We start from the raw sequence: 113353 nt of genomic DNA on the forward strand, positions 1-113353 counted from the left end.
GGACATTTAGCCTATTACTGTGCGCCCTATCTTTTTTGTGGTGATACGTTGTTTTCGGCCGGATGTGGACGAGTTTTCGAGCAGCACTACCAGCAAATGTTAGATTCACTCAATAAATTAAAAAAGTTACCGGATAACACATTAATTTGTGCAGGTCATGAGTACACTTTATCGAATTTAAAATTTGCTACACACATGGTACCGGAAGACAAAAATATTACGCAATATTTAAATTATATTTCAAATAAAACAATAACTTTACCTTCAACGTTGTTGAATGAAAGACAAATTAATTTATTTTTGAGATGTAATGAAAAAAACTTACAAAGTAAATTCAATTTTAACAATGAGTTAGAATTGTTTACTTTTTTTAGGAGCCAAAAAGACAATTTTTAGGTATAATACTCAACTTAAATTCATGTTAAATCTTGTAAACTAATGAAAAAGTTAATAATTTTTACTGTGTTATGTTCTTTTTTAGGTGCATGTCAAAATCACGGAGCTCGCTATAATAGCACTTATAAAAAGCACAACTCTAAATCAATAATGACAACGAGTATCAAAAGTGGTGGTGTAAATTACTCATCAGTGACTCAAAATCCTTGGCAATTTATGTTAGCGCAAATCAATGTTAATGTGCCAGAGAATAGTCGAATTAAAGCTGAAAGAGAACGTTTATTACGTGATCCTCAAGGATTTGAAACTATCGCACTACGTTCTGAACCTTATGTATACTATATTATCAACCAATTACGTAAAAATAATTTACCGGTAGAGTTGGCATTAATTCCTTTAATTGAAAGTTCATACGATCCGATGGCAACCTCCTCTGCTCAAGCTGCGGGATTATGGCAATTTGTGCCAATTACAGCCAAAGAATATGGATTAAAGCAAAGCAATTACTTTGATGGTCGCCGTGATTTGATTGCATCAACTAATTCAGCTATATCACTATTACAAAACCTTAATAGCAAATTTAATGGTGATTGGTTATTAACTCTTGCTGCTTATAATGCGGGTGAAGGTCGAGTTAGAAAAGCAATTGAAAAAAATCAAGCTAAAGGTTTACCAATCAATTATTGGTCTTTAGATTTACCTAGTGAAACCATGCACTATGTACCTAAGATTTTAGCCATCATTGATATTGTAAAAAATAATCAACAATATGGTATTAAATTACCCGATTGTAATTATGAAAATTCTTTAGTTCGAATCGATATGTCTAAAAATATCGCATTGGCTAAAATTGCCCAATATACTGGGTTATCACTCAATGATTTAATGACATATAATGCAGGGTATGTACAACAAACAGTAAATGGTCCTTTCCATCTGCTAGTTCCTTATGTTCATGCTGAAGATTTATTTAAAAAATTACAAGCAGAGAATCTGGTTGCCAATGAAATAACTGAACTATTACAAGACGTACCGCATGCTACAATGCCATTTGAAGTGAAATCGTCAACGATTAAGTATAGTTCAACAAATAATAAAACGGTTAATTCTATTTTAGGTAAAAATGGTAATAGCAGTAAAAAAATTACCTACCTTGTTAAAGCAGGTGATAACCTTTACTCTATCGCACAAAACTATCGTGTAAAAATTACCGATATACTTGAGTGGAATAAGTTAAAAAATTCGCGTGTAAAAGAAGGCGATATTTTAACTATCAACCTTGCTAATGCAAACCCAATCTAAAATTCACTAATAGAGGATTATGATCGGATGCCGTTGTACTAATAATTTCAGCCGCATCAAGTTGTAATCCTCGATAAAAGATAAAATCTAACGGTCTGCCCATAAATGTTTTTCGAATATCGACAGAAAAATTGACCGGTTTCAATCCTATAGAACGAATCAGATGATATAAAAGATTTAAACGTTGACGACTCCACGCATTAAAATCCCCAGCCAAAATGACCGGTCCATGATGTTCTTTAATACGATTTAACAATATGAACATTTGTTGGCGATAAACTTTTACCCCCAAACTAAAATTAATAGCATGTATATTGGCGACTAATAATTGCTCTAAAGAGTGCTCAATCGGGTAATAGGTAATTAATGCTGACTTAGGTACTCTAATTAGTGGCTCTCTCTCTTTAAAAGATAATAAGGCAGTAGGTAAACTATCAGTTATGGTCATAACGCCTGCATAGATATCATTTAAACAATAAGCCGGAACATGATCAGCTATTTTATTATGCTTTGCAATAAAGTTTAATAATTGTGGTGTGGTTTGGGCCTCTTGTAATAAGATTATTTTGGTACTTTTTGCATATTGCTCCAAAATTTGAATACAATCCGCCCTTTTTTGCTTGAAAATATTCCAAACTAAAACTGAAAAAGAGTTTTGGTCAATTAAAGGTTGATTTACGATGATATGATGATTAGGTAAAATCAATTCAACATCATTATTTCCTTGATATCTTAATGTATAATCACGATTTTTAAACATACTAAACGGTCATTTTTTGTTTCAAATAATCATCAAATGATAATGTATCACTTTGCTCTTTCTTTTGCTGTTTTTCAATAGATAAAATACGTTGCTGAACAAAATCACCATCGGTTAATAACGATAGTGGTTCGGTAATAAGTTGTTTTTTATATTGAGTTGCAAGTACTAAACCAAATTCAGACGTACCTAAATCACTAATAGCCTGTAATGTTCTTGCTGAAAGTGTTAGCTCTGGCTGATCAAACATCAATTCTAATCGTTCACAAACTTTACGATATTGCTGTTGATCATCTTTATGATCTAAAACATCAGCAACACGCAGTAAGTCTTTAAATAAATCATGACCAACTTTAGAAAGCGGCTCATGATAACTATCACAACCTATACCAATTTCAAGCCCAGGTTTACGCCCTTCTATGACAACACGATTCCAGTTTAATTTTGCACATTCAAGCTCTTGGCTACTCATTTCGGGTGCGGGAGCTAAGGCACACCATATTAAAAATAGATCAATAAAACGAATTTGCTCCTCAGTAATACCAATCGGTGAGAATGGGTTTACATCTAAGGCTCTAACTTCAATGTATTCTATTCCACCACGTAATAAAGCATCTGATGGGGTTTCACCAGCCCTAGGCACGCGTTTTGGTCGAATTGGCGCATAGAATTCATTCTCTATCTGTAATACATGATCATTTAATTGACGGTAGTGACCGTCAACTTTGATACCTAATTTTGCAAATTCTGGGGATTTAGTTTGCGTTGCTCGTTTTAATCCTTCGGCATAAGTCTCAAGATGATTAAAAGTAATACCTAATTGTTTTTGAGCATTATTGGTATAGCCTATATCACTTAATCTTAATGAGGTCGCATAAGGTAAATAGCAATTACCATTGGTTTGTTCAATAAACGCTTTGGCTTTTTGGGGATCTTGAATGAAAGAAGAACACATAGAGGGTGATGCACCAAACAAAAAAGGAATGACCCAACCAAAACGATAATAATTACGAATTAATCTAAAATAGCCTTCAGAAATGACCGCTTTACCTTCTTCACTATTTTTAACACCATCACGAGCTTGCCAAAAAGCCATTGGTAATGAAAAATTATAATGCACGCCAGATATGGTTTGCATCATCGCGCCATAGCGATTTTTTAAACCTTCTCGATATGTTGTTTTGAAGCGTCCTTCATTTGATTTACCATATTGCGCTAAAATAATGTCATCTTCATTTGCGACAAAGCACGGCATGCTTAAAGGCCACATCATTTCATCACCAATATTGACACTAGCGTAACGATGTAAATCACGTAAAAACGTTAGCATATAATCGATGTTGGTATTAACTGGCGTAATAAATTCCAACATCGATTCGGCAAAATCTGTTGTGATCCATGGATGAGTTAAAGCAGCTCCAATTTTATTAGGAAACGGGGTCTTAGATAATGTACCATCAGGTAAAATACGCAACGTTTCACGTTCAACACCACGTTGAATACCTTGTAAAATAGTATAATGCTTTTCTAACCAGTTGAGTGCTTTAGAAACATCAGGAATCATAGTTTAGTGCTTCCTTAATCATATTTTTTATTAATATCATATTAACACAATTTGCCTTATGCTAAATGCAATTTTGATATTATTAAAATCATTAAATAAGCTTTTATAGAGTTAATCGGCAAAAACGGTAACATTGATTGAACAAAGTGCCGATTCCAATAATCAAACGGTTAATGTGTAGATGTTGATAGATAGAAAATAAAATACAACGTTATTATTTGTTTATAAATTGAGTAGACTTTATTAGCCTACTCAATTTTAACTATTTTTAAAACTGAACCCTGATTTTACTTTTATTGTTGTGCTTTTTGATTAGCAAGATAGCTTTCATCAACTGGCGTTATCACTTTGGTTTGATGATCGTAAATAAATGTTCGGCCAAAACCAATTACAACGCGACCCACTGTTGGTGTGATTTTGTATAAATTGAAATCATTCATTTCAGCCAACATATAAACCATTTTACTGACTCGCTTAGCCAAATTATCAATAATGTGTTCAAACACATCTGAACTTCTTTCTATGATCTTAGCTGTCGCTTGTGATGTTATACGCCTACGAGCATAAATGTTTTTAGTGTTTGTTTCATCCTCAATAATTAAAAACGATAGGTTAGGATTTGTTTTAATATTTTGACTATGAGGCGCCAAATTAGAGATCAGAATATAGTAATCATTCCCATCAAAAAAGTAAGGTGAATAGCTAGTTTCAATACCAGTATCTTTATTTATTGTTGATAATATCAAGGTTAAAACTGACTCATGCAAACTATTTAAAGTATTATGTACAAGATCATTTGTGGACTCAGCCATAGAAAAACTCCTTTTTTATTTTAATTTAATCTTCAAATTATGTTTACTGTCATGTGTTATAAAATCAATTGATAACAATTGGTAAAATAATTTGAGACATCTGTATGTGAAATAATAATAAAGCTACTTGAGGGTAACTTACGTTGTAATAATTGTAATAGTTGTTGTTCTGATTTTTTATCGAGGGCATTGGTTGTTTCGTCCATAAATATCCAATCAGGTTTTTGCATCAATATTCTGGCGATTACTAAGCGCTGCTTTTCACCACCAGATAGTTTGTTAAAATCACAATCAAGTAATTGATTTTCGATATTTTCTGACGAAAAACCAACTACTAATAAAAGTGCTTTAATATGTGTTAAATTTTTTTCGAGTAAAGGCTCGGGATAGCTAACTGCATGCGCTAATCCACCTATTGGAAAGTAAGGTGTCTGAGATAAAAAGAGTATTTTTGATGCGGGTAATTGCACTGTTCCTTCATAATAAGGATAAATGCCAGATAATATTTTTAACAGTGTCGATTTTCCCACTCCAGATACGCCAGAAAAAATTACCGATTCACCTTGGTTTAGCTGAAATGTTGGGCATTTAAGTAAAACTTTGCCCTGCGGAGTTTTTATGATCAAATTGTTAATTTGCAGAGTATTTATCGTATCTTCAGGTTGATCGGATTGACGATGTATTTCCGTGACAGATTGCGTATATTTGACAAATTGACACAACCGGTGACTACAAGCAATCAGTTCAGCCAATTTATTATAATTAAAAATAAACCAAGATAAATTAACCACAACATTACTAAAAGTTTTGCTAATTTGCATCAATGAACCTAAACTGACTTTGCCAATCAAATAAATCGGTAATGCAAAAAAAGTGGGAATTTGAAGTACAGTCAAATTATAAGGTCTTGTGAAACAACCTAATCGTAATTGACGCTTAATTAATTGATACCAATTGTTTTTTATTTCATCGAAATACTGATTTAAAATTTGCTTTTCAACATTTTCACCTTTTAATAAAACAATAGGCTCTTTCGATTCTCGAAACCGCGTTAAAGCAAAACGATAATTTGCTTCTTTATGTTGTTGTTCAACTAAGAGTTTTTTTAAAGGTCTTCCTAACCAATGGGCAAGGCATGAGCAAAATAATACATACAACGGCGCTAACCAAATCAGATAATGAGAAATACTGATATTGATACCGCAAATACTAAAAGCTAATACAAAACTGTCGGTAATTTGCCATAACAAGACAAAATAAGAAAAAAGTCCTATTAACTGTGTAATAAATGAAAACCCTTCATTGGTTAATTTCTCAACAAATAACTGACAATCTTCAGCTATCCTTTGATCTGGATTATCAATTTTTTGTTGTTTGTTATTAAGATACCAATAAGCTCTATTATCAATCCAATAATCTAAAATCTTATTATTAAGTGTATTACGCCAAGTAATAGTCAAAACTTTTTTTAAATAATCAGCAATAAGATAAGTCATCGCCCCTAAAAAAGTTAATAAAATAAAAACCATTATTTGATTTAAAACACCCTGCATATCATACTTTTCTAATGCATTATAGAAGTTTTTATTCCAACCTATCATTTCGAGGCTGATTTTTATTAGAATAATATTCAAGCTAATGACAATAAATGCATAACCAAATCCCAACTTACCTTGTTTTGTATTGCAACATAACTTAATGAGCAAAAAAATATTTTTTAAGGTTTGCAACATCTTTACTCTCTATACTGCCTATTACTCATCAATATGATCAATTCTTTAAACAAAAATTGATCATTAATTAGATTTAAATTTTTTAGAAACTAACCGCTATATCAAAACCAAATGTTCGTCCCGGTGCGGTTTGCAATTCCAATGGATTGGTTGCTTTCACATTATCTTTCGGATCTTTATAATAAGTACTGAACATAGGCCATTTAAAATAACGTTTATCGAAAATATTTAAGACTGAGGCTCTTAACGTGATATGTTGATTAGGATGCCAATTAAAATAGGCATCATAAATGGCATACCCTTGAGGTTTAAATACGTCGCCTGCTGTCTCGTCATCTTTTGATACATGGCTAACCGCTTTAGAAAACGAACTCACAATCTCACTATCTAAGTTAAGGTCGGGTTGATGCCATTTAATGCCAAGATTACCTTGTAAAGGCATCGCTTCGTTAAAGTAAGATTTTTTCTCGCCAGGTGAAGATTGCTTTTTACCATACTGGTATGAGGCCGAAGCGTTCAAAGACCAATTCTCTAGAAAATGCCACTCAGCAGATGACTCTATCCCCCACATATTAACGTTAGATAAATTTTTGTAGGTATAATCTTTAGGCCCAACCTGAATAAAGTTTTTAATATAATTACTATAATTGGCTTTAAATAGACCAAAACTAAACCAGCCTTCTGAAAAATCACCGCGTAACCCCGTCTCATATGATTTTACTTTTTCGGGTTTTAAATTAGGATTAGGAATCAAATTCATTGAAGCCGAAGGTAATGAGGTATATAGCTGTTGCGCCGTTGGCATTTTAAAACCTTCGGCATAACGTGCATAAATTGAATATTGATCAGTAAGGGAAAAAAGTGTACCGAGTTGTGGGATTAAACGATGTGAAGTCAATTTACGAGGCTCTTTGTCTTTAATCACCACATAGTAATCATCAATATTGGGTTTGATTTCATAAGTGGCATAACGTAACCCCGGTTTGATTTTAAAGCGCTCTGTAATTAAATGAAATTCATCTTGAAGATAGATGTCTGCTCGACGAGTTTTTGCATTGGCAAAGTTAAATCCGCCACCAATTGTTTTTACACCATTTTTAGTGCTCTCATTACGATAATGGCTACGGGTTATATCACCTTGAAAACCATATACTAAATCATGCGCTGTATCTAAAAAATCAAAGCTAGAATTTAATTGTAAATCAAACTGTAAAAACTTCTCTTTATAATCATTAGTAGTATAAGTATAGATAGGTTTATTTTTCTTATCTCTCTGTTCACGGTGAGATTTTAAATATCGCTCTTGGGGTGAATAAGAAATCACTGTTTTTATTTGATCAACAAAATTTACCGAAGGTGACCACGTATCATCAATGGCATAATGTTTTCGTGTTTGTATTTGAGTGCGCTTATAGTCGCCATTAAAGGTTCCCGAAGATTGCAAACCATAATCATACAGCTGTTTTACATAAGAGTTTGAACGAAAATGTTCAAAAGTTAATTTTGTTTCGCGGTTATCATTATGGAAAACCAACTTAGATAACAGGTTTTCTGCTTTAGCATCTAATGGATTAAGTTTATTACATCCGATGGCTTCATCCCCTCTTGGGCACCCCCAAATTCCCCCATTAGCTTTAGCTTTTCTTAACTTAGCTTCTTGATAATCACGCCGACTAAAACTTAGTAAAGCTTCTAAATTTGGCATTAATTCGAAAGCAAGCATACCCGTTTTAGTATTTTGTTTATTTAAACTATCATAAGCACCATTAATTTGCACTGCATAAGGCTTATTCTGCAATAAATCACTTGGATCTAATGTTTTAAAGGCAACCACACCACCCAGTGCGTCCGCTCCCCATAATACAGAGCCCGGACCACGAACAATTTCAACCGCTTTTATTGTTGATAAATCGATAAAATTACGGTTGCCATCTTGTAACCCTTCTATGACTCTCGCACCATCAACTTGCATTTGTATGCGGTTACCTGTCATTCCTCGTATTCTAATTCCACCTAAATTACCAAAAGGATCAGTCCCCGAGGTTTGTCTGCTAACAGTAACGCCGGGAAGATAGCGAACTACATCTTCCATTGTTGACATTTGATGATCTTCGATATTTTTTTTATTAATCACATCAACCGTTTCGGGAATGGCCAATTTTGCTTTCTTTTGTCGACTAGCGGTTACCGTAATGGTATCTAAATCATCATTTTCAGCATAAACCTGAAATGTCATTGAAGCAGCCAAAATAGTTAACAATACTTTATTTACTTTCATCCTGTTTTAAAAACCCTATCCATATGAACTATATTAACTATTGCTCCAATATTTGATAATTATCATTTTTTATTTTTTAATCTAACAAATTTAATTAAAATTATCAATGATAATAATTACCATTTACATATGATAATGATTATCATATTGGCGATATATAAATTATATTCAATCAAATTAATAGGTTATATAAAAACGCTTTGTGCTTAATAAAATAGAAGTAGTCGTGCAATAAAAATGGTAATTTGTATAACGTTCATAAAAGTGATGAAAAATAATTACCATTAATAATGCGTGGTTAATAGCATAAAGAAAATTGAGAACTGGCTATGGGAAAACTAATCTTTTTTTTGTAATAAGACTAATATTTCCATATGAGAGGTATGTGGAAACATATCAAATAATTGAGTTTTTAAGATCTTATAGTTAGATAATTCATTTAAATCATCTACTAATGACGTCAAATGACAACTCGAATATAAAATGTAATTTGGCTCAACCTGTTCTAAATATTGCATAAGCGTTTTACCTGCCCCACGTCGAGGAGGATTGAGTAACACTAAGTCAGGAATATCGTGCTGATTAATGGCATATTGAGTTGCATCGAGTGATTTAAAAGTTAAATGTTTAAACCCAAGTTTTTGAGCAGATTTATTGGCACATTCAATTGCATCACTGCTGATTTCAATCCCTGTTAACTTAATGTCATTGCAGATAGTATGATCAATATTTGTCACACAACTTAACCCAAAACCACCTACCCCACAAAAAAGGTCCCAAATAGAGTTAATTGGTAAATGAGTGACCCAGTCACTTGCGGTTTTATATAAATTTTCTGCAACATAGGTATTGGTTTGAAAAAAACTTTTCGATTTGATATAGAGTTCAATATTATTTAATTTTATTGGTAAATATGGATTTTCAGTAATAACCAATTCTTGTTCACCTTCTAAAATTGCGGCATGATTAGGTTGAATATTAATTGATACTACGTGTAAATTTTGTATGTAATTTTGTAACTGACTGATTGTGTTTTTAATTTGTTCAACAAATTTTGAGGATCTTAGGACAAATCGCAACATATAACTGTTTTGATTATTACTAGCACTTTCAGTAATAATAATAAATTTCAATTCACCTTTTCGTTTATTAATATTATAGGGAACTATTCCTTGTTTACGAATATAGCTACGTACAATTTTAAGAATGCTTTGCATGCTATCACTGTAAAGTGGACAATCACATAAATCAACAGCTTGTCCCTGGTGTTGTATACCTAAGATTGGTTTTTCAACTGTTCCAAGTACTGCCATTTTTGCTTTATTACGAAACCCTTTTTGTTCACTGGCAAAAGGCGCTTTTAATTCTAACGGTTGGAAAGGTGTTAATTGTTTAATCAATTGTTGTTGTTTTTCATCGAGTTGTGTTTGATAAGGTCGTTCAATCCATGGACACGATAAACACTTTTTTTGCTGATAATAGCGACATTGCATGATGATAAAACCTATTTTTTTAATGTATATTTTATTGATAATTTTTTAAGAGTGATAATTTCTATTCAATTTTATACTAAAACATCAGCTTACCTTAATTTTTTACCAAACATTTCAACATTTTTCGATTCATTGTAAATATACTAATAGCTATGATTTGACGAAATACCGGTATATGATAGGATAATGCCGTTAATATTATAGGAACGAATTAATGTCTATCAAGTTAAAAACTCCCGATGAAATCGAAAAAATGCGTATAGCTGGTAAACTTGCCGCTGAAGTATTAGAAATAGTTGAACCTTATGTTAAACCCGGTATAAGTACAGGTGAACTTGACCAAATTTGTTATGAGCATATTGTTAATGTTCAAAAAGCAATTCCTGCCAATATTGGTTATTGTGGCTATAAACATACTAGTTGTATTTCAATCAATGATGTAGTTTGTCATGGCATTCCAAGTTTTGAAAAAAAAATTAAGGATGGTGATATTCTTAACATTGATGTCACTGTTATTAAAGATGGTTATCATGGCGATACTTCACGAATGTATATTGCGGGTAAACCGACCATTGCCGGTGAAAAATTATGTCAAGTCACTCAAGAAAGCTTATATGAAGCAATAAAAATTATTAAGCCTGGTATTCGTTTAAAAGAAATTGGTAAAACGATTCAAAAATATGTTGAAAAATTCGGTTTTTCATCAGTTAGAGAATATTGTGGTCATGGTATTGGTAATGTCTATCATGATGAACCACAGGTATTGCATTATGATGCTGACGATGGCGGAGTGATTTTAAAACCGGGAATGACTTTCACTATCGAGCCAATGGTTAATACCGGCGATTGGCGTACTCGCACAATGAAAGATGGTTGGACAGTTAAAACAAAAGATCATGGTCTTTCTGCACAATATGAACATACTATTTTAGTCACCGATAACGGCGTTGAAGTGTTAACCTTACGCAAAGATGAAAACTTTCCTCGCATTATTGAACACTAAATAAAAAAGATTCAACAATGATACAGTTGTTGAATCTTTCATTACTTATTATTTTTAGCAAACCACCATTTTTTATTCGCTATCTATTGTTTAACTAACCAATACCAAACAATTCACTTTATTAGTTAGTTATACTGTTAATGATTAAAGTCAATAAAACAATAGATAGCAATAAATATTGATCTTTTTCGATACACTTTATCTATCAATATAATAATGTATAAAGTTTACGTCGATAAGCACTTGCCAGAGGATTACTGGTACCAAGAGCCGCTAATAGATCCAGCAATGTTTTTTTCACTTGCCCATCTCCAGCATTGAGATCTTTGGTCAGCGGTTGATATAATAATTCTAACGCTTCTTCATGACGCCCTACCTGCATTAATTGAGAAGACAATTGAATCATTAATTCTATATTATCGGGATGTTGAGCTAATTGCGCTTGCAACAATTGTAATTCAGGTGAATTAGCTGCTTGTTCGAGTAGTTCTATTTCTGCTTGTAAACCATGAAAAGTGGAATCCTGATCTTGCAATGGAATGGTACTAAGTACCTCTTTTGCTTCACTTAATTGTTTGAGTTCTATTTGCGATTTAGCAAGCATTAGTGCAATATCAGATCTTGGCTTACCTAGATGATCGGTCAAGGCTTTCCAAGCTTGTCTTAACAAAGGTAGAGCTTGTTCGTATTTAGCTTCATTAAATAATGATTGTGCTTCGATTAATTTTAATTCATCTTCATTTGGTAATACTTTAGCTAAAAAATCCCTTATCACTTGCTCTGATTGCGGTCCTTGAAAACCATCTACAGGTTGGCCGTTTTGAAATAGATACACAGTTGGTATTGCTCTTAAACCAAATTGAGCCGCCAACATTTGCTGTTCATCACAATTGACACTTGCTAATATAAATTGCCCATTAAATTCGTTTGCTAATTTTGTTAGTGTTTGTGTCATTGTTTCGTGTTCTGGACTTCGTGCAGACCAAAAGTAAAACAATACCGGTGATAGCGATGACTTTTCAATAATTGCTTGAATATTGTGTTCATTCACATCAAAAATAAATTGGTTTTGCATAAATGTTTCCTAAATTTTTCGGCTTATTATTTATTAGATAAAATTTTATCCATTAATCTATCGGGAAGCAAACGTTTAGCGATAGCAGCAAGTTTAGTGACTTTTGTTACCCTGTAACGAATTTTTGGCTTACTACTCTCTAATGCATGATATAAATAAGGTAATACAGCTTCAGGAAGAAGCGTAAATCGTTTAGCAATAGGTGGATTTTCTATAGTATTATTCTTTTCAGTTTGATTAACATTACTGGAAAAATAGGTTTTTAAGGGACCTGGTTCAATTAAACAAACTTTAATATTGGTTTTATATAATTCTAATCTTAATACGTCTGACCATGCTTCTAACGCATATTTGCTTGCAGAATAAGCCCCTCGACCAGGGGTTGCTACGATGCCCACAATAGAGCTTGTTTGAATAATTCGGCCTTCATTTTGTTCAAGCATTGCAGGAAGCAGTAATTGGGTTAACTGGTGAACACCAAAAAAATTGGTTGAAAATTGAGCTTCTAATTGCTCACGATTAATGGTATTTAACCGACCATAAACACCAAAACCTGCATTATTAAATAATGCATATAATTTACCGTCAGTTAATGTTAACACCTCTTTTGCTGCCTGCTTAACTGATTCAGGGTTATCTAAATCAAGTAATACTGTTTCAAACCCTTGCTCAATAAGTTTTTTCTGGTCAGACGCTTTACGACACGATGCAATAACGCGATATCCACGTTTTTTTAAAGCAATCGCTGAAATCAAACCAATACCACTAGAACAACCGGTAATAAATATTGTTCGCAAATTTGGTCACTCCTTTGTAATGATATATTGTCAAGTTAATCCTCTGCAATTATGATAGCACATCTAAATTTAAGTGAGTTAATCAAAGCTAAGAGGATTAAATGAAAATCGCGATTATTGCCGCAATGGAAGAAGAAGTTGCTATATTAAAAACTAAAATCAATCACTATCGTGTAGAAAACCATTTAGGATGTGATTTTCATTTAGGTCAAATTGCCGGTTGTGACATTGTATTGCTCCAATCCGGTATCGGTAAAGTTGCAGCAGCATCGGGCACAACATTATTATTGAATAATTACAACGTCGATGCCGTTATTAATACGGGTTCAGCAGGAGGATTATCATCTAAACTTAATATTGGCGATATTGTTGTGTCACAGGATGTTTTTTATCACGATGTTGATTTAACTGCTTTTGGATACCTACCAGGACAAATGTCTGGCTGCCCTGCCACCTTTGAATCTGCTGAAAAATATCAATTACTTGCTGAAAACTGCATAAAAAAACATGGCGTCAATGCAATTGTAGGTTCGATTGGTAGTGGCGATGCATTTATTAATGGTAAAAACCATTTAGATAGAATAAAACAAACCTTTCCTGATGCAATTGCTGTTGAAATGGAAGCTGCAGCAATTGGTCATGTATGTTGGCTTTTTAAGGTGCCGTTTGTTGTGGTGCGAGCAATTTCCGATAATGGTGATAATGAATCAGCAATTGATTTTCAATCATTTTTAAAACTTGCTTCTGCACAGTCATCGTTGATTGTAGAATCAATGTTGAGTGAACTTGCGTGAGTTACCTTTTTTGGTTTGACCTTTTAGGCACTATTGTATTTGCTATTTCTGGCGTATTGTTAGCCGCAAAAAAAGAGATGGATCCAATTGGTGCACTTGTTTTAGCTGTTATTACCGCTATTGGCGGTGGAACTATTCGAGATATGGTGTTAAATCATGGACCGATTTTTTGGATAACTGACTCAACAGATTTATATGTTGCTATTATCGCCTCACTAATAACCATGTTGTTGTTACGTTATTCATCAACCCTAACTATTCCTAAATGGTTATTTTCGGTATTAGATGCAATTGGTCTTGCCGTATTTGTCGGTATTGGGGTAAACAAAGCTATTGACTCTCAAGTCAATAGCCTAATTGCAGTATGTATGGGCGTTATGACCGGTGTTGGTGGTGGAATTATACGAGATGTACTTGCCAGAGATATTCCTATGGTTTTTAGAACCGATATCTACGCAACTGCCTGCATAATCGGTGGAACAACACATGTCATTGCTTATAACGCACTTAATTTGCCGTTAGAGATATCCACCCTGCTCGGTATTTCAGTGACACTTATTATTCGCCTATTAGCGATTTATCGTAATTTAACACTACCTATAGTTGGATTAAAAAAATAATCGCCATCACAATACTCTTGAATTTTTACTGCTCATTCGCGATATATTTTTCAAATAAAGGCTTTCGCCAACCAGATAAAATATCAGGTAAAGCATCGGTTTTATCTATTTGCCATTTAACATACTGATTGATTAATCGTCTTGATAATAACAAATCTTGATTCAACCCAGTATGCTCAGCAATATCTTGTGCTGCTTGTTTTAATTTATCTGCAATATATTTGTAGTTAGGGTAAGAGTTCACTCGACGAATAGGTGGAATGTCTGGAATAGGCTCTAATAAAATAGCTAAAATAGCCTGTCCATATAACCGTATTTCCTTGCCATTCATACCTAATTTATCAAGTTCAGCCAAGGAACTTGGCGAATAACGCGCTATTTTAAATAGTGTTTCTTCATTCACGACAAAATTTAAAGCGATATCGTTTTGTTTAGCGGTATTATAACGATAACGTGCGAGTTTATATAATTGACCTAAACTTTTGCCCTTTAGTTGCCAACTGTTTTTAATATTAAGATAAGCATCATCTGGATTAATGATTTCGCACTTACGCTTAATTACGGTTTGGCATTCTTGATAAGCTGCCGTTAAATAACCTTGTTTCGTTAATTGCGTTTTGAGCAAATTCATCAAAGGGAAAAGATATAATACATCATTAATAGCGTAGTCACATTGCTTTTCAGTTAATGGACGTTTTAACCAGTCTGTACGCGTTTCACTTTTATCTAATTCAACATTTAAATATTTGTTAACTAAGCTGGCATAACCACTGCTTATTGGATTATCTAAAAACGAAGCGAATATTTGGCTATCAATAATTGGCGTTGGCAAGCAACCAAAAAAGTGTAAAAAGACTTCAATATCTTCACTGCAAGAATGAAAATATTTTTCAATAGTAGGATTATTTAAGATAGCTAAAAAAGCCTGCCAATCAGTAATTGCTAGCGGATCAATCAGGGCAGCATATTCACCATTAAACACTTGCAACAATCCTAAATGAGGATAAAAAGTCCGAGTGCGCACAAATTCTGTATCCAAAGCAATTGCATTGCTATTGGCAATTTTTACGCAGTATTGATTTAACTGCGCATTATTGGTAATAAATTGATATGGCAAGGTCTGTTTCCTAATTAGTTTAGTTAGTGCTTGATGCTGGTTGTTTAGCAAAATCGATATCGATAACTGCGATTTCAGAACGCGTCATTAAACGAATTGGCGGTCCCCAAAGACCATAACCACTACTTACAATACTAACAAAAGGTTTCTCATTATCTTGATAGATGCCGTGGGCATTTTTATACATTGCCGCAACGAGCAAATTAATAGGAAACACTTGTCCACCATGAGTATGACCTGAAATCATTAAATCCACTCCTAACGAAGCAGGTTCAACTAAATCTTTCGGTTGATGATCCAATAAAATAACTGGGCTTTGCGTATCAGTAAACATCATCAAGTCAGATAAAGAAGCCCGTTTTACATCATATAACGCAGATGAAAAATCATCGCGCCCAACCAGGTTAATACCGACATCATCCAGATAAACTATATCATCTTTTAACACTTTCATATTCGCTTGTTGAAAGGCATTAATGATATCTTGTTCACGATTATTCGGTTCCTTTGTACCTAAATATTCGTGATTACCGAAAATGATATATGTACCATATTTTGATTTTAATTGCTGAAATTGTTTATAAAAATCTTGCTCAATAAATGGTTTTAAACGTTTATCTAACGTATCACCAGTAATAACAATAAAATCGGCATTCAAACTATTCACTTTATCAACCATTTGTTGAATCATTCTATGCGTAGTTAATTCATTGATATGAATATCTGTAAGCTGAACAATACGTAAATGATCAACATTAGCCGGTTTATTAATTTTAACTTGATAATTAACAATTTTAGATTCGAAAGCCATCTCATGGCCATAACAAAATAGTGCGAGAACACAAATGATATAGATAATTTTGGTCGCTAAATTCGGGCTAAATTTATTTTTAATAAGTTTATGCACAATATCAAACAATAAAGTGACAAAAATAGCGCAGATAATTAAACCGAAAGTAACATTCGCCAATAAAGGCAGCCAATATGTAGACAAACTATCAAATATCTTAGAAAGTACTAAAGATAAACTCGCGATACCAACAAAAAACCAATAAGCAATTTGATATACACCACGTGGATGACATTTAAACCAAAATTGCCAACGTTTGCCTAAATAGATAGCGATCAGAATGCTAACAACTATGGCAATAAGCGCAATAAAACTCATAATTACCCGAACAATTGAACCTAAAAAATGGTATGATAACAGAATTAATTTCTATAGTACCAATAACTTTTATGGATATCAAAAAAGACCAATTATTTTCGACACCCATTGATAAATTAGGCGATTGGACATTTGACGAAAAGGTTGCAGAAGTTTTTCCTGATATGGTGCAACGTTCGGTTCCTGGTTATTCTAATATTATCTCAATGATTGGCATGTTAGCAGAAAGATTCGTTCAACCAAATTCAACAGTTTATGATTTGGGGTGCTCTTTAGGTGCGGCTACTCTTTCTATTCGACGTAATATCAATCATGCTAATTGTCGTATTATTGCAGTAGATAATTCCGAACCCATGGTTGAACGTTGTAAACGACACATCGAAGCATACAAAGCTAAAGTTCCTGTTGAAGTCATCTGTGATGATATTTGCAATATTAGTATGCAAAATGCATCAATGGTGGTACTTAATTTTACCTTACAATTTTTAACCCCAGACAATCGTCAACGTGTTTTAAATAATATCTATCAAGCATTAAAACCTAATGGTATTTTGGTCCTTTCTGAAAAATTTAGTTTTAGTGATCCAACTATTGATGAATTACTGTTCAATATGCATCATGACTTTAAACGTGCGAATGGCTATAGCGAACTTGAAATTAGTCAAAAACGAAACATGTTAGAAAATGTGATGCTGACCGATTCGATCAAAACGCATAAAAAACGCTTATCTCAGGCAGGGTTTAATCATATAGACACTTGGTTCCAGTGTTTTAATTTTGGATCTATTATCGCAATCAAATAATGTATAAATGCAAACACAGATAACAAGGAATAACACATGATCGACTTTGGTGATTTTTACCAGATAATCGCAAAAAGTAAACTGAGTCGTTGGCTTGAAGTTTTACCGGCACAACTAGCCAATTGGCAAAAACAAAACATTGATAATCGCTTTAATCAATGGCTCAACAGTATTAAGCATCTACCGTCTATCACGCCTTATCAAATTGATTTATTGCATAGTGTCACAGCAAAAACCGAACAACCGCTAACTAATGGCGAACAATTACGGATTACGCAGTTATTAAAAACCATGATGCCTTGGCGTAAAGGACCTTTTAATTTGTATGATATTTATATTGATACCGAGTGGCGTTCAGATTGGAAATGGCAACGATTAATCAATCATATTGATACCTTAGAAGGTAAAACAGTTTTAGATGTTGGCTGTAATAGTGGTTATCATTTATGGCGTATGATTGGTGCTGGAGCCAAATTGGCTGTGGGCATTGATCCAATGGCGCTTTATTTATGCCAATTTGAAGCAATCCGTAAATTATTAGGTAATGACCAGCGAGCCCACCTATTACCACTAGGTATTGAAGAGTTACCCAAACTCAATGCTTTTGATACCGTATTTTCAATGGGCGTTTTATATCATCGCCGTTCCCCGCTTGATCATCTCTATCAATTAAAAGATCAGCTGATTAAGGGTGGACAATTAGTATTAGAAACACTGGTCATTGATGGTGAGCTGCATCAAGCGCTAATGCCCGGTGAACGTTATGCTCAGATGCGTAATGTTTATTTTATTCCATCAGTACCCACCATGATTAACTGGCTCAATAAATGTGGTTTTACCGAAGTTAAGCTTGTTGATCTTTCGACTACTAGCTTGGATGAACAACGTAAAACAGAATGGATGACATCTGATTCACTGGCTGATTTTTTAGATCCCAATGACATAACCAAAACCGTAGAAGGCTATCCTGCCCCAATGCGGGCAGTATTTACTGCTAAAAACTAGTCTACAAACCAATAATAGACACAAATAGTGATGATGAGTGTTAATCAAAATGTCTCTTTAAAATGACTAATTAATTGACAATGACTAACAATTGGCACAATAAATGATTCGCAATAATGCGGTAATAGTCATTGCCTGACTGCGATCTTTTGCCTTACCCAGCAGTAATAGATGAATATTGTGAATGATATTACAATACATGATTTATAACTTGAAAAATGAGTTTTTGATGAGCAGTTAGTCAATCCTTATTCAAACATATTAACGATGTAGATTTGGCGAAAACCAATACGTTAGTAGCCAGTTTGGGCTTTTATGTGGAATAGGAAGTGTTATCAATAAATACGTTATGTTTGGATAAGACTTTTACAAAATATGGGCATTATTTTATTAAAGCTTATCCAATAGCGATTAGCTAACGCATTCTTAACTAAGAATATTACTGACAAATTTCTTTAATCGATAGCGTAGCTGGTACGTTACGATCATCAGAATACTGAAAACGAAATAAAAAACGAATATCATAAAAACTTAAGACATTGACAACATCTTGCTTATTACAAAATTCATCTTTAAGCTGAACTCTAAAATAATCAGAAAGATCCTGTACGGGTAGGGTTTGGCTATCTGCGGGAATTTTATACTCAAATATAATGTTATTACTATTTGCGCTAATATTGGTTAATTCGGTACCATCTGCCGTCTTATATGGAAACTTACCGTTTTCACCTAAAATCGATTTTTTTGCACTATTCACAATAGCTGAACTTACTTTAGATACTGGCGGTAATTCATCGCAATAAGCTGATGAAAACATCAATAATCCAATCAATATCGCTGCTGATTTCGCTAATTTTTTCATTGTGCTATCCCTTATTGTATTATTTAATCTTACCCGATAAAAAATGCTCATTCACTATTTTGAGTAAGTACTCTAGTAACTGCTGATAATTATCAAATATTTATTCATTAATATATTTGATGGTTATCTTACACAAAATTTTTTATAAAAAAAGAGTATTTAATTAAGTTAGTACATTTTTATTGTGCAATTGATCTTAATAAGATAGGTAATGATAGACATTTTCTCAAATCAATTATTTTTAGTTTATCAAAATATTCAATACATTAAATATAAAGCATAGCTAAACGTTCATCTTTATCAAGCTGAAATAAGACTGGCAAAGTTACATCAAATAACACTCAACGGCTATTATTAATCCATTCCATTATAACGACGCTATTACCATAAAAATAAAGAATAAGTTAAAACAAAATAGATAGCTAGTCCAAGTTAAACGAATTAGATTATTTGCTTTATTTAAGTGATTCATAACATTCAACTCATCTAACATCAATTAAATAAAAAACAAATTTGAAATTGACTAGCTAGCAAAAGAATTAAATATGGTGGGCATCTAATAATGTCATGTTATCAAAAAAATTAGTTTATCCATGAATTGGGATGTTTTATTTTAAAAAGAGATGATTATTTAATAGCTTTTATTCACTATTCATTATTTACATCACCCATTTTGATAAGTGCCCTTTTCAATTCATTATACTCTTGCGGTGTAATGTCCCCCTTTTCTTTGAAGGTTATTAGTCGCTCTAGTTTATCTAAAATTTTATCATATATAACCACTGCTTTATCCGTATCTACGTGATTAAAATCACCTTGGCCATGTGCCAACCATTGTAATGATGCACCTGTTTCGTCCATACATTTAACGACTAAATCAGAAGGAAACAAATCTCGTTTATAGCGAATGGATAAGCTTGCTGCAGATGTCCCCAAATAATTGCTATATTCAACTTTGGATCGAAAACCATAAGCTTCAATGATTCTATCTAATACTTTAGCTCCACCAGAATTAAAATTAATACTCATAATAAATTAAGCTCAGATAAAAATAATTAAAAAAACATTAAACTTAAACTAAAAGAATTTTATATTTAGTTTAACCTTGCAAGTTAAATTAAAACACAACCATAAATTACAATTAGCTAGGAATAATGCACCATGATGACATCAATTTCAATCTCTATTTCAGCGAGTTATATTACGATTGACAAACTTGTTTGGATATAGACATGAGTGCTGATTAGGCAAAATACATCCGTGAAAAATAAGATTCACGAACAAGCCGAATAGAAAATAACCTTAAGCTACATGACTGAGTTTATCCATAAAAGTCTTTAAAGTATATAATCCTTTACTTAACTTACTCAAGGATCCTTTATGAGTCATAACATATATTTAAGCACTAAATTATGGAATAAGCCAACATTAATTTTTTTACAAATTAATAAACTTAACCTTAAAACTGGGTATAAAATTCTGAGTAGTTAATTTTTCGAACAAAATTATTAAAAACGTTTTTTATAATGCTCCGTTTTACTGACATATCATATATCATCATAATATGCTTGTTTTAAAAAAAATACGATATTTTTATCCATTAATTAATCATTCCAAAAAGTAAAGCAATTCTAAAAATGCAAATTTAACTCACTTTATTTTTTCTAATAAAAATGTTTAATAAAAAATAATTGGAAACCGTTAGCATTATAACTAATTAAAAGATATATAACTTTAATAAAATTAAACGATCTTTTCACACATTTAATTTAACCAAACATCGACTTTTTTAAATTTATCGGGATAGCAAAAATAAAAAATTAACGGTATAGTGTAAATGCAGATTAGTCTAGGTTAAAAGCCAAATAATGGTTTTTTTAAAGGTCTGTTCTGAAAGTGATTTTTAAAACAACATTAGTAAAACCGATCCAAATGTATCGTTAATGTTAGCTAAAATGACATTTTGTTAAATAACCAGAAAAATTTATAACATTCTGATTAATCAATAATATTATCAACTAACAGTTGGTCGGAAAGGTAATTATTATTAACTGTATAGAAATGCAGTAAAAGGGTAATAAATAATGGATGAGTTAGAAAAAATAAAAACAATTGAACGGGCTGAATTACTTTCAAGAGTTATTACTGAAAATTTGAATTTAAGGGAACGGGATAAAGACATAGCGCTGTTTTGGTTTCGTGATTTGCTAGAGCCATTAAAACAACAAATATTAAACGAGCAAGCAAATAATCGAAAAGGTAACACAAATTGGTTACCTTTTGATGAAACGTAAAACAATTATTTTTTATTTGGATGAGGATCTTTCACAGAATCACCTTGACCTGAGATCACATACCAACCATTTTTGCTATGCGGTTTTTTATTATAATCAGGGCAAGGTGGTAAAGATTTCTTACTTTGGTTTGAATAAATATAACCACAGTCGGCACACTTATAAGTGCCAGCTGAAACATCACTACCGTATGCAGCAAATTTTTGTACCATAATAAGCTTCTCCAGTAAGGTTATGTTAGCGATAAGCACATTACTTATCAGTACTATATAAACGCGGTTTCAATAAAAAATCAAGCTTGGTATTAACTTTATTTTGTTTCATTCGTTTGGCTATCAAAAGCAAAATAGTGATATAAAAATGTAATCTATTAAAAATAATAAAATTAATCTGATTTGCAAGCATTATTAATTCATGATAAATTTTTTGAACTAATTAAATGACAACAATTTTGATAGTAAAATTGGAATTAGTTTGCTCAAAGGTACGTTAACCTGTAATCTATTTTTATCAACTGATTTCTTAACAACCTTTAATTAACAAAATTACTAAACAGTGTTAGCTGATAAACAATCACAAAACTGGATTATTAAACATAAAAGATCGTCTCGATCTTAATACCATTTATATATTTAAACGACGTAAGCATTCAAACTCAATTTTTTCTCTATGATTGTTTAGGCTATCTTCTGGATAAATGGTTTCAAAGACATTAACCATTTTAAATTTATTCTGTGAATAATACTCAATACTTTTATGAACAGTTCTCATTCCACCATGAGCTATTTTTAACTGTTTAGGTTTATCATAAAAAGTTTTTAAATCAAAGGGGTGTGAATCTGTTTCTGTTTTCCATAAAAGCTGGCCACCTTCTAACAGATAATTAATATTGCCCTTTTCGGTTTTAACTTCACCATAATCCTCAAAAGCGCCATTTCGCCATTTAGCAGACTTTAGATTCGAAACACAAGACCAACTACCAATAAGCATTTGTTCGGTGACTTTATTTTCACTGCATCCAAACATGACTAAACACGCCAGTCCAATAATTATATTTTTATTCATATCATTCCATTACTTATAAATTGAGTATCAATAGTAGGTGATTTAACAATAAGGATCAATTAAAAAGACGAACAAAATTCTTTTATCTCAAAATAAAACAAAAAAACAAATAAAAAAATCATAAATAGAAGCATATAAAATAAAAATGCGAATCTACTCTGGGTAATCAATTAATGAAAATTGGCCTATTCGACTAAAGAGATCAACTGGTGACTTAACAATTTGTTCCATCGTCTACTCAAATTTAGCGAATTTATTCAAGGTTATTTTATTCTATCCAACCAATATTCGATGCGCATTACCAAAATCAATAATTGCGCGTCCATTAGGCTGAATAATCACCTCTATAAGCGAAAAATCGGCAATCGTAAATTTTGCCCCTAAAGTCATTAGCGATTCATGACCAACACCGACACAAAATGTTCCTGCTGCCACAGCAGATTTAACGCCACTGGTTGAATCTTCAAAGACCATTGCCTGTTTTGCTGCAATATTAAGATACTTGATAGCCTTTAGATAAGGGTCTGGATAAGGTTTACCTCGAGTGACGCTGTCACGATCAATAATGACCGAAATACACTCCTTCACTTTCAATAAATTCATGACCGAATTGACTTTGTCTAGCCAACCGCTGGTAACGATGGCAACTTTAACGCCGGCTTTATGTAATGCCGTGATGAACTTAGCAACGCCAGCAATTGGTTTGTAAATAGCAGTGTTTTCAACATAAATAATATGGGCCTGAACTTTTTGTTGATCAGTACTAGGCAAATCTCCAAAAAGCGTCGCAATCGTATGTCGACCAGGTTGACCATGAATATGTTTAACCATATCTGTGTCACTAATAGTTCGACCATACATGTGTGCAGCTTCACGCCACGCTCGTTCAATTGCCTCATTCGAATCAATCAATACCCCATCCATATCAAACAATACCGCAGTAATTTTAGTAAGAGTTTCACGCATAATTTTTTCCTTATCTTTTATCTTACACAAGTCAAAACAACCCATATCTGTTATCCTGACTAAATAACGCCTATCATAGATTTGATTTTAGACTCTGTATAATTCCAATTTTTTAGGATTCAATAAATGCAAGGAATAGATTTAAGATTATTACGTGCTTTTGTAAAACTTGTTGAAACCGGTAATTACGGTTTGGCAGCAAAAGCGTTATTTATTACCCAGCCGGCTTTATCCAAACAAATACAAGCGTTAGAATCTTTAACTGGCGGTCAACTTTTTTTTCGAGGTCGGCAAGGTGCAACCGCGACTACTTTTGGTGGTCAACTCTATGCTCAAGCAAAGTCGATTCTACAATCACATGACAATTTTCTTACTTATGCCAAACAGATAAATAAAAAGTATCAACAAACCTTATCAATTGGGTTTAGTCTATCTACCTATCAAAAAATACCATTATGGGTTGATCAATTTGTCAAACAAAGACCTGATTGCCAAGTTACGCTCAATCAGCTTCCTTCAAGTGTTCAAATTAATATGCTATTAGAAGGATCCCTACAAATCGGATTTTTACGGATGCCTTTTACTAATCAACTAAGTTCACAGCTTATTGTCCACGAAAAACTTGCCTTAGCCATTCCCTCTAGTAGCCCTATCGATTGGCATAACTTATCGGCAATTTTAAAGCACTATCCTTTATATCAACTCGATAAAGATCGCTTTCCATGTCTGGCAGAACAAACCGAACAATTTTTGATACAAAATCAACTTCAAACTAATAAAATATTAATAAATGGTGATTTGACAACACTATTAGCGTTAGTTGCTGGCGGCAATGCTATTGCCTTTATGCCACAAAGTATGAAGCAATTTTTGCCAAGGAACGTAAAACTCATCATTCCTAAACAAAAAACAGTACATTGGGACATAGCAATGGTCTGGAATGACAAAGTAATGTGTGATTTTCGAAATATTTTTATTGATGTAGTGAATAAAGATAGCGGTAAAATACAGGGTAATCATTGCTAGTTTTGTTTTTTATCCCCACTAAAGCGCGACTCAAACTCAGCAATCATTTAGGTCAAATTATTATGCTAATATGGGAACTGATCGCAAATGTATTAGCTTGTTAGTTTGAATAATTATTGGATAAATTAATAGCGATCGATGGTATGAATAATTTATGGGATTTTGCCTGATAGCTAATCATTCATAAAAAAATGGGTATATGAACATTCATAATTAACTAATAATGGTGATGTCATTTTATTTTATCTATAATCACGTAACCTATCTATTAAATGTACAAATTTTATATAAAACCTGTTAAAAAATTAAATATTGACTGAATTTATTCAGTTTTAGTTTCATCAGGATCATTTGGCCATAATATTTTCAAATTACCATCAGCCTTCTTTTTTAACCGAAAACTAGCAATCCATGGTTTATCCTCATTATTTTTGAGGTTGGTTGAAACAAAATCAATTGAATAATCAACATCGACTTGAAAAGGATAATCAAAGCGTAAACATTCACCTGCTTTAGCTTGATAAATTGAACCATGATCTTCCTGTTCCCAAATATACCCAATATGCGTTACAAAAATACTGCTAGATGAAATATTAAACACATCAGTTGAACGCGCTTTTTCTTTTGGTATGTTGATGCAAACTTTTTGATTTTGATCTAATTTAACTTCAGCGGTGTTGACTTTATAGGTACAAAAAAAACAGCCGGTTAATAACAAAACAATGGTAATAAAAAATAACGGACGAATTAGATTTAATTTCATTTTGTTATTCCATATAGTGCAGACATGGTTATTTAGTCGCCACATTATCCAATAACCTTATTTTTTAATCAATCAGCTATTCAAAAAACAATGTATAACAATCTTATACATGCCATAAAGTTGAATAAATCATTCATCTTGAAATTAAACTATCTGCGCTTTATGCTTACAAAGCATAACAATAATTAATTTTAAAAATGAGATGAATAATTCGGTCATTTTAGATTGATTGTTTCCAAGACCTAACTGAACTTTTTTTAAAAACTTTGTTCTGAATAAACGGGTAATAAAAAAAAGAGATTGAGCATAAAGCAAGTAATTTAATTTATTCACTGTTCATAAATACATTTTCAATTACCATTTTAATAGCACAATCATCATTTTTTGTTATTTTACAAGACAATTATCTAGATGAAAATTTACATTGTTTTATTTAAATAACCACGCCTTTTAATCATCATTCCTTGCATAAGGATAGTCGACTTTGCTTATCCCTATTATTCAAAAACAGAAATCAATTAGACTGTTTGATTTTATACGATCAAACTAAGTTTTATAGCTAACGTATTGTTATACCGATTAATATTTATAGTAAAAACACTTAAGCAACACGTTTTAAACTGACTTTTCAACTCTGATAGTTTTTTACTATCACAAAATAAGTATTTCCATATTTTACACTTGTTATCCTATGCTTATTGCCAAAAACAGTGATAGTAAATCTAAGGTTTAGATCGTTTTACTCTCGACCTAAACCTTCAGTACACATCAATCACGATATTGTTTAATAAGGAACTTTAGCCGTATGAATTCAAGGATGACATCCACTCAACGATTATCAAATAAAATGAGCATTATTATATCTGCACTTCTTATTATGCTTTTGGTTGGTTCGGTTTATATTACTCAACTTATTTTTCAGGAGATATCGATAAACTTTAACATTGAGATTTTAGATGCGAGATTAGTTTTTAGCTTATCATGTTTTTTTTATGCATTAGCCTTTTTTATCTATGGGCCATTATCAGATAAACTATCAACACGTCTGTTAGTGACATTTGGCAGTCTTGGCACAGTACTTTGCCTATGCATTGCCAATATAGTAACGTCATTTAATCTATATCTTAGTGTAATGTCATTAATTGGCTTTTTTGCCGCCTCAGTACCGGCTGCTTTATTTGCTTACACAGCCAAAAATACAGACAACGCAAAATTATCACAAGCAATGGGGATGTTAATTTCGGCCTCAATTGTAGGAATGATATTCAGTCGTAGTTTAGCAGCCATGTTAACCGATATCTATTCTTGGAAAGTTGCTTTTGGGGTTTATGCTTGCCTGATTTTAATTGTCACTATTTTTATTCCATCTGCGATCAAACCCACTTTAAACAACACGGCTAAAATCAGCATCATTGAAACTTATCAACACGCATCAAAACTGCTGTTTAATCGAACTGTCATTATTTTCTTATTGGTTGGATTTTTGCTCTTTTTTGTTTATTTAGGGTTGTCTTCATTGCTCACTTTTTATTTGAAAGGTTCACCATTTTATCTAACCTCAACAGAACTTGGTTGGTTAAATTTTGCAGGAATCAGCGCAATAATTGGTTCGATCATTACGGGAAAATTGGCACAGATTATCAATAAAAACAATTTACTCATCTTATTACTTTTATGCGTAAGTGCTTCAATTATGATCATTGGTTTTGGTACCAACATATTAATGATTAGTTTAGGTATTTTTTGTCTATTTATGTTTGTATTTGGAATTCAACCAATTGTCATGGCTATGCTTAATCAAATTGTACCACTCGACTTACGAGGCGCGGTATCGTCTTTATATTTACTTGCATGCCTTATTGGTGGCAGTTTAGGCACTTATTTATTAGGAAGCATTTATCAACAATTAAATTGGCCTAATTTAATTGTGGCTATCTTAATTTTAACCATACTTAATGTTGCTTTAGCTTTACTTGGTATTAAATTAATCAAAATTAAACAGAGCAATACTTAAACAATAGGCGAACATATATCGCAATACTATCACTTTACGAGGAAAAACAATGATCAAAAAAGTATTTTTTCAAATTGCACTATTTATCTGTTTTATTCTATATGGGGAATTAGCTATGGCAAAATTGAATCTTATTGCAAAATCTTTTAGTGCGCCAACCGCTATCGCCTTCGATAGCCAAGGTTCGATGTATGTGACAAATTGGTCTGGAAGTTCAATAGAAAAAATCACAACTGAAGGTAAACGTAACACTATTTATAACAACATATCCTCTCCTGCAGGAATAGTTATTGATAAACAAGATAATATCTATGTTTCATCTTATAGTGGCAATTTTATTTTACAAATCACCCAAGATGGCAAAGTAGAAAAAATATCGACTGACTATCATACGCCAACTGGAATTGCATTTTCTAATACAGGTGAATTGTTGATTACTAATCGCTCCTCTGGCGAGGTTGTCGCTTTGGATTTAACGACAAAGCAAAAAAAGGTTGTTGCAAAAGGATTATCATTACCTGTCGGTGTAACACAATTAGCTGACAATCGCTTAGTTGTGTCACAATATAGTGGACGCTTAACTTTAATCGAACCTAATGGAAAACAGATAGAATTAGGGAGTGCATTTAACCAACCCGGTGTAGGTATAGTAAGTCTTTCACCTAGCGAAGTTGCTGTCATTGATAATGGGGCAGGTGCAGTTCGTAAAGTCGATGTCAATAGCAAAAGTACCACTACACTAGTTACATCATTGTCTGGTGCTGTAGCGTTAAGTCTGTACAAAAACCAATTGTATATCGGTACTTGGGGTGATGAATCGGTTTATCAATTAACTAACATCAACCCATAATAAACACGCTTGATTAATTATCGGCAAAGATAGAATTTTTTAAGGGTATCATTTCAATCAATGTCATTTCGGACCTTTTTAAACAAAATCAGGTCCGAACTTTTAGCCATACTATCATTAGTATGTAAAAATCTTTCTAATTTTTTAATACGATAATATCAAGTGTTTACAATCTATCGCAATGCTATTTTTAAACGTTTAATGGTTATAGAGTTGGTCTAGAGTAAAAACGACAGTAGCCATGAATACGATATTTAATCATGCAAACCACTTGGTAACGCTATCGTCACTCTTTTTACATCACAATTAGTCAAATACCCCTTAAGTAACTACTTATAACGATTTGAAATAATTGATAATTTGTTCATAAATCAAGTTAGCGTGTAAATTATTTCGCCAAACAAGATAAATATCGATATATAATTTACTGGTTTGGGTACTAATCAATTTTTTATACACTACCCCATCAATGTTGGCCTGTGTCATCGACTGAGGTAATAGCATCATACCTCTCCCTAATGCAATATCCAATAACATAGACAGCGTGTCTGGTCGTTCAGCTCGACGAACCAATGGATGATTTAACGTTTTAAATACAGACTCGCACTGTGCATAAAAAGTCTTATTTAAATGGGCTTTAAACCAAAATAACGGTAAATCAGTGACATCATTAAGATCAACATAATCTTGTTGGCTACAAGGATGGCTTTCTGGAAGAACCAAAATAAGCGGCTCCTGATAAATTAGCATCGAATTTTCTTGTTGGTTTCTTGAAGCAAAATCAGATACAACAGCAAAATCCAAATTGCCTTTTTGAAGTTCTAATAACAGCTCTTTAGACGTGTAGTCATGTTGATAAAGTTTTATATTATCATTGAAATTTGCTAAAAACCTTTTGAAAAAAGGTATAAAATCAAAACACAGTGTTTTCGTCATACCTAACATGACTTGATTGCCTTGACAAGATTTAATATTATCCACTGATTGACATAAACTGTTTAATACCTCCAATGCTTGGCTTTTAAATTTTTCACCTTCTTTAGTTAATACCATGTTGTGAGAATTTCTTAAAAATAAGCTCACTTGCAATTTATCTTCTAGTTCTTTTATTTGCACGGATAATGGCGGTTGACTTACACCCAGTTTATCTGCTGCAGCACGAAAACTATGCATTTCACAAATCGCAATAAAATATTGCAATTGCCTGATTGTTGGTAGTTTTTTATTATAAATATCCATATTTTAAATTACTTCGCAATTGATGATTAAATCGATGGGGTACTCAATGTATTTTATCACACTAATTTACCAATAAATTCATGACTTTTCTAAGTTTTAAACATATAGTAAGATTAGTTAAAAGTTTATAGTAAATATTCTAAAGTTGGGATGATTTTACTCTATTTACAATTTACAAACTAATTTAAGATGAGTAGAGTGAAACTAACGCTAACTTGCCACTTGGAAATAATTGAATGGTTAAATTATTGCTAGATAAATTGACCCGTTCATTACCCTGTTCAACTTGCCAAGCGCTACGTTCAGCCCATGATAACCATTTTGCAAGTCGCCAATAATTGTCGAGTTTGCCCAATATTACGGGAAGCTCTTGATTACCGTGAAAATCAATATTAATTACTTCGACAACATCATTAACTGAATAAATGTTGATATTGCCATTCGTCCTATAGACCGTAAAATATGGTTAGATATGCTGTTTGAATTAGGTATTACTCAAACAAAATTATGTGAACGTACAGCAAGTTTAGTAACAGTGTTAACAGTATTGGCTCATCAGGGATTACTATCACTAGTTTGGCCTATTTTTGACTAGATTATTCCCTATACACCAAAGCTACTTGCAGGCGCAGTGGAAGCCGTAATGCAATAGCGGAGTTTTTACCAAAAGTTGAGTACGCTGTAGCACAAGGTTTAGTGGAAGATAAAAACCTACAATTATTAGTCATCAGAACATTGACCGCTAAAAATAGCCAAGCTAGTGCGCTTAAAAAAGCACAAGCCGTTGAGGCTAAATTACCTCAAACCAGCAACAAGCAAACCGAAAGCACCAAAATGATGCTAACCCATGATGATTTCAATAAAATTTGGCCAAAATCACAATATATAGCCGACCTGCCAGATAACAAAATATCAATCAATCCAAGGCATTGTTGCCCAACCCCAACCAAGCGTTGTGACTTACATATTTTCAGTGTTAAATACATGTAGGGATAATACTTTTCTAAAAGCACAAAACATTATTGAAGGTGATCTCATTTTTATAAATGATTGATTCAGTATTCAATTATCTAGATGAGTGAATTCTTTATTTTTTTACGAAAAATTTCAGCAACTAAAATAAAACCTTCGAAATGAAGGTTTTAGGATAATTATGATTAAACGGGGATGTAATTGAATTAGTTATCCATTCCTGTTTTAACATACTGTTTAAATGCAGCCATAGCGCCATATTTATTTGGTACACATCCAAACATATTATCGCAATATGCGGCGATCAAGATTTGATATTTATCAGAAGTAATAGGTTTTTTAGAAACCTGAAATGCTAAGTAAGGATCATTCGCTAATGGATTAGCTGTTCTAATAGTCACATCTGTTACTGTTTCAAGTTTCCATCTAGAGTTTGTTGAAACCCAATATTCCGCTCTTTTCCAATATAGAGAACATTGTTCAGCCCCATCGCAGTATAATGGCTCTTTTGCTTTTTGTTCAATCATTGGATCTATATTACTTGCACACCCAACTACAAATAATGCTAAAAATATACTAATTAGTTTTTTCATTGTAACTCCGAATCTGTTTTGTAAAAAAATGACTTTTAATCCATTAATTGATAATCGCGCTACATATGAATATTTTATTCTTTATCGAATTTATATTGTCTAAGTATGTTAACCATCTGATATAAGCGCATGTTATATTAATTTTTTATTATTTTAACCTTTGACTTTGATTTACATTCCTATATAGCTGTGAACTGATTGATTATATTTGCAGTATCATCTTAAGGCTTAGAAATAATTACTCTTATCAATAATTTTTATTTAATAACCATATATTCTATATATAGTTTCTAATATATTAATATAAACTTTACACTTTTTCAACAATGACTTTACACTTTGACGCATATCATCTTTGTTAGAAAACCACTAAATTAATTTCGATTACATTCATTTTCAATATAATTCAATTTTCCAAGAGTAAGATGTGTGTGTTATTGGATAAAGTTTGCAATTAGTATAAAACTGATGCATGAGTAATACTGAATATATCGTCCATAGCTTATTAACCGAAAAAAAATAATATTAATAATCAATACCTAGTAATTATACAATCAACCGCGAAAAAATTTGTTAATTTCTTTATGTAACATATTGATGGTTATAGGTTAATTAGAACTAACAAGTTACTTTTTTCTATTGATAATAGACTAATCGACTCCCATGACATCAATAAGTTTTGATTCTTCAAAAATATTGACTTTAAACCTTTTGTAAATTAATGATCAGGTACATTATCTATTCAAAATTACGCTTCTCACTAACCTATTATTTTATAATCATTAATTCGACTATTATTATCAATTCTTATCGAAAATGACCAAGTTATGAGGTTCATAATATTAATGTTGAAGAGGTTCAGTAGTTGGATAATATAGTGTATTTAGTGGCAGTATTTTTTTTACACCTTGTTAAGCGGGTAACCAATATAGTTTGACATTAATTGTTTTACGTTTTGTTAGATTTACTTGGATGTTAGATTGTGTTACTTTCTCTAATAATATTGCATTTTGATTTGAACCCAAAGTCCATCTGTTCAAGTAAAAATGAGGACCAATTGCAATATTTTTAACACCAAGTAACGCACTATCTTATAGCGCTCATTAACACAACTTTTATCTAACATTGCCAGTTTATTTTTTAGTCATGTTAAACCGATTATTTTTAATCAATACTCGACGTTTGATTATGCTTAGTATTCAATACGATAACGACCAACAATATCAAAAATATGATCGTATGTGCTGAGTATTATGCGTTTTTTACCTTTGTGATGAACTTGTTCAACAAGATCAAAACTTGAGGTTAAATATCTTTGATTAGGATAATTATCTAATTGATAAATAGATAAGTTATCAATATCAGTAAAAATAAATTTTACCCATACATCAGGCACGTTCAACACTTCGGGCTGACAATTAGCTAGCGATAATGACGTTTCAACAATCAATGTAAACGGGTAGCAATCCAAGTTAACCTTTTTTAGAATTAATGCGTTTCGAGCATAAATAATGCCGTATTTGATTGGTATCGCTTTAGTTATCATTTTTTTTACTTTGTCATAACTTCTTTAAAATTAATTGGAACTTATTAAATTATAACATTATATGGTGTTAACAATATAACATTTAATTTAACAGTATGTTGTTCAACGATACTTTGCATTACATTGATTTAATTAAATTTAATAGCTTATATTTAAGTAAGTTAAAAATTTAAGTCTTATTGCTACATTGGCATAATGTTATAAGCATCAATCACAAAGTAGGCAAAATTATTCAATATAATTTTAAGTGTCAATGCCATTTAATAGTCTTTATTCTGTTATGTAATAAAGACGACTTAATTCATTTTATAATACGCTATAGGCTTTTAGCTTTTATTTAACGTATCTAAAAAAAGGTAAATAGAGATAACAACTCATCAAATGAAATAAATTCATTTCGTTTATTGAGCTTATATTGGCTGGTAGTGATATCTATAATTTCAGGCATACAGCTTAGCAATCGAATAACGACAATTATCAAGTTAAAGCGATGTTACAAGCCGTTATCCCTTTTTATAATGAAAATTTTTCCCATTTATTGTCAGACTTATCAAATATTTCTTTTTTATCAATTCGCCATTGTTTATGAGTATATATTAAGGAATAACGAAACTGACTTTTAAATTCTGTATGTTGTTGCGTATAAATGAGTAGTTTGTTTTCTGATAGTTGTTCTGTTTTTAGTATTTCTTCATCGGGTGAATACTCTGGTGGATATCCACAGTCTAATGAAACTTGGCGACCGTACTTTCTTTCTTTAATAGTACAATACTGATTGAATATAGTATTTAACTCACTTCTCATCTTATCTTTTAAAGGCTCGTCATCCTCACCATTTTCGATTAGCTCGCAAAGTGGTTCACAATATCCTTCCCACTTATTCATATCCGTTATAAAATTTTTTAACACTGATACAGCCTGCTGTACATTTTTTTCCATATTATTCCTTAACTAACAAATATATATTTTTCTTTCCATTTCTTTAAACTTTGAATGATTGATCCTAAGGCGATCTATTTTATGGCAGGTTATTTAACAACAATAACCCAATGCTAATTCATTTCTCGATAAACGTCTAAAAATGAATCAACAAAAATCAGAAACAACGCTTCAATTCAATACGAATTAACTTAATCACTTTCTCTAATTTGTGCTAAAGCTTGTTCAAGACGACTAACGTTTTGATATTTATTAGCAGCAGTTGTTTTGTCTACTGACGCTAACCAATCATCTACTGCTGTTTTAAATAATTCTAAGCCATATGGCGTCAGGTTTGACTTTTTAATCACCGTATCAGTCTTCAAATTTCCTTTTTTATCAAATAGTTCAACACCGATCAATAATTGATGTTGTTTTAAAAAAACCAATAACGCAATTGAAGACTGTATGATAGGCTCAGGTAACTGATTGATTTTATTAGTAGCCAGTGACACAGCAACATCGTATACGATAAAATCGACTTCTTTGTTTTTATTTTCCCTAATCTTTGCCAAACCTTTTTCAAGACGGCTGACGTTTTGATATTTATCAGCAACAGTGCTCCTGTCTAGATAATTATACCAACCATCTACAGCCGTTTTATATAATTCTAAGCCATCAGGCGTCAGGTTTGACTTTTTAATTACCGTATTGGTTTTCAAATTTCCTTGTTCATCAAACGGCTCAACCCCAATTAATAATTCATGTTTTTTTAAAAAGCTCAATAAAGCTGTTGAGCTTTGCATAACACTATCTAGCCACCATTTGTTTTTATTTCTAGTAAGCAACATTGGTAAATTATGTAAAGTATAATCTTTTTCATCCCTTGCTTTTATAAAATCTCTAATTTCGGTTAAACCATTTTCAAGTCGATTGAAGTTTTGATATTTATTAGTAGCACTACTCCTGTCTAAATATTTTAACCAACTATTTACAACTGTTTTAAATAATTCTAAGCCATCTGGCGTCAGGTTTGACTTTTTAATTATTGTATTAGTTTTTAATTTTCCTTGTTCATCAAACGGTTCAACACCAATCAATAAATCATGTTTTTTTAAAAAACGCATTAAAGCTGTTGAAGTTTTAGTGCTATGCTCTTGCCAAAGATTTGTTTTATTTTTAGCTATCAACATGGGCAAATCATATAAAATAGGATCTGGTTTATTCATTATTTTCTTTATCCAACTTTTGATACGCTACAGTTAATAATATTATGTTAGTTAAGCTTTACGACTATATTTCGCAAAAATTAGGACCACTTTGGGCATTTTTCTTTTTTATTATTCATGAGCAAATATTCAAAGCATTATACCGAGTTATTGCTCCAATCAATCCACTATTTTATATTCAACTATCATCAGCTTAATGGTATAAGAAAACGAAGCAATTCATTTTAATAGTGTTTTCAGATACATCATTTAACATATTTTCCTAAGTGATAAATATCAGTTGCTTCTTTATCCATGTCAAGGCAGCCTAACGCCCCCAAATCCAAACTATATATATAATTAGATTCATTATCTTTTTTTACAGATACAAAATAGCCTATATCACCATCTTGACCGATTAAAAAATAATTAGGCTCAACGTCTTGTATATTATAGGTACTATTTCTCTCTTTAATATTATTTATATTATAGATGTATATGTACTCTTCCCTTTCATTGATTAATTCATATGGCTCTTTATCTTGAACCTCTTCGGATAAAAATTTCACATACAAATTCGGAAATTTAATATTCATCTCTTGCTCAAGAATATTCAACATTTCAATAACTCTTTTTTCCATCTAAAATTCTCCATTCAACGAATAGGGTATAATTCAAAAACAAAATTGTTAGTATTAAAGTTAGCATATCATCAAAATATTTTTAGCCTTTTTTTAAAGCTTGTAAAAAAAGCTTTGGTGACTATTGTTTTAAACCATTCAGATGAAGTATGTTTAATGCATCTCTATCGAATAGCGTCCTCTGATATTTCATAAAATATCTTGTTTCAGATTAATGCAATTTCAACAATAACAACTTTGAAAGTAGATATTTACCTAATGTTGTCATTTTTCTCATGAAGAATCTTAATAAACAAACTATGTATGTCATGACAAAATTTTGAATTCTCAATGAGATCAGGTAACACAAGTACATAATAAAAGACCTGGTTAAACTGCAAATTTATATCATAGGGTTCAAAATCAGAAGCATTATCGAATTCAAATAAAGTTGCTATTCCATTTAACTGTGTGCTTTTTGCTTCAATTAAAAAACAACCTTCCCCTTGTAAATCTAAATTGTAACCATGATTATCATGATAATCTCGCATTTCATCGTTTTTATAACAAAATAGAAACTCTTCATCTCTAAAACTACTTTGTTCATATTTATAATTAATAGATGATAATTTTTTAATTAATGAAAACCATACATCATCGACGGATTTATCGGTATAAAATCCATACATATTACCAGTCCATTCCATATTTTCCCCTCAAACTCACTCACAATAGTAAATTTTTGTTACAATCGCTTTGGAGTTTATTTTTTCATCTCAGTAAAATGTTTTCTATGTGTCGTCTTAAAAAACATTTTGTCGTTTAACTATTTTAGACTTAGCGCTATCAACTTTAAATAAAATAGAGTGTTATTCTTTTATTTAATGCCCGATGATGTTTTACGATATATCGGTCTAAGGCATCATAGGCGTTCGGTAAGTTTAATTTTTTAATGGGAGATTTCGGTTAAACGCTGGTGGCGTTTTATATGCTAAGTAAGGTAAATAATGCCTTAAGTTCTATTCATTCTAGTGTCACCATTCATCTATATCTTTTGCATCAATATCTTTTAACCATTTTTGATATTTTTCTGGATCTTTGGCAATCAATGTTTTTAATTTTTCAAACACTTCGTTTATCCCTGAAGGATCCACTTTATATTTATTAAATACAAAAATAATTCCCTCTTCTATGGTATCAAGCATATAAAACATTTGTTGTGTGTAACAATTAAACGTTTTATAAGGTATAAAAATTGAGAAATTAACCACTTTTCGTTTTGACGAGGCTAACGGGCCGTAAACTAAATCTTTGTTTTCTAGTGTGGCAGAGATAGTAAAGAATAAATCATAATCTGTTGTTTTAAATAATTTGTCATAATATGGAAGCGTTTTGTTTAATTTATTAAGATTTTCTATCAACGGATTAAAAACCGTATTTCTAATTTCATAATAAACGCCAACTTCAGCCCACAAAAATGGAAAATTAATTTTCATTACATGGCCTTTCGGTTTATCACTGTTTTTGGTTTAAGTAAAATTTTAGATAGTTATAACTTTTTATCTATAATAACTCATTTTATACATAATCCTATTGCATAACACAATTCTTCAATAAAAAACTAACATGATCCTATAATTACAAGACCTGAAGGCAGTTGTAGGCTTTGTTCGCACGGTCTTATTTGGTGTTTGTTGATACGAACTTCAATTAGGCGACGTACGGCATCGTAGTGGTAATAATAGGTACTGCTGGCGGTCTGTTTGCTGTGGGCGCATCCCGTTTTCGTCGTAGGTGTATAAAGGTGGTGGTAATTTGTTTGCTTAGTTAATTGTATCGATGGCTGCGTGTGCCTTAAGCGTTGGTTTCACTTAAAAGCATATCCTTAAAACGGTAGCTGAAGTGATGTGTTGGCTTCGGCTAGGGTCAATGTAATGGTAATTTGAAAAGATGATAACTTGAAAACAGATTAGCCCTTCAAACTTTATCTTGGCAACCTCGTTCTTTTCCTATTTAGTAGACTATAGTTATAACTTGTTCCATCCAAACCTTAATAAAGGTCTTGCGCTCGAGTCTTTATACTAGTGTAAATATTCTTCTTTAGTTAAAGGTTTTTGGATAGGTGCTGGCGGTGTTACATCAGAGGAAAAAAACTTTGAGATTCATCCCAATTAATGCCATTTTCATAGAATTTAAGTAGATGTATTTGGATATCTTTAGAACCTCCATGCATTCCCACATTCTCTTTTGTATGAATAATATCTAAGTGATCTTTTACGGTTAGCTGTGGAATCAAAACTTTTTGATCTACAAAAGTATATCTATCATCAATTTACACCAGACCTATTTTTTCAGCTAATGGACCTGTATAAGTGATAATTTTAGGCTGCTGTGGGCGTACATTTTTTCGTACATGTTCATCTCGTATAGAAACGAATAACTCTTTAAGTGTGTGCAGCTACTGAATAGGTAAATAAAATATTAACCTTATTCAGGTCTACCCCATCCCATTCATCTTTATCATTAAATATATTAAAAAACTCCATCCAATGGTTTTTTCTGGATTGCGCTAATGAATACAACCCATCTTTTATATAGACGCCGAATACTGTATTTTCTTGACTGCGTTGTTTTTTGATTAAAATTTCTTTCCACTTGTTTTAGATTTGGTTTTATTTTTTAAATGCTCCTCCGCCTCAGTTAAGTATTCCTACTGCTTTGAAATATATAGTTAAAGCGTACGAAGTTTTAGTTTTCAATGCGGCTGTCTTGGTTTCGTCTTTGGCCTCGTAGGTTAGCAATCGCATCGTATTATAGTAGTATTTATATTATTCCAAAGAGTTATTTTTGTTTACAAATAACTTTCCACCGACTGATAAATTTTTAGGCAATCTTTTAACATTTGTATTTACTAAATTTAAATTTCCATCAACTGACAAATTGTCAGGCAATATATCGATTGAAGTGTTAGTTAAATTCAAATAACCAGCAATTTTTAAATTTTCTGGTAATTTTTTTATATTAGAAAATCCCAAATCTAAACTGCCGTTGATAGAAAAATCTTCAGGTAAAATTTCGATTGGAGTATGTCTTAGAATTATATCACCATTAACAATAATATTTTTTGATAAAAACTCAATTTTTGAAAACTCACAGTTTAAAGAGCCACTAACAAATAAATTTTCCGGCAATGTTCTTAAATCACTATAGCTCAGATCTAAATTGCCACCAATAAACAAATTTTTGGGTAAAAATTTAATTTTAGTATTTCTTAGATTTAAATTTCCTTGAAGGGAAAAATTTTCAGGTAATAATTCAATATTACTATATTTCAAATCTAAATTGCCAAGAATAATTAAATCATGAGGTAAAATTTTAATTTGAGTGTGACTTAAATCTAAATTACCTTTAATTACCATTTTTTTTGGTAATATTTTTATTTTTTTTGATTTTACATTTAAATTACCGCCAATTGTTAAATTATCAGGCAATGTTTCTATTTCTGTGTTTATTAATTCTAAACTTCCACCAATAAAAAAATTGTCAGGTAAATTTTTAATTTTCGTGTTTTTTATGAATAGATCACCACCAATTAATAAACTTTTAGGCAACTGTTCAATATCTGTATTATCTAGACTTAGAAATCCCTTAATTGATAGATTTTCTGGCAAAACTTTTATATTAGATGAATTCAAAATTAAAAAACCATTAATAATAAAATTATCTGGTAATGTTTTTATTTTTGTAAATGCTAAATCTAAACTTCCTTTAACATTTAAATCATCAGGTAACATATATATTTCTGTATGATTTAAACTTAAAAAACCACCAACAGATAAATTATTAGGTAAAATCTTAACGTTAGAATATTCTAAATATAAATCACCCTTTATAGATAAATTATCAGGCAATGTTTCTATTTTCGTATGAGCAAGTAATAAATTACCATTCACACATAGATTTTTAGGTAATACATTAATTTTTGTATATCTTAAATCTAAACTACCACGAACATCCAAATTTTGGGGTAACATTTTAATTTTTGTATTTCTTAAATACAAATTACCATCAACACGTATTTTATTAGGTAATGACTTAATTTTTGTATATGCTAAATTTAAATTTTTCTTAACAAATAAATTTTCTGGTAATATGTTAATATTTAGGTATTCTAAATTTAAATTACCGTTAACAATCAAATTATTAGGCAATGTTTTAATTTTAGTATATCTTAAATCTAAATCATTATGAATATAAATATATTGGTTTCTTATATTAAATTTAATTTTTTTCTCATTGAGAAAATCAAAAAAAGCATTCAAAACATATATCCTTTAACTAATAAACATGTTAATTTTTTATGGTATGTTGGCTATTATTGCAGTTCAAGATAAGTAATAAAGATTTAATGAACATGTTTTTTATGGGTAGAGTTGTTCTTCATAACCATTAGAATATTTACTCGTTATTTTAACTAATTCCCCTTTGTTGTATTCAAAAAAATTGGTAAAGCATGTACACTCATTTGTTTCATGTTGTCTTATTTTAACATTTATCTCTGTAAGCTTATCATCATTATAAATATATTCCGAAACTCCATATCCATATTCAGAATAATTTATCCAATATTTTGCTTGCTTTTTTTCATTTATCAAAAATGAAATATTACGTACATTATTTGTACCACTTGCAAAATAGATTGATTCAATATGATTTTCATCATAAAAATAGTACTCTCTATCAACAATATTTTCTGCTTGACCATAAATTTCAGTTAAAAGCAAATTATTATTATTATCAAAGTAATATACATGTGTATAATCGATATTTTTTGGTAATGCCTTTAATTCTCTACCCTTTTTGAAACCATCTAGCTGAAAATCAAATGGTTTAATATTAACACTTGGACCTTTAGATATTTTTTTATATGCAAATTCTGACAAAGCATTTTGATAATATTCATCATTTATTTTTTTGGGGGACAACATAATATTTTCATATTTTTTCTTAAGGATATTTATTATGTTAACTAAATTCAATTTCCCTAGTTTAATATTTAAATGTTCCATTTAATAGCTCCTTACCTATCTTTTTCAATTCATTAGTGAATTCATTAGTGACATTTATATTTATAAGTCTATTATAAACATTCTCCATATATATTTCAGTATGAACTTTAGAATGAGCAATTGCTTTAGTTTGTGCCTTTGCTTTATCTTTAGAAGAAGTCGGTAAATATACCCCATTTTCAAATGAATTTTTACCCACTTTTAGCACTTTCATCTTATCTCTAAGTTTTTTCATTCTTACATCTTGTGAATTAGACATAACAATATGGTGTGCTGAATAATTATAGTTTGGCACAGGTACATGCGCTTTTTTCATATTAGTACGTAATTTTTTAGCATCTGTACGACAACTCCAGCCCCACGGATCAATCCACATCACCCCATTAGGCGCATACTGATACAGATTAAACCCACTCGATAGCCCAATCGGGTCCGGCTGCGTGAATCTGCCTATATCCGGGTCATAGTACCTGAAAGTATTGTAATGTAAGCCCGTTTCTCTGTCTAAATACTGTCCCTGATACCTTAGGTGATGTTGTATCTGGCTGTGTTCGATTTCCTGTATCGGTTTGCCCCATAGCTGATAGCTACACGCCCATACAATGTGACCGCCTTCATCAGTGAGTTCTTCTGGGGCACCATTGACATCGGTGTGGTAGCACAGCACTTTTTGTTCCGTACCGGTGGTCTCTACTCTAGCTAAGGGTTCATAGCCGCTTTCATCAGTGTAGATATAGGCGCTTTTGCTTCTGTCAGTACGGGTTTCCTGAATTATGCTTAGCCCGTCCCACAGATAGCGTTTTGTTTATCAGATGTCTTGCCTGACTATTGTTAATAGCCAGGTTTACTAAATTGAATTATATGGATCAATCTATTCCTTTTACTTTATTTTTAATAAAAAACTGTCGTAATGACTCTGAAATCACAATTCGCCCTTCAGATTCTTCACACCTTGCCATACAAAATTGCTCATTTATATTTTCTTTAAAGACCATTTTATAAAATTCTTTTGGTCCATCAGGCAAACTCTCTAATAATGGTATATATTCAGATTTATTCATATCAATACAGGATATTAAACGCAGAATATTTAATGCCTTATAACCAGAATAGCTGCAACCATTAACAATTATAGTTGCCTCTATTAGCTGGACATCATGTAAAAAATCTTGATTGTTTGAAAGTAAATTGGCAAGTCTAGGCGAGATAAAAACAGGACCATCACTGAAATAAATATCATAAGAGAGTAAACGTTTTTCACTGACTTTATTTTCTAATTTAAAAACTAATGGTTTATTTAATTGAATCTCCTTGAATTCTATAAATTCGTAACTGGCAACGACAGTTGAGTCATATTGGAACCAATAACTATTAGGATAATTACTTATCATAAGTTCATAAATCATATCAACATCCATTAGACGGCCTAATTGAATTTTTATTTAAAATAGTTTTTCCACGACGTAAACCAATTCTTCTTAAAAGTATTGTAATGTAAGCCGGTTTGTTTGTCTAAATATTGCTCTTGATAGCTTAGGATTCTGCTGTATTTCTGTTAGGTGGTGTTCTGTTCATAATGATAATGCTTGTCTGTGTTTGTTGTGGGGATATCTGTTTGCGTCGTAGGTGTATTGCAGGTCACGGAAGTGGAGTAGTTGGTTAAAGCGAACCAGGTTTTGGTTGTCGCTGTTGCTGTCTTCGTTGCGTCTTTTATCCAGCAGGTTAGTTGCGGCAGCTTTCGATTCGGCCGGTGACGTCATAATGGTAATCGGTCTGTCCCTGACGGGTGTTTTTTTACTCACCAGTCTGTCCAGATTGTCGTACTGGTAACGGCGGTCGGTAAGAATGTCGGGCAGGATAGCCGAAAAGATTGGGAAAATCTTTTCGGCATGCTATTATGTTTTCAAAAGAATAAGTATTTTGCTATTTAACCTTGACTTTCTCTACACATACCCCAACTAATTTGATATTTTTTATCCTTTCATAAATACTTTCATATATTAGCAAACCCATTTCAGTACAGCATATTGGGTAAGGTGGATATTCGCTCTCAAGTAAAAACCTCGGCGCTCTTTCTAGTCTTGAGTGAAAATGGCATTCAGGGCAGACAAAAAGACGCTCATTTTCAGGAATAGGTTGTCCATCAAAAATATTTGGCGTTTCACCTCTCAGTACAACGTAATCATATTTACTAATAAAAGTTATAAATGGCTGTTTATGCTTTTCACTTTCCACTTTATTATAAATAAAACCTATATTTAAATGTTTTTCAGCCTCTTCACCCAGCAAATTCAATAAGCGCAGCGACATGATACTAGGTATCAGAAGACGACCTACCATTGGCATATCTAGGTTTTTCCTTATTTTCCCATTCGTAATCACATCCATACTACCGTGAGGTAGTTTTAGTCTATGGCAATAATGACAAAATTGCTCTCTGTTTTTAAGCTTCCATCTGGAATCAAGATCGAAAGTGTCTATTCCTGAATAATACAGGTGATAAAGTGGCTCACGCTTCATTTAATTTCCTCATATCTATTATTATCTATATTCTCCCTAACAGCACTTTCAATATTCGTATTGTTTTGTGTTTTTCGATAAGAACTTTTATCAAATGGTTAGCTACTTTTGCAATCTATCTAAGGCAATAACGCCTTAGGCACTATTAGTTTTTAAGTTATCAATCCTCGAGATCTTTTAGCCATTTTTGATATCTTTCCGGATCTTTGGCAATCAATGTTTTTAATGTTTCAAACACATCTTTTATTCCTGAAGGATCCACTTTATATTTATTAAATACAAAAATAATTCCCTCTGCGATGGTATCAAGAACATAGAACATTTGTTGCGTATAGCAATTAAACGTTTTATAAGGTATAAAAATTGTGAAATAAACCACTTTGTTTTTTGACGATGTTGTCGGACCGTAGACTAAATTTTTGTGTTCTTGTGTAGCAGATATGGTAAATACTAATTCATAATCTGTTGTTTTAAACAATTTGTCATAATGTGGAAGCGTTTTGTTTAATTTATTGAGATTTGATCTCCACGGATTTAAAACCGTATTAGTAATTTCATAATAAACGCCAACTTCAGCCCACAAGAATAAAAAATCAATCTTCATTTACATCGTCCTTTCGATTTATCACTGTTTTGATTTTAAGTGCTATTTTCCATTTAAACAACAATATATATTAAGCACAATTCAATTTTTTTAATGGGAGATTCAGTGAAGAAGCTGGTGGCGTTTTATATGCTAAGTAAGGTAAATAATGGCTTTAGTTTTATTCACTCTTGTGTCACGCTATCTAATTGCTGTTTGGCATAACTCACTACATCCTCAATACTCGATCGGTCTAAACACGCTATCCTGTAGGTTGATGTGGCATGGTATTGTGGGCTACCCAGTAAGCTTGTCGTTTATTCTAAAATGAGATTTTTTAATTTATTCGATATAATTGCAGGAGGCAAATTGCTATTTTGATAAATGATAGTAGTGCCGCTATTAAATTCTATTTCAATTTGTTCAATATCCGTTTCTTGTTTTATTGTATATTCTGGTAACAGTAAGATCGTATTAGATTGTAATAGATCATTAAATGTTGTTTTCATTATCCCGTGATAATCACTTAAATTGATATAGTTTATATAATTGATGTTTTTGGACAATTTATTATCGATTGTTTCATACCCATTTCGCTGTTTTTTGGGAATGCATATTTCTATATTAAAAAGATTTAAAGTTGCCGTATACAAAAAAGCTGATTTCATCACACTTAATTGACAATCATTAACATAATGTCTCTTTTCTGAAGTTGAAAATACGCTAAAAAACTACCTTTTTTTATAACATCTACGATATCTAAATCTACCATACTCATATTTGACATCCATTTTTCAGCGCTTTAATCCATCGGGTATCATACAAAACATCGACACGGTGTAATACATGTAATTTTTGCCGTTCAACCGATGCCGTATAGTGTTACTCGTTAAATCGGTCAATATTAAGATCACAGCACAGATAAAATAAAGTCTACCACTCAATCCCTTTAGTCACTATTGATATATATATTTAATCCATCATTAAAAGATTCTTTTAAAAAATTAATAAAATCAATAATTGATTGCGGTTGGAATTTTTTTATTTTGATAAGGTTTTCAAGTTCTTTTATTAACGGCTGAATTTCCCCATATAGAATGATTGTATCAGCATAATAATCATCAAGTTTTTTTATTATTGAATACTGATTTAATGGTTTTGCTTTATTGAATAATTCAACGTAATCAGATTTTTCAAGTGAAAATATCGGTGAATTTTCATCTATTTCTTTTTGATTACTTGATGCTATAAAATCCAAAGCCATAAATACCTCATATTTTAATTATTATCTATTGTGAGATGTTTATCTTACTTCATTATTTTTACTTTCTCGAATTTTAGCTAAAGCTTTTTCAAGCCGACTAACATTTTGATATTTGTTTGTAACTGTACTTCTAGCTAAATAATCAAACCATCCATCAACAGCAATATCAAATAACTCCTGACCTTCTGGTGTAAGGTTTGATTTTTTAAGAACCGTATCGGTTTTTAAATTTCCTTTTTCATCAAACGGTTCAACATCGATTAACAATTCATGTTTTTTAAAAAACCAAATAAAGCTGTTGAGCTTTGCATAACGCTATCTTGCCACCATTTGTTTTTATTTCTAGTAAGCAACATTGGTAAATTATGTAAAGTATAATCAATTTCGTTCATTATTTTATTTCAATAACAGTTAACTATCGGGTCAGGCTACGTGAATATGTCTATATCAGTACGAAAATATGAAGTCATTATCAATATACTGTTTGGATAAATTTATTCCTTTTACTTTATTTTTTATAAAAAACTGTCGTAACGACTCTGACATCATAATTCGCCCTATAGATTCTTCACATCTTGCCATACAAAATTGCTCATTTATATTTTCTTTTAAGACCGTTTTATAAAATTTTTTGGGTCCATCTGGCAAATAATCTAATATTGGTACATATTCAGATTTATTCATATCAATACAGGATATTAAACGAAGAAAATTTAATACTTTATAACCAGAATAGCTGCAACCATTAACAGTTATAGTTGCATCTATTAGCTGGACATCATTTAAAAAATCTTGATTGCTTGAAAGTAAATTGGCAAGTCTAGGCGAGATAAAAACAGGACCACTACTGAAATAAATATCATAAGAGAATAAACGTTTTTCACTTACTTTTTTTTCTAATTTAAAAACTATTGGGTTATTCGATTGAATCTTTTTGCATTGTAAAAGTTCGTAATAATCATCTCCTGTTGAGACATATTGGAACCAATAACGATCAGGATAACAAGAAGATATCATAAGTTCATAAATCATAACAACATCCTTTAAAATGCTTAATTGAATTTTTATTTAAAATAGTTTTCCACTACGTGGTTCAATTCTTTTTGTTTTTATTTGTTTCTTTATGGTTTCTTTATATTGTTTTTATGTCCAATTTTCCTTTTGACCCTTGTTATGAATTTCTTTCATTTAAGTTTGCATAAGCTGATGTAGCGGATTAAGTTGAATAAATCTACCTACATCAGATCGCTGTACTTTAACGTATTGTAATAGATGGCTTCACTATTATCCATAGATAGGTTGATTACATGATGTGGATAAATCTATTCCTTTTACTTTATTTTCTATAAAAAACTGTCGTAACGACTCTGAAATCACAATTATCCCTTCAGATTCTTCACACCTTGCCATACAAAATTGCTCATTGATATCTTCTTTAAAGACCATTTTATAAAATTCTTTTGGTCCATCAGGATAACTCTCTAATAATGGTATATATTCAGATTTATTCATATCAATACAGGATATTAAACGAAGAAAATTTAATGCCTTATAACCAGAATAGCTACGACCATTAACTATTATTGTCGCATCTATTAGCTGGACATCATGTAAAAAATCTTGATTGTTTGAAAGTAAATTTGCAAGTCTAGGCGAGATAAATTCAGGACCATCACTAAAATAGAAATCATAAGATAATAAACGCTTTTCACTGACTTTGTCTTTTAATTTAAAAACTAAGGGTTTATTTGTTTGAATCTTCTTGCATTGCAAAAATTCGTAAAGATCAACGACAGTTGAGTCATATTGGAACCAATAACGATTAGCATAATTACCTATCATAAATTCATAAATCATAACAACATCCTTTAAAAGGTTTACTTAAACTTCACTATTATCCATAGACAGTTTGATTACATGATGTGTATAAATCTATTCCTTTTACTTTATTTTTTATAAAAAACTGTCGTAATGACTCTGACATCACAATCTTCCCTTCAGATTCTTCACACCTTGCCATACAAAATTGCTCATTTATATCTTCTTTAAAGACCATTTTATAAAATTTCATTGGTCCATCAGGATAATCATCTAATATTGGTACATATTCCGATTTATTCATATCAATACAGGATATTAAACGAAGAATATTTAATGCTTTATAACCAGAATAGCTGCAACCATTAACTATTATTGTCGCATCTATTAGCTGGACATCATGTAAAAAATCTTGATTGCTTGAAAGTAAATTGGCAAGTCTAGGCGAGATAAAAACAGGACCATCACTAAAATAAAAATCATAAGAGAATAAACGCTTTTCACTGACTTTGTCTTTTAATTTAAAAACTAAGGGTTTATTTATTTGAATCTCCTTGCATTCTATAAATTTGTAATTGGCAACGACAGTTGAGTCATATTGGAACCAATAACGATTAGCATAATTAGCTATCATAAATCTATAAATCATAACAACATCCTTTAAAAGGTTTACTTAAGCTTCACTATTATCCATAGAAAAGTTGATTACATTGTGTGGATCAATCTATTCCTTTTACTTTATTGTTTATAAAAAACTGGCGTAACGACTCTGACATCACAATTCGCCCTATAGATTCTTCACACCTTGCCATACAAAATTGCTCATTTATATCTTCTTTAAAGACCATTTTATAAAATTTCATTGGTCCATCAGGATAATCATCTAATATTGGTTCATATTCCGATTTATTCATATCAATACAGGATATTAAACGAAGAAAATTTAATGCTTTATAACCAGAATAGCTACGACCATTAACAATTATAGTTGCATCTATTAGCTGGACATCATGTAAAAAATCTTGATTGTTTGAAAGTAAATTGGCAAGTCTAGGCGAGATAAATTCAGGACCATCACTGAAATAAATATCATAAGAGAGTAAACGCTTTTCACTCACTTTTTTTTCTAATTTAAAAACTAAGGGTTTATTTGATTGAATCTTTTTGCATTGTAAAAATTCGTAAAGATCAACTACAGTTGAGTCATATTGGAACCAATAACTATTGGGATAATTACCTAGCATAAGTTGATAAATCATAACAACATCCTTTAAAATACTTAATTGAATTTTTATTTAAGCTTCACTATCATCCATAGATAGATTGATTACATGATGTGGATAAATCTATTCCTTTTACTTTATTGTTTATAAAAAACTGGCGTAACGACTCTGACATCACAATTCGCCCTTCAGATTCTTCACACCTTGCCATACAAAATTGCTCTTTTATATCTTCTTTAAAGACGATTTTAAAAAATCTCATTGGTCCATCAGGATAATCATCTAATATTGGTTCATATTCAGATTTATTCATATCAATACAAGATATTAAACGAAGAATATTTAATACTTTATAACCAGAATAGCTGTGACCATTAACAGTTATAGTTGCATCTATTAGCTGGACATCATGTAAAAAATCTTGATTGTTTGAAAGTAAATTGGCAAGTCTAGGCGAGATAAATTTAGGACCATCACTAAAATAAAAATCATAAGAGAATAAACGCTTTTCACTGACTTTGTCTTTTAATTTAAAAACTAAGGGTTTATTTATTTGAATCTCCTTGAATTCTATAAATTCGTAATTGGCAACGACAGTTGAGTCATATTGGAACCAATAACGATCAGGATAATTACCTATCATAAGTTGATAAATCATAACAACATCCTTTAAAATACTTACTTGAATTTTTATTTAAAATAGTTTTCCACTACGTGGTTCAATTCTTTTTGTTTTTATACGTTTATTTAAAGCTTCTTTAAATTGCTTTTGTATCCAATTTTCCTTTTGATCCTTGTTATGAATTTCATTCATTTAAGTTTTCATATCCAATGAGTATTGATAATATGATCGGGTATATTTAGAAATCTAAAAAATCATCATATTCAGAATAATAATTTAAGGCTTTTATAAAGTCTTTTGTTGTAGCTGAAGGTTTCTGTTCCATCACTGAATCGATTACATCAGCAAATTGCTCTCCTGAATAAAGAAAGTATAGTTTCTTTTTTAAAACAAAAGATGGATAGATTTCTTTTCCATCATCACCCACATTTGGATAGTCACCAATATAATAACTTTTGTTACTCTTTAAATCTTCATCAAATTCGCCATAAAGACAAAAATTATCATTTCTTTCTGTTGGTTTTTTTATATAAGAAATAATATCGTTTATTGGATAAAGGTTACCTTTAATCAGCATAGTATAAGTACTCCATAATAAAATTTAATATAATTTTTTACCTGTTAATACATTTAATCTTACACGTCGGTCTTCTTTTAGGATTATCTAAATTTCTTCTTCATAAAGGTTGTTTATAAAATCAGAAAATGATTTACAAACTAAATAGACATTTTCCATATTAGGATTTTCTTCCTCATCAGCTTCAAGCTCATGATCCCAAAAATAGATCTGGTTGTCTTCATTTTTTAGTTTCATAATAATAAGGTTACCCCCTGCATCATGGGCAATGGGAATAAAACCTGATGGAATCCTATTTTTATAATTAAAATAATACTTTTCAAGGTTGCTATTTTTTTCTTTCCCTAAGCTAAGAAATTGGTCAACAGAAGATGCGTCAGTTCTATCTGAAAAAAATTTAAAAGAAGCCGGGAAAGGTCTTCCTCCATTAAACTTTATCAAAAAATCTTTATAATCGTTTGGTAAAATACTTTGTATTTTTTCTCAAAATCAGAGATATCTTGTAATACTGCCGGTTTTCTAGAACAAATGATCATAACTATAAATTACCTTTTACTTATTAAAATTCCACCTGAATATCATATTGCATTATGTAAACGGTGAAATCAGCTGCATATATCCAGAGTCCTGATGGTGGTGCCAATAAATCCTTAATTTTCTTTACCATTAGGCCACAACAAAAGCCTAATGGATCAATCCATATCAACCCATTAGGCGCATACTGATACAAATTAAACCCAGCCAAGAGCCCAATCGAGTCCGGTTGTGTAAATCTGCCTATATCAGGTCGCTGTACCTTAAAATATTGTAATGTAGGCTAATTTATTTGTCTAAATATTGCCCTTGAGATCTTAGGTTCTATTGTATTTTGGTTAGGTGGTTTCCGGCATAATAGCGATAATGCTGGGTACCACTGGTAGTCTGTTTGCTTTGCGGTTGGCTATTGCGAGTATAGCTGAATTATTGTAGCTGACTATGTAAAACTTCGTATTGTGTATAAGCTTTGTTATCGATATAAGTTAACTATTAGATGAAACAAAAAGTAATACAATTATATTAAAAAATTCATAAGTCATCTTCACAAACTAATTTAGACATAAATTCATTAAAGCTATTACACAGGAAAAGTGTACTTTTACTCTGATTATCAGATACCGATAGATTGTCAGACCATGTATCGAAAGTGCAATAGTAAACTTTTCCATTGTTGATATTAATACAAAAATAATTACCACCAGCATCCCTAGCAAAAGGTAGTAAATTTTTGGCCAATAAATTTCTATCCCATAAATTTTTAGCTATTGTGTCCATCAAATAGTTTTTATTATTATTAAATTTTTTATAATATTTAATTGGAGTCAACTCATGGATTGTGACATATTCATATTCGCCTTGTGGATCGAACCATGTATTATTTTCAGGCATACCACCATTATGTTTTAATAAAAATTCTTTTAATTGTTCTGGAATTTTTATTTTTAAACTATTTTCAATTTCACTTATATCATTTATGTTAACTGATTTTTGAGAATCGTAAAATTTGTTGCTTTTACGAGGTTTAATATCTTCATATTCTATAACGCAATCTTTGTTTTCTTCATCTTCAGTTAAACAATCCAAGAATTTTCCCAATGAATCAAATAAATAAATACTATTTTTTCAAAATTTTGTTCTTTACTAAGCGTAGTATCCCAAGCAAATCTAATGTATTGATATATAGCACCAGTATCAATATTTATACATAAAAATCCATCACCGTAATCCAGTGCAAAAGGTAGCAAAGTTTTCGGTAATTTATTTTCATTCCAATGTTCTAATACAATTCCTTCTAGTAAGAAATCAGGGTCATTTTTGAATGCTTGATTATATTTAATTGCAAGAAATTTTGAAATTTTAAATTTATATGGAAAACGATCAATTATACAAACATATTTGGTAAATATTCCCTCCATTGCAAGTTAAATAAAGCTGTTTTAAAGATGAAGGAATTTTGATACCTAATTTATTTTCGCATTCGGTTAAATTATCATTAGTTAATTGTTTTTCGCATTTAAAAAATTTATTTTTATTCAACATTTTCTATCCAATAATATATTGTTAATAAACTAACAGCTTTTTGTTGATTTCATCGATTTTTTGCCTGTTAACCAACCCTTTTCCATTGATTATCGTACTTAATGCTAAATCGCATTTTTCTATCTGTAGTAGTCATTCCTACAAACTTTTTTTTAGTTGAACCAAATTTTTTATATTAACTTTCTCAATTTTAGAACCTTTTTCTAATCAGGCTAAAGCTTTGTTTTTTTACTCACCAGTCGGTCGGGGTAGTCGTTCTAGTATCAGCTTAGTTTGATTATACAGATAAATATTATATTTTTAGAGAAATGCTATTTCCGCTCCACCTATATCTTCTACTTTTAAATTTTTAATTTTAACCCCTATTCCATGCTCTATATCTCCTAACCAATCAAATAAAAAACCATATTGATATTCAACATCGGGAAATAGATAAATTTTTATTAATGTCAGTTTATCTAATTTTTTTTTGTAAACTTTATCAATGTATGAAGCTGTTGCCTGCTCAATTAAATGAAGAAGCTCAATTTGGTGAGATATAATAAAATTTATATCTGTTTTCATTTTTTCATCACATTCTTCAGACTCTAAATAAACAACTGAAATTTTTTGTGATCCAAAACAACTTAAAATTATATCTACAGCTATACCATCATCTTCACAATACACAGCCATTTTATCAAAATACATTTCGCCTATTTCACGAACATCTTCAACATCACTCTTTAATGCCAAAAGAGCAAGTTTATTAGATAATTCTTCACTGATAGATTTAAACAAATAGATAAATATTCCAATATTTTGATAATCTTGATCATCAATTGCATCTTTAGTGTATAACCAAATATTTTTTTTTAACCAATTTTTATCTATAGATAGGATAATATCTTGACATAATTTGGTATTTCCATCTAAATTTTTCATTACTTCTATGATATTTGGCAATAAGTTAACCTTCATTTCTTCTGGTAGTTGCTTAATTACATGTAATAATAAAGGGTTTACTACTCCTGTTAAATCTTTTCTAATTAATTCTACAGATTTAGGGGAATTTACTAATAAAAAAATGTTATCAAGCATACTATCTTGCAATTTAATACATTCTTTAATAGCATTTTGAATTTTATTCAATTCATACATTTTATTTTTTTCCAGCATATTCCAAAGGGAGGGAGTTAAATAATTCAATAAATTTTTTAGGATACATTTTAAACCGACTGTATCAATCCACATCACCCCATTAAGCGCATACTGATACAGATTATACCCATCCAATAGCCCAATCGAGACCGGCTTTGTAAATCTACCTATATCTGGGTCGTTGTATCTTAATGTATTGTAATGTAAGCTAATTTATTTGTCTAAATATTGCCCTTGAGATCTTAGGTTCTATTGTATTTTGATTAGGTGGTTTCCGGCATAATAGCGATAATGCTGGGTACCGCTGGTAGTCTGTTTGCTTTGTGTGCGCCCATGTTCGTCGTAGGTGTATTGAAGCCCGTTGAAGTTAAGTAAATGCTTAAAGCGTACCAAGTTTTGATTTTGGATACTACAGTCCTCTTTGTGTCTTTTATCCAGTCGGTTGGTTACGGCATTGTATTGCAGGGTTTCCCTGTCGGCGTGATTGCGGCAGTTTTCAATTTTGCCAGTAAGATCATAGAAACAAAATGTAAAGTTAAATTAAAATTAACAAATCTCTTTCACAATTCTAGACTAATAAAGAGTTTAATTTTATAGCTTATATTTATATAAATTGAAACTAATTGTGTATTAAATACACATATGCAACTTTTTTGGGCCCCTCATAAATTTCGAATTTATTTTGTGATTTCAAACGGCTTTCTGGTGCTGTGTCCATTAAAAATCTTACCGTTCCTAAAGAGCATATCTCACTATTTTTAATTTTGCACTCATCTATCTCAAATACTACACTCCATGCATTATTCGGCCATTCTTTATCCTCTTTAAAGCGAGAAACGGCATAGTATTTCCCTGCAGGTGGAATTGTTTTTCTGCCTCCTTTAGACTCATGTAGCCATACAATCTTTACTCGATTCATTAAAAATCATCTCCTATACTGCTTTAGCATAGTTTTCTAACGTTGATTGCTTCAATCTATGTTATCTTAGCGTGTTTATTTAAATCCATAACTTCAGCATATCTCGCCGGCCTTATACCATCAAGGTGAGTATTAAAATATAGTCTATTTTTTATAATGATAAATTTTTCTGGGATAGTCCAAAATCAATATACCCTTCCGAACTTATAACAAGACACCATTTATTGGATGAATCAAAAAAATAATGATGTTGAGGAATATTTTCAATAGCAAATGCAAGAAACCTCTCAAATTGTTGATTTGTTAACTGCACTGCAAAATTTAAAGACGAATCATTGATATAATAAATTACGCTACTTTTTTTTATTTCAACAAATATATCATTGTTATATAAAAAATTTTTTATCAGGAATAACCAGTTAGAATAGTTTCCAAAAAGTTGACTGCTTTTATAGTTAATAGTTTTTGTCCAATCAATCTTTGTTCCTTTCCAATCAAAAGAATCTGATAATTTATCTGCAATATCACCCCAATTATCTATCAGTTTTGGTTGATCGAATAATTGAGTGAGTTGTATTTTGATTTCATCATCAAGTGTCATAATTTTTTCCATGATTGAGATGGATTCACAAATAGATTTTGAAGTTTGATTACTGCGGATTCAGTAGCATCAAATAAAAAGTGTTCACCTTTATCTTTTTCACTAAACACATTATATGAGATCCATTTTTTCCATCTACAGTTGTCATTCCTATAGGCTTTTGTTTAGTTGAGCCAAATTTTCCTATATTAACTTTTCATAGCTATACTACGGGTACCACTGGCAGTTTGTTTGCTGTCGTAGGTGTATTGGAGGCAGTGTAAATCAAGTTGTTGGTTAAAGCCTACCACGTTTTGGTTTTCGGGTACTGCTGTCTTCGTTGCGCTTTTATCCAGTAGGTCAGTTGCGGCAGTTTTCGATTCTGCCGCTGATGACATAGTTTTAGTATTAACCAATTAAAATCTAAAAATCCCAATATACTTTAGTCCATTATAATTTTCTTTAAGAGGTTTTTGGATATTGAATTCACTTAATTCATCATCTGCTATATACCAAACTACAGCATTAGCTTGTTCTATACCTAATTGATGGCATTTTGTTTCAATTTGTTGTATGCAATCTAAATCTGATGTAACAAATTCATCAATCAGTTTATCAATTTTGACGCTTTTTTTTAACGGTTTAGGATAACCGATAAAGTCTTCATCATACCAATCATTACCCGTGTCTTTACAAAAACCACAGATTACATATTTAGGACTATCAATATCATGCTTATAGTCCAATTTAAAATATTTATTATATTCTCTAGTTGGCATAGTATTCGTACCTATCCATAGATGCCAATTTTTTGTAAGATCATCTTGTTCAATGATGGGATATTTAGAGTCAGCTTCAAATTCACCTATATATTTTAATCCATTGTAATTTTCTTTATAAGGTTCTTTTACCTCTAATTCCAATATTGGATCGTTATTAACATACCAAAATACTGCATTTGCCGATTTAATGCCTAATTCATTGCATTTTTCTATTATTTTTTTCTTTTCATTTTCATTTACTTCGACTTTATTGATAACAAAATCCATATCTTTAGGGGAAGAAAATTTTTCTAACATGATTAGATTTTCTGTCATGTATGCAATATTTCCAATATCTGCACAAAACGGACAGCTTGGTTTAAGATTTAGGTAATCTTTTTGTATTCCTTCAAATTGGTGAAAATAATTTTTATATTCTTCATCTGAAGAAAAATTATTACCTATCCACAGGTGGATAGTAACTTTATCCGAATTTAAATGACTCATCACTAATATTCCTTATTTATAGACAATTGGGTTTAGCTTTCATATGTTTACTATGCATACTGTCTATTATAGCTTGCGATTTTGAAGTAGCTTTATTTAATTTATCCATTAATTTAATATGAAATTCTCTCACCATCTTGATAATGATAGTGTTCCAAATAAGCACTAGTAAATTTTTGAATAAATTTACTGCTATGCTGATAATCCGTTTTGGGTTCAAAAAAACCGTTTTCTGTCGTCCATTCATAGACACTTTTATTTAGAGGCATTTTTGTTAAAACGCCACTTAAAAGATTTTTTTTAATAAAGTTTTCTGCCTGTTCTAACTCGCTATACACACCTGAGCAAAAATCAGCTTCATGTCCATGAAAAACCCATATAAATGATGTCATTACTTTTTTTCATTTAGTCTATTTGATTTACTCTTTATTTTGAATACACCAGTCATAACCACTAACATCAACTGGCGTGCTTCTATTGGTACGAATTTCCTGAATCATTTTTAGTCAGTTATAAAAATTTTCATTCAATATTTACGTCCGTAGATTTACATATTCTTCAAAAAAAGATTCAAACGATGGAGCAAGAACATTTAATATTTTTTTTGAAAAAAGATCATAATTAATAATTTGTCCAAAAGTATCTTTTCTACAATCAACACACCAACATACTTCGTCATCCTTAAAATAGATAACCGCTAGATTCATCGGTAAGGAGTATTCATTTCGACATTGACAGGTATCATAATAAATACTACCTTCAGACTCTGTTAATGCATCATTATTCACTATGCCTGATATCTCTTCTTCTACAATACCGCCGCCACCAACTAATAAAATAAATTCTTTCAACTCGGCTGGTAATGACAATTTTAATTTATTTTCAAGTATTTTAATTTGAGATTCATCACAAGAACCTAGCCAATATACTTCATCTTCAGCTTCATTATGCAATTTCTCAATAAGGCTTTTAATCTTACTCATATATACCTAATTCTTCTGCTTTTCCGATTAACTCATCTTGCAACGTACCTTGTATTTCTTCGCCATTATAGGTTAAGACAAAATCACCATTAATATTAGGAGGAAAATGTGAGCCATCTATTGTTCCAAAAATTGTTGACATTGTGTCTACCATTACTATGCGTAAAAAATTAAAAATCGTTTCTTGGTCGTTGTTTGATAATCCGACGACTATACTTCTTAATCTTGAAAAAGGATCTGCTTCATTTATTGGTTGACTTGAGTCACTTAAGTTTACTTTATAATATTGAAGCCCTTCATCAAGTAATTCAGATAAAAGTGACTTAACTACTAATTCATCATTTTTTAAAATTTTCATTTAACATCCTTTTTTACTATTATGTTTTACCTTGTTTAATTCAGGATACATTTTTTATTTTTAGCTATTAATTCTTTAAGGGGATTATTGGTGATTTTAGGAGGGGTGCTTGTTAACGTTCAAATATTTCTCACTAATAACACTCTTGCACTTTCAAAATGATTTCCTGATGCTGTTTTTCATTATATCTTTTTATAAAATTTTTTATACTTGCTTTAGGCACATACTGATACAAGTTAACACCACCCAAAAGCCCAATCCGATCTGGCAGAAAACTGAGGTAATAAGCATGCTAAATGAGCCGTTCGGACTCAATCCAATACCGACTATAAAAATACCCTATTTAAAATTAATTATTTTTTACTTTCTCTGATTTGAGCTAAGCCATTTTCAAGACGACTTAGGTTTTGATATTTGTTAGCAGCTTGACTTCTATTTAAATATTTAAGCCATCCCTCTACAGCTGTATTAAATAATGCTAGGCCTTCTGGCGTTACATTTTCCCTTTTAATCACTGTGTCGGTTTTTAATTTTCCTTGCTCATCAAAGGGCTCCAAATCGATTAATAATTTTTGTTTTTTTAAAAAACCGAATAAAGCTGTGGCAGTTTCAATGACAGCATCTTGAAGTTTTTTGCTTTTATTTTTAGTAAGCAACATAGGAATATTATATAAAGGATAATCAATTATTTCTTTATTAAATGCAATTTTCAAATCCTTATCATTGATATATCCTAGCATTTCCTCACTCAATAAATATTCCAAATCAATATCTTTGTAGGGGATATTATTTTTTTGTATAGTATATAGAATTATTAAAAATGGATAAGCGTATGCGTGTGGTTTATACATTATATCCTTAATCAATTTTTTATTTACTTCGATAAGATTATAGGCTCTTTCAAGATAGATGGTATTCAATATTTTAAGTATTGCATCAAAAATATTTTTTTTTCCACTTTCTGTTTTGGGTAATAAAATTGTATCAGTTTTTTCTTCATCAAAATAATGTGAACTATAAACCATAATTTCATTTTGTAAATTTGTACGATAAGGAGGTGAAATGTTATTAATAAAATGTTTGATTTCAGCTGAATATACATGCATATAGAATACATATTCATAACCTTTGTTAAAAAATTCAAGAAATATATTTGCCTTAGCTCCTTTTTTATTGTCTAAAATAATTTTATTCCTATTAACTTTAATATAAGGATATGATTTTAATTTATCTTTTAAGAAAATTTGTAATTCTTTTTCAAATTGGGTTCTCAATTCTTTAGACATCGTATATAGCCTCCAAACCTAACGCCTTTACCACTGTGCGCAGCAATTTCCATAAGTCCTTTTTCACCTTTAGATAATATAATAGTTACTTCTGTTTGATTTGAATTTATCTATTAGATTATTACCCCCTGCTCTCGTAATTTAGTTAGTACTTCACGCCCTTTTTCAGAAAGTTCCATTTTTTTTAAATAAATAGCCAGCCTGTTTTCAGGAATTATTGAAATTCGTTTAGGATATTCTATAAAAGAATCTAAGGTATCATCTGGAAAAGGAATGTTAGGGTTATTGTAATCATCTTCATCTGGATCATAATCGTCTTCGACTTCTGTTCTTGTTATCATTGCTAATAAGGCATCAATGTCGTTGGCGACCAATTTTAAGTTTGTATTTTGTTCTAAATACCCCCCTTTCATATCAAAATATAGATCATTAACTTCGTGATCCCAGTGATAAATTTTACCCTTCGGGCTTAAACAAAGTAGGTCACCATAATTAAGGCTAGCTATCGCTAAATAATTTTCTGGAATGCGATCTAAATAGCTATCATTGATTGCCAGTAAATCTTCTGTATCTTTTTTTGAAAAACCAAAAATAACCTCTAAGGGTAACGCTTCGCCATCGCAATTAATACAATAGTCTATTTCAGCTTCATCATTTAAAATGATCACATTATATTGTTTTAGAAATTCGATATAGGCATGATTTATTTTTGTATTTAAATTTAACTTTGTAATACGTTTATCAATATCATTTGGAACACTGTATTTTGATGTAAACATTTTAACTCCAAAAATATCATCCATAAATAAAAGCTGATGAGATATTAATTTCGATATCATTCAAATTGGTAACACACCCTTTATACCAGAGAATTTTTGTACATTTATATCCAATGATTTAAAATAATTTAGCGCATCTGATATATTTGTAAATTGCTTAATGTCTTCTACCCCATAATCTTCTATAATTTCCATTTTCTTTTCCATGATATGAAAAATATAGGCATTATATAAACCATTTTCCTTTTTAAGTGCATATTGAAAAAAAAATCGCTCACCGTCTATCTCTTTTATTTCATCAAAACCTCTAACCTTACCCTGCTCTATAGCCGCAATGATTTTTTCAACTGAAACGTTACTCATCACTATCTATCCTTACGTTTAATGTTTAAATACACATGGTTCAATCCATATCATGAAGTTAAGATGATACTAATTGAGGTTAAACCCAGTTAGTAACCCAAATGGGTCTGGCTGTTTAAGGTTAAAGTCGACGGCGCGGTTACTATAGCTGTGAAATAATTTTTATGTATTTATTGCTATAATAAGACTGATTTAATAAAAACTATATATTGTTTAACTTATTCATCAATTCTTTCATGCATTTGTTTGCAATTTCTTTATATTTTACAGCTTTCTTTTCAGAATAATTTTTATCTAACATTTGTTCAAACTGAGCCATTGTACCCCAAAAATCCTTAGTTTGAATTGAAATTCCGCCGTTAACCCAACAAACAAAAAATAATTGGAGGTTATCTTCAGGCATTTGAAAATAAACAATATTCTGTATTTTATATAATCTATTTTTAAACTGTTTAATTAAGTGTGAGCATCGTTAATTTGCCTTCCAATGATAAAGAAATAATCAAGCCTTTTCCTTCTAGATTAACAACATCGCAAAATTTATTTATATTCCATTTTTTTAATTTAGATAGTTCGAGCCATTTATCTAGTGTCCAGTCATTTACGCTACCTAGCGTCACCATCTTTTTTCTAATACCATGCATATCAATACTTATATTTATTACAATGTTATTTTCAGATAAAATGCTGACATTACCATACAAATAGTTGTATATTTTAAATTTTTTATTTAATTTTGCTTTTGGTAGTTCTGGTTCACCCAATGTTTCATCAATAAGAGAATCTGGTGATCCAACACGCAACTTGTTAATTTGTAAACTATCAATAATATCCATTATCTCAATTTGAAACATTGGGCTCCATTCTTTATTCATTATTGACAACCTATCTTGGCATTATATTTATGTACATTTTATTGAATATCCCTGTAGCCTCTTGAATTTCTTCTTCCGCTTAAATTCTTAAGTTTAATAAAGATGGTGGCTTGGGTTGATAATAATAGACTTCACTTAACACTTTCACCTATTTTTGAAAACAAAGTATTGTATTTTTGCACTTATTTTGAATGGACTAGTCATCACTCTATTTAAAAAATTATTAATTTTTAGTTAACTAATAAATGCATTTTAGGCAAACTTATTAACCATAAAAATATTGCATAAAATGATCAATGTTTTCACCTAAAATCGGAGAAAGCGCCATTTTAATTTTGGGTAAAAATTCAGGTTTTATTTCATCACAATCATCATTTGTATATATTTCATAAATATTATATTGGTTATAGACAATATCAACAATTACGGTTAATGCTTGTATAAATTGAAGAAAATTATCGGCGATTTTGAACGGTTCTAAAACGTCATATGCAGCAAAAATAGAGGGGTTATTGTTATCTTCTTGAAAATTAAATAAAATAGGTTCACCTCCTCCGTTCTGTTCTAAAAAAACAATATAATCTTGCTTTTTTAAATTCGAAAAAGAGTAATTGGTGTTTCGTTGTTCTAAATTTAAATAGTCAATAAACGATAAAGAAGACATACCCGTCTCTATAACAAGCTGTTGTAGCTCAAATTGACGGTAAAACTCGATTAAACATTGATTGTTATGTAAATAGGATGAATCCACCTCTTTTGGGCTTTTAGCTAAGTACTGACCATCATCATGTTTTTTTAATATGTCTAATAATCTTTCAAATGCATTAATTTCTAACATTTTTTATCCCAATACCTTTAACCATTTAATAATTTTCAAATAATGGCTGTTTATCAATCATTCTTTAGCCGCTATTTTTATAACTTACACGGTGTATTTGTTTTCAATTCAAGTATTGAATAATACTCGACCTGTTTTTTTTAATCACCCTCTGCGATGATAATTTCATTTTCATTGCTAGCTTTAACAAGAAAATTAATAAAGTTGATAATGTCGCTGTCTTTACTCTTTGCTAAATAGCTAATAAGTATTTTTTGATGATCGGGATAAATTCTGGTTTTACCATATGGGTCAATAGAAATCCCAGTTTTTTCTTTTAAATAGCAAAATGAATTTTCTAATTTTTTAATGATATTATCATGTAAAATGAACAATGGTTTATTGCCATCGAAATCGGATAAATAAGAAAAATCAATCATAATCAATACGCTTAATACACAATATATTGTGTATTATTTTATCGTGTACGATATTACAAAAGCAATTTCTATGTTAAATGCGTTATCGGTATTAATCTTGCGCAGTACTATTAGTCATCAGATGTTTTTAAAAATCTTCCAGATCCTTATCACAAATTAATTTAGACATAAATTCATTAAAGCTGTTACACAGGAAAAGTGTACTTTTACTTTGATTATCAGATACAGATAGATTGTCAGACCATGTATCGAAAGTGCAATAGTATATTTTTCCATTGTTGAAATTAATACAAAAATAGTTACCACCTGCGTCGTTGGCAAACGGCAATAATTGTTTCGACAATAATTCTCTATTCCAAAATTGTTGGGCAATATGATCCATCAAATAGGCTTTATTATCATTTAAAGTTGCATAATATTTTATCGGAACTAATTCATGAATTGTGACATAATCATATTCGCCTTGTGGATCGATCCAAGTATTATTTTCGGGCATCCCACCATTCTGTTTTAATAAAAACGCTTTTAATTGTTCGGGGATTTTAATTTTTAAGATACTTTCAATCTCAGCAATATCACTGGTATCAATTGATTTTTCAGAATGATAAAATTGGTTACTTTCACGGGGTTTGATATCTTCATATTCGATAGCGTAATCGTTATCTTCTTCATCTGCGGTCAGACAACCTAAGAAATGTTCTAAAGATTCAGATAAATAAATACTATTTTTTTCGAAATTTTGTTCTTTACTAAGCGTTGTATCCCAAACTGATCTTAGGTATTGATATATAGCACCAGTATCAATATTTATACATAAAAATCCATTCTGGTAACTGCGAGCAAATGGTAGTAGAAACTTAGGTAATTTGTCTTCATTCCAATGTTGTAATGCAATTCCCTCTATTACAAATTTGGGATCATTTTTAAATGCTTGATTATATTTTATTGGAATAAAATTTGAAATTTCAACAATATAAGCTGGCTCACCTACCTTATACACACTTTTATATACAAGGCCGCCATTGCAAGTAAGATACAGCTGTTTTAAGGATGACGGTAATTGAATACCTAACTTATTTTCACATTCTGTTAGGTTATCAATAGTTATCTTCTTTTCGCATTCATAAAAATTATTTTTGTCAAACATCCCTTTCACCTAATGATAAATCCATAGCGTTGGGTGGGTATTATCTTGGCTTTTCCCCAGGTTAATTAACCCTACTGCTGCGTTACTTTGCTTAATAAGTTTTTATTCAATCGAATAGTTGTATCGTGACACTGTAACAAATAGACAAAATGACATCACGACTTGAATGACATCTTACGCTGAACACTTTTCTGCTATAAATTAAAAAGCGAAGATGTCAGCTATAAAATCAGTTTTAACCAATTTACATATTGACTATTTTGGTAATGAATATTTTTTTATTTTATTAAATCTTGTTCACGTAATTTAGTTAGTACTTCACGCCCTTTTTCAGAAAGTTCCATTTTTTTTTAAATAAATAGCCAGCCTGTTTTCAGGAATTATTGAAATTCGTTTAGGATATTTTATGAAAGAATCTAAGGTATCATCTGGAAAAGGAATGTTAGGGTTATTGTAATCATCTTCATCTGGATCATAATCGTCTTCGACTTCTGTTCTTGTTATCATTGCTAATGAGGCATCAATGTCGTTGGCGACCAATTTTAAGTTTGTATTTTCCCCCCTTTCATATCAAAATATAGATCATTAACTTCGTGATCCCAGTGATAAATTTTACCTTTCGGGCTTAAACAAAGTAGGTCACCGTAATTAAGGCGAGCTATTGCTAAATAATTTTCTGGAATGCGATCTAAATAGCTGTCATTGATTGACAGTAAATCTTCTCTATCTTTTTTTGAAAAACCAAAAATAACCTCTAAGGGTAACGCTTCGCCATCGCAATCGATACAATAGTCTATTTCAGCTTCATCATCTAAAATAATCACATTATATCGTTTTAGAAATTCGATATAGGCATAATTTATTTTGGTATTTAAATTTAACTTTGTAATACATTTATCAATATCTTTGGGTATACGATATTTTGATTTAAACATGGTTATTCCTTACATAATCAAATTGATGCATTATTTTTATAATAAAAGCTTTTTTATTTTGTATTGATAAAATATCATACTTAATTATTAAACGCCATTACGATGCAACTCATTAATTTAAATTAATATTTAAGTTGATAAACTATTATTCTAAACAGGTGATTTTGATGTTCGACAGCAAAAGCCACTCAAGATATAGAGAAAACATAAAAATGTAGTAAAGCAATATAAGCAAGTTATATCGCTTAGTTAGGATTGTAGTAAATTGCTATTGATAAAAGAGATGACGTCGTCTTTATCCATTTCAAATTCTGGACTTGCATCAATGCCGCTTAAATAATCGATAACATAGGCTAGTTTTGCATCAGTAATACGATGATCTAAATAGAATTCAAAAGCATAATTCGCCACGTTTGACGCAGTATAATTATTATCAAGCAGATAAAATAATCCGTTTAAAAACAATAACCTTAAGTCATGCATATTCATCCATCTATTATTTGTGAATTTAAATTACTCAATATATCAGCGTAAAAAAACGTTTCGTTATAAGAAAAGATCATTCTATTTTTAGAGGCGATAAATAGAATACTTGTTTCGTCACTGGGATAAAAAAAATCATTCCATGATTTTATAAAAATATCCACAGGCACAATCGCACTTGCTATTTTCCCCCAGAAGAAAAAAACAGATGAATGACCTGCTAGTTTGTTTTCGAAAAAAAACGAAGATTGTTTGGAATTTTTAAAATCTAAATCGATTTTTTCTGTCACTGAACAAAACATTGGTGGCATTTTCATTAAGTGATCAAATGGGAATATCATATCCCAAAATCGACTAGATTCATCTTCATCAAGAAAAATTATCCTCTTTTTTTCTTCAGAAGATAATATGCATTCTGTAGAGTTGAATCTCCAACCAATTGGATATTTTTTTTCATCAATAGTAAAACTTTCTCTATTCATAATAATATAGTCTAGTACCAACAAGATTTTAACCGTACTTGATTAGCATTATTTATTTTTATGAAAGTTCTATTTCTTTTGAAAAATCAAATGCAACCAGACCGGCTTCTTCTACTTTTTTGCCTAAATACTGTCCCTAATACCTTAAATTCTGTTATATCTGGCTATATTCTATTTCTTGTATCGGTTTGCCGCACAATTAATAGCTATATATTTTTTTTCCAACTCTGGCAATAACGCCTTAGGCACTATTAGTTTTTAAGTTATCAATCCTCGAGATCTTTTAGCCATTTTTGATATCTTTCTGGATCCTTTGCAATCAATGTTTTTAATGTTTCAAACACTTCTTTTATCCCTGAAGGATCCACTTTATATTTATTGAATACAAAAATCATTCCCTCTGCGATGGTATCAAGAACATAGAACATTTGTTGCGTATAACAACTAAACGTTTTATAAGGTATAAAAATTGAGAAATGCACCTCTTTTCGTTTTGATAAGGTTAAAGGACCGTAGACTAAATTTTTGTGTTCTTGTGTAGCAGAGATAGTAAAAACTAAATCATAATCTGTTGTTTTAAACAATTTGTCATAATGTGGAAGCGTTTTGTTTAATTTATTGAGATTTGATCTCCACGGATTTAAAACCGTATTAGTAATTTCATAATAAACGCCAACTTCAGCCCACAAGAATAAAAAATCAATCTTCATTTACATCGTCCTTTCGATTTATCACTGTTTTGATTGCAAACTGGAATTTTTCCTGTTTTTGTATAATGCTCCTCAATTTTCAGTGTCGCTACTGGTTTTGTTGTTGGAAAGCGTTTTCAATAGCATAAGTATCTTGCTATTTAACTTTAACTTTCTCTACACATACCCCAACTAATTTGATATTTTTCAGCCTTTCATAAATACTTTCATATAAAAGTAAACCCAATTCCGTACAGCATATTGGGTATGGTGGATATTCGCTCTCAAGTAAAAACCACGGCGCTCTTTCTCTTCTTGAGTGAAAATGGCAGTCAGGGCAGACAAAAAGACGCTCATTTTCAGGAATAGGCTGTCCATCAAAAATATATGGTTTTTCACCTCTAAGTACAACGTAATCATATTTACTAATAAAAGTTATAAATGGCTGTTTATGCTTTTCACTTTCCACTTTATTATAAATAGAACCTATATTTAAATGTTTTTCAGCCTCTTCACCCAGCAAACTAAATAAGCGCAGCGACATACTACTAGGTATCAGAAGATGACCTACCATGGGCATATCTAGATTTTTCCTGATTTTCCCATCCGTAATCACATCCATACCACCGTGAGGTAGTTTTAGTGTATGGCAATAATGACAAAATTGCTCTTTGTTTTTACGCTCCCATTCGGGAACGATATCGACAGTGTCCATTCCTGAATAATATAGGTGATAAAGTTGTTCACGCTTCATTTAATTTCCTCATATCTATTATTATCTATATTCTCCCTAACAGCACTTTCAATATTAGTTCCATATTTTGCATCAGTTTTCCTAGCGGCATCAAAAGACGGTTGCTAGCTTTGCCCAGTCGGTGTTTTTCGATACGGCGTCGATTAGGCGGTGTTAGACGTCATAATCGAGTACAGGGTGCCGTTGGAAGTCTCATTCTAGGTGTTACAATAACGTCAAAATTTGTGCTAATCAATCTAGAGTAGATTAATTTTTTGAAATAAATTACATTATTATTTCAAATAAATATTATTTTTCTTTTGGTTCCCAAAAAGAATCATCAGAAACAAAAATCTCATTCAGTTTTAAATCTAAAGGAATATATTCAATATAATCAGCCATTTCATCATATGGTGAAGGAAGTGTAAAAGATATACCGTAATCTTCGTCAACAATAAGTGTACCATTTAGAATGCGCTGACTTTTTGTTAACAAGATAAGCTCTTTCATCGTAATCCCCGCATACAATTTTTTCTTGTATTTCCCTTGATAATGTTCATTACATCCTACAGCAATAATGTCACCTTCAGAATTAGTAGAAATTATTATTGTCCCAGCCTCTAAAAAATAGGCATACATTTTTTCATTAAAAGGGTAAGGGGTCATATATTCTTTTACTTCGACCGTAAAATTTTTGTATATTTCATCTAAATAAAAATCTATATGGCGTTCCAATTCAATATTTCCTAAAGATTTATAGCTAACTATATCTGCATTAAAATCAATCATTTTTCATTTTCCATTCATAAGCATTCCGTTAATATAGACAGGTGAATCTTGAATACGATCATAGTTTTTAAATTCCCAATGGCCAATTCTACCTAAAACCTCATCTGGCCCTTTGCCTGTTGATTTATAGACTTTCCAATAATCATTACTGTGTATATTAGGTTGAGATGCAGAACCACCTGTATGATAATCCAATTTATATGTTGTACCAGATTTAGTTGTTTTAACATAAACTGTATATTGAATAGCGTACGGATTTTTTGCTTATGATTTCGTTACCTTCCTCCCCTTCGATATCAAGTAATCATAAACTTCTTCTGGCTTTTTACTTGCAAACGATTTAACCAACATTTAGATCCGTTTTTTTTACGTTTGAATCCTTCGGAAGGTTTACAGCTCCAGTTCCACGGTTCGATCCATATCAACCCATTAGGCGCATACTGATACTAATTAAACCCACCCAACAGCCCAATCGGGTCCAGCTGCGTGAATCTACCTATATCACGTCGCTGTACCTTAAAATATTGTAATGTAGGCAAATTTATTTGTCTAAATACTGTCCCAATACCTTAGGTGATGTTGTATCTGGCTGTGTTCGATTTCTTGTATGGTGTTGCCCCGCAGCTGATAGCTGCATGACCATACAATATGATCGGTTTCATCAGTAAGTTCTTCTGGGGCACCGTTGACATCGGTGTGGTAGTACAGCACTTATGTTCTGTACCGGTGGTGGTCTCTACACTAGCTAAGGGTTCGTAGACGCTTTTACTTCTATCGGTACGAGTTTCTTGAATCATTATTAACCCGTCCCACAGAAAGTGGGTACGGTTGCAGGCTTTGCCCGCTCGGTCTATCTGGTGCTTTTCGATACGTCGGCCTAAGGCATCGTAGCTGTCGTACTGTGTACCTTTGCAATCTGTTTGCTAAGGGTACGGTCGTGTGCGTCGTAGGTATATTGCAGTCCACATAAGTTATGTAACTGTCTGCAACGTATTAGGTTCTGATTTTCGCTTTTTCTGTCTTGGTGCAACAGTTTTCGATGCGGCCGGTGCGGTCAGAGTGGTAATCGGTCTGTCCTTGCCGGGTATGTTTTTTACTCACCAGCCGGTCGAGGTTGTCGTACTGGTAGCGGCGGTCGGTAAGGATGTCGGACAGGATGGTGTTGTGGCCACGCCGAGTTTGTTTACGTTGTAGGCGGCTGTTGCGGCCGTATTTGAATTCGGTGTTCAGTTGCCCCTGACTGCGTAGGACTTCGCGGTACAGGTGGCCGGACCCGTAATACAGGCTGTTGAGGGTTCGCCCGTCCGGCAAAGTGGTGGCGATGCGGTTACCCGAGTTGCTGTACTGATAGCATAACGTCAGAAATGGTAAGTAATTTCGGCTATGTTGCCTGCGGTAAAGTCGACAATGTTAACATTATCAAGGAAATTAAACGTTAATTTTTTCACTTGAATTCTTTAGTTTAACAAAAATACTTGGTTGAATTGATAATAATTAAGAAAGATTAAAGAGTATATTTTTCCCATTTATTATCTATGTCATCGTAAACTTCTTTTTTATCAATCCGCCATTCATGATTTTTAAAATGCAAAGTATATCGAAATTGATCTTTTACGCCATTTTGTTCTTGAGTATATATTACTATTTTATTATTTTTCAATTCTTCGGTTTTTAAAAATTTTTCATCTGGCGAATATTCAGGCGGATTACCACAGCCCAATGAAACTTGCCGTCCATATTTTCGCTCTTTCTTTGTACAATATTTATTAAATATACAATTCAAATCATCAATCATATTTAAGCGAACTTCTTCGGATGAACCATTTTTTACAAGTGGATAATAATGTTTCTCCCAATTATTCATTGCAATAATAAAATTTTTTAAAATATTTTCTGCATTTTCTAAACTCATTTTATTTACCTAATTATCAAATACTTCGCTTAACACATTTTTCCCATTTTGAGAAACAGAATATTGTATTTTTGGACTAGTACTACCTTTGTCATAAATAAAATTCCATTCTATATCTACCGTTCCATTTTTTTCAATATATCTTCTTACTCGCTTCTCAAAAGTTCGGTATTTTCCCCGATTCAAACCTTTTAATTGAGGGAAAACATTATCTGTGACACCTGAACCTTCTAATATTTTAGCTAAGATATGTAAGCGTCATCATTTGCATTACCTAATCTTGTAGCCCAAGCTTTTGAAGAGGATTTGTTGCTGTCCCTGTGCCTATATCAGCTTTGGAAACTGTTGCTTTTGCTGAAAGAGGCTGACCATGAGTGCCCCGTTCAACTTTTACCTTACAAATCCAGCCCCACGGATCAATCCACATCAGCCCATTAGGCGCATACTGATACAGATTAAACCCACCCAAGAGCCCTATCGTATCCGGCTGCGTGAATCTGCCTATATTCGGGTCATAGTACCTGAAAGTATTGTAATGTAAGCCCGTTTCTCTGTCTAAATACTGTCCCTGATACCTTAAGTTCTGTTGTATATCGGTATGTTCGATTTCCTGTATCGGTTTGCCCCACAGCTGATAGCTACATGCCCATACAATATGACCGTCTTCATCAGTGAGTTCTTCCGGGGCACCATTGACATCGGTGTGGTAGTACAGCATTTTCTGTTCCGTACCGGTGGTGGTCTCCACTCTGGCTAAAGGCTCGTAGCCGCTTTCATCAGTGTAGATATAGACGTTTTTGCTTCTGTCGGTACGGGTTTCCTGAATCATGCTTAGCCCGTCCCACAGATAGCGTTTCGTTTATCAGATGTCTTTCTGACTATTGTTAATAGCCAGGTTTACTAAATTAGATTATGTGTATAAATCTATTCCTTTTACTTTATTTTTTATAAAAAACTGTCGTAACGACTCTGAAATCACAATTAGCCCTATAGATTCTTCACACCTTGCCATACAAAATTGCTCATTTATATTTTCTTTAAAGACAATTTCATAAAATTTTTTAGGTCCATCAGGCAAACTCTCTAATAATGGTATATATTCAGATTTATTCATATCAATACATGATATTAAACGCAGAATATTTAAAACCTTATAACCAGAATAGCTGCGACCATTAACAATTATAGTTGCATCTATTAGCTGGACATCATGTAAAAAATCTTGATTGTTTGAAAGTAAATTCGCAAGTCTAGGCGAGATAAAAACAGGACCATCACTGAAATAAATATCATAAGAGAGTAAACGTTTTTCACTTACTTTTTTTTCTAATTTAAAAACTATTGGTTTATTTGATTGAATTTTTTTGCATTGTAAAAGTTCGTAATAATCATCTCCAGTTGAGATATATTGAAACCAATAACTATCAGGATAATTACCTATCATAAGTTCATAAATCATATCAACATCCTTTAGACGGCCTAATTGAATTTTTATTTAAAATAGTTTTTCCACGACGTAAATCCATTCTTTCTGTTTTTATTAGTTCATTTAAATGTTTTTCGTATTGCTTTTGTGTCCAATTTTCTTTTTGACCCCTTTCATAAATGTCATCCATTTGCCTTTCTATCTTCCGTGTGTATGGTTTATGTGAACCGTTGTGAATCGTTCTAGTAGCATGCGCATCAGCTGAAGTAGGCAGATACATTATATTTTTAACCGAATGAATATTCATACCAGCCGCTTTAATTAAATTATGATTTTTCAGTTGCTGTGGAATAATATGATGCTTTTGGAACCCATCAATCTTCGGCATCGTATTATATGTCCATAAACCCCAAGGATCGATCCATATCAACCCATTAGGCGCATACTGATACAGATTAAATCCACCCAGCAACCCAATCGGATCCGGCTGCGTGAATCTGCCTATATCCGGGTCATAATACCTGAAAGTATTGTAATGTAAGCCGATTTATTTGTCTAAATACTGTCCCAATACCTTAGGTGATGTTGTATCTGGCTGTGTTCGATTTCTTGTATGGTGTTGCCCCGCAGCTGATAGCTGCATGCCCATACAATGTGACCGTCTTCATCGGTGAGTTCTTCTGGGGCACCATTGACATCGGTGTGGTAGTACAGCACTTATGTTCTGTACCGGTGGTGCTACCTATTCAAGACAATGGGGTTCTGTCAGTATCAAGGTATGACAATTATAGCCGGCTATAACAAAGTTGAATCCAGTACAGACTATAAAAGTAAAATATTTAAAATTAATTATTTTTTACCTTCTCTGATTTGAGCTAAGCCATTTTCAAGACGACTTAGGTTTTGATATTTTTTAGCAGCTTGACTTCTATTTAAATATTTAAGCCATCCCTCTACAGCTGTATTAAATAATGCTAGACCTTCTGGTGTTACATTTTCCCTTTTAATCACTGTGTCAGTTTTTAATTTTCCTTGTTCATCAAAGGGCTCAATATCGATCAATAATTTTTGTTTTTTTAAAAAACCGAATAAAGCTGTGGCAGTGTCAATGACAGCATCTTGAAGTTTTTTGCTTTTATTTTTAGTAAGCAACATAGGAATATTATATAAAGGATAATCAATTATTTCTTTATTAAATGCAATTTTTAAATCCTTATCATTGATATATCCTAGCATTTTCTCACTCAATAAATATTCTAAATCAATATCTTGGTACGAGATTTTATTCTTTTGTATAGCATATAGACTGATTAAAAATGGATAAGCGTATGCCTTAGGATAATAAATAATATCATCAATCAATTTTTTATTTACCTCGATAAGATTATAGGCTCTTTCAAGATAGATAGTATTCAATATTTTAAGTATTGCATCAAAAATATTTTTTTTTCCACTTTCTGTTTTGGGTAGTATAATCGGAACAGAATTCTTTTCATCAAGATAATTTGACTGATAAATACTATCCAACATATGTTGATTCGATGGGTAAGGAGGTGAGATATTATCAATGAAATCTTTAATTTCAGATGAATATACATACATATTGAATACATATTGATAACCACTGTTCATATATTCAAAAAATATATTTGCCTTAGCTCCCTTTTTATTGTCTAAAATAATTTTATTCCTATTAACCTTAATATAGGGATATGACCTTAATTGATCTTTTAAAAAAATTTGTAATTCTTTTTCAAATTGGGTTCTTAATTCTTTAGACATCGTATATAGCCTCCAAACCTAACGCCTTTACCACTGTGCGTAGCAATTTCGATAATTCCTTTTTTACCTTTAGATGACATAATAGTTACTTCTGTTTGATTTAATTTATCTTTTAGTTTATTAAACCTTGTTCACGTAATTTAGCAAGGACTTCACGCCCTTTTTCAGAAAGTTCCATTTTTTTTAAATAAATAGCCAGCCTATTTTCAGGAATTATTGAAATTCGTTTAGGATATTTTACGAAAGAATCTAAGCTATCATCTGGAAAAGGAATGTTAGGGTTATTGTAATCATCTTCATCTGGATCATAGTCATCTTCAACTTCTGTTCTTGTTATCATCGCTAATAAGGCATCAATGTCGTTGGCGACCAATTTTAAGTTTGTATTTTGTTCTAAATAGCCCCCTTTCATATCAAAATATAGATCATTAACTTCGTGATCCCAGTGATAAATTTTACCCTTCGGGCTTAAACAAAGTAGGTCACCATAATTAAGGCTAGCTATCGCTAAATAATTTTCTGGAATGCGATCTAAATAGCTATCATTGATTGCCAGTAAATCTTCTGTATCTTTTTTTGAAAAACCAAAAATAACCTCTAAGGGTAACGCTTCGCCATCGCAATTAATACAATAGTCTATTTCAGCTTCATCATCTAAAATAATCACATTATATTGTTTTAGAAATTCGATATAGGCATGATTTATTTTTGTATTTAAATTTAACTTTGTAATACGTTTATCAATATCTTTGGGTATACGATATTTTGATTTAAACATGGTTATTCCTTACATAATCAAATTGATGCATTATTTTTATAATAAAAGTTTTTTTATTTTGTATTGATAAAATATCATACTTAATTATTAAACGCCATTACGATGCAACTCATTAATTTAAATAAATATTTAAGTTGATAAACTATTATTTTAAACTGGTTATGTCGATGATTGATAGCAAAAGCTGCTCAAGATATAGAGAAGTAGTAAAGCGCTGTAAATTTTTAAAATTTTCAGTCCTCGAGATCTTTTAGCCATTTTTGATATCTTTCTGGATCCTTTGCAATCAATGTTTTTAATGTTTCAAACACTTCTTTTATCCCTAAAGGATCAGTTTTATATTTATTGAATACAAAAATCATTCCCTCTGCGAGGGTATCAAGAACATAGAACATTTGTTGCTTATAACAACTAAACGTTTTATAAGGTATAAAAATTGAGAAATTAACCACTTTTCGTTTTGACGAGGCTAACGGACCTTTAACTAAATCTTTGTATTCTTGTGTGGCAGAGATAATAAAGAATAAATCATAATCTGTTGTTTTAAATAATTTATCATAATGTGGAAGCGTTTTGTTTAATGCATTGAGATTTTCTATCAATGGATTTAAAACAGTATTAGTAATTTCGTAACGAACCCCAACTTCAGCCCACAATAGTGGAAAATTAATTTTCATTTACATCGCCCTTTCGGTTTATCACTGTTTTGATTGCCAACTGGAATCTTTCCTGTTTTTGTATAATGCTCATCAATTTCAGTATCTCTACTGGTTTTGTTGTTGGAAAGCGTTTTCAATAGAATCAGTATTTTGCTATTTAACTTTAACTTTCTCTACAAGTACCCCAACTAATTTAATATTTTTCAGCCTTTCATAAATACTTTCATATAAAAGTAAACCAAATTCCGTACAGCATATTGGATATGGTGGATATTCGCGCTCAAGTAAAAACCTTGGCGCTCTTTCTCTTCTTGAGTGAAAATGGCATTCAGGACAGACAACTAGACGAACATTCTCAGGAACAGGCTGTCCATCAAAAATATTTGGCGTTTCACCTCTAAGTACAATGTAATCATATTTACTAATAAAAGTCATAAATGGCTGTTTATGCTTTTCACTTTCCACTTTATTATAAATAAAACCTATATTTAAATGTTTTTCAGCCTCCTCACCCAGCAAACCAAATAAGCGCTGCGACATACTACTAGGTATCAGCAGATCACCTACCATGGCCATATCTAGGTTTTTCCTTATTTTCCCATCCGTAATCACATCCATACCACTGTGAGGTAATTTTAGTAAATGGCAATAATGACAAAATTGCTCTCTGGTTTTATGCTCCCATTCAGGATCGAGATCGACAGTACCCATTCCTGAATAATACAGGTGATAAAGTGGTTCACGTATCATTTATATACCTTATATCTATTATTTTCTTTATTTTCCAAAATAGCACCTTCAATATTCGTATTATTTAGTGTATTAGTTTTGTGTTTTTCGATAAGAACTTTTATCAAATGGTTGGCTACATTACTTGATGCTATAAAATCCCAAGCCATAAATACCTCATATTTTAATTATTATCTATTGTGAGATGTTTATCTTTCTTAATTATTTTTACTTTCTCGAATTTTAGCTAAAGCTTTTTCTAGCCGACTAAGATTCTGATATTTATGAGGATTTGTGCTTCTATCTAAGTAATCATACCATCCTCGAACAGCAGTTTTGTATAATTCCTGACCTTCTGGCATAAGATTAGATTTTATAAGAACCGTATCAGTTTTTAAATTACCCTCTTCATCAAACGGCTCAACACCGATTAATAATTCATGTTTTTTTAAAAAACCAAATAAAGCTGTTTTGGTTTGTATAATAGCATCTTGCCAACATTTTTTTTATTTCTTGTAAGCAACATTGGTAAATTACGTAAAGTATAATCAATTTCATTCATTATTTTACCCCACTAACAATTGACTATCGGGTCCGGCTGCGTGAATCAACCTATATCAGGTCGCTGTACCTTAAAATATTGTAATGTAGGCTAATTTATTTGTCTAAATATTGCCCTTGAGATCTTAGGTTCTATTGTATTTGGGATGTTTTATTTCTTGTATCGGTTTACCTCACAGCTTATAGCTGCACTCCTAGATAATGTTACCGTCTTCATCGGTGAGTTCTTCAGCACACGGCACTATACCGTAAGTTATTTACAGCGATACGCCGTTAATTAAGTTAAGCGGTAAATGGCTGAGAGAGGCAGGATTTAATACCGGCACCAGCGTGACAGTAAAGATTGCGAGGACTGTATTGTTTTAATACCGGACAGTCCGCAAGAAGGGGAACTGAGGGAGCAACTGGCACAGGTTAAAAATATGCTCAGTTGGGTTAGGTAGAATTTAATTATTTAAAAAAATAGCTGGGAGAGATAAATTTTCCCGGCCCTACATATAACATCTATTCATATTTACTAAATTTCTCTATCCAGCCATTTTCTGTAAAAAGTTCACCAGATAATCCATCACTGAGCTCAAGAATATTTTTTTCATCATTCCCATCTTGAGATATCAACAACTTCATGTTTTCTTCATTTTGCTCAAGCATATTAAGAACATTATAAATAACACTGTCAATAGAATTAAAAACCACCTTTTTCAAAACATTAATTTGATTTTCATCAAAGGCTTTTATTTCATTACTCAGCTCAATAGAGCTTTTAGATTTCATTCTACCATTTAATATGGCTTCAAACTCAAAAATAGATTGATCTCTGATACTAGAGATAAACTCTTGACCAAAGGAATCAAGTAATTTCTTATCTGACATATTAATTACTCCTATTTAATTCCACGGTATATTTGATGGTGAAGTTACACCCTGTGATTTTAAATTCCATAAAGATTGAGCGACAAGATCTCTCGCCTCTTTAGTGGTGGCACCACCGGCTTTAAGAGCATCTACAGCTATTTTTGTGTGTTCAGCCAAAGTATTCGGGCGGCCACTCTTAGCCACTTGATCATAAGCATTGCGTTGTTAATTAGTCATATCCTAATTTCGCCATGCCTTCTGATTCATATAGTCCTGACTAATTGAAAAACCTTTCTTTACATAGTCCTTTCGGTTTATAACTGTTTTGATTGCCAACTGGAATCTTTCCAGTTTTTGTATAATGCTCATCAATTTCAGTATCTCTACTGGTTTTGTTATTGGAAAGCGTTTTCAATAGAATCAGTATCTTGTTATTTAACTTCGACTTTCTCTACAAGTACCCCAACTAATTTGATATTTTTTATCTTTTCATAAATATTTTCATATATTAGCAAACCCAATTCCGTACAGCATATTGGGTATGGTGGATATTCGCTCTCAAGTAAAAACCTTGGCGCTCTTTCTAGTCTTGAGTGAAAATGGCATTCAGGACAGACAACTAGACGATCATTCTCAGGAATAGGTTGTCCATGAAAAATATTTGGCGTTTCACCTCTAAGTACAATGTAATCATATTTACTAATAAAAGTTATAAATGGCTGTTTATGCTTCTCACTTTCCACTTTATTATAAATAAAACCTATATTTAAATGTTTTTCAGCCTCTTTACCCAGCAAACTAAATAAGCGCTGCGACATACTACTAGGTATCAGCAGATCACCTACCATGGCCATATCTAGGTTTTTCCTTATTTTCCCATCCGTAATCACATCCATACCACTGTGTGTGTGAGGTAGTTTTAGTCTATGGCAATAATGACAAAATTGCTCTCTTGTTTTATGCTCCCATTCAGGATCGAGATCGACAGTGCCCATTCCTGAATAATACAGGTGATAAAGTGATTCACGCTTCATTTCGGTATACCTTATATCTATAATTGTTTATATTTTCCCAAGCAGCAGTCAATATTTATTAAATATTTTGCATCAGTTTCCTAGCGGCATCAAGAACAGTATAAAAAGATGGTTGCTAGCTTTGCCCTGTCGATGTTTCGATACGTCAGCCGATGGCTTAGCGTGTGAAGTGGTGAAGTGGTGAAATGGTAAAATAAACGCAATGACACTATTTAGTCGTTCTTAAGTCAGTTTTTGTTTAGGCTCGTTCTAGTCTTATTGAACGATAGTCAATTAAATTATGTTTTATTCATATAATATATTTCTAATATCTTCAATTAAATACACAATTACAATCAGAATGATGACTTACACGTTATTGAAATGAAATTTTAGTATGATTAAAAGTTTCCAATTTTTAATCAAAGTCTAGAAATGCATCATTTTCATAATAAAAGATGAAAGATCTGAATAAATCATCTAATGTAACATTGTCTGATTGCCCTTGAGCATAACTAACTACATCTTCAATACTCGATCCGTCTAAGGTCTCTATCCAGCCGTCATTTTCAACTTGTTTGGGAAGATATTCATCTGAATCAAGAGGAAAATCCCCACTATCCAAAGAAAATATACCTTGTGTATCAAGATTCCAAGTCGTTTTATCTGGGGGAAGATAAAACCAAGTTTGAGGAATTTTATCTGGATTAGAAAGAATTTCTCGAATCGTCATTAGTTTCATATTGTCTCACTCAAATTACAATTTACATTAACCACCAAGCTTTTTTAAGCCGCCTTTCTGATTTGGATGTAAACTATTTTGTACAAGCCCATACGCTTTGTGCTCTGCTCTTGGTATGCGTTCAATCGTTGTCGGTTTATATGCATTATGATGCCATGAATATTTTGGTGGGCTTGTCGATTTCCCCCCCGCCAATAGGACCTAATTGAACAGGTGCCACAATACCTTTAGGTAACATCAACTAAATCTTTTTCTATTGTGCTGATTTCTATATGCATAGGTATGTCTGTTTGATACCATACACTATATTTAGAGCTAAATAAAGGACTACCAGAAGCATCTACACCCAATGATGTTTTTGAACCCAGCCCCCTCAGTTCAACCCATTAGGCGCATACTGATACAAGTTAAACCCACCCAGTAACCCAATCGGGTCTGGCTGCGTGAATCTACCTATATCAGAGTCATAGTATCTAAAGGTATTGTAATGTAAGCCCGTTTCTTTATCTAAATACTGTCGCTGATACCTTAGATTCTGTTGTATCTGGCTGTGTTTGATTTCCTGTATCGGTCTGCCCTACAGCTATTAACTGCATGCCCATTCAATGTGACCGTCTTCATCAGTGAGTTCTTCTGGGGCACTGTTGACATCGGTGTGGTAGTACAGCACTTTTTGTTGTATGCTGGTGGTGATCTCTACTCTGGCTAAGGGTTCATAGCTGCTTTCATCAGTGTAGATATAGACGCTTTTGCTTCTGTCGGTACGAGTTTCCTGAATCATTCTTAGTCCGTCCCACAGGAAGTGGGTACGGTTGCAGGCTTTGCCCGCTCGGTCTATCTGATGTTTTTCGATACGTCGGCCTAAGGCATCATAAACATAGCCGTAACGTTCAGTACGGTTTAATTTTTCGATACGAACTTCAATTAGACGGTGTTAGGCATCGTAGTGGTAACACTGGGTACCGCTAACAAATTTATCCGTGGTGTTGCAACAATGTCGAAATTCGTGCTAATCACTCAAGAGAAAATTTATTATTTGAAATAAATTACATTATTTTTTCTTTAGTTTCTGAAAAAATCGTCGGAAAAGATATTTCATTCAACTTTAAACTAGAAAATATATTAATATATATCAATTATTTCATCATATTACAAAATAAATTAAATTACACTTATTCATTTTTAATTGATTTTTTCAATCTTTTGATTTCATTGATTAAGTTAGGAATATCTTGTCGAGCATGCGCAATAAAGTCCTGGTCATATATTGTTCCACCAATAATTTCAATATCTTTTCCACGGTTATTTTCATCCCCTGTCATAATAAAATTTGAACCACTAGTGTGATCCCTACCTTCAATATATGATACCCAAGGTCCACTTGTTGCTTTATCACAACGTTGTTTTATTTGATTCAATTCATAATCTGATATTTCAGTTTTTTTGTGCATTAACAATTTCCTTTAGATTTGAGTATTTATTTAGCTGATGTTTTTTTTGAGTAGGTGTCATCAAAACTTCTGCTTGCTCTACCGATATCCCTGATGAAGTTGCATGATTAGGATTGTTTTTAGTTGACGATGCAATAACATCAGCACTCACCGTTCAGTTAGATCCAACTGTTGCAACACCGACTTTATTATGTGAAATTCCTTCTGTTAATTGTGTTAATGACTTATTCTTTGAGCTATTTATCGAAACTCCAGTTAATTTGTCATTATCATCGATTAAAACATCGCTCCCATTTTTAGCATATCTGCAAGGCATGCATTTACTCGGTAAACAATAGCTTCATTTGGCAGTTCTGAACTCCCCCCTATGGATCGGGATCGATCCAAGTCAATCCATTTGGGCATACTGATACAAAATATACTCATTCATTAGCCTTATCTCATCCGATTGTGTGAATCTACATATTTCAGGGGCATACTACCTAAAAGTATTATAATGTAAGTCGATTTCTCTTTCTAAATACTGTGCCTGATACCTTAGATTCTGTTGTATCTGGCTGTGTTCGATTTCCTCTATCGGTCTGCCCCACAGCTGATAGCTATATATCTATTCAAACAAAGGCAATCGCGCCTTAAACGTTATAAATTTTTAAAATTATCAGTCCTCGAGATCTTTTAGCCATTTTTCATATCTTTCTGGATCTTTTGCAATCAATGTTTTTAATGTTTCAAACACTTCTTTTACCCCTGAAGGATCAGTTTTATATTTATTGAATACAAAAATAATTCCTTCTGCTATGGTATCAAGAATGTAATATATTTGTTGCGTATAGCAACTAAACGTTTTATAAGGTATAAAAATTGTGAAATAAACCACTTTGTTTTTTGACGATGTTGTAGGGCCGTAGACTAAATTTTTGTTTTCTTGTGTAGCAGATATGGTAAAAACTAATTCGTAATCTGTTGTTTTAAATAGTTTATCATAATGTGGAAGCGTTTTGTTTAATTTATTGAGATTTATTCTCAATGGCTTTAAAACCGTATTAGTAATATCATAGTTAACTTCTACTTCAGCATATAATTGTAAAAAATCAATTTTCATTTACATCGTCCTTTCGATTTATAACTCTTCATCTACATCATAGGTTTCGGCAAGATAAAATCCTTTATTTATATATTTTTTTATCATTTTTAGTATAACAATAATATAATGTTTTTTTTACCAATCTACTCAGCAATTTAATCCCTTTAATAATCATTTTGTTATATGACACTTAAGTTAAAGTTACAATGTCACATTCATTTAAATAATTAATTAACAACATGAGATTTTTGAATTAAAGTATGGGTCTTAATCGTGTAAAAATATGGCTAACAGTTAGCCTGTTTTTTGACTAAGTGAAATTCGGTTAGGGTTTTGTTAAAAACTATACTGTTAATCATCCTCTTTAGCAAAGCGAATAGCTTCTTTTACTCTTCTATTTTTCTTATTTTTAGCTAAAAATGCATCACTATTTAGAATGTTAATCAATTGTTCTTTTCCTAATATCCTTTTGATATTTGTTAACATAATTTCTAGATCTGAAACTTGATCATTAATATGATCAGATAAATCCATTGATAGATAACGATCTTCAAGCAAAGCTAAAGCACGATCGGGGTTAATTCTTAACAACAACTCAAATGCTGGTAATTGAAAGATACGACATTTTATTAGATTTTCTAACAAAAACGTTGCTTTTGAGACTTCTACCTCATCGATAAAATTATTTTTTCCATATTTATCCGTTAGTTCAATCCACAATTTTTTATATAAGGATTCAAATCTTTCGAGTGTATCAACAAGCATTTACGATCCCCTTATGAATAATCAACATATCTTATATTTTGCTAATTAGTTGCCTTATTGCTTAATAATTATCTTTTCAAGCCAAACTAATAGCAGATAGATTTATTTTCAATGTGATTAATTTTTGTTTTATTATGGTAAATAATATTTACGGCTAGAACTAAATTTATAACACTAATTCAATAAGTTAAATGTAAATACAACTTTTAACATTATAAATCTTTTCAATCATTCTAATGCATAATTATGACTGCAATTTTCGGTGATAATATTTAGATAATGTAGAATAATAATATGTGTTTTTTAATAAAATTTTTAAGTACAATTTAATTAAATATTTTACTATGTTTACAATATCCTACTCTTGTGGGATAGATGGAACTATAGTTCTATTTTTATAACAGTTATAATTGAATATGAGCAGCTAAATATAAAAATTTAAGCTTTTATTAAATACTACCTAATAAATTAATCTCATTTTAAAAAAATAAAACTTAACTAACTTAGTTGGTTACAACTTTTATCAGTGAAAGCAAGATGATAACAAATACTACATCTTATTTTTAATAATTCAATAAATAAATTCACTTTGCAATAGTATTGATAATAAAATCTACAACAACGCTTCATGTTTATGCATAAGTTGTCATGCATAACCTAACAGCGACTTCACTAACAGTATATTACTGAATATAAAATTTAATATTAATGTTTAGTTCAAATATCAACAGCTTTCATTACTCACTAACATTTTTGACTTTGTTAACTATTTATCTTCAGTTAATGCATTTAAAAAATCATCCAATGATGCTGATAAATAATCGCTATTTTCCGTAAAGTTTTGTTCATGAGTTAAACTATCATCCCAATCCCATAAACGATATCGATAAATAGCACCATTATCAAGATTAATACAGATAAAACTATCGCTATAATCTAATGCAAATGGTAATAATGTTTTCTCTAATTTATGCTGTTGCCAAAGTTGTTGCACAGTTCCTTCTATTAAAAAATCAGGATCATGATCAGAGGCTAGGTTATATTTAATAGGCATAAAAAGAGCAATTTTTAACTTATCTACTAAATTAGGCAAAGTAAAACAATCTTTATATACCAAACCACCATTACAACGTAAATATAATGCCTTTAATGAGTCAGGTAAAGTAATGCCCAAAGTTTGCTCGCATGTTTGTAAATCTTTTTCAGTGAGTTGCTTTTCACTTTGATAAAAATTATTCATATCAATCATTTTATGTCCTTACTTTATTGCTTTGTCTTCCTACCTATTCATTATTGATCTTATTTTATTTATTTGAAAATAAATTTTTGTTATATAACGATCTACTAAAGTTCGATTAGCCAAAATATACGTTTATTGAAAAGTATATGTTACTAATAATCGTATGTTATTTTTAAAATAATTAATTTAATCATGGCATTATTAATTTTTTAGAAAATTCAACTATCTAGCTCTAGATGAAAGGTAATATTGTAAAACCACGATTAAAATTTTAGTTAGTCTTTTGACGTCTAACTTAGCTAATGCCATTTATGAGATAACCTGCCCTAGTTTTGTAAAGGTGAAATCAATTCCAACTGAATTAGAGATACTCCATGAAGGATGGCAAATAACACAGACGCAAAATGCGCTATTACATGTAGATTGGGACGAAGTCTGCTCTGATAGATCGGTTAATTTAGGCCAGCAAATCCCTTTCACCATAACGATTAACGGTAAAACATATAAACATGCTTGGCTAATAGACAATAATTAATCACATTGAACGCTATTCTGGGTAGTCTATGTTTACCGATAGCTTATATAGTGCAACATTTTTTTACCAAGCTTAGAATAGCGATTATTCAAATATTAAGCGAAACTTGATAAAAAAAACCCAAGTCGTAAGTTGTTAACAACAAAAGAGCAAGTTTCGACTTAACCAACCAATTAGCCCATTTATTGATTTGTAACTTACAAAAATACATTTTTAAACGGTTGTTCAAAAACCGTTAAATAGCGATCATACAGAGCAAACCTATTTCACTAAAATCACCCTATTTTGGTGTAACAGTTTAAATATTAGCTTTTTTATATACTTTAAAGGTCAATTTTAGTAAATAAAATAAATTATATTTCGTAACTAAAAAAGTCTAAACTTTTTAATAATTAATGGAGTATCTAATCATGCTTGTTTATTCAATGCAAAATGAAACAGTTGACGCATTAGCATATCGCGTTTTTGGTAGCACGGCTGGTATTGTAGAAACTATTTATCAAAATAACCCTAATCTTTGTGAACTCCCTGCCATGTTACCAATGGGCACTGCTGTCAATGTTCCTGAGTTTGTATCTGAACCCAAAAAAAATCAGATTAATTTATGGGATTAATTAATTCAAAACCATAGTTTTTGTTTACTTTACAGCTAAAAACAGGCTCGATCTTATAATCCACATCGATGACTTAATCGTCTCAATAATAAATTCAAGTAGGACAACAAAACCATATTTATTAAATAATAATAAACGTCTTGAACTAAGTGTAAAGATCGAATCATACTAAAACTAAACTCGAATAATAACCATTCAAACATGATTTAAAATAACAAAATGCTACGTTAATTTAGAATAATTTTTATGATATGTTTGGTATGGGTACATACGAGTAGTAATAACTTAACATAATCAAAGAGATTACTATGAAAAAAATTGATAACCTGAAACAATTTCTTTTTGAAAAAAAACTAATTAACCATGCCGCTTCACAATTACAAATGGCAGTAACAAACGGCCATATCGAAGCGATTACCACGAATAATTTAGTGCTTTTTTATCATTATACTTTGCATTTAACTTTTGATAATTACCAATTTCCATTTGAAGGACTAATGCAGGCAATAGTTAGTTGGATGACAAACAATCAAAGCGATAGTATGCTAAATCCAGAATCACGTAAAACGTCAATTAAATTCGATGTTCAAGACATCACTGAATGTCATTGCAAAATAAATATTAAGCTAAAATTGTCAGAACGCATTCTTACACAAAATATAAATGAAGCATTACAATCTCAAATAATTAAAGACAAAATTCTTGATGAAGATTTATTAAATTAGTGAGATTTTCCTTTTTATAATAAGTTAAAATATCTGCCTACTTTATATAAGGTGTAATAAAAAACACCTTGTTCTATTTTATTTTTAATTTGATAGAAATAACTTATAGTGATCACATTTACATAGAAATAAAATCGATATTTGTTAATCCAGTTACTAATTGCATTAAACAAATACCAAAAACTTAATTATTTAGGTTAAATGGACGCATTTATGCAACGATAAAGTAATAATCCGATTTTTGCGAGTATATCTATTTTGTTAAAACAGTGATGGGCAATGAACTTGTATCTATCTTATTTTTTATTTGAAAAGAATAAAATAGCCATGGTATTGTAAAATATTTTTATAATTTGAATGAGTATAAAAAGGACTGGCATGGTTGACTTTAATGTGATGATAAATTGATCATTCCTATTATTCAATAAAACACTAAATTAGTTTATTTTAAGAGTGTTAGTAATATTTAATAATATATCCTACCGCAAATAGCATATTTCTCCTTTTATTATAGTTAACGCGCCTAACTTCCCCTACTCTTCCTTATAATCTTTAGAATTAAAATCCGCTGATAATACAATATTGGTTGTTGTTCCGCCCCTTTAGCCACAAAAAAACAAATTATCATTCTTATTGTCATTTTTTAACAAACCGTAACAAATGGCAGATGTTAACAACATAAGGATTGTGTGCTACGCAGCTTTTCAAAACACATTTTATTCAATGAAAGCTAACATCCATATAAGTTGTAAATACATTTATAACCAACCCCGCCTATTGTTTTAATCACGCTAATAATTATTAGCTGTTCATGGATGTTGTAACTAAATATTCTACAAATAAGGTCGCTTTATTTTTAAAGCATAATTGACGATTATAGCGCCATGAAAACATATCATCCAGCCGACTTAGTCGACATATTACGAAAAATAGAAAATCTGATCCGTCCCGGTATAGTTTGTGAAACAAAAGGTGACAGGGTTAGAGTCCGTTCTGGCAATCTTATTACAGCTTGGTTGCCCTGGTTTACTCATCGAGCAGGGAAAAGCCGTTCTTGGTGGCGCCCATCTGTTGGAGAGCAGGTGTTTATCTTAAGTCCCAATGGTAATTTGGAGCTAGGGTGCGTATTACCAAGCCTTTATTGCAATGATAATCCAGCACCTTCAAATTCTGAGGATGGATATTGTGTGACTTTTTCCGATGGCGCTTCATTCGAATACGAACCTAAAACTAGCTGCTTAACAATAAAAGGAATAAAAACAGCAGTCATTGAAGCTAGCGAACAAATTACCGCTAAAGCTGGTACTAAAATTCACCTTGATACACCACTTGTCGAATGTAGTGACCATGTCACATTTAAATCTTTCAATGCAACAGGTGCTGGACAAAGTGGTAATACCGGATATTTAACTGGCAATGTGATTCATCAGCAAGGCCAATTATCGTCCAATGGTATTGTTTTAGATTCACATATCCATACAGGTGTTAGAGCTGGTGGTGAAACAACAGGAAAACCCAAATGAGTTATATTGGCATGAATTGTAAAAGTGGGCGCACGATTACTGATATGGATCATATCAACCAATCTATTAAAGATATTTTGACAACCCCTGTCGGTTCTCGAATTGAACGTCGTAATTATGGCTCATTACTTTTTTTATTATTGGATCATCCCAATACCGAAGCAACAAGATTAAAAGTGATTTCTGCAACAATAATGGCATTAAGCCAATGGGAACCACGTATAAAAATTGATGCAGTTGATATTTTCAATGACAAAGAAAAATTAACAGTACACATCGTTGGTTCACGAACAGATAAACCAAATGAATCATTCAGCAGTGAGATTGAGGTAGCAACATGGCAACATTAACAGATCTTTCATTATTACCCCCACCTGACATCATTGAATCGTTAGATTTTGAAAAGATCTTTCAACAACGTAAAGATAAATTTATAGCACTTTATAGTGATGAACAACAGCAAGAAGTCGCCAAAACATTACAATTTGAAAGTGAACCAATTGTTAAATTACTGCAAGAAAGTGCCTATTACGAATTAATTTTACGTCAACGAATTAATGAAGCATCACAAGCCTTGATGATTGCACATGCTAAAGGTCGTGATCTTGATAACTTAGGCGCGAATTTTAATGTACAACGCTTAGTGATCCAACCTGAGGATAATACGGTTGTTCCTGTAATTAAACAAATTAAAGAATCAGACAGCGATTTTAGACTGCGTATTCAGAGTGCATTTGAAGGTTTATCCGTTGCTGGTCCTCGAGCTGCCTATGAATTTTTTGCACGAAGTGCTGATGGACGAGTATTGGATGCAGCTGCTGAAAGTCCTTCACCTGCTTGTGTAACTCTTGCAATTTTGTCGCGAGAAAATAATGGCAAAGCATCGGATGAATTAATAGCAATTGTCAACCAAGCCGTAAATGAAGAAAATCGTCGTCCAATCGCCGATCGTGTCACAGTCAAATCAGTCGATTTGATTCACTATAATATTAAAGCTTCACTTTATCTATACCCAGGACCTGAATCTGAACCGATAAAAAAGACAGCAATCAACAATTTGCAAAATTATATTACCGAAAAACACCGAATTGGTAGACGCATTAGTCGCAGTGCAATCATCTCTGCTTTACATGTTGTTGGCGTTGAACGAGTAGAATTACATGAACCTGTGCAAGATATATTAGTTAATCGCGAACAAGCCAGTTTTTGTTCTGATTATCAAATAGAGGTGGCTGGTTATGGCGAATAAAACGCTACTCCCCCCATCTGCGACAAAACTTGAGAAGAATCTTTCTCAAGCTATGTTTTGTGAACCACCAATTCCCTTGCGTTCACTTTGGGATCCAATGACTTGTCCTTTTGAGCTACTACCTTATTTAGCTTGGCAATACAGTGTTGATCGCTGGGATGAAACTTGGCCAGAGAAAACGAAAAGAAAGGTAATTGCTGAAGCTTTTGAAATTCATAAATTGAAAGGTACTAAAGAAGCAATTCGTCGAGCAGTCGAACCATTTGGTTATTTAATTAGTATTACCGAATGGTGGCAAAACAACCAAAAACCTGGCACTTTTTCATTACAAATAGGTGTTTTAGATAAGGGAATTACTGCCGATTCTTACAAAGAATTAAATCGAATTATTGACGATGTAAAACCCGTTTCACGTCAATTGTCTTCACTCTCAATTCAATTAGTATCCAAAGGTGAAATCACTGTTGGTGCTAGCTGTTACGACGGGAATATTCTTTATATTTACCCTTATGTGACTGAAACAATAACTACAACCTCCGAACGCCAAGTAGGCGCAATTATTCACTTAATCGATACAATGAGCATAAAACCATGAGTCAAACTTACTATACAATATTAACTAAACAAGGCGCTGCATTGCTTGCTAATGCAACAGCTTTAGGGGTGCCACTAAAATTAACCCAAATGGGTGTTGGTGATGGCAATGGATCTATTCCTAAACCGATAGCCACTCAAACACAACTTGTTCATGAGGTTAGACGAGCTGCTATTAATACGTTATTTATTGATAAACAAAATTCTAACCAAATCATCGCCGAACAAGTCATTCCTGAAAATGAAGGTGGTTGGTTTATTCACGAGATCGGTTTATACGATGATGAAGGTAATTTAATTGCAGTCGGTAATTGCCCTGCAACTTATAAACCTAAATTAGTTGAAGGTAGTGGCCGAACCCAAGTAATAAGAATGGTAATTATAGTCGATAGCGTCAACTCGGTTGAACTAAAAATCGATCCTTCTGTGGTACTTGCAACTCGTGAATATGTTGATAACTTAATTGCAACGAAAATGGAAGCACATGAAAAATCAACCAACCATCCTACTGCAACAACTAAATCAAAAGGATTTGTACAATTAAGCTCAGCAACCAATAGTACAGCTGAAAACCAAGCCGCAACGCCTTTAGCTGTAAAAAATACTTATGACTTGGCAGCAAACTCAGTTAAAAAATCAGGGGATGTAATCAGTGGCCAATTAACGTTTGAATACAAAGCGTACGGTATCAAATTCAATTATGAAAATCCTGATAATGTTACAGTAATTCGCCCAATTGGAGACAATTTCTCATTTCTTTTTTATGATGCAGAAAAAAAGAATTGGTTTACAAAGCTTAGGTACACTAATGGTGGAAATGCGTGGAGATTTGAAAATATTAATAACGTTACTATCAATGGTAAATCAGCACTTAAACAAGGTGATCATGGTATCGGTCAAAGGAATCTATTATCTAATGTCGATTCGTTTGAATTATCTGGACTAGGATTTATTACCGATTCAACAACCGGCAATAAACCTTTTCCATACGCAGAAATTCTTCAATCAGGTAATAATAATTCTGAAGCAGTACAGTTTGCAATGGATATACTAAGCAATCGAGCAAAAATGCGTTCAGGGTTTTCAAATACATGGAATAACTGGAATGAATTTATTACAACAGAAAATTTAGTCCATTACGCATATCGATATCATGGTGATTTATTTGAAAGAAGCTTAAATGATTTAAAAGGTCAACAGCATGGTGTTTACTTCCAACATCATAATACAAGAGCGCTTCCTGAAAGAGGTTATCCTGTCGAGCAAGCTGGCGCGTTACAAGTATTTGTTAACTATGGTAACTCTCCTGATGGATGCACTCAAATCTATACGACATATCGAGAAAATCGTCAATTTATGCGTAGCTATTATGCATATGAAAATCAATGGTCACTATGGGTCGAACATATAACAACAGAAAATATAAATGATCATATTTTAAATAGATTTTCACAATCATTTAGTAAAAACGGTTACACAAAACTACCAAACGGTCTATTAATCCAGTGGGGTGAAACTCAATACTTACCTGATAATGGTGAGGAAGGTACGATTCAATCTTTTTATACAACGTTTCCAAACGCGTGTTTTGCGATTGTTACAAATGATGGCTATGGAGGGGTACATTCGACCGCAGCTCAACCAGTATCGCAGTCCCATTTCCGATGCTGGGGTAAAGCCAGCACTGGTCAATTATTACAAACAGGTATCTTCTATATTGCAATAGGATTTTAAGTCATGAAACATTTTTATAATACAGAAACACAATCATTTTTTATTGATACGATTAATGATGCAATACCATTAACAGCTATTGAAATCACACAAGAGCAACATGATGAATTATTTAATGCCATAAATATGGGATGCATCATATTTGATGATTTAACTTATTCTGAGCCAAAACCTTCACAATTTTACGAATGGGATAAAAGAAAGAAAAAATGGGTTGAAAATATCAAAGCTCGTAATGATTATACATACGAACAAAATCACTTAACAAAAAAATCTTTGTTAAGTGAAGCTAATGATAAAATTGCTTATTTGCAAGATGCCGTTGATGCAGAAATGGCTACCGAACAAGAAGTCAAACAGCTTGGAGAGTGGAAAAGATATCGAGTTTTAGTGAATCGTATTGATGTTGAACAAACAGAAGAAATCGAATGGCCAACTAAACCTATTAAGTAATATAAATTGATTGGCTAATTAAAAAATAAAACAACTGTCATTTGCTATAACCAAAATACAATAGAAGATGACAGTTCAAACACAATTTTCAATCAATTGTATTAATTAAATCATAATGCAATCTAAACGGTAGCGATCCAAATAAGACATGAGCATTAAAGATTAAGTTGGTATATATTAAATTCTCGACAATCTCATCTCACTGATTTATGACGTTGTCACTAAAAGTGTATGATGGATAACCTCACCTAATTTCAATTTAATTTGAAGTCATAATTTCAAAGTTTGAACCAATCAAATGATGTTACAAAAACTTTGTATATTATTTTCAGCTACACTTAGCTTTCTCCAAAAAAATAACCATAAATATCAATTCATTTCTATACAATTTGGCTAGTAACTCAGGGGAACTAAGTTATTTAGCTAATCACCCTAAGCAATAAAATTTTCTGCTTACCACAAACTAAATTATTTATATCATTATTAATTTGACAGCTTTATTTAAATTATATTCCATGATGTATTTCAGTCTATCTCGCTAGATTTATATCATTTTTAGCACAAGTCACACCAAAATTAAGATTACATAATTTCACTAAAAAATAAAATAACAAACAAATTAATGTTGTTTTATCAGCCTTTATTACCATTTATTTACGCTTCAGTTGTAACAATATTACTTACAAATTTAAGAACTAACACTCTTTTCTTAAATATGTGACTATAAGCTCGCACATTAACCTTACCATATATTAATCACAACGGAGATCTTATGGCTAACGATTATCATCATGGCGTCCGAGTCATCGAAATCAATGAAGGAACACGTACTATCCGAACAGTTTCAACAGCTGTTATTGGGGTGGTCTCTACTGGAGAGGATGCCGATGCAACTTATTTTCCACTTAACACCCCTATTTTAATTACAAATATCAATACGGCAATTGGTAAAGCAGGTTCTCAAGGTACTTTAAAACCAACACTAGAAGCAATTGCTGATCAATGTACGCCAGTAATTGTAGTTGTACGTGTTGAAAAAGGCGCATCTGATGCAGAGACAGAAGCAAACATTATTGGTACTACAACCGAGAATGGCAAATATACCGGTATGAAGGCCCTTCTTTCAGCACAAACACAGTTAAAGGTCAAACCACGCATTTTGGGGGTACCGGGTTATGACTCGTTACCTGTTGCAACAGCATTAGTGTCATTAGCGCAAAAATTACGTGCATTTTGCTATGTTTCAGCGTTTGGCGCAAAAACAAAGGAACAAGCGGTGCTCTATCGCGATAAATTAGGTGCTCGCGAAGCTATGATCATTTGGCCAGATTTTGTCGGGTTTGATACAACCAAAAAATCAAACGTTACATTGTCTGCAACTGCACGAGCATTAGGTTTACGTGCACAAATTGACCAAAAGGTAGGTTGGCATAAAACCTTATCTAATGTACCAGTTAATGGTGTCACCGGTATATCACATGACGTGTTTTGGGATTTGCAAGAAGAAAGTTCAGACTCAAACTATCTTAACGAAAATGAAGTAACAACATTGATTTGCAATCAAGGTTACCGTTTTTGGGGCTCACGTACCTGCTCTGCAGATACCTTATTTGCTTTTGAAAACTATACACGGACAGCACAAGTATTAGCTGATACGATTGCCGAAGCACAATTTCAATTAGTCGATGCGCCTATGCATGCTTCTTTAATTAAAGATTTAGTCGAGTCGATTAATAATAAATTCCGTGAATTGAAATCTAATGGTTACATCGTTGATGGAAAAGCCTGGTTTGATCCAGAATCAAATACAGCTGATATATTAAAAGCTGGCAAACTTTATATCGATTACGATTATACCCCAGTGCCCCCACTTGAAAATCTTATGCTACGCCAACGTATTACCGATAAATATCTAATCGAATTGGCTGACTCAGTTGCTACAAACTAAGGAGAACAACTAAATGGCTCTACCTAAAAAACTCAAATACTTCAATGTCTATGTTAATGGTACATCGTTCGTTGGTGAAGTGGAATCTTTCACACCACCAAAACTAACTCGTAAGTTTGAAAGCTATCGTGGTGCAGGCATGCCTGGTAGCGTTCCAATTGACTTAGGCTACGATGATAACGCACTCACTGTGGAATGGACTATAGGCGGCTTAGCACATGAAGTTTTAAAACAACATGGCGGATTGCTCAATGGCGTAACTTTACGCTTTGCTGGTGCTTACCAAAAAGATGACAGTGAAGATTTTATAAAAGTCGAAATCATCGTCAATGGTCGACATAAAGAACAAGATCGTGGAGAACTTAAACAAGGTGAAAGTAACTCAACAAAAATAACCACACAGTGTACTTATTATAAAGAAATTATTGATAACGAAGAAATAACCGAAATTGATTTTATTAACATGATTGACAAAGTTAATGGTGTAGATCGTTTATCCTCTGCACGTAATGCAATTGGTTTATAAATTAACACATAAAAATTACTATAACTCAGCCCGAAAGGGCTAATTGAGAGATTGATCAATGACAAACACAAATAAAGTAAAACTAAAAACCGGGATTTTATCAGGTAAAAAAATGATTACTGAATTTACCATTCGTAAACCATTAACTGGCGATTTACGTGGTGTTAAATTAATTGATTTTATTGATTTAGATATCGATGCATTAGCAAAAGTATTACCAAGAATTACTATGCCTTCAATTGCTGAACATGAAGTTCTTGGTTTAGATTTAATTGACTTATCTGAAATCACAAAAGTTGTTATCAGTTTTTTGTCCCCGAACTTGAACGATGCGAGCCAAGAATCCCTAACCGAGTAGAAGATGCAATGGCAGATATTGCCTTGATATTTCATTGGCAACCTTCTGAAATGTATAAATTTACTTTAACTGAATTAATGGAATGGCAAGAACAAGCTTGCCAAAGAAACGGTACCCAAAATGGATAATAGAGAAAATATCACATTCCAACAACATTATACAAAAATGGCGCTACCGTTTCGCGCCATTTTTGTGGCTGTTGGTAATTTAAAAAAACAGACTAAAATCATATCAAATCAATATAATAGTTACCGCAAGTTACAATTGAAACTTAATAACGGGTTATCAAGTGAATTAAAACTCACCGATAAAAATAACGCGTTAAAGCTTATTAGACAAAATCGTATTAATTGGTTAACAACATTAAATAATTCTACTAATCAAACTGTAAATAATCATGATTCAACTCGTGTGATCAAGTCCAATATTATTTTTAAACGTAAATTCCCATTATCAAAAAATGATAATCCTAGGAGAAATTTGTTACACAAAAGCCACGCCAATATAAACTACCAAAAACAAAAAACTGATAATTTAAAATTTAAAAACTGTCATAACCATTTAATTAAAACTGTTCAAAAACTGGCTATCGCAAAAATTAACGCCAATAACAAACTCAATGAGCAACGGGGAAAATTAATTAATTTCTCTAATAGCAATATTCAAACACTTTGTCTACCCTTGAATAAAAACGCAATATCTATCCGTAACCGAACGTCACGATATATTGCTTCATGGGTCAATATTCATTATTCAACACATAAAATCAAAAGCCCATATAATAAAAATAGAGATATTATAAAAGCGCATATTAATAGCTTAATTACGCCAAATCATACGGCTGCTCAGATCAATTTTAAAAAAAATATAAACGTAAATAACGACTATTTGAATCGGAATATAAGCTATCCAAAAATTTCAGCTAATCTAAAATTTATAGATAGCTTTACCTATATATTAAATCAATCTGAACCATTTAGGCGTAAAATACAAAATTTGGAATTTGTTACCACTATTCTTGCAATAGATGTATTGGTTAATAACATTAATACAACCAAAACGATTTCACAGCGCGTAAAAGAATGTTTTTTTAATTACTTACCTCAAACAACTAAACATAGTTTTTGGATAGATAAACATCCAACTTTAAAAGCAACATCTGAGCTATTTAAGATAAATCCTATCTTATATACTAAATCAGCTATTAGCCTAATGAGAAACTTAATATCATCTAACAACAAAAAAAGTGAAAGGTTCGATCCAAAGTTAATTCGTCATGATGATTTATCGAATAAAATATTCAATCATACTTATAATAATTTGTTTGCTAAGCTCACCACAACTAAACAAGCCAGTACAGACAAGAGGTTAAATAATAGTTTAGAAACGCTCAAACAAATAGTTAGCGCTAATCAACACTCTCTAATTTCAACTAATAGTTCACTCATCAACAAGACCCTAAAATCATATATTGATGGTTTTTATTTACCTAATCTAACATTCAAACTTATTGAAAAAAGTTTTACTCCCTACAAAATTTTTTCTCAAAAAAAATTCAATGGACTCAAGAAACTGTATTTAGAATTAACCGATAATCCCCATTTACAAATGCTTTTTATAAGAATAGTTAAGGATTTCACCCATCGTTTTAAAAATAAGGTATTGGAGAGTAAAAAAATAATCTTGAGTTTATTTGAAGATACATTGATTGATCATAACTTCATTAAGGTTTTCTACGACGTTAACCTTAAAACGATTAAAAATAATTTCCAAGCCATTGTTCATGGTAATGATGAAATACTTTATTCCATGTGCAATTTTGCTAACAAAATTAATCTAACGCAAACCAACATTGAAAATTATCTAGTAAATAGTCATTCAACGCTAGTTACAAATTTGACTAACAAGTTAATTCAAGGAAGCGCTTCACAGTATTATATCACTGTCAATGCCGCCCCAGGCATGAATGAACAAGAACTTGCAGATAAAATCACTGAAGAACTTGATCGACGAGAACAACAAAAATTATTTCAATTTCGCAGTAGCTTAAAGGATATCGATTAATATGATGATGTGTTATGGCTTTTTTGTTTTTAGCCTAAAAAATTTACCCTATCAGACCATGAAAATAAATAAAAGTTGGAGTTACGTAGCTAATGAAAGAGTGAACAGACGCCCTGCTCTTCAATATACTGGTCCAAATAATGATACAGTTACTTTATCGGGATCAATCTATACTGAAATTACCAATGGTAGACCAAGCCTTGAATTATTGGAAAGAATGGCTTATCTAAAAACGCCATTGCCGTTGATTGAAGGTACTGGTGTACCGCTAGGCTTTTTTGTGCTCGTCAGTGTAGAACGCACCCATAGTGAGCTAAATCGTAATGGCTCACCTCTGAAAATTGACTTTACTATGGTATTAAAAAAAGTCGATATTTCTGACTTTTTTGATGATAGTAAAATCAGCGACATAATAGATATAATCATATAGGTATAAAATGGCAACCCCTAAATTCAAAATTGAATTATTACCAGATAATAATCAACAAAGTAATTCAGATCAACGCGAAGATTTAACTTCATTGTTTGATGCAAGACTTATATCGATGATAATTACAGATAATCGAGGTTTTGAATCAGATACAATTGAAATGCAACTCAATGATGCCGATGGTAAACTCAAATTACCAAAGCGAAAAGCCAAACTCGCTGTTACATTAGGATGGAGTCAAATTCAAGCAACTGATAAGGATTCAGATGACAATATCATCGGGCCTAACATCAAAAACGTTTTTTTGATAGATGAAGTTGAGCACAGTGGTACTCCTGACCTAATGACTATTCGTGGTCGAAGCGCACAAAATACCGAGGAGTTAGAAGAAAAAAAAGAACAAAGTTATGAAAATATTACGCTGGGCGATTTAATTGCTATCATAGCTAAACGAAACAATTTAGCTTATCGTTTTGATAAAGATATTGGGGCCTCGCAAATCTTTCATATGGATCAAACTCAAGAGTCTGATATCTCTTTTCTTACGCGAATGGTAGATGAAGCCGGTGGCGTTGTGACCGTAAAAAACGATATAATGCTCGTGTTTAAAAAAGGAAAGGGACTTACCGTTGGTGGTAAAATCATACCTCCAGCAATTATCAAGCGAGAGTCGGGAGATAAACATCGATTTTTTACCTCTGAGCGAACAGGTTATACAGGTGTTCAAACCTATTGGTATGATTATGCCAACCCAACTAAAAATCCACTTAAAATCATTTATAAAAGTCAGATAGATAAAAGCCAAATTGTATTAAATGGTAAAAACGAAAAAATCAAAATAATTCGATATGTCTATGCCAATAAACAAAGTGCTGAAAAAGCAGCAAAAAGCGAATTAAACAAAATAAAACAAGGTACAGCTCAATTTACCATAGAGTTAGCTAAAGGTAGGCCGGATCTTTTTACCGAAATGCCGGTTATCGTTGAAGGATTCAAAACAGAAATAGACTCGACCAACTGGACTATCATACAATGCGTTCACACTTTAAATAGAAGCGCTGGATTCAAAACAACGGTACATTTAGAAATCAAACTTAAAGACGAAATTTATTATAATGAAAATTAAAGCCTAAATAGTAAAAAAACGCTAGACTTAATTTAAGTTTAATATAAAATTAAGCTTAACTTAATTATAAAAGGTATCAAAATATGAAATGTCCACACTGCCGTAGTAAAACTTTTATCCGTTCAAGTGAAGAAATTAGTAATTTAACTCGAAAACAATATTATCAATGCTCCAATCTATATTGTGGTCACACTTTTACTGCAATACAGTCTGTATCAGAAACTATCGTACCTAGCGCTATTCCCGATCCATCGGTAAATATTCCTATATCACCTTATAGTCGTTATGCTAAACATGCATAAATAAAGATCGGGTTAGAGGATTAAACTAACCCGATTACTTAAAAGGCTCTATCGACTTATTGTCGTTTATAAAATTACACATAAAAGTGTTAGATATAATAAATGTTAAGCTAAATTAAAATAAAAAATAGATCGAATAATTTTAATATAACTAAATAACTTATTGATAGAATGAATTGTCTATATATCAACAATTCATTCTATCATTTTGCTAACAGATAGTCCTTTCACACAAATACCAATAAAACTTTGGTATTATTGAGGGTTAACAATTGCTAAAAGATTTTTTTGACATTGTTCACTAATACTTTCGCGAATTAATTCTCTTTTTTTGAATTCACTTCGCTTATTACTTTTAACATCTTCAATCGATTTTTGAGGCTGATTACACGGCAATTTAAACCAAGCTTTATTATATGAGACACCATTTAATTCTTGCCAAAATTTATCATAATCGAAATCAAATTTACCAAACTTCACATGCCCTTTACTTTTGACAGCGTATATATTTTCGATTTTAAAAAATTTAGCAATTTCCATCATAAAAACCATTATTAAATTCTTAGGCCTAAAACCAAAAAAGTCTTTTGTTAGTTGCTTTAATATCTCATTGCTTGTATGACCTTGTACGCCCGCGATATAAATTTCATTCAATAACGTTATGGTAAAATGAATTGAAAAAACCAACTGTTCACCAAAACGCATAATAATCCTTAAATCTCCTTCTCTTGGATACAAAGGCGCAGTAAGATGGAACGAAATTTTTGCATCATTCTTACCCTCAACTTGAGCCAACATAATACCATCAAGCTTTTTAGAATAAAGTTTATCTATTACACGTGGATTGATTTTTTGATCAATAAAATCAATATGAGAATTTAAAATAGCGAGCTTTTTATTATATGAAATTTTTTCACTAAGATATTTATGGAATATTTTTTCACTAAATGGATAAGGATTTTCCCATTTTTGGTAAGCTAATGGATAGACACTTGAGGTACATTTTTTTTTAAAGTCTGAATAGTTAGATCTATTTAATGTAGCTTTAATATAAAATAAAGTTAATCGCGACTTCATTCCTAGAATTCCTTAATGATATAACAAACAAAAATGGAGATTTTTAAGCCATTATTATGAATTTTTTAAATGATTATATAGTAAAAAAATAATAATGTATTATTTCATCTCATGATAGTAAGTAAAGCCAATAATATAACAGTTTTTTAATTTATGACTTTACGCTTAATATATAAAATAACTTACTCACCAATCGATAATCTTACATAATAATTGATAGAACACATTTTTTACATTATAAAATCGCGCGTTCGCGTTGGTCAAAAAAAGTTGTTACTAAGAAGTTATTTATTGTTTAATTTTCAAAAAAAACTGAATCAATTCTAATTTATGTTAATGTAAAAACTCAATTTAAAAGAAAATAGTCAATGTAGATATGGTGGCCCCTACTGGACTTGAACCAGTGACCAATCGATTATGAGTCGACTTGGCAAAATCATATCATATAGATGATTTTAATATTTAATTTAACTCATTACACAGGTAAGAGGGATAGATATTGTTTGCAAATCATAATTAAATTAAATTTTTTGTCAAGATCAATATTAACACTTTATTTTATCACCGACTTATTTTACTGATCATTATACTAAATTTTAAAATAGCAGCCTGTCGTTGTCTGATAATATTAATAATCAACAAACCGCTATTTATTTAATAGTGTTTATTTATTATTTTAATTGATTAAAATGCTCATTCAAACAAGATCTTATTTGCTCATGATCTGTCGCAATGTATTCTAAAGTTGTTGATAGAGACGAATGACCTAATAATTCTTTAACTAACGTCACATTTCGATCTGGGTGTTTCATCAAGTTTGTTGCTAATGTATGCCGAAAACGGTGCGGTGTAACTTTTACACCACAAGCTTTTGATAAACGCTGAAAAAAAGAATCTATTCTATTAAAATCCATTTCTTTATAAGCACGAGATTTAGATTTATTATTTTTAAAATGGTAAATATTAAACAATTGCATTTTTGGTTTCTTATTCAACATTTTTAATTGTTTCTTTAATTCAATAATATCCTTTAATATATCATCTAAAAGTGGAATTTCTCGTTCATTATAAGTTTTACAGCCATCTTCAATTAATAACAATTTCTTATCTTTAACATTAATATCACAAATACGAATATGCAATAATTGATTACGTCTAATACCTGTATATTGCAATACTTTAATAAGTGTTATCCAGAATTGTGTAGGATAATAAAAATCTTTTATTTTTTCTTCTAACTGCTTTTCTTTTAAGAAATTCAGACAAATATCAATATCATCTTGTGATACAGTCTTTTTTGCTTTCTTACCAGGTTTGAGAAACATCTTATCAAATGGATTTTTTTTTGTGTAATTAATCCATGATCAATCCCAAATCTCATCATTGCTTTAAAATGCCGGCAATAATTATTCCATGTAGTATTTTTACAATTTCTTACATTTAAAATATAATTTCTAAAACTTGATACTTTCTCATGATTGATTGAATCAATATTTGTAAACTCACTATCAAAAAATCGAGTAAATGATTTAACGTATCTTCGATAATTGTGACTACTTTGACTACGCAATGATTTAAAGTCTAGATATGCTATTAACAAATTTTGCCAAGACATGTTTCCTTGTTTTTGCGTTTTTTCGTTCATTAAAACTCCTTGTTAATTGTTTTTGTAAATATTAATATCCTGAATTAAAGTTAAATGAGGATTATCAAGGAATTTATTTTCAATAGCAAATAATGGTTTGTTGTCAATTAGATACCCTTTAATGAAAGTATGGCTCTTTCTTTTTCCAGAAATAATGCATTTCCAGATGTTAAATCCTTCATCGCTAAATTTCATATGAATTTTTAGAGCTTGGAATTCACGTTGATATTGTTTCCAGTTACTTTCATCATCATTACCATTCATATATAAACTGTATTTTTTAAAAATTTTAGGTGTTACCATAAATATCTTACCGTCCACAGTATGAATACATGCGTTTTGATTATTGACTGGCAGTTTTTTATCAATAATTTGGACTCGAACCCACTTAAAAAATGGATGATTATATATATCGTTATTATCTAATGTGTTAGGAATAGGTTCATTAAAAGTAGAAATATTATTATTTTTTGTATCATCACCTTTTATTAAATTATCTTCTAATTGTGAATTTTCGAAATCATCATGCTTATCCATTATTTGTACTTCAGAGATTTCAGTATTTTTATGCTCATTAGAAAATAAACTGAATATTGTATCTTGCATTACAGAATTTTTGTTATCTACAGACTCAGATACAATCTTTAAATTGGTTTTTTCTTCAACTTCCCCTTCATCGACTGGTATATTGTCAGGTATAGGGTTAAAATCACTTTGTACATCAGCTTCTGTAAACAATGGAGTAATTGACCCTTTGAATGATTCTGGAGCATTAGTTATATTATGAAAAGCCACATTACCTGGTATTCGTATTAGTGTTAATTTTTCAGCAATCCAACCAGTTTCTTCTGATTCAATTTTACATGGCCAGATCGTTTTATCACCGTTTGGAATTGCTATTCCGTGCTCTTTTAATATATTAAATATTTTAGCATTGTCAGCTGGTATTTCTGTTATACCATTTTGCAACAAATTAGCTTTCATTTTATCTGTAAATGATTTGCTAATAACCCAAACATCTTTACCATCAAACCAACCATCACTAGCTTTTGGACCATTCAAAACTAATTCTGATTCAATTAAATATCTTATCGAAACGATCATTTTACTCATTAATGATACTGGTTTACTTAATATTTTTGTTGGATCTCCCCCCAGATTATTTGATACAGAAAACATATCTGCTTTTTGTATAATTTCAGCTAATACGCCAGCTTTTTCAGTGTGACCAGAACATAAACTTAAAAACGATTTAAATAATTCTGGGTATTGTGATAACCAAGTGATACTTTCATCAGGCAAAATGCGCTTAATCATAAGTGTAACTGCACAAGGATGAAGAGAATAATCTCTATCTTTTTTGTAATTAAATCGGTATGGTAAATTTAAATTGCTTTGCCATGGATACCAGATGTTACCGTCATTCATTTCAACATGAACATCTACAACCACTTTACCTATATCATGTAATAATGCACCATAGACAACTGCGGCACTCCAAGCTTGAGCTTGTCTTGGAATATCTTCTGCATTAGCTCCGAGTAAGTATGATTGTCTTAGCTTTAATGCATAATTTGCAACTTCGAGTCCATGATCAATCATACCACCTATGTAAGAATGATGATGTGCTTCAGAAGCTGGAAGTAACTGCACTATTTCAACATAATTATTGATAACATCCATATATAACTTTTTGAATCTCTGTTGATCAATTGATACTCGTTGCCAAATTAGTGAGATAAGCTTTTGCCGTAAGGAAGTATCAAGCAATTCTTTTGCAGATTTTGGGATATACCATCCATCTAATCCTGCGATATCATTGGTTACTATGTCTTCTGGTTTATTTTTGACAATAAATTTTTTTATTAAATGAAACATAATCACTATTATTTTTACGATATCAGTAGTCTGTCACTATAAACTCGGTAAGTCATATTTAATATAAAAAAATAAACTTTTATCCAAAGATATTATTGCGATTTTCTACTCAACTAGTATAATCATTCTGTTTTCAGCTACTTTTGTAGCAAACAACGAGAAGATGATCGTTAATTCTCAAACGTTGCCAGTAAAATGGAACGTTCCTTTATTAAGGTGATCACATACCATTAGCCAACAAACTCACTACATTCGTAGGTTGGTAACATCTATTTGATGTTGAGTTCATATAAACTTATCTTTTACTCACCCATAGGGGAATTTTATCCCTATCGGGCATAAATTCTCCTTTTTATTTACTTATTTTTGGAGAATATTATGACTAACTTAACTAATAACACAGTAACTAAACAATATTTTGATTTACATACAACTGGAATTGGGTATTTAAACCGAATCCGTGAAGTTAAAGTAAAAAATGGTAACCCTTATTTATCATGTACAATCGCTGCACTTCGAGGTAATTGTCAAAACGCCGAATATACTTACATTAACTGTAACGTTACTGGTGAAAAAGCAAAAACCTTAGTTGAAAAATGCACTGATGCATTAAAAGCTAATAAAAAAATTTTAATAAGTTTCTGTGTTGGTGATATCTATGCTGAAACATTTACATACGAGACTGGGTCTAAAAAAGGAGATGTTGGAATCAATTTAAAAGCTCGATTATTGAAAATCTCCAGTATTAAAATTGATGGTGAACTTAAATATTCGGATAAAATCGAACATTTAGAAAATCAAAGTGAACCTCAACAAATTGACGAAGAAATTAGAAATATTGCATAATGATTAATAATAAAAAAAGCAAGGAAACTTGCTTTTTTTAATTGTAAAATCAGTTGCTTTAACCCACTATTTGTGATGTAATTGTTCACAGGTTGACTTATGATAAAAAGTTTTAAACATAAAGGATTACAGTTATTTTTTGAAACTGGCTCAGCTAGAGGTATCAGAGCTGATCAGTCAAGAAAAATTAAACATATGCTAACGTATCTAAATGCAATTTCGGATATAGATGAAATTAGAAATTTATGGCGATGTCATCAGCTAAAAGGTGATCGTAGTAATGTCTGGTCACTAACCGTATCCGGTAATTGGCGATTAACTTTTGAATTTAACGATGGCGATGTATTTATACTGGACTATGAAGATTATCACTAGGAGCATTTATGGAAATGTTTAATCCTTCTCACCCCGGTGAAATTTTATTAGATGAAATTTTACCTAATACATTAAATATGACTATTACCGATTTTGCTAAACATTTGGGGTTTTCACGTGAAGCAATATCAAGAGTTTTACACGGTAAAGCTCCTATATCGCCGACATTAGCTTGGCGATTAGAACAAGCTGGTATTAGTACTGCAAGAATGTGGTTATCATTACAATCGCAGTATGATTTATGGCAAATTAAAAGCAAATCAAACCAACCGGAAATAATTCGTTTAGTTCCGTGTTCAATATAGTCTTAATCTACAAACAACATAAGGAAATATCTATTTAATTGATATTTCATTCACTTACCCATAGGGGAATATTTTCTCCTGTGGAAATTATTCTCCTTACTTTAATTCATTAGGAGAATTATCATGACAATTAATTACATCATTGACTTATTTGAAAATAATTATGGATATAAATTAGAAATCACCTTTACTGACAATAACCAGGTTGAGATTATTAATTCTGAGCATAGTTTTAATTCAATTATTGAAGTTGAAAATAAAATCACTCACCTTCTTGGTAAAATTTGGATTGATGGTGCAATAAATAATCGTCCATGTAAAGTTGAACGAGCATCAATAATAGACAATTCTACTAATAGCATAGTGATTAGTGGCTTAGTAAATGCACTATTAGTTCATTGGCAGTTAAACCAAACAACTAGTTTTTCCGAATTTCTGAAACGCAAATTAATAGCTGTTCGTAATATTGAAATAGATAAACTCATTAATCTAGCTCGTTATGAATTAGCTTTATAGATATTTTACACAACAATACCATTTCCATTAGGAGGATGCTCCTAATGGAGGGTTCTCCTTCAATTAAACTATAGGAGAACAATTATGTATATTGAGAATAGTAGAAAACTCTATCTTAGAGATGACATTATAAAAATTGATAAAGATATTTTGTCTAATATTCAACGTTATGATTTGATTAAGTCATTATCTGATGCTGGTGGTGTTGAATTTAATATTTACTGGTCTAAGATGGAAAATTGGCTGAAAAAACAATGGCAATGTAAATATCAAACTGATTTTTATGAAAAAATTGCCATTCGTTTTAATTCATCCTACAAAGAAATGTTATCATCAGGAAATTTTGAACAATGCTTTTTGATCTGTTTTTTAGAACATTTTAAAGAGTTAGGTCATGATGCCTATTTTGACTTATACTCAGAAGCAGTATTAAACATTGATGGGCATATTATTGATAATATTAATGAATTAACAAGTTAATTATAGTATAAAGACTAAATGTGCATAACACATTTAGTCTTTATTTTATGACTATTATTACTTATCATATTGTTAATGGATTTATAATAACAAAAACTGACATATAACATGCCAGCTTTTATCTTATATCACTTATTTTATACTGCAATTAGCTGTCTTGCTAAAGCCACTTCAATAGATTCATCATCAGAATTAAGTATATCTAATCCTGATTCAGGCATTTCACCTGAAGTACTTTGTGATACTGCTATTTTCTTGGCCATGAGCGCAAGACAACTTGTTTGAGCAGAACGTTCATAGCCCAAAAATATAACTTTTACGTCATTTTTTTGGCCAATACGAAACGAACGTTTGGCTGCTTGTTGCAATGTATATACATTAAAACCTGTTTGTAAGAAAATAATGGTCGGAAAATCGAGTAAATCAAGACCTGTTTTAACAAGTTCAGGATTAGTTATGACAACATCATAATCCCTATCAACTTTATCAAGAATCCAATCCTCCCGCTTTTCTGGCGAAACATTAGCTTTCAATACAGCCGTTTTTAATCCTGCTTGCTCAAGAATTTGCTTTAACCTACCAGTTATGTCTCGAGTGCCGGTATACGTTGCGTATACTAATGCTTTTCGACCTTGAGCTTTTTCAGCTAAACACAGTTCAACTAAATACTGCTCTTTGGGTGAAATATCAATTAAGCAGCCACTATTATCACCATTACTAAATATTGATGGCACAAAAGCTATTTTATCTTTTGTCCTTGGATGTATGACCGTTTCGGCTCTAAAACAGCAGTCTGGCCAAGCTAATAATGTATTGAGAACAACCCCCAACAGAGTAGTATCTTTTTTTGCTAGCGCTTTTCTTAACTCACTTTTTAATGTATTAGATAAGCTATCATAATAACTTCGTTGTTCATCAGACATTGAAATATCAATATATTCTTCAGTGTATTTAGGCAAAATGTTATCTCCTATGTCTTTAAGCTTCAGGAATACAGTATAAGGTAACACATAACGTAAAATGCCTTTCGGTCCAAAACCTGGTGCTTTTTGTGTTCTGTGTGAGATCTGATTTCCTTTAGCGGTTTTATGACTATCTCCGTGTTGCTCGGTATAAACATCTTTAATAATTCCGTGGTCTCGCATAAATTCCATAGCAGCTGTACCAAGTGATCCTCTGCTATTGGGTTTGTAGCCATCTTCAATCACCTTTGAGGTTAATACCCTGAAAAGTAAGAAAAATAAATCATCAGCATATCCGCCCATTAAAGTACCAGTTAAAAGTAAAATTTTTTTAACCTGGCTTGCAAGTACCCCCATTGCCTGACCTTGCGCCGACCCTTGATTTTTATACTCATGGCCTTCATCAACAATCAGTAAATCGAAAAAGCCTTGAGGTAAATACCGTTTGATAAACTCAGTCGCTTGATAAGAACCTTCACCAAATCCGAATTCAAGTTTTGCTAAAGCTTTCTCCATTCTTCGAGCTTGTCTATCAGTGAAGATAAAATCACCATCTTCATTCATTAGGTTAACAAAATCTGCGGAGTTATCCGCAAGCATGTCCGAAAGAAAATCATCACCGAATTGATCTATCAGTTTTTCAGCTTTCACTGGTCCAATAAAAGGAATTTGGCACATTGATTTTTTAACCCTGTCTCTGAAGCTTGAATTCGATTTATTTGATGTTCTCATCAATGTCCATAAAGCACTGCCGCATTTTTCACAATTTCCGCGTTTGTCTCGAAAAATAAACTCATGTAAAAGTATCGGCTCTCCCTCATCGTTACGACAAACATTGAAACAATCAGGGCAAGCTGCACATTCACGCTTGATATATTTTGTAGCAACCTCTCCGTGTTCATCATGAATGTTATGCTTTTGATAAACAGGCTTTGATTTCAATGTATGTCTCCAGTGATAGCCCATTCTCATACGAACACGTCCTAAAACGTAAAATTCTGGCACATCAGACGTAATACCCAATCGCAACTCTTGTCTCAATTTGAGTAACTTAACAAGTGTATCTGGACCGTTTAACACCCATACTCTTGCACCTGGTATCGTTTCTAAAATTTCTCGTCGCCATTTATATACAAGATGAGGTGGCGAAATTATCAGATTACGTCGATACTGGGCTTCATAGTGAAGTACTGCTGCCACAGCAATTGCCATTATTGTCTTTCCAGTTCCCATTTCTGCATTGATAATCGCAGCGGGTTCATTCTGATCTAATAACAATTTTGTAACAGCCTGTACAACATGAGCTTGAGCAGTAAAAGGTTTACGTTTTAGCCGATCCATAATTGATTGTCGTTCAAATGACATATCATCCGGAAGATAGACTGGAGGATTAGATGCATTTAAACTATCCAATAATGAATCTTTAAACTCGTTAATAAAACTATTTAAATCAATTTGTATATTTGATGTTACTTGTTCCATTTTTAATCCTTAAATAAAAAGGGATACAAGCTCCCAAAGGGATTGTATCCCTTATGGGTTAATGTTTAAATTAATATAGATTTAATATTCATTTGGCAACATCAACGTAGTTATAAAACCCCGTTCATCATGCCATTCAGTAATAATCCATAGTTTTGTATCATCAGAAAGCTTATAACTTGCAAATAAGCGATCATTTTTTTGTCCTTGTTTTAATACTTGATCATTCAATTTTGTATCACTATCGTCCATATCATCTCCCCAATCGCCATTTCTATAACGACTGAAAGCTTTTGAAACAGCAAGTGCCATATCACAATCATGTTCGGCCAAAAACTTAATTCCTGGTGTATAATAAATCAATCCAGTAAGAACTGAGCATGATTGATTATTCTCAATAATTTCAACATGTTCATCATTTTCATCCAATTCATCAACTTTATTAATTTGAGTCGAAATTACCAATAACGAACCAAATGTTTCAGAATATGGAGTGAAATCCCACGCTTTTATTGAAGGAATAAATTTATCTGTCAAAATTGTTTTTGATTCAACAACAAGGCCCTCATCATCCAAAGTATCTTCAACACTTTTCAACTTTGATTTGTAAGTATCACCTTTGATAATATAAGTTTTACCTGTATTGGATTTTACAATACCGTTAATTTCACCAGCAGCTAGTGCTAGAGATAAATGCCAGTCGGACATTTTACACAACGGTTTACGTTTAGATTCACAACATCTTTTGAAAAAAAGATTAAAGTCATTCCATAATCCACCGATCTTTTTAACTTCCTGCTCTAACTCTACATCAGTAAATGATAACTTATAAAAAGATTTAATTTCACTTTTTGATTCAGGAATTTGATAATTCGGCTTATCTGTCACAGCAATCTCATCAGGAACAATTTTTCCTTCAAAAATAGCCTTAAATTTTGCCTTCATTTCATTTTTTTCCTGAAGAGCTATATCATTTTGTCGAACTTTTCTTCCAAAAATAACAACTTGGTTAAATTGCTTATCACAAGCTGTAAATATTGAAATATCAGTGAACTGACTCGCAATCCAATTTGAAAGCATCTCATCAAGCTGAGTAAACGGAATTATTAATACTAAAATACCGTTATACTGAAGAGACGGAATAGTAAAACGATAAAATATTTTCTCTAATCGTTTGTAGTCTTTTTGGTAATTTGTAATTGCTCCATTATGTTCACTTGTCAAATTTCCATATGGCGGGTTTAAAAATAATAAACCAAAAGAATTAGGTGAAATAACGGTATCAAATAAGTCACTTTTTAACAGAACATCACAATATTTTTCAGCTATATCTGCTCGATATCGATTGTATTCAATACCATACAGTTTTGCCTTATGACTAATTGAATACGTAATATTACTTGCTGCTCGAGCTTCTCCGACACAAGGATCTAAAACCCTAATAGCTGTATTATCAGTTCTTACAAAATGACTAACAATTGCATTTGTTGTAGCATCATCCGTTGGATAATAGCCATTTTTAGCAAAATTATGCGCCACTCGTGGTGATAAAAGTGCAACCATACATACTTCCTATAATAAAGTTAAAATACCATCACGAATATTTTGACTCATGATTTGAGTTAATATTGTGTCGTTTACAATGATTGTTGTTGCATCAATGTCACCAACAATTGCTTTATGTTCTTTAATCATTCCTTGTTGTTTAGCAATCGATACGATTTCGTCAGCCCAATGTTCTAAAAATGGTACAGAGGAAAGAGTTTTAATTGCATCAAAGTAACGATTATATATAGTGGAAATATCTTCTTTTTTATAAATAGAAATCATTGAATTTGAATCACGGTTTGGTTCAATAATGCGTTTATCAAAAATAAAGGCATGAATCAACGAACCAAATAATGTTTTTGTTACTTTCAATGTGCGTTTTGCATAATGCTTTCCTTCGGCTAAAAACACTCGATGATGATTTAACTTAATATCCTTCAAACCATGCTTAGTTGTTTCGCCAATCGTAAGTTTTGCAAAGAGCTCCTGCATTGCCGTATCTTTTCCCCATACAGATAAAAAAATCAGTTCGGAGTCATTATTCGCAATACAACAATCACATTTCAGATCTGGTATATCTTGTAATATAAGAATGTTACTCATTAAAAGTTTCCCCTTAAATCAATATAATCAACCTAAGGAGAAACGATCTCTAGAGAGACCTTGTTCTCCCTAGAGATAAATAGAAAAGTTAAGTTAAAATTGTTCTGGCAATTTATTCCAACATTGGCTTTTATAATCAAAACAGTAACCAAGTTCTATTAACCGTTTTTTCTGTGATCGTATTTTTAAGCGATCCTCTGTTGAATCTAGTTTAACTTGATCACCTATTGGCCACAAAAACCCAAACAGTTCTGCATCACCTGAACTATGGATAATCATAGTTTCTTCAGATTGATGCTCAGAATTAACTTTCTGAACCTCAGATGACTCTCTTTGACAAATAGGGTCTTCTGATATATGTATTATTTCTGAATCTGTTTCATCCAAGTTAAATGAATTAACTAGATCCATATCTTCAATATATGCACAACATTCAATAACAACGCGGTTGCCATAACTATATGAAGAAGATTTGATTTGTTTAATAACAAATGACCCTTCATACTTACCAGCTTCATACTGATCCAAAAGTTTATTATCTTTTAAAGAAAATTCACCGATGGACGTAAAAAGCTTTGCAACATTGAAATTGCCATATTTACCCGTTCTGGTCGTAATCACTAATTCACCAGGTATTGATATCATATTAATGCTCCAGGATAAAAAGTAAAAACCATTACCTCTTTCATCATGTCATGAGGTGAGCTGGTTTAAATAGGAAAACTATTTTTGTAGTTGATGATAATTTCTAACTTGAGTACGCCATTCTTGATTTACTTCAAAATTAGCTAATTCAAGATAATTAAGTGGACATGAATTATATGGAGGAAAAGATGATTCACAATAAAATGAATAGCTCCAAGCCTCGTTAATTTTTTTGATCAAATTACATTTTATATAACAATATTTACCCGCTAGTAAAATATTTTGATAATCATTTGTAACATTAAATTCAATTAATGACCATAATATGGTTAAACCATGAACATAGTCATTACAAACATAAAATTGCAATGTTTTTTCTTCATAATATTTACTATACACAGGAGCAATTAATAAATTAATCAACTCAGATTTAGTATGAATATTATGCTCTGAATACCATTTCATAATAACCCTCCTCAAAAAAAATCAGGAGATATCACCCAAGAGGAGTGAAAATCTCCCCCTCTTGGTTGAAATTATAATTTAGACTTATGTAAGTATTGTTGAATAATTGAACTTAATGATACATCATCTGGAATAGTTGCTTCGCAATTAACTAAAGCAAGGAAATATTCTGTTGAAAGAAGTATGTATTCGTTGGTTAACATGGATATTCTCCTAATTAAGTGAAATAAGGAGAATAATTTCCACAGGAGAAAATATTCCCCTATGGGTGAGTAAAAGATAAGTTTATATGAACTCAACATCAAATAGATGCTACCAACCTACGAATGTAGTGAGTTTGTTGGCTAATGGTATGTGATCACCTTAATAAAGGAACGTTCCATTTCACTGGCAACGTCTGAGAATTAACGATCATCTTCTCGTTGTTTGCTACAAAAGTAGCTGAAAACAGTTTCTATTATAATGCAAATTATTCGCTAAATTCAATATTAAATTCAGAATCAACAGATAGTTATGTTATGCCCTTTTTCTTTTAGCCTTTTCAAGGTAGGGCCATTCCCATTATGGCCCATTACCATTAATATCCATTACCCTTTTACCCTTTGTTTTGCCATTTAAGCATTTTGCATTGACACAGAGCAAAATATATTTTATATATAAAGCATAAATTTTAATCAAAGACATAACAATGAAAAATAAAGATAAGTCAATACAATCAGACACAAGCCATAAAATGCTGTTTAATAGTGATGGATTTGAGATATTCATCAAATGTATAACTTTGTTATTTACATTTGTCGGAGCATTACTATTTTTTGTAGTAAAGCTTTTTGATATGTGGTGTGAAACCAGTACTAAAGAAGAAAAGAACAAAGATGAAATAGCATATTTCGATGATGATGGTCATGCTTACACAAAAGATGGTGAGATAAAGTGGTAATTATTTTAAATAACTGACATTTAGTATTTAATGCCAGTTATTTTGACGCTATTAATTATTTACTTTTACCTTTCGTTATTACTTTAGTTGCTATTTGACCACCTTGTTTAGCTTTATTTATTCCCTCCTTACCTGCCTCTAGCATTTTACTTGAATTTCTATCCATAAAACTATTTATTGCTACGCCCGTTTTCACTCCAGCCCACGACAAACTTCCTAGCAAAATTATAGGGAATCCAATAAAGATTATTGACGTAATAATATCAATTAAAGATTTATCACTTGTCCACCTATCAGTCATAAATTGAACAGCATTATTTTCATACATAATATTAATAAGTCTAGAGTCTAGAAAACGAGCAAGTTCCCAAACGAATGTTAAAAATATCAATGAAAATATAATAAATGTTAGCGTAATTACAGTTTTAGGCTCAAACCCTCCAATCAATATGATAATGGGTAATAAAATAATTACAGACATTAATAATACTGACTGTAGCATCGGAGCTGCTTGTCTTAATGCATCAACCTCTATGAATGTGGTCATAGACTTAAAAAATACACCAGTAGATGCAATTGCACTACCAATTTGTTGAGATACTGAAGGATCTTTATTTCCGTAATCAAGGAACATATAATCGGAGGTGGCCAACATTTTTTTGGCTGATAAAACCGAACGTAAAACAATTTCATCTCTTTCTTGTTGATTTGTTGTTATCCACTCCCAAAATGAAAATTTATTAATGTTAGGATTTATATTACCCGTTCTTGATTTTTCATTAGATTCAATCTTGATTTGTAGATTAATATTATCAATAATTTTCTTTTTTAATCCAACTTTACTATCGCTCCACCATGCTTTACACGAAGGATAACCAGTATAATCATCACCTGGTGTTAAACCGACATCTCTCTGCTCGTCATATGGCCAATCTTTTTGAGGTTTCTGAGCTCTAAAAGAATCATAATATCCTGGTGTATTTAAATAATATGATGACCCAAGCCATGTTACATCATTGATTAAATCATCTGGTAATTTAGGTAATTCAGCACTCAATTTATTAAAAGACGGGTTAAAACAAAATGAATAAAACTCATTCGCTTCTTTTTTCAAAATCGGATCTGTCACAGCTAATTCTGAAATTGTTGAACGAACCTCTCGTAAATCCGTATTACACGGTAATGTCGTAACTACAGATTGTGTAACACCAGAAGATAAAGAATGTACAAAGTACCACCAAATGGGTACATAGACTTGCTTTCCACTAAGTAGAATATTATTATGTTTAAATGATGAATTTTCTGGTGATATTTCGGCATAAGAACAATTCATTTTTTGTTGTGTAATTTTTCCTTCATCTATAACTGCTGAATATCCGCTATGTTCATAATGTAATACTCGAATATCAAGAGGGATTGAGGGATAACATGCAAAGAAAATTACAACCATACTTATATAAACGTAAGTTTCTAATCGAGTAACAATAACGTTTGCATGCTTACCTTTTAATTCACCATCTTCTCTAATTTTCATAAGAATGCTAAGCATTTTAAAAATAAATGGCAAAATAAAAATACCAGATGTTGATATAATGTTCCATATTCCGTTATTAATCAACCAAGCTAGTGACAATGTCACATAGTCAAAAAAACTCATTGCAGACATTTTAATTACCCCATAAAACGCATAAAGAGCATTGTTTCATTAAAACAAATTAAAACAACGCATATAATGCTGGTTTTGAAGAATAGCTTGTTGTAATCCTTCTGTTTTTCATTTTTAATTTTGGTTTTTATCATCTGTTTAAATTTAAATAAAAGAAAATAAATAAAACAATAAATGACTAAACGAATTACCAGAAAAAAACAATAATTGTTATTCAAAAATCCATTAATGGAAGCAACTTTATGTTCTGTTTCAAATGAAAAAATAGATACTATGCAACAAAGCAACCCAAGTAAAATAAAAAGAGAAATGACAAATTTAATAGCTTTTTTCTTATTCATATTTAGCCCATTATTTATTTGCATCAAAAGATTCATGACTGTCGATTGGAAAAATAATGCCTTGTTGCCTTTGCAATTTTCGCTCTTGTATGACTAATAAAGTATTTCCAGCAATAGATTTACGCATATCGTACTCTAATTTAATTTGATTCAGCTCCATATCCAGCTCATCGATTTGATCTATAATTTTAGATTGGGCTTGCTCATTTTTTGCGATGTTTGGCTCTTTACGTCCAGCTAAAATAATACGTCTTGCCATCATTGCCTCTTCAATAGTTCTAGACAACGCCATCTCGCTAGCTAAACGGCTCACTAGCACGACTCTTTCATTATCCTCTCGTAAAGTTTCAATTACGCTCCGAGTTACATTCACTGAACTCCCTTCCAATGATTCCAATTCTGCTTTATTAATTGGTTTTGTGCCATTTACTAGATCAACTAATTTTTTATAATAGAGTTCATAGTATTCTTGAGTTTTAGGGTTCAAACCTGTACCTGGTTTTCCTATATCATTATCATTTTTATTTTCACTATCAGTTATCATGGTTCGTTCACCGATTACATCAGTTAACCAAACTTGTGCGTCACTTGGTTTATTCCATGTTCTATATACTCCTCCCTTATCTTGCGCATTACTAACAGGTGTTGTATCTGTAACTGTTCTATTAATCAATGAGTTATATCCAGCTAATGCGACATCACTAGTTATGTTAATGGGGTGTTGTCCCTTTCCGCCTCTTTTTGATCCTCCTATCCAAGAGATACCATTTTTTCCGGCCTCATTATCAATTTGTTTATCAACTCTAATAGCATCAACTTTCTTTCCATTCAACATCTCGGCCATATTTTCGGCCTTAGCAGATTGAACCAAACTTGCAGAATCTGAATAATCAGTCATCTTTTCAGCTAGTTGCTTACAGCTAGTCTTAATATCGGAATAATCTAACTTTGCTTGTAACACCCCGTTTGTCAACAAATCATAAAGCTGAGGATTAGAGCGTTGAATAATCAAAGCGGGCAAACTGGCCACTGCGCCTTTAGCATTGTTAATAACCTCACTCATAATATTGTTAAAACCATCTGTCACACCGTTAAGTTGATTTGAAATTGTTGAGCTAATATCAAAATTACCGCACATCAAACTTGAGTTCCATTTGCCCATATTTATAATCGATTTGGGTTTATCAAATGTATATGTAGATCCCTTTACTGAACCACCTCCGATACGATAATAAAGGCTATCAGATATCCCCCCAGTTGAATTAGCGTAACTATATGCGCTAATTGTTAGTAATAATGTTGTTATAGTTATTGTTGTTTTTTTTGCCATATCATCCCCCAGAATCAATACTGTATAAAAATTTTTGCCCTCGTTTCTTACAACATGCATACGGTCTCCACAAAGCATAAACATAGGCCCCATCAATACTAGCTGTATCATCAATATTTGGAAAAATGCCACATGACATATTCAATGTTGGTGCCAGTTGTTGCCATTTATGATTTTTTGTATTTTCTTTAACAGGAGCCGGTGGCCAAAAACCATCTTTTTTGCGCTTAGTATAATTTTGAACAATATGTAATGAATTACTATTAGTCAGTACATCAGCACCACGTTGAACCACCACAGCCCCTGCTTTAAAATCATCATTTTGCGTAACCGCCCCTGCTCTTGGATAAATATTTCCCCACATATTAGAGGAATTACCAATCTCTCGTACGCCTGGAGACAATGCCTCTGGATATACTGATTCAACAAGTGCTAATCGCCATGCAATAAAATCAAGTTCACTCACGAAATAAGGATAAAATGGCGTTACCCCATTATCACAGTAGTAGCCCATACCTGACAGCATTTGAGAAAAAGCAGCACCGCCTGGATGCCCAATAGCTTGAACATCTTTAAAACGAATTTTTGTTCGATTAT

Annotated in this window: 143 protein-coding genes, 1 tRNA gene and 1 pseudogene (2 of these 145 cut by a window edge); 39 read left to right on the forward strand and 106 right to left on the reverse strand. The window is 31.7% G+C overall.

Annotated elements, in window-relative coordinates; genetic code table 11:
• A protein-coding gene (gene gloB / locus J3U66_RS01895) for a hydroxyacylglutathione hydrolase (protein ID WP_267347733.1) crosses the window boundary here: on the forward strand, positions 1-396 show its 3' portion. 333 nt of this gene lie to the left of the window's left edge; 396 of the gene's 729 nt are visible here — the last part of the coding sequence; the start codon falls outside the window, past its left edge; it ends in the stop codon at positions 394-396.
• A gap of 42 nt (positions 397-438) precedes the next feature.
• The gene (locus J3U66_RS01900) at positions 439-1698 is read left to right on the forward strand and encodes a transglycosylase SLT domain-containing protein (protein WP_267347735.1); all 1260 of its coding nucleotides are present in this window, start codon (positions 439-441) and stop codon (positions 1696-1698) included.
• Here J3U66_RS01900 and J3U66_RS01905 read toward each other — a convergent pair.
• The 6 genes from J3U66_RS01905 to rlmC all read right to left on the reverse strand — a co-directional run bounded on the left by J3U66_RS01905 (position 1679) and on the right by rlmC (position 10338).
• Entirely contained in the window at positions 1679-2458 is a 780-nt protein-coding gene (locus tag J3U66_RS01905; protein WP_267332816.1) for an endonuclease/exonuclease/phosphatase family protein, read from the reverse strand. The two genes, J3U66_RS01900 and J3U66_RS01905, sit on opposite strands and share 20 nt — an antisense overlap.
• 1 nt (position 2459) lies before the next feature.
• Complete coding sequence (gene gshA, locus J3U66_RS01910) at positions 2460-4022, reverse strand: glutamate--cysteine ligase (RefSeq protein ID WP_267332815.1); 1563 nt, start codon at positions 4020-4022, stop codon at positions 2460-2462.
• A gap of 293 nt (positions 4023-4315) precedes the next feature.
• Entirely contained in the window at positions 4316-4834 is a 519-nt protein-coding gene (locus J3U66_RS01915) for a HugZ family protein (protein WP_267347736.1), read from the reverse strand.
• A gap of 56 nt (positions 4835-4890) precedes the next feature.
• Positions 4891-6567, reverse strand: coding sequence for an ABC transporter ATP-binding protein/permease (locus J3U66_RS01920; RefSeq protein ID WP_267347737.1), 1677 nt, complete (start codon positions 6565-6567; stop codon positions 4891-4893).
• Between the two features lie 82 nt (positions 6568-6649).
• A complete protein-coding gene (locus J3U66_RS01925; protein WP_267347739.1) occupies positions 6650-8845 on the reverse strand; it encodes a TonB-dependent hemoglobin/transferrin/lactoferrin family receptor in 2196 nt (731 codons plus the stop codon).
• 338 nt (positions 8846-9183) lie between these two features.
• The gene (gene rlmC / locus J3U66_RS01930) at positions 9184-10338 is read right to left on the reverse strand and encodes a 23S rRNA (uracil(747)-C(5))-methyltransferase RlmC (RefSeq protein WP_267347740.1); all 1155 of its coding nucleotides are present in this window, start codon (positions 10336-10338) and stop codon (positions 9184-9186) included.
• A gap of 214 nt (positions 10339-10552) precedes the next feature.
• On the opposite strand from rlmC, the gene map reads away from it, so the two are divergent.
• Positions 10553-11341, forward strand: a complete 789-nt coding sequence (gene map, locus J3U66_RS01935; protein WP_065634177.1) for a type I methionyl aminopeptidase — start codon at positions 10553-10555, stop codon at positions 11339-11341.
• A 205-nt stretch (positions 11342-11546) separates the two neighbouring features.
• Here the strand turns inward: map and J3U66_RS01940 are convergent, their stop codons facing one another.
• Positions 11547-12416, reverse strand: coding sequence for a co-chaperone YbbN (locus J3U66_RS01940; protein WP_267332810.1), 870 nt, complete (start codon positions 12414-12416; stop codon positions 11547-11549).
• A 26-nt stretch (positions 12417-12442) separates the two neighbouring features.
• Complete coding sequence (locus J3U66_RS01945) at positions 12443-13213, reverse strand: SDR family oxidoreductase (protein WP_267347742.1); 771 nt, start codon at positions 13211-13213, stop codon at positions 12443-12445.
• Between the two features lie 101 nt (positions 13214-13314).
• Here J3U66_RS01945 and J3U66_RS01950 point away from each other — a divergent pair, with 101 nt between their 5' ends.
• A complete protein-coding gene (locus J3U66_RS01950) occupies positions 13315-14007 on the forward strand; it encodes a 5'-methylthioadenosine/adenosylhomocysteine nucleosidase (RefSeq protein ID WP_267332808.1) in 693 nt (230 codons plus the stop codon).
• Complete coding sequence (locus J3U66_RS01955; RefSeq protein WP_267332807.1) at positions 14004-14627, forward strand: TRIC cation channel family protein; 624 nt, start codon at positions 14004-14006, stop codon at positions 14625-14627. The genes J3U66_RS01950 and J3U66_RS01955 overlap by 4 nt, the downstream gene beginning before the upstream one ends.
• A 25-nt stretch (positions 14628-14652) precedes the next feature.
• Here the strand turns inward: J3U66_RS01955 and rnd are convergent, their stop codons facing one another.
• Together rnd and J3U66_RS01965 are read right to left on the reverse strand one after the other, a co-directional pair.
• On the reverse strand, positions 14653-15744 hold the full coding sequence (rnd, locus tag J3U66_RS01960; protein WP_267347744.1) for a ribonuclease D: 1092 nt from the start codon (positions 15742-15744) through the stop codon (positions 14653-14655).
• 19 nt (positions 15745-15763) lie between these two features.
• A complete protein-coding gene (locus tag J3U66_RS01965; protein ID WP_267344143.1) occupies positions 15764-16912 on the reverse strand; it encodes a metallophosphoesterase in 1149 nt (382 codons plus the stop codon).
• Positions 16913-16944: 32 nt separating this feature from the next.
• On the opposite strand from J3U66_RS01965, the gene cmoA reads away from it, so the two are divergent.
• Both cmoA and cmoB read left to right on the forward strand, forming a co-directional pair.
• A complete protein-coding gene (cmoA, locus tag J3U66_RS01970; RefSeq protein ID WP_267332804.1) occupies positions 16945-17715 on the forward strand; it encodes a carboxy-S-adenosyl-L-methionine synthase CmoA in 771 nt (256 codons plus the stop codon).
• 36 nt (positions 17716-17751) lie between these two features.
• A complete protein-coding gene (cmoB, locus tag J3U66_RS01975) occupies positions 17752-18720 on the forward strand; it encodes a tRNA 5-methoxyuridine(34)/uridine 5-oxyacetic acid(34) synthase CmoB (RefSeq protein ID WP_267344144.1) in 969 nt (322 codons plus the stop codon).
• 439 nt (positions 18721-19159) lie between these two features.
• On the opposite strand, the gene J3U66_RS01980 is transcribed toward cmoB, so the two are convergent.
• Together J3U66_RS01980 and J3U66_RS01985 are read right to left on the reverse strand one after the other, a co-directional pair.
• Entirely contained in the window at positions 19160-19582 is a 423-nt protein-coding gene (locus J3U66_RS01980) for a hypothetical protein (protein ID WP_267332802.1), read from the reverse strand.
• Between the two features lie 648 nt (positions 19583-20230).
• Positions 20231-20611: a helix-turn-helix transcriptional regulator gene (locus J3U66_RS01985; protein WP_267332801.1), complete on the reverse strand. Its 381-nt coding sequence runs from the start codon at positions 20609-20611 to the stop codon at positions 20231-20233.
• 1055 nt (positions 20612-21666) lie between these two features.
• Here J3U66_RS01985 and J3U66_RS01990 point away from each other — a divergent pair.
• Complete coding sequence (locus J3U66_RS01990; protein ID WP_267332800.1) at positions 21667-21876, forward strand: hypothetical protein; 210 nt, start codon at positions 21667-21669, stop codon at positions 21874-21876.
• Between the two features lie 5 nt (positions 21877-21881).
• Here the strand turns inward: J3U66_RS01990 and J3U66_RS01995 are convergent, their stop codons facing one another.
• The 3 genes from J3U66_RS01995 to J3U66_RS02005 all read right to left on the reverse strand — a co-directional run bounded on the left by J3U66_RS01995 (position 21882) and on the right by J3U66_RS02005 (position 23907).
• Complete coding sequence (locus J3U66_RS01995) at positions 21882-22088, reverse strand: hypothetical protein (protein ID WP_267347745.1); 207 nt, start codon at positions 22086-22088, stop codon at positions 21882-21884.
• A gap of 412 nt (positions 22089-22500) precedes the next feature.
• Positions 22501-22941 carry a hypothetical protein gene (locus tag J3U66_RS02000; protein ID WP_267347747.1) on the reverse strand — a complete coding sequence of 147 codons (441 nt, stop codon included), beginning with the start codon at positions 22939-22941 and terminating at the stop codon, positions 22501-22503.
• Between the two features lie 273 nt (positions 22942-23214).
• Positions 23215-23907 carry an HAD family hydrolase gene (locus J3U66_RS02005; protein WP_267347749.1) on the reverse strand — a complete coding sequence of 231 codons (693 nt, stop codon included), beginning with the start codon at positions 23905-23907 and terminating at the stop codon, positions 23215-23217.
• Between the two features lie 126 nt (positions 23908-24033).
• Between J3U66_RS02005 and J3U66_RS02010 the strand changes: the two genes are divergently transcribed.
• Positions 24034-24933, forward strand: a complete 900-nt coding sequence (locus tag J3U66_RS02010) for a LysR family transcriptional regulator (protein WP_267347750.1) — start codon at positions 24034-24036, stop codon at positions 24931-24933.
• A 322-nt stretch (positions 24934-25255) separates the two neighbouring features.
• Here the strand turns inward: J3U66_RS02010 and J3U66_RS02015 are convergent, their stop codons facing one another.
• Complete coding sequence (locus J3U66_RS02015; protein ID WP_267332795.1) at positions 25256-25696, reverse strand: putative T6SS immunity periplasmic lipoprotein; 441 nt, start codon at positions 25694-25696, stop codon at positions 25256-25258.
• 805 nt (positions 25697-26501) lie between these two features.
• Here J3U66_RS02015 and J3U66_RS02020 point away from each other — a divergent pair.
• Together J3U66_RS02020 and J3U66_RS02025 are read left to right on the forward strand one after the other, a co-directional pair.
• Positions 26502-27710: an MFS transporter gene (locus J3U66_RS02020; RefSeq protein ID WP_267347751.1), complete on the forward strand. Its 1209-nt coding sequence runs from the start codon at positions 26502-26504 to the stop codon at positions 27708-27710.
• 49 nt (positions 27711-27759) lie between these two features.
• Positions 27760-28560: a PQQ-binding-like beta-propeller repeat protein gene (locus J3U66_RS02025; RefSeq protein WP_267347752.1), complete on the forward strand. Its 801-nt coding sequence runs from the start codon at positions 27760-27762 to the stop codon at positions 28558-28560.
• A 333-nt stretch (positions 28561-28893) separates the two neighbouring features.
• On the opposite strand, the gene J3U66_RS02030 is transcribed toward J3U66_RS02025, so the two are convergent.
• Both J3U66_RS02030 and J3U66_RS02035 read right to left on the reverse strand, forming a co-directional pair.
• Positions 28894-29799, reverse strand: coding sequence for a LysR family transcriptional regulator (locus J3U66_RS02030; protein ID WP_267347753.1), 906 nt, complete (start codon positions 29797-29799; stop codon positions 28894-28896).
• Positions 29800-29983: 184 nt separating this feature from the next.
• Positions 29984-30154 (reverse strand): hypothetical protein, encoded by a 171-nt coding sequence (locus tag J3U66_RS02035; protein WP_267347754.1) that lies wholly within the window; start codon positions 30152-30154, stop codon positions 29984-29986.
• A gap of 117 nt (positions 30155-30271) precedes the next feature.
• On the opposite strand from J3U66_RS02035, the gene J3U66_RS02040 reads away from it, so the two are divergent.
• Both J3U66_RS02040 and J3U66_RS02045 read left to right on the forward strand, forming a co-directional pair.
• Positions 30272-30394, forward strand: a complete 123-nt coding sequence (locus J3U66_RS02040) for a hypothetical protein (protein WP_267332790.1) — start codon at positions 30272-30274, stop codon at positions 30392-30394.
• A 101-nt stretch (positions 30395-30495) separates the two neighbouring features.
• On the forward strand, positions 30496-30789 hold the full coding sequence (locus J3U66_RS02045; protein ID WP_267332789.1) for a hypothetical protein: 294 nt from the start codon (positions 30496-30498) through the stop codon (positions 30787-30789).
• Positions 30790-30977: 188 nt separating this feature from the next.
• Here the strand turns inward: J3U66_RS02045 and J3U66_RS02050 are convergent, their stop codons facing one another.
• The 4 genes from J3U66_RS02050 to J3U66_RS02065 all read right to left on the reverse strand — a co-directional run bounded on the left by J3U66_RS02050 (position 30978) and on the right by J3U66_RS02065 (position 35057).
• Entirely contained in the window at positions 30978-31364 is a 387-nt protein-coding gene (locus J3U66_RS02050; RefSeq protein ID WP_267332788.1) for a hypothetical protein, read from the reverse strand.
• A 1192-nt stretch (positions 31365-32556) separates the two neighbouring features.
• Positions 32557-32910 (reverse strand): hypothetical protein, encoded by a 354-nt coding sequence (locus tag J3U66_RS02055; RefSeq protein ID WP_267332787.1) that lies wholly within the window; start codon positions 32908-32910, stop codon positions 32557-32559.
• 513 nt (positions 32911-33423) lie between these two features.
• Positions 33424-33849: an NTF2 fold immunity protein gene (locus J3U66_RS02060; protein ID WP_267332786.1), complete on the reverse strand. Its 426-nt coding sequence runs from the start codon at positions 33847-33849 to the stop codon at positions 33424-33426.
• Between the two features lie 191 nt (positions 33850-34040).
• Positions 34041-35057: a hypothetical protein gene (locus tag J3U66_RS02065; protein WP_267347755.1), complete on the reverse strand. Its 1017-nt coding sequence runs from the start codon at positions 35055-35057 to the stop codon at positions 34041-34043.
• A gap of 44 nt (positions 35058-35101) precedes the next feature.
• On the opposite strand from J3U66_RS02065, the gene J3U66_RS02070 reads away from it, so the two are divergent.
• Positions 35102-35254: a hypothetical protein gene (locus J3U66_RS02070; RefSeq protein WP_267346531.1), complete on the forward strand. Its 153-nt coding sequence runs from the start codon at positions 35102-35104 to the stop codon at positions 35252-35254.
• 48 nt (positions 35255-35302) lie between these two features.
• Here the strand turns inward: J3U66_RS02070 and J3U66_RS02075 are convergent, their stop codons facing one another.
• The 59 genes and pseudogenes from J3U66_RS02075 to J3U66_RS02345 form a co-directional block, all read right to left on the reverse strand.
• On the reverse strand, positions 35303-35677 hold the full coding sequence (locus J3U66_RS02075) for an SMI1/KNR4 family protein (RefSeq protein ID WP_267332784.1): 375 nt from the start codon (positions 35675-35677) through the stop codon (positions 35303-35305).
• Between the two features lie 251 nt (positions 35678-35928).
• Positions 35929-36363 (reverse strand): hypothetical protein, encoded by a 435-nt coding sequence (locus J3U66_RS02080; protein ID WP_267332783.1) that lies wholly within the window; start codon positions 36361-36363, stop codon positions 35929-35931.
• A 327-nt stretch (positions 36364-36690) separates the two neighbouring features.
• On the reverse strand, positions 36691-37152 hold the full coding sequence (locus J3U66_RS02085) for a hypothetical protein (RefSeq protein WP_267332782.1): 462 nt from the start codon (positions 37150-37152) through the stop codon (positions 36691-36693).
• 1332 nt (positions 37153-38484) lie between these two features.
• The gene (locus J3U66_RS02090; protein ID WP_267332777.1) at positions 38485-39978 is read right to left on the reverse strand and encodes a hypothetical protein; all 1494 of its coding nucleotides are present in this window, start codon (positions 39976-39978) and stop codon (positions 38485-38487) included.
• Positions 39979-40077: 99 nt separating this feature from the next.
• Complete coding sequence (locus tag J3U66_RS02095; protein ID WP_267332776.1) at positions 40078-40725, reverse strand: hypothetical protein; 648 nt, start codon at positions 40723-40725, stop codon at positions 40078-40080.
• A complete protein-coding gene (locus tag J3U66_RS02100) occupies positions 40706-41392 on the reverse strand; it encodes an RHS repeat-associated core domain-containing protein (RefSeq protein WP_267347756.1) in 687 nt (228 codons plus the stop codon). Before J3U66_RS02100 ends, J3U66_RS02095 begins: the two co-directional genes overlap by 20 nt.
• Before the next feature lie 199 nt (positions 41393-41591).
• Positions 41592-42131, reverse strand: a complete 540-nt coding sequence (locus J3U66_RS02105; protein WP_267344155.1) for an imm11 family protein — start codon at positions 42129-42131, stop codon at positions 41592-41594.
• A gap of 517 nt (positions 42132-42648) precedes the next feature.
• Positions 42649-43245 (reverse strand): hypothetical protein, encoded by a 597-nt coding sequence (locus J3U66_RS02110; RefSeq protein WP_267347757.1) that lies wholly within the window; start codon positions 43243-43245, stop codon positions 42649-42651.
• 160 nt (positions 43246-43405) lie between these two features.
• The gene (locus tag J3U66_RS02115) at positions 43406-43849 is read right to left on the reverse strand and encodes a hypothetical protein (protein ID WP_267347758.1); all 444 of its coding nucleotides are present in this window, start codon (positions 43847-43849) and stop codon (positions 43406-43408) included.
• A gap of 296 nt (positions 43850-44145) precedes the next feature.
• On the reverse strand, positions 44146-44337 hold the full coding sequence (locus J3U66_RS02120; RefSeq protein ID WP_267332769.1) for a hypothetical protein: 192 nt from the start codon (positions 44335-44337) through the stop codon (positions 44146-44148).
• 440 nt (positions 44338-44777) lie between these two features.
• A complete protein-coding gene (locus J3U66_RS02125; protein ID WP_267347759.1) occupies positions 44778-45092 on the reverse strand; it encodes a hypothetical protein in 315 nt (104 codons plus the stop codon).
• A 39-nt stretch (positions 45093-45131) separates the two neighbouring features.
• Positions 45132-45359 (reverse strand): hypothetical protein, encoded by a 228-nt coding sequence (locus tag J3U66_RS02130; protein WP_267347760.1) that lies wholly within the window; start codon positions 45357-45359, stop codon positions 45132-45134.
• 180 nt (positions 45360-45539) lie between these two features.
• The gene (locus J3U66_RS02135) at positions 45540-46124 is read right to left on the reverse strand and encodes a hypothetical protein (protein WP_267347761.1); all 585 of its coding nucleotides are present in this window, start codon (positions 46122-46124) and stop codon (positions 45540-45542) included.
• A 252-nt stretch (positions 46125-46376) separates the two neighbouring features.
• Positions 46377-46949, reverse strand: a complete 573-nt coding sequence (locus J3U66_RS02140) for an imm11 family protein (protein WP_267347763.1) — start codon at positions 46947-46949, stop codon at positions 46377-46379.
• A 37-nt stretch (positions 46950-46986) separates the two neighbouring features.
• Positions 46987-47559 (reverse strand): imm11 family protein, encoded by a 573-nt coding sequence (locus J3U66_RS02145; RefSeq protein ID WP_267347765.1) that lies wholly within the window; start codon positions 47557-47559, stop codon positions 46987-46989.
• Positions 47560-47629: 70 nt separating this feature from the next.
• On the reverse strand, positions 47630-48169 hold the full coding sequence (locus J3U66_RS02150) for an imm11 family protein (protein WP_267345006.1): 540 nt from the start codon (positions 48167-48169) through the stop codon (positions 47630-47632).
• 49 nt (positions 48170-48218) lie between these two features.
• On the reverse strand, positions 48219-48791 hold the full coding sequence (locus J3U66_RS02155) for an imm11 family protein (RefSeq protein WP_267347767.1): 573 nt from the start codon (positions 48789-48791) through the stop codon (positions 48219-48221).
• Between the two features lie 202 nt (positions 48792-48993).
• On the reverse strand, positions 48994-49332 hold the full coding sequence (locus J3U66_RS02160; protein WP_267347769.1) for a DUF7716 domain-containing protein: 339 nt from the start codon (positions 49330-49332) through the stop codon (positions 48994-48996).
• 87 nt (positions 49333-49419) lie between these two features.
• Positions 49420-49773, reverse strand: coding sequence for an SMI1/KNR4 family protein (locus J3U66_RS02165; protein WP_416379706.1), 354 nt, complete (start codon positions 49771-49773; stop codon positions 49420-49422).
• Positions 49774-49891: 118 nt separating this feature from the next.
• Positions 49892-50113, reverse strand: coding sequence for an RHS repeat domain-containing protein (locus J3U66_RS12840; RefSeq protein WP_416379710.1), 222 nt, complete (start codon positions 50111-50113; stop codon positions 49892-49894).
• A 284-nt stretch (positions 50114-50397) separates the two neighbouring features.
• Positions 50398-50952 (reverse strand): SMI1/KNR4 family protein, encoded by a 555-nt coding sequence (locus tag J3U66_RS02170; RefSeq protein WP_267347771.1) that lies wholly within the window; start codon positions 50950-50952, stop codon positions 50398-50400.
• Positions 50940-51284, reverse strand: a complete 345-nt coding sequence (locus J3U66_RS02175; RefSeq protein ID WP_267347773.1) for a hypothetical protein — start codon at positions 51282-51284, stop codon at positions 50940-50942. Before J3U66_RS02175 ends, J3U66_RS02170 begins: the two co-directional genes overlap by 13 nt.
• Positions 51247-51408 carry an SMI1/KNR4 family protein gene (locus J3U66_RS12845; RefSeq protein WP_416379707.1) on the reverse strand — a complete coding sequence of 54 codons (162 nt, stop codon included), beginning with the start codon at positions 51406-51408 and terminating at the stop codon, positions 51247-51249. Before J3U66_RS12845 ends, J3U66_RS02175 begins: the two co-directional genes overlap by 38 nt.
• 300 nt (positions 51409-51708) lie before the next feature.
• Positions 51709-52761: an RHS repeat-associated core domain-containing protein gene (locus J3U66_RS02180; protein ID WP_267347937.1), complete on the reverse strand. Its 1053-nt coding sequence runs from the start codon at positions 52759-52761 to the stop codon at positions 51709-51711.
• Positions 52762-53167: 406 nt separating this feature from the next.
• A complete protein-coding gene (locus J3U66_RS02185; RefSeq protein WP_267347775.1) occupies positions 53168-53467 on the reverse strand; it encodes a hypothetical protein in 300 nt (99 codons plus the stop codon).
• Between the two features lie 151 nt (positions 53468-53618).
• The gene (locus J3U66_RS02190) at positions 53619-54068 is read right to left on the reverse strand and encodes a type IV secretion protein Rhs (protein ID WP_065632888.1); all 450 of its coding nucleotides are present in this window, start codon (positions 54066-54068) and stop codon (positions 53619-53621) included.
• A 188-nt stretch (positions 54069-54256) separates the two neighbouring features.
• Positions 54257-54463, reverse strand: a complete 207-nt coding sequence (locus tag J3U66_RS02195) for a hypothetical protein (protein WP_065632887.1) — start codon at positions 54461-54463, stop codon at positions 54257-54259.
• The gene (locus J3U66_RS02200; RefSeq protein WP_267332758.1) at positions 54464-55315 is read right to left on the reverse strand and encodes an immunity 22 family protein; all 852 of its coding nucleotides are present in this window, start codon (positions 55313-55315) and stop codon (positions 54464-54466) included.
• A 113-nt stretch (positions 55316-55428) separates the two neighbouring features.
• A complete protein-coding gene (locus J3U66_RS02205) occupies positions 55429-55707 on the reverse strand; it encodes a DUF7710 domain-containing protein (protein ID WP_267332757.1) in 279 nt (92 codons plus the stop codon).
• Positions 55708-55848: 141 nt separating this feature from the next.
• The gene (locus J3U66_RS02210; protein ID WP_267332756.1) at positions 55849-56298 is read right to left on the reverse strand and encodes an SMI1/KNR4 family protein; all 450 of its coding nucleotides are present in this window, start codon (positions 56296-56298) and stop codon (positions 55849-55851) included.
• Entirely contained in the window at positions 56291-56656 is a 366-nt protein-coding gene (locus J3U66_RS02215; RefSeq protein WP_267332755.1) for a hypothetical protein, read from the reverse strand. The genes J3U66_RS02210 and J3U66_RS02215 overlap by 8 nt, the downstream gene beginning before the upstream one ends.
• 353 nt (positions 56657-57009) lie before the next feature.
• A complete protein-coding gene (locus tag J3U66_RS02220) occupies positions 57010-57942 on the reverse strand; it encodes a hypothetical protein (RefSeq protein ID WP_267347777.1) in 933 nt (310 codons plus the stop codon).
• 113 nt (positions 57943-58055) lie between these two features.
• A complete protein-coding gene (locus J3U66_RS02225) occupies positions 58056-58721 on the reverse strand; it encodes an SMI1/KNR4 family protein (RefSeq protein WP_267332753.1) in 666 nt (221 codons plus the stop codon).
• Between the two features lie 60 nt (positions 58722-58781).
• On the reverse strand, positions 58782-59084 hold the full coding sequence (locus J3U66_RS02230; RefSeq protein WP_065632882.1) for a hypothetical protein: 303 nt from the start codon (positions 59082-59084) through the stop codon (positions 58782-58784).
• Positions 59085-59286: 202 nt separating this feature from the next.
• Entirely contained in the window at positions 59287-59487 is a 201-nt protein-coding gene (locus J3U66_RS02235) for a hypothetical protein (protein ID WP_267347779.1), read from the reverse strand.
• 49 nt (positions 59488-59536) lie between these two features.
• Positions 59537-59959: a hypothetical protein gene (locus tag J3U66_RS02240; protein WP_267347781.1), complete on the reverse strand. Its 423-nt coding sequence runs from the start codon at positions 59957-59959 to the stop codon at positions 59537-59539.
• A 265-nt stretch (positions 59960-60224) separates the two neighbouring features.
• Positions 60225-60797 (reverse strand): SMI1/KNR4 family protein, encoded by a 573-nt coding sequence (locus J3U66_RS02245; protein ID WP_267347782.1) that lies wholly within the window; start codon positions 60795-60797, stop codon positions 60225-60227.
• Between the two features lie 140 nt (positions 60798-60937).
• Positions 60938-61216, reverse strand: coding sequence for a hypothetical protein (locus J3U66_RS02250; protein ID WP_267332749.1), 279 nt, complete (start codon positions 61214-61216; stop codon positions 60938-60940).
• Between the two features lie 127 nt (positions 61217-61343).
• Positions 61344-62363, reverse strand: a complete 1020-nt coding sequence (locus J3U66_RS02255; RefSeq protein WP_267347783.1) for an SMI1/KNR4 family protein — start codon at positions 62361-62363, stop codon at positions 61344-61346.
• A 330-nt stretch (positions 62364-62693) separates the two neighbouring features.
• Entirely contained in the window at positions 62694-62903 is a 210-nt protein-coding gene (locus tag J3U66_RS02260) for a hypothetical protein (RefSeq protein WP_267347785.1), read from the reverse strand.
• 2 nt (positions 62904-62905) lie between these two features.
• Complete coding sequence (locus J3U66_RS02265) at positions 62906-63298, reverse strand: SMI1/KNR4 family protein (protein ID WP_267347787.1); 393 nt, start codon at positions 63296-63298, stop codon at positions 62906-62908.
• Between the two features lie 249 nt (positions 63299-63547).
• Complete coding sequence (locus J3U66_RS02270) at positions 63548-63781, reverse strand: hypothetical protein (protein ID WP_267347789.1); 234 nt, start codon at positions 63779-63781, stop codon at positions 63548-63550.
• A gap of 2 nt (positions 63782-63783) precedes the next feature.
• Entirely contained in the window at positions 63784-64263 is a 480-nt protein-coding gene (locus J3U66_RS02275; RefSeq protein ID WP_267347790.1) for a hypothetical protein, read from the reverse strand.
• A 266-nt stretch (positions 64264-64529) separates the two neighbouring features.
• Positions 64530-64973 (reverse strand): hypothetical protein, encoded by a 444-nt coding sequence (locus J3U66_RS02280; RefSeq protein WP_267332745.1) that lies wholly within the window; start codon positions 64971-64973, stop codon positions 64530-64532.
• A gap of 136 nt (positions 64974-65109) precedes the next feature.
• Positions 65110-65706, reverse strand: a complete 597-nt coding sequence (locus tag J3U66_RS02285; protein ID WP_267332744.1) for a hypothetical protein — start codon at positions 65704-65706, stop codon at positions 65110-65112.
• Positions 65707-65994: 288 nt separating this feature from the next.
• Positions 65995-66474, reverse strand: coding sequence for a hypothetical protein (locus tag J3U66_RS02290; protein ID WP_267332743.1), 480 nt, complete (start codon positions 66472-66474; stop codon positions 65995-65997).
• Positions 66475-67023: 549 nt separating this feature from the next.
• The gene (locus J3U66_RS12850) at positions 67024-67185 is read right to left on the reverse strand and encodes an RHS domain-containing protein (protein ID WP_416379531.1); all 162 of its coding nucleotides are present in this window, start codon (positions 67183-67185) and stop codon (positions 67024-67026) included.
• A gap of 282 nt (positions 67186-67467) precedes the next feature.
• The gene (locus tag J3U66_RS02295; RefSeq protein ID WP_267332742.1) at positions 67468-67785 is read right to left on the reverse strand and encodes a hypothetical protein; all 318 of its coding nucleotides are present in this window, start codon (positions 67783-67785) and stop codon (positions 67468-67470) included.
• A gap of 193 nt (positions 67786-67978) precedes the next feature.
• Positions 67979-68386 carry an NTF2 fold immunity protein gene (locus J3U66_RS02300; RefSeq protein WP_100151982.1) on the reverse strand — a complete coding sequence of 136 codons (408 nt, stop codon included), beginning with the start codon at positions 68384-68386 and terminating at the stop codon, positions 67979-67981.
• Positions 68387-68395: 9 nt separating this feature from the next.
• Positions 68396-68635: a DNA/RNA non-specific endonuclease gene (locus J3U66_RS12855; protein WP_416379624.1), complete on the reverse strand. Its 240-nt coding sequence runs from the start codon at positions 68633-68635 to the stop codon at positions 68396-68398.
• Between the two features lie 25 nt (positions 68636-68660).
• On the reverse strand, positions 68661-69215 hold the full coding sequence (locus J3U66_RS02305) for an RHS repeat-associated core domain-containing protein (protein WP_267332741.1): 555 nt from the start codon (positions 69213-69215) through the stop codon (positions 68661-68663).
• Between the two features lie 81 nt (positions 69216-69296).
• Positions 69297-69845: an imm11 family protein gene (locus tag J3U66_RS02310; protein WP_267347792.1), complete on the reverse strand. Its 549-nt coding sequence runs from the start codon at positions 69843-69845 to the stop codon at positions 69297-69299.
• Between the two features lies 1 nt (position 69846).
• Positions 69847-70529, reverse strand: a pseudogene (locus J3U66_RS12860) (RHS repeat-associated core domain-containing protein); the annotation flags it as partial.
• A gap of 132 nt (positions 70530-70661) precedes the next feature.
• Entirely contained in the window at positions 70662-71594 is a 933-nt protein-coding gene (locus tag J3U66_RS02320; protein ID WP_267347795.1) for a hypothetical protein, read from the reverse strand.
• Positions 71595-71706: 112 nt separating this feature from the next.
• On the reverse strand, positions 71707-72372 hold the full coding sequence (locus J3U66_RS02325; RefSeq protein ID WP_267347797.1) for an SMI1/KNR4 family protein: 666 nt from the start codon (positions 72370-72372) through the stop codon (positions 71707-71709).
• 233 nt (positions 72373-72605) lie between these two features.
• Positions 72606-73049 carry a hypothetical protein gene (locus tag J3U66_RS02330; protein WP_267347799.1) on the reverse strand — a complete coding sequence of 148 codons (444 nt, stop codon included), beginning with the start codon at positions 73047-73049 and terminating at the stop codon, positions 72606-72608.
• Between the two features lie 135 nt (positions 73050-73184).
• Positions 73185-73781, reverse strand: a complete 597-nt coding sequence (locus tag J3U66_RS02335) for a hypothetical protein (protein ID WP_267347801.1) — start codon at positions 73779-73781, stop codon at positions 73185-73187.
• Positions 73778-73930: a hypothetical protein gene (locus tag J3U66_RS02340; protein ID WP_267332734.1), complete on the reverse strand. Its 153-nt coding sequence runs from the start codon at positions 73928-73930 to the stop codon at positions 73778-73780. Before J3U66_RS02340 ends, J3U66_RS02335 begins: the two co-directional genes overlap by 4 nt.
• A 48-nt stretch (positions 73931-73978) precedes the next feature.
• A complete protein-coding gene (locus J3U66_RS02345) occupies positions 73979-74122 on the reverse strand; it encodes a hypothetical protein (protein ID WP_267347803.1) in 144 nt (47 codons plus the stop codon).
• Positions 74123-74576: 454 nt separating this feature from the next.
• Between J3U66_RS02345 and J3U66_RS12865 the strand changes: the two genes are divergently transcribed.
• Positions 74577-74687, forward strand: a complete 111-nt coding sequence (locus tag J3U66_RS12865; protein ID WP_416379711.1) for a SymE family type I addiction module toxin — start codon at positions 74577-74579, stop codon at positions 74685-74687.
• A 138-nt stretch (positions 74688-74825) separates the two neighbouring features.
• On the opposite strand, the gene J3U66_RS02350 is transcribed toward J3U66_RS12865, so the two are convergent.
• From J3U66_RS02350 to J3U66_RS02380, 8 genes are all read right to left on the reverse strand, one after another.
• A complete protein-coding gene (locus tag J3U66_RS02350; protein ID WP_267332732.1) occupies positions 74826-75194 on the reverse strand; it encodes a hypothetical protein in 369 nt (122 codons plus the stop codon).
• A gap of 15 nt (positions 75195-75209) precedes the next feature.
• Positions 75210-75380 carry a hypothetical protein gene (locus J3U66_RS02355; protein ID WP_267347805.1) on the reverse strand — a complete coding sequence of 57 codons (171 nt, stop codon included), beginning with the start codon at positions 75378-75380 and terminating at the stop codon, positions 75210-75212.
• A gap of 227 nt (positions 75381-75607) precedes the next feature.
• On the reverse strand, positions 75608-76210 hold the full coding sequence (locus J3U66_RS02360) for a hypothetical protein (protein WP_267347807.1): 603 nt from the start codon (positions 76208-76210) through the stop codon (positions 75608-75610).
• 397 nt (positions 76211-76607) lie between these two features.
• Positions 76608-76931, reverse strand: coding sequence for a DUF7716 domain-containing protein (locus J3U66_RS02365; RefSeq protein ID WP_267344197.1), 324 nt, complete (start codon positions 76929-76931; stop codon positions 76608-76610).
• 27 nt (positions 76932-76958) lie between these two features.
• Positions 76959-77126 carry a hypothetical protein gene (locus tag J3U66_RS02370; RefSeq protein ID WP_267347809.1) on the reverse strand — a complete coding sequence of 56 codons (168 nt, stop codon included), beginning with the start codon at positions 77124-77126 and terminating at the stop codon, positions 76959-76961.
• Positions 77127-77304: 178 nt separating this feature from the next.
• On the reverse strand, positions 77305-77499 hold the full coding sequence (locus J3U66_RS12870; RefSeq protein ID WP_416379712.1) for an RHS repeat-associated core domain-containing protein: 195 nt from the start codon (positions 77497-77499) through the stop codon (positions 77305-77307).
• 18 nt (positions 77500-77517) lie between these two features.
• On the reverse strand, positions 77518-77712 hold the full coding sequence (locus tag J3U66_RS02375; protein ID WP_267347810.1) for an RHS domain-containing protein: 195 nt from the start codon (positions 77710-77712) through the stop codon (positions 77518-77520).
• 391 nt (positions 77713-78103) lie between these two features.
• Positions 78104-78382 (reverse strand): hypothetical protein, encoded by a 279-nt coding sequence (locus J3U66_RS02380; RefSeq protein ID WP_267332726.1) that lies wholly within the window; start codon positions 78380-78382, stop codon positions 78104-78106.
• A 113-nt stretch (positions 78383-78495) separates the two neighbouring features.
• Here J3U66_RS02380 and J3U66_RS02385 point away from each other — a divergent pair, with 113 nt between their 5' ends.
• The gene (locus J3U66_RS02385) at positions 78496-78720 is read left to right on the forward strand and encodes a hypothetical protein (RefSeq protein WP_267332725.1); all 225 of its coding nucleotides are present in this window, start codon (positions 78496-78498) and stop codon (positions 78718-78720) included.
• A gap of 320 nt (positions 78721-79040) precedes the next feature.
• On the opposite strand, the gene J3U66_RS02390 is transcribed toward J3U66_RS02385, so the two are convergent.
• The 3 genes from J3U66_RS02390 to J3U66_RS02400 all read right to left on the reverse strand — a co-directional run bounded on the left by J3U66_RS02390 (position 79041) and on the right by J3U66_RS02400 (position 81480).
• Entirely contained in the window at positions 79041-79484 is a 444-nt protein-coding gene (locus tag J3U66_RS02390) for a hypothetical protein (RefSeq protein WP_267344201.1), read from the reverse strand.
• Positions 79485-79817: 333 nt separating this feature from the next.
• Positions 79818-80231: a hypothetical protein gene (locus J3U66_RS02395; protein WP_267332723.1), complete on the reverse strand. Its 414-nt coding sequence runs from the start codon at positions 80229-80231 to the stop codon at positions 79818-79820.
• Between the two features lie 766 nt (positions 80232-80997).
• The gene (locus tag J3U66_RS02400; protein ID WP_267347811.1) at positions 80998-81480 is read right to left on the reverse strand and encodes an SMI1/KNR4 family protein; all 483 of its coding nucleotides are present in this window, start codon (positions 81478-81480) and stop codon (positions 80998-81000) included.
• Positions 81481-81811: 331 nt separating this feature from the next.
• Here J3U66_RS02400 and J3U66_RS02405 point away from each other — a divergent pair, with 331 nt between their 5' ends.
• The 17 genes from J3U66_RS02405 (at position 81812) to J3U66_RS02485 (ending at position 95652) form a co-directional block, all read left to right on the forward strand.
• Positions 81812-82006, forward strand: a complete 195-nt coding sequence (locus tag J3U66_RS02405) for a hypothetical protein (protein ID WP_267347813.1) — start codon at positions 81812-81814, stop codon at positions 82004-82006.
• A gap of 410 nt (positions 82007-82416) precedes the next feature.
• Entirely contained in the window at positions 82417-82620 is a 204-nt protein-coding gene (locus J3U66_RS02410; RefSeq protein WP_267332720.1) for a tail protein X, read from the forward strand.
• Positions 82621-82928: 308 nt separating this feature from the next.
• Positions 82929-83345: a phage tail protein gene (locus tag J3U66_RS02415; protein WP_267347814.1), complete on the forward strand. Its 417-nt coding sequence runs from the start codon at positions 82929-82931 to the stop codon at positions 83343-83345.
• 884 nt (positions 83346-84229) lie between these two features.
• The gene (locus J3U66_RS02420; RefSeq protein WP_267347815.1) at positions 84230-84868 is read left to right on the forward strand and encodes a phage baseplate assembly protein V; all 639 of its coding nucleotides are present in this window, start codon (positions 84230-84232) and stop codon (positions 84866-84868) included.
• Complete coding sequence (locus J3U66_RS02425; RefSeq protein WP_267347816.1) at positions 84865-85218, forward strand: GPW/gp25 family protein; 354 nt, start codon at positions 84865-84867, stop codon at positions 85216-85218. Before J3U66_RS02420 ends, J3U66_RS02425 begins: the two co-directional genes overlap by 4 nt.
• A complete protein-coding gene (locus J3U66_RS02430) occupies positions 85206-86117 on the forward strand; it encodes a baseplate J/gp47 family protein (RefSeq protein WP_267347817.1) in 912 nt (303 codons plus the stop codon). Before J3U66_RS02425 ends, J3U66_RS02430 begins: the two co-directional genes overlap by 13 nt.
• Positions 86107-86712 (forward strand): phage tail protein I, encoded by a 606-nt coding sequence (locus J3U66_RS02435; protein ID WP_267332715.1) that lies wholly within the window; start codon positions 86107-86109, stop codon positions 86710-86712. Before J3U66_RS02430 ends, J3U66_RS02435 begins: the two co-directional genes overlap by 11 nt.
• Complete coding sequence (locus J3U66_RS02440) at positions 86709-88445, forward strand: phage tail protein (RefSeq protein WP_267332714.1); 1737 nt, start codon at positions 86709-86711, stop codon at positions 88443-88445. Before J3U66_RS02435 ends, J3U66_RS02440 begins: the two co-directional genes overlap by 4 nt.
• Before the next feature lie 3 nt (positions 88446-88448).
• A complete protein-coding gene (locus tag J3U66_RS02445; protein WP_267332713.1) occupies positions 88449-88898 on the forward strand; it encodes a tail fiber assembly protein in 450 nt (149 codons plus the stop codon).
• A 772-nt stretch (positions 88899-89670) separates the two neighbouring features.
• The gene (locus tag J3U66_RS02450) at positions 89671-90846 is read left to right on the forward strand and encodes a phage tail sheath protein (protein WP_267347818.1); all 1176 of its coding nucleotides are present in this window, start codon (positions 89671-89673) and stop codon (positions 90844-90846) included.
• A 13-nt stretch (positions 90847-90859) separates the two neighbouring features.
• A complete protein-coding gene (locus J3U66_RS02455) occupies positions 90860-91372 on the forward strand; it encodes a phage major tail tube protein (RefSeq protein ID WP_267332711.1) in 513 nt (170 codons plus the stop codon).
• Positions 91373-91430: 58 nt separating this feature from the next.
• Positions 91431-91730, forward strand: coding sequence for a phage tail assembly protein (locus J3U66_RS02460; RefSeq protein WP_065634420.1), 300 nt, complete (start codon positions 91431-91433; stop codon positions 91728-91730).
• An 8-nt stretch (positions 91731-91738) separates the two neighbouring features.
• Complete coding sequence (locus J3U66_RS02465) at positions 91739-91858, forward strand: GpE family phage tail protein (protein WP_065634419.1); 120 nt, start codon at positions 91739-91741, stop codon at positions 91856-91858.
• Positions 91851-93794: a hypothetical protein gene (locus J3U66_RS02470; RefSeq protein WP_267347819.1), complete on the forward strand. Its 1944-nt coding sequence runs from the start codon at positions 91851-91853 to the stop codon at positions 93792-93794. The genes J3U66_RS02465 and J3U66_RS02470 overlap by 8 nt, the downstream gene beginning before the upstream one ends.
• A gap of 1 nt (position 93795) precedes the next feature.
• Positions 93796-94224, forward strand: a complete 429-nt coding sequence (locus J3U66_RS02475) for a phage tail protein (protein WP_267344215.1) — start codon at positions 93796-93798, stop codon at positions 94222-94224.
• Positions 94225-94231: 7 nt separating this feature from the next.
• The gene (locus J3U66_RS02480; protein ID WP_267347820.1) at positions 94232-95350 is read left to right on the forward strand and encodes a contractile injection system protein, VgrG/Pvc8 family; all 1119 of its coding nucleotides are present in this window, start codon (positions 94232-94234) and stop codon (positions 95348-95350) included.
• Positions 95351-95433: 83 nt separating this feature from the next.
• Positions 95434-95652, forward strand: a complete 219-nt coding sequence (locus J3U66_RS02485) for an ogr/Delta-like zinc finger family protein (protein ID WP_267347821.1) — start codon at positions 95434-95436, stop codon at positions 95650-95652.
• Between the two features lie 255 nt (positions 95653-95907).
• Here J3U66_RS02485 and J3U66_RS02490 read toward each other — a convergent pair whose 3' ends face one another.
• From J3U66_RS02490 to mobH, 5 genes are all read right to left on the reverse strand, one after another.
• Positions 95908-96729, reverse strand: a complete 822-nt coding sequence (locus J3U66_RS02490; RefSeq protein ID WP_267332707.1) for a VirK/YbjX family protein — start codon at positions 96727-96729, stop codon at positions 95908-95910.
• 377 nt (positions 96730-97106) lie between these two features.
• A tRNA-OTHER gene (locus J3U66_RS02495) sits at positions 97107-97171 on the reverse strand.
• 229 nt (positions 97172-97400) lie between these two features.
• Entirely contained in the window at positions 97401-98054 is a 654-nt protein-coding gene (locus tag J3U66_RS02500; protein WP_267347822.1) for a site-specific integrase, read from the reverse strand.
• Positions 97988-98374 (reverse strand): phage integrase SAM-like domain-containing protein, encoded by a 387-nt coding sequence (locus J3U66_RS12875; protein WP_416379708.1) that lies wholly within the window; start codon positions 98372-98374, stop codon positions 97988-97990. The genes J3U66_RS02500 and J3U66_RS12875 overlap by 67 nt, the downstream gene beginning before the upstream one ends.
• A gap of 12 nt (positions 98375-98386) precedes the next feature.
• The gene (gene mobH / locus J3U66_RS02505; RefSeq protein WP_267347823.1) at positions 98387-100252 is read right to left on the reverse strand and encodes a MobH family relaxase; all 1866 of its coding nucleotides are present in this window, start codon (positions 100250-100252) and stop codon (positions 98387-98389) included.
• Between the two features lie 378 nt (positions 100253-100630).
• Here mobH and J3U66_RS02510 point away from each other — a divergent pair, with 378 nt between their 5' ends.
• From J3U66_RS02510 to J3U66_RS02530, 5 genes are all read left to right on the forward strand, one after another.
• Positions 100631-101098: an STY4534 family ICE replication protein gene (locus J3U66_RS02510; protein ID WP_267347824.1), complete on the forward strand. Its 468-nt coding sequence runs from the start codon at positions 100631-100633 to the stop codon at positions 101096-101098.
• 99 nt (positions 101099-101197) lie between these two features.
• The gene (locus J3U66_RS02515; protein WP_267347825.1) at positions 101198-101473 is read left to right on the forward strand and encodes a type II toxin-antitoxin system RelE/ParE family toxin; all 276 of its coding nucleotides are present in this window, start codon (positions 101198-101200) and stop codon (positions 101471-101473) included.
• 8 nt (positions 101474-101481) lie between these two features.
• Positions 101482-101778, forward strand: a complete 297-nt coding sequence (locus tag J3U66_RS02520) for a HigA family addiction module antitoxin (protein WP_267347826.1) — start codon at positions 101482-101484, stop codon at positions 101776-101778.
• 123 nt (positions 101779-101901) lie between these two features.
• Positions 101902-102294 (forward strand): hypothetical protein, encoded by a 393-nt coding sequence (locus J3U66_RS02525; protein WP_267347827.1) that lies wholly within the window; start codon positions 101902-101904, stop codon positions 102292-102294.
• An 84-nt stretch (positions 102295-102378) separates the two neighbouring features.
• Positions 102379-102774 (forward strand): hypothetical protein, encoded by a 396-nt coding sequence (locus J3U66_RS02530; RefSeq protein WP_267347828.1) that lies wholly within the window; start codon positions 102379-102381, stop codon positions 102772-102774.
• A gap of 137 nt (positions 102775-102911) precedes the next feature.
• On the opposite strand, the gene J3U66_RS02535 is transcribed toward J3U66_RS02530, so the two are convergent.
• The 6 genes from J3U66_RS02535 to J3U66_RS02560 all read right to left on the reverse strand — a co-directional run bounded on the left by J3U66_RS02535 (position 102912) and on the right by J3U66_RS02560 (position 108682).
• Positions 102912-105218 carry a DEAD/DEAH box helicase gene (locus J3U66_RS02535; RefSeq protein WP_267347829.1) on the reverse strand — a complete coding sequence of 769 codons (2307 nt, stop codon included), beginning with the start codon at positions 105216-105218 and terminating at the stop codon, positions 102912-102914.
• Between the two features lie 81 nt (positions 105219-105299).
• Complete coding sequence (locus tag J3U66_RS02540) at positions 105300-106781, reverse strand: DUF6094 domain-containing protein (RefSeq protein WP_267347830.1); 1482 nt, start codon at positions 106779-106781, stop codon at positions 105300-105302.
• Between the two features lie 9 nt (positions 106782-106790).
• On the reverse strand, positions 106791-107369 hold the full coding sequence (locus tag J3U66_RS02545) for a hypothetical protein (protein ID WP_267347832.1): 579 nt from the start codon (positions 107367-107369) through the stop codon (positions 106791-106793).
• Positions 107370-107462: 93 nt separating this feature from the next.
• Positions 107463-108014 carry a DUF3275 family protein gene (locus tag J3U66_RS02550; RefSeq protein WP_267347834.1) on the reverse strand — a complete coding sequence of 184 codons (552 nt, stop codon included), beginning with the start codon at positions 108012-108014 and terminating at the stop codon, positions 107463-107465.
• Between the two features lie 78 nt (positions 108015-108092).
• Entirely contained in the window at positions 108093-108479 is a 387-nt protein-coding gene (locus tag J3U66_RS02555) for a hypothetical protein (RefSeq protein ID WP_267347836.1), read from the reverse strand.
• A gap of 71 nt (positions 108480-108550) precedes the next feature.
• A complete protein-coding gene (locus J3U66_RS02560; RefSeq protein WP_267347838.1) occupies positions 108551-108682 on the reverse strand; it encodes a hypothetical protein in 132 nt (43 codons plus the stop codon).
• Positions 108683-109167: 485 nt separating this feature from the next.
• Between J3U66_RS02560 and J3U66_RS02565 the strand changes: the two genes are divergently transcribed.
• Positions 109168-109419, forward strand: coding sequence for a hypothetical protein (locus tag J3U66_RS02565; RefSeq protein ID WP_267347839.1), 252 nt, complete (start codon positions 109168-109170; stop codon positions 109417-109419).
• Positions 109420-109474: 55 nt separating this feature from the next.
• On the opposite strand, the gene J3U66_RS02570 is transcribed toward J3U66_RS02565, so the two are convergent.
• The 3 genes from J3U66_RS02570 to J3U66_RS02580 all read right to left on the reverse strand — a co-directional run.
• A complete protein-coding gene (locus tag J3U66_RS02570) occupies positions 109475-111085 on the reverse strand; it encodes a conjugal transfer protein TraG N-terminal domain-containing protein (protein WP_267347841.1) in 1611 nt (536 codons plus the stop codon).
• A gap of 351 nt (positions 111086-111436) precedes the next feature.
• Positions 111437-112756: an integrating conjugative element protein gene (locus J3U66_RS02575; protein ID WP_267347843.1), complete on the reverse strand. Its 1320-nt coding sequence runs from the start codon at positions 112754-112756 to the stop codon at positions 111437-111439.
• Between the two features lies 1 nt (position 112757).
• Positions 112758-113353, reverse strand: partial view of a TIGR03756 family integrating conjugative element protein gene (locus tag J3U66_RS02580; protein WP_267347845.1) — the 3' portion only. The gene runs 337 nt beyond the window's last position; 596 of the gene's 933 nt are visible here — the last part of the coding sequence; the start codon falls outside the window, past its right edge — the gene reads right to left on this strand; it ends in the stop codon at positions 112758-112760.

This window comes from Gilliamella sp. B2969 (assembly GCF_026536195.1).
Taxonomy (GTDB): domain Bacteria; phylum Pseudomonadota; class Gammaproteobacteria; order Enterobacterales; family Orbaceae; genus Gilliamella.

Excerpts from the sequence above, each read along its gene's own strand:
- J3U66_RS01900 (WP_267347735.1), top strand. The coding sequence starts at position 439 with ATGAAAAAGTTAATAATTTTTACTGTGTTATGTTCTTTTTTAGGTGCA.
- J3U66_RS01905 (WP_267332816.1), bottom strand. The coding sequence starts at position 2,458 with ATGTTTAAAAATCGTGATTATACATTAAGATATCAAGGAAATAATGAT.
- gshA (WP_267332815.1), bottom strand. The coding sequence starts at position 4,022 with ATGATTCCTGATGTTTCTAAAGCACTCAACTGGTTAGAAAAGCATTAT.
- J3U66_RS01915 (WP_267347736.1), bottom strand. The coding sequence starts at position 4,834 with ATGGCTGAGTCCACAAATGATCTTGTACATAATACTTTAAATAGTTTG.
- J3U66_RS01920 (WP_267347737.1), bottom strand. The coding sequence starts at position 6,567 with ATGTTGCAAACCTTAAAAAATATTTTTTTGCTCATTAAGTTATGTTGC.
- J3U66_RS01925 (WP_267347739.1), bottom strand. The coding sequence starts at position 8,845 with ATGAAAGTAAATAAAGTATTGTTAACTATTTTGGCTGCTTCAATGACA.
- rlmC (WP_267347740.1), bottom strand. The coding sequence starts at position 10,338 with ATGCAATGTCGCTATTATCAGCAAAAAAAGTGTTTATCGTGTCCATGG.
- map (WP_065634177.1), top strand. The coding sequence starts at position 10,553 with ATGTCTATCAAGTTAAAAACTCCCGATGAAATCGAAAAAATGCGTATA.
- J3U66_RS01940 (WP_267332810.1), bottom strand. The coding sequence starts at position 12,416 with ATGCAAAACCAATTTATTTTTGATGTGAATGAACACAATATTCAAGCA.
- J3U66_RS01950 (WP_267332808.1), top strand. The coding sequence starts at position 13,315 with ATGAAAATCGCGATTATTGCCGCAATGGAAGAAGAAGTTGCTATATTA.
- J3U66_RS01965 (WP_267344143.1), bottom strand. The coding sequence starts at position 16,912 with ATGAGTTTTATTGCGCTTATTGCCATAGTTGTTAGCATTCTGATCGCT.
- cmoA (WP_267332804.1), top strand. The coding sequence starts at position 16,945 with ATGATAACAGAATTAATTTCTATAGTACCAATAACTTTTATGGATATC.
- cmoB (WP_267344144.1), top strand. The coding sequence starts at position 17,752 with ATGATCGACTTTGGTGATTTTTACCAGATAATCGCAAAAAGTAAACTG.
- J3U66_RS01980 (WP_267332802.1), bottom strand. The coding sequence starts at position 19,582 with ATGAAAAAATTAGCGAAATCAGCAGCGATATTGATTGGATTATTGATG.
- J3U66_RS01985 (WP_267332801.1), bottom strand. The coding sequence starts at position 20,611 with ATGAGTATTAATTTTAATTCTGGTGGAGCTAAAGTATTAGATAGAATC.
- J3U66_RS01990 (WP_267332800.1), top strand. The coding sequence starts at position 21,667 with ATGGATGAGTTAGAAAAAATAAAAACAATTGAACGGGCTGAATTACTT.
- J3U66_RS01995 (WP_267347745.1), bottom strand. The coding sequence starts at position 22,088 with ATGGTACAAAAATTTGCTGCATACGGTAGTGATGTTTCAGCTGGCACT.
- J3U66_RS02000 (WP_267347747.1), bottom strand. The coding sequence starts at position 22,941 with ATGAATAAAAATATAATTATTGGACTGGCGTGTTTAGTCATGTTTGGA.
- J3U66_RS02005 (WP_267347749.1), bottom strand. The coding sequence starts at position 23,907 with ATGCGTGAAACTCTTACTAAAATTACTGCGGTATTGTTTGATATGGAT.
- J3U66_RS02010 (WP_267347750.1), top strand. The coding sequence starts at position 24,034 with ATGCAAGGAATAGATTTAAGATTATTACGTGCTTTTGTAAAACTTGTT.
- J3U66_RS02015 (WP_267332795.1), bottom strand. The coding sequence starts at position 25,696 with ATGAAATTAAATCTAATTCGTCCGTTATTTTTTATTACCATTGTTTTG.
- J3U66_RS02020 (WP_267347751.1), top strand. The coding sequence starts at position 26,502 with ATGAATTCAAGGATGACATCCACTCAACGATTATCAAATAAAATGAGC.
- J3U66_RS02025 (WP_267347752.1), top strand. The coding sequence starts at position 27,760 with ATGATCAAAAAAGTATTTTTTCAAATTGCACTATTTATCTGTTTTATT.
- J3U66_RS02030 (WP_267347753.1), bottom strand. The coding sequence starts at position 29,799 with ATGGATATTTATAATAAAAAACTACCAACAATCAGGCAATTGCAATAT.
- J3U66_RS02040 (WP_267332790.1), top strand. The coding sequence starts at position 30,272 with ATGCTGTTTGAATTAGGTATTACTCAAACAAAATTATGTGAACGTACA.
- J3U66_RS02050 (WP_267332788.1), bottom strand. The coding sequence starts at position 31,364 with ATGAAAAAACTAATTAGTATATTTTTAGCATTATTTGTAGTTGGGTGT.
- J3U66_RS02055 (WP_267332787.1), bottom strand. The coding sequence starts at position 32,910 with ATGATAACTAAAGCGATACCAATCAAATACGGCATTATTTATGCTCGA.
- J3U66_RS02060 (WP_267332786.1), bottom strand. The coding sequence starts at position 33,849 with ATGGAAAAAAATGTACAGCAGGCTGTATCAGTGTTAAAAAATTTTATA.
- J3U66_RS02065 (WP_267347755.1), bottom strand. The coding sequence starts at position 35,057 with ATGAATAAACCAGATCCTATTTTATATGATTTGCCCATGTTGATAGCT.
- J3U66_RS02070 (WP_267346531.1), top strand. The coding sequence starts at position 35,102 with ATGTTAGTTAAGCTTTACGACTATATTTCGCAAAAATTAGGACCACTT.
- J3U66_RS02075 (WP_267332784.1), bottom strand. The coding sequence starts at position 35,677 with ATGGAAAAAAGAGTTATTGAAATGTTGAATATTCTTGAGCAAGAGATG.
- J3U66_RS02080 (WP_267332783.1), bottom strand. The coding sequence starts at position 36,363 with ATGGAATGGACTGGTAATATGTATGGATTTTATACCGATAAATCCGTC.
- J3U66_RS02085 (WP_267332782.1), bottom strand. The coding sequence starts at position 37,152 with ATGAAAATTAATTTTCCATTTTTGTGGGCTGAAGTTGGCGTTTATTAT.
- J3U66_RS02095 (WP_267332776.1), bottom strand. The coding sequence starts at position 40,725 with ATGGAACATTTAAATATTAAACTAGGGAAATTGAATTTAGTTAACATA.
- J3U66_RS02105 (WP_267344155.1), bottom strand. The coding sequence starts at position 42,131 with ATGATTTATGAACTTATGATAAGTAATTATCCTAATAGTTATTGGTTC.
- J3U66_RS02110 (WP_267347757.1), bottom strand. The coding sequence starts at position 43,245 with ATGAAGCGTGAGCCACTTTATCACCTGTATTATTCAGGAATAGACACT.
- J3U66_RS02115 (WP_267347758.1), bottom strand. The coding sequence starts at position 43,849 with ATGAAGATTGATTTTTTATTCTTGTGGGCTGAAGTTGGCGTTTATTAT.
- J3U66_RS02120 (WP_267332769.1), bottom strand. The coding sequence starts at position 44,337 with ATGAAAACAACATTTAATGATCTATTACAATCTAATACGATCTTACTG.
- J3U66_RS02125 (WP_267347759.1), bottom strand. The coding sequence starts at position 45,092 with ATGGCTTTGGATTTTATAGCATCAAGTAATCAAAAAGAAATAGATGAA.
- J3U66_RS02135 (WP_267347761.1), bottom strand. The coding sequence starts at position 46,124 with ATGATTTATGAACTTATGATATCTTCTTGTTATCCTGATCGTTATTGG.
- J3U66_RS02140 (WP_267347763.1), bottom strand. The coding sequence starts at position 46,949 with ATGATTTATGAATTTATGATAGGTAATTATGCTAATCGTTATTGGTTC.
- J3U66_RS02145 (WP_267347765.1), bottom strand. The coding sequence starts at position 47,559 with ATGATTTATAGATTTATGATAGCTAATTATGCTAATCGTTATTGGTTC.
- J3U66_RS02150 (WP_267345006.1), bottom strand. The coding sequence starts at position 48,169 with ATGATTTATCAACTTATGCTAGGTAATTATCCCAATAGTTATTGGTTC.
- J3U66_RS02155 (WP_267347767.1), bottom strand. The coding sequence starts at position 48,791 with ATGATTTATCAACTTATGATAGGTAATTATCCTGATCGTTATTGGTTC.
- J3U66_RS02160 (WP_267347769.1), bottom strand. The coding sequence starts at position 49,332 with ATGCTGATTAAAGGTAACCTTTATCCAATAAACGATATTATTTCTTAT.
- J3U66_RS02175 (WP_267347773.1), bottom strand. The coding sequence starts at position 51,284 with ATGGAGGGAATATTTACCAAATATGTTTGTATAATTGATCGTTTTCCA.
- J3U66_RS12845 (WP_416379707.1), bottom strand. The coding sequence starts at position 51,408 with ATGTTGAATAAAAATAAATTTTTTAAATGCGAAAAACAATTAACTAAT.
- J3U66_RS02185 (WP_267347775.1), bottom strand. The coding sequence starts at position 53,467 with ATGAATCGAGTAAAGATTGTATGGCTACATGAGTCTAAAGGAGGCAGA.
- J3U66_RS02190 (WP_065632888.1), bottom strand. The coding sequence starts at position 54,068 with ATGACACTTGATGATGAAATCAAAATACAACTCACTCAATTATTCGAT.
- J3U66_RS02200 (WP_267332758.1), bottom strand. The coding sequence starts at position 55,315 with ATGAGTCATTTAAATTCGGATAAAGTTACTATCCACCTGTGGATAGGT.
- J3U66_RS02205 (WP_267332757.1), bottom strand. The coding sequence starts at position 55,707 with ATGACATCATTTATATGGGTTTTTCATGGACATGAAGCTGATTTTTGC.
- J3U66_RS02210 (WP_267332756.1), bottom strand. The coding sequence starts at position 56,298 with ATGAGTAAGATTAAAAGCCTTATTGAGAAATTGCATAATGAAGCTGAA.
- J3U66_RS02215 (WP_267332755.1), bottom strand. The coding sequence starts at position 56,656 with ATGAAAATTTTAAAAAATGATGAATTAGTAGTTAAGTCACTTTTATCT.
- J3U66_RS02220 (WP_267347777.1), bottom strand. The coding sequence starts at position 57,942 with ATGTCTAAAGAATTGAGAACCCAATTTGAAAAAGAATTACAAATTTTC.
- J3U66_RS02225 (WP_267332753.1), bottom strand. The coding sequence starts at position 58,721 with ATGTTTACATCAAAATACAGTGTTCCAAATGATATTGATAAACGTATT.
- J3U66_RS02230 (WP_065632882.1), bottom strand. The coding sequence starts at position 59,084 with ATGAGTAACGTTTCAGTTGAAAAAATCATTGCGGCTATAGAGCAGGGT.
- J3U66_RS02235 (WP_267347779.1), bottom strand. The coding sequence starts at position 59,487 with ATGCCTGAAGATAACCTCCAATTATTTTTTGTTTGTTGGGTTAACGGC.
- J3U66_RS02240 (WP_267347781.1), bottom strand. The coding sequence starts at position 59,959 with ATGAATAAAGAATGGAGCCCAATGTTTCAAATTGAGATAATGGATATT.
- J3U66_RS02245 (WP_267347782.1), bottom strand. The coding sequence starts at position 60,797 with ATGTTAGAAATTAATGCATTTGAAAGATTATTAGACATATTAAAAAAA.
- J3U66_RS02250 (WP_267332749.1), bottom strand. The coding sequence starts at position 61,216 with ATGATTGATTTTTCTTATTTATCCGATTTCGATGGCAATAAACCATTG.
- J3U66_RS02255 (WP_267347783.1), bottom strand. The coding sequence starts at position 62,363 with ATGTTTGACAAAAATAATTTTTATGAATGCGAAAAGAAGATAACTATT.
- J3U66_RS02265 (WP_267347787.1), bottom strand. The coding sequence starts at position 63,298 with ATGTTTAAATCAAAATATCGTATACCCAAAGATATTGATAAATGTATT.
- J3U66_RS02270 (WP_267347789.1), bottom strand. The coding sequence starts at position 63,781 with ATGCATGACTTAAGGTTATTGTTTTTAAACGGATTATTTTATCTGCTT.
- J3U66_RS02275 (WP_267347790.1), bottom strand. The coding sequence starts at position 64,263 with ATGAATAGAGAAAGTTTTACTATTGATGAAAAAAAATATCCAATTGGT.
- J3U66_RS02280 (WP_267332745.1), bottom strand. The coding sequence starts at position 64,973 with ATGAAGATTGATTTTTTATTCTTGTGGGCTGAAGTTGGCGTTTATTAT.
- J3U66_RS02285 (WP_267332744.1), bottom strand. The coding sequence starts at position 65,706 with ATGAAGCGTGAACAACTTTATCACCTATATTATTCAGGAATGGACACT.
- J3U66_RS02290 (WP_267332743.1), bottom strand. The coding sequence starts at position 66,474 with ATGATTGATTTTAATGCAGATATAGTTAGCTATAAATCTTTAGGAAAT.
- J3U66_RS02300 (WP_100151982.1), bottom strand. The coding sequence starts at position 68,386 with ATGAGTTTAGAAAATGCAGAAAATATTTTAAAAAATTTTATTATTGCA.
- J3U66_RS02305 (WP_267332741.1), bottom strand. The coding sequence starts at position 69,215 with ATGATTCAGGAAACCCGTACCGACAGAAGCAAAAACGTCTATATCTAC.
- J3U66_RS02310 (WP_267347792.1), bottom strand. The coding sequence starts at position 69,845 with ATGATTTATGAACTTATGATAGGTAATTATCCTGATAGTTATTGGTTT.
- J3U66_RS02320 (WP_267347795.1), bottom strand. The coding sequence starts at position 71,594 with ATGTCTAAAGAATTAAGAACCCAATTTGAAAAAGAATTACAAATTTTT.
- J3U66_RS02325 (WP_267347797.1), bottom strand. The coding sequence starts at position 72,372 with ATGTTTAAATCAAAATATCGTATACCCAAAGATATTGATAAACGTATT.
- J3U66_RS02330 (WP_267347799.1), bottom strand. The coding sequence starts at position 73,049 with ATGAAAATTAATTTTCCACTATTGTGGGCTGAAGTTGGGGTTCGTTAC.
- J3U66_RS02335 (WP_267347801.1), bottom strand. The coding sequence starts at position 73,781 with ATGATACGTGAACCACTTTATCACCTGTATTATTCAGGAATGGGTACT.
- J3U66_RS02340 (WP_267332734.1), bottom strand. The coding sequence starts at position 73,930 with ATGGCTTGGGATTTTATAGCATCAAGTAATGTAGCCAACCATTTGATA.
- J3U66_RS02345 (WP_267347803.1), bottom strand. The coding sequence starts at position 74,122 with ATGCCAGAAGGTCAGGAATTATACAAAACTGCTGTTCGAGGATGGTAT.
- J3U66_RS02350 (WP_267332732.1), bottom strand. The coding sequence starts at position 75,194 with ATGTCAGATAAGAAATTACTTGATTCCTTTGGTCAAGAGTTTATCTCT.
- J3U66_RS02360 (WP_267347807.1), bottom strand. The coding sequence starts at position 76,210 with ATGAAGCGTGAATCACTTTATCACCTGTATTATTCAGGAATGGGCACT.
- J3U66_RS02365 (WP_267344197.1), bottom strand. The coding sequence starts at position 76,931 with ATGAAACTAATGACGATTCGAGAAATTCTTTCTAATCCAGATAAAATT.
- J3U66_RS02375 (WP_267347810.1), bottom strand. The coding sequence starts at position 77,712 with ATGATTCAGGAAACTCGTACCGACAGAAGCAAAAGCGTCTATATCTAC.
- J3U66_RS02380 (WP_267332726.1), bottom strand. The coding sequence starts at position 78,382 with ATGCACAAAAAAACTGAAATATCAGATTATGAATTGAATCAAATAAAA.
- J3U66_RS02390 (WP_267344201.1), bottom strand. The coding sequence starts at position 79,484 with ATGAAAATTGATTTTTTACAATTATATGCTGAAGTAGAAGTTAACTAT.
- J3U66_RS02395 (WP_267332723.1), bottom strand. The coding sequence starts at position 80,231 with ATGCTTGTTGATACACTCGAAAGATTTGAATCCTTATATAAAAAATTG.
- J3U66_RS02400 (WP_267347811.1), bottom strand. The coding sequence starts at position 81,480 with ATGATTGATATGAATAATTTTTATCAAAGTGAAAAGCAACTCACTGAA.
- J3U66_RS02410 (WP_267332720.1), top strand. The coding sequence starts at position 82,417 with ATGCTTGTTTATTCAATGCAAAATGAAACAGTTGACGCATTAGCATAT.
- J3U66_RS02415 (WP_267347814.1), top strand. The coding sequence starts at position 82,929 with ATGAAAAAAATTGATAACCTGAAACAATTTCTTTTTGAAAAAAAACTA.
- J3U66_RS02420 (WP_267347815.1), top strand. The coding sequence starts at position 84,230 with ATGAAAACATATCATCCAGCCGACTTAGTCGACATATTACGAAAAATA.
- J3U66_RS02425 (WP_267347816.1), top strand. The coding sequence starts at position 84,865 with ATGAGTTATATTGGCATGAATTGTAAAAGTGGGCGCACGATTACTGAT.
- J3U66_RS02430 (WP_267347817.1), top strand. The coding sequence starts at position 85,206 with ATGGCAACATTAACAGATCTTTCATTATTACCCCCACCTGACATCATT.
- J3U66_RS02435 (WP_267332715.1), top strand. The coding sequence starts at position 86,107 with ATGGCGAATAAAACGCTACTCCCCCCATCTGCGACAAAACTTGAGAAG.
- J3U66_RS02440 (WP_267332714.1), top strand. The coding sequence starts at position 86,709 with ATGAGTCAAACTTACTATACAATATTAACTAAACAAGGCGCTGCATTG.
- J3U66_RS02445 (WP_267332713.1), top strand. The coding sequence starts at position 88,449 with ATGAAACATTTTTATAATACAGAAACACAATCATTTTTTATTGATACG.
- J3U66_RS02450 (WP_267347818.1), top strand. The coding sequence starts at position 89,671 with ATGGCTAACGATTATCATCATGGCGTCCGAGTCATCGAAATCAATGAA.
- J3U66_RS02455 (WP_267332711.1), top strand. The coding sequence starts at position 90,860 with ATGGCTCTACCTAAAAAACTCAAATACTTCAATGTCTATGTTAATGGT.
- J3U66_RS02460 (WP_065634420.1), top strand. The coding sequence starts at position 91,431 with ATGACAAACACAAATAAAGTAAAACTAAAAACCGGGATTTTATCAGGT.
- J3U66_RS02465 (WP_065634419.1), top strand. The coding sequence starts at position 91,739 with ATGGCAGATATTGCCTTGATATTTCATTGGCAACCTTCTGAAATGTAT.
- J3U66_RS02470 (WP_267347819.1), top strand. The coding sequence starts at position 91,851 with ATGGATAATAGAGAAAATATCACATTCCAACAACATTATACAAAAATG.
- J3U66_RS02475 (WP_267344215.1), top strand. The coding sequence starts at position 93,796 with ATGATGATGTGTTATGGCTTTTTTGTTTTTAGCCTAAAAAATTTACCC.
- J3U66_RS02480 (WP_267347820.1), top strand. The coding sequence starts at position 94,232 with ATGGCAACCCCTAAATTCAAAATTGAATTATTACCAGATAATAATCAA.
- J3U66_RS02485 (WP_267347821.1), top strand. The coding sequence starts at position 95,434 with ATGAAATGTCCACACTGCCGTAGTAAAACTTTTATCCGTTCAAGTGAA.
- J3U66_RS02490 (WP_267332707.1), bottom strand. The coding sequence starts at position 96,729 with ATGAAGTCGCGATTAACTTTATTTTATATTAAAGCTACATTAAATAGA.
- J3U66_RS02500 (WP_267347822.1), bottom strand. The coding sequence starts at position 98,054 with ATGTTTCTCAAACCTGGTAAGAAAGCAAAAAAGACTGTATCACAAGAT.
- J3U66_RS12875 (WP_416379708.1), bottom strand. The coding sequence starts at position 98,374 with ATGAACGAAAAAACGCAAAAACAAGGAAACATGTCTTGGCAAAATTTG.
- mobH (WP_267347823.1), bottom strand. The coding sequence starts at position 100,252 with ATGTTTCATTTAATAAAAAAATTTATTGTCAAAAATAAACCAGAAGAC.
- J3U66_RS02510 (WP_267347824.1), top strand. The coding sequence starts at position 100,631 with ATGACTAACTTAACTAATAACACAGTAACTAAACAATATTTTGATTTA.
- J3U66_RS02515 (WP_267347825.1), top strand. The coding sequence starts at position 101,198 with ATGATAAAAAGTTTTAAACATAAAGGATTACAGTTATTTTTTGAAACT.
- J3U66_RS02520 (WP_267347826.1), top strand. The coding sequence starts at position 101,482 with ATGGAAATGTTTAATCCTTCTCACCCCGGTGAAATTTTATTAGATGAA.
- J3U66_RS02525 (WP_267347827.1), top strand. The coding sequence starts at position 101,902 with ATGACAATTAATTACATCATTGACTTATTTGAAAATAATTATGGATAT.
- J3U66_RS02530 (WP_267347828.1), top strand. The coding sequence starts at position 102,379 with ATGTATATTGAGAATAGTAGAAAACTCTATCTTAGAGATGACATTATA.
- J3U66_RS02535 (WP_267347829.1), bottom strand. The coding sequence starts at position 105,218 with ATGGAACAAGTAACATCAAATATACAAATTGATTTAAATAGTTTTATT.
- J3U66_RS02540 (WP_267347830.1), bottom strand. The coding sequence starts at position 106,781 with ATGGTTGCACTTTTATCACCACGAGTGGCGCATAATTTTGCTAAAAAT.
- J3U66_RS02545 (WP_267347832.1), bottom strand. The coding sequence starts at position 107,369 with ATGAGTAACATTCTTATATTACAAGATATACCAGATCTGAAATGTGAT.
- J3U66_RS02550 (WP_267347834.1), bottom strand. The coding sequence starts at position 108,014 with ATGATATCAATACCTGGTGAATTAGTGATTACGACCAGAACGGGTAAA.
- J3U66_RS02555 (WP_267347836.1), bottom strand. The coding sequence starts at position 108,479 with ATGAAATGGTATTCAGAGCATAATATTCATACTAAATCTGAGTTGATT.
- J3U66_RS02560 (WP_267347838.1), bottom strand. The coding sequence starts at position 108,682 with ATGTTAACCAACGAATACATACTTCTTTCAACAGAATATTTCCTTGCT.
- J3U66_RS02565 (WP_267347839.1), top strand. The coding sequence starts at position 109,168 with ATGAAAAATAAAGATAAGTCAATACAATCAGACACAAGCCATAAAATG.
- J3U66_RS02570 (WP_267347841.1), bottom strand. The coding sequence starts at position 111,085 with ATGTCTGCAATGAGTTTTTTTGACTATGTGACATTGTCACTAGCTTGG.
- J3U66_RS02575 (WP_267347843.1), bottom strand. The coding sequence starts at position 112,756 with ATGGCAAAAAAAACAACAATAACTATAACAACATTATTACTAACAATT.